This is a genomic window from Streptomyces sp. SCSIO 30461 (assembly GCF_037023745.1).
GTDB lineage: Bacteria > Actinomycetota > Actinomycetes > Streptomycetales > Streptomycetaceae > Streptomyces.
In genome coordinates this window covers 5,266,258-5,381,144 of the sequence record NZ_CP146101.1, presented here as the reverse complement: position 1 = coordinate 5,381,144, position 114,887 = coordinate 5,266,258, and the positions used below count along the sequence as shown (strand labels likewise).

Below are 114,887 nucleotides of genomic sequence, written 5' to 3'. Positions count from 1 at the left end.
TCGGCTGATCCGATCGAGGGAACCGGGCGCACGCGCCGCAGCGCTCCCCGAAGTCCGGCAGACGGCTGATCTACGCTCGGAGCGCCCATCCGGGGAACCTCCGGTGGGTTCGGCTCGTTCAGCGGCGGACTGGAGCGTGGCCCATGAGGGAGCAGGCGTGGAAGTGAACGGTCCTTCGCCGGAAGGCCCTTCGCCCGGGAGCTCGGCGTCATCGGAACAGGAGCCGGTGGCGGAGTCGGCAGCGAGCGGGACCGGAGGCGGTGCCAGAGGGCAATTCATCGGACGCCAGCGTGAGTTGAAGTCGCTGAGGGCCGATATCGAACGGGCCGGTCTGGACACCCTATCGGGACGCAAGGCGCCACGTGCCAGGGTGCTGCTGGTCGCCGGGCGCCCCGGCTCGGGACGCAGCACCCTCGCCGACGAGCTGGTCAGGCAACTGGCCGGCGACTACCCCGGCGGAGTGCTGAGGGCCCGCCTCGCGGAGCCTGCGGGAGACGCCGTGCCCACCGAGCGCACCGTACGCGACCTGCTGGGCGAACTCGGGGTCACCCCGCGTCCCGGAGCGGACGAGGACGAGCTCACCGGGCTGGTCCGGGACGCGCTCGCGGAGCGGCGCTGCCTGCTGCTGCTGGACGACGCCCGCGACGCCGGGCAGGTCGATCCGCTCATCCCCGACGACCCCGACTGCCTGGTCGTCGCCGTCGCCCAGGGCCCGCTCACCGGGATCGCGGACGTACGGCCCTGCACCGTCGGCGGCATGGACCCGAAGTCGGCGATCGAGCTGCTGGGCCGCTTCACCGGCGAGGTGCGGATCACCGTGGACCCGCAGGCGGCTGAGTCCCTGGTCGAGCAGTGCGGTGGCCAGCCTGCGGCGATGGTGCTGGCCGGCGGCTGGCTGGCCGCCAGGCCCAATGCCTCGGTTGCCGATGCGGCCAAGAGGCTGCGCGGGCTGCCGGACGATCCCGAACAGCCCGTCGGTGCCAGGCCGGTGGCCAAGGCGTTCCGGCTGGTCCATGAATCGCTGCCGGCGTCGGCTGCGCGGATGCTGCGGCTGCTGACACTCGCACCGACCGGGCTCGTGGACCCGAACACGGCCTCCGCACTGGCCGGCTGCTCGTTCGCGGACGCGGGTCTCGCGCTGGCGGACTTCGCCTCGCTGGGGCTGCTGCGGGTGGTGCGGGACGGTACGCCGGAGGAGGAGGGGCCCCGCGGAGGCAACGGGCCGGACGACGAACTGTACGAGGTGCCCGGCTGCCTCGTCCCGCTGCTGCGCGAGGCGATGAACGCGTGCGATCGGCCCGCCGAGATCGAGCTCGCCCGCGCCCGGATGCTGGAGCGGACCGTACGGCTGCTGCACGCCTGCCGTGCCAGCACCGAACCCGAAGGCTCCGAGGCCCGCCGCAGACTCGCCGGTCTGCCGCGCACCCTGCGCTTCAGCGAGCCGGAAGTGGCGGAGTCCTGGCTGGCGGCCCGCCGCCACGCGCTGTCAGGCGCCGCGCGGCTCGCCGTCGCGGACGGGGATCTGGACACCCTGGCCAGACGGCTGATCGCGGCCCTGGTCAGAGCGCTGGTAGCCCACTGGGGGACGGAGGGCGCCGCGCCCGAGCTCTACGAGCTCCATCTGCTCGTCCTGGAGATGGCCGAACGCCGTGGGCTCCATCGCGAGCAGGCCGCCGCGCTGCTGAACCTCGCCGACCTCGACGCGGGGATGGGGCGCAAGGACGCAGCTCTGGCCCGCTACCGGTCCGCCCTGGAGGCCGGGCGACGGGCGAACGACCCCTATGCCATGGGCAGGGCGATGGAATCCGTGGCAGGCGCCTACCAGGAGCTGGGGGACTGGGAGCGGGCCGCCGACTGGTACGGACGCGCGCTCTCGCAGCGGCTGGCGAGGGGGGAGCTCGCCGACGGGACCAGGCTGTACGGACGCCTCGGCGCCGTGCACACCTACGCGGGGCGCTACGGGGACGCACTGCGCGGTTGGCGGGCGGCGGCGGCCGGATACCGACGGCTCGGTGATCTTTCCGGTCATGCACGGGCGTTGAGCGAGGTGGCACGGGTCCAGGAGTACGCGGGCAGACCCCGGGAGGCGCTGCGCACCTGCGAGGAGGCCGTGGCCTGCGCGCGTCAGGCAGGGAACGTGCGGTTGCAGGCGGCCCTCCAGCTCAGACTGGCCGACACGTTCGATCGACTAGGCGATCCCGCCGCGGCCAGGCTGCATCGCTCTACCGCGGAGCAGCTCCTGGAAACGGAGGTCGCTGGCCTGCGAAATCCGTAGTGGTCTGGTCAGAAGATTTTGCATTGCAAGGCTAGACAGCGAGAACTCCTTCATTAGACTGGCTCTGCCGGGCGTCGCTCCGGTCTCTCTCGGTGCGCCGTGCGTATCCGGGTAACTATGGAATTGCACGACATATCTCCCTGAGATTCCCCTGAGCCAAGGACCGTGATCGACGTGAAGGTCGGCATCCCCCGCGAGGTCAAGAACAACGAGTTCCGGGTGGCCATCACCCCCGCCGGAGTGCACGAGCTCGTCCGCAACGGCCATCAGGTCGTCATCGAGGTGAACGCCGGTCTGGGCTCCTCGATCACGAACGAGGAGTTCGTCGCGGCAGGCGCGCAGATCCTGCCCACCGCCGACGAGGTCTGGGCCGTCGCCGACATGGTGCTGAAAGTCAAGGAGCCCATCGCGGAGGAGTACCACCGCCTCCGCAAGGGCCAGATCCTCTTCACCTACCTGCACCTGGCCGCCTCCAAGGAGTGCACGGACGCACTCGTCGAGTCCGGCACCACCGCGATCGCCTACGAGACGGTCGAGCTGCCCAACCGCGCCCTGCCGCTGCTCGCCCCGATGTCCGAGGTGGCGGGCCGGCTCGCCCCGCAGGTCGGCGCCTACCACCTGATGCGCCCGGTGGGCGGCCGCGGTGTGCTGCCGGGTGGGGTCCCGGGTGTCACTCCCGCCAAGGTCGTGGTCATCGGTGGCGGGGTCTCCGGCTGGAACGCCACGCAGATCGCCGTCGGCATGGGCTTCGACGTGACCCTGCTGGACCGCGACATCAACAAGCTGCGCGAGGCCGACCGGATCTTCGGTACCAAGGTCAAGGCCGTCATGTCCAATTCCTACGAGCTGGAGAAGGCCGTCCTCGACGCCGACCTCGTCATCGGTGCGGTGCTCATCCCCGGCGCCAAGGCGCCGAAGCTGGTCACCAACGAGCTGGTCTCCCGTATGAAGCCGGGAAGTGTCCTTGTCGACATCGCGATCGACCAGGGCGGCTGCTTCGAGGACTCCCGTGCGACCACCCACGCCGAGCCGACCTTCATGGTCCACAGCTCGGTCTTCTACTGCGTCGCCAACATGCCTGGCGCTGTGCCCAGCACATCGACCAACGCGCTCACCAACGCCACACTCCCGTACGTGGTGTCGCTCGCGAACAACGGCTGGGTCGAGGCGCTGCGCCGCGACCCCGCGCTGGCCAAGGGGCTCAACGTCCATGAGGGCCAGGTTGTTTACAGGGAAGTCGCCCAGGCGCACGGCCTCGAGTCGGTGGAGCTCGGCACCCTCCTCGGCTGATCAGGAGCTGGTCAGGGGCCGAGCCTCGGTCGACCCCGAGAGTGCCAAGCAGGCGACAAGAGCGACCAATACGTCAATACGGGTCGTCAACATCACACATCCGGCCGGACCTTGATGAAAAGGGTTCGGCCGGATGTGTGTCCGGACACGCCGCGATGACGCCCAACTCGCCTCGAACGCAACGCTCCAGCGGTTTCGCACAGCTGTGAGAAGTGGTGGGACGGGTGCCGTGCACCCTTGACATGGAGGGGTTCGGATGCCGACACATCGGGCCGGGTCCGGTGGATTGTGTTGCTGCGGAGCGGTGACACGCCATAGAGTCGCCAACCGTCGGCATGGTGCCACGCTGACCTATCGATAAAGTTTCCTGGTCACGTCCAAGGAGGTAAGACGACTTGTGAATGAGTCGACATTTTCTCCCGGGGGTGGTCACGCGGGAATCCACCCACCGCGCCAGGCGGGCGCGGGGACGCCCCCGGCCCTGGACCAGGGTGCTGCGTCCGGGCACGAAGCTGTCGGCTCCGTCGCTGTCCGTACCTTCGCGACCGACCAGCACACGACGACGACAGCCCACACGATGAAGATGATGGACGGCCAACACGTGAACGCCACGGCCGGCAACGAGAGTGGCCGAGAGTCCACCCACTTCGCCGACTACGACGAGGTGCCCGAGGGGCACTTCTACGACCCAGACGCCGAATACGAGCCCGACCCCGAGTACGCGGCCACGCTCGCGCCCGACGCGGCCCGCCAGCGCCGTGAGCGGATCGGCCCCACCGGGCGGCCGCTGCCCTACTTCCCGATCCCGGGCCCGCTGACGGACCACGGCCCCGCGAAGATCATCGCGATGTGCAACCAGAAGGGCGGCGTCGGCAAGACGACGTCGACCATCAACCTGGGCGCGGCACTTGCGGAGTACGGACGGCGTGTCCTGCTCGTCGACTTCGACCCGCAGGGAGCCCTGTCGGTCGGTCTCGGCGTGAACCCGATGGAGCTCGACCTCACGGTCTACAACCTGCTCATGGAGCGGGGGATGGCCGCCGACGAGGTGCTGCTCAAGACAGCGGTGCCCAACATGGACCTGCTGCCGAGCAACATCGACCTCTCCGCCGCCGAAGTGCAGTTGGTGAGCGAGGTGGCCCGCGAGTCGACGCTCCAGCGCGCCCTGAAGCCGCTGCTGCAGGACTACGACTACATCGTCATCGACTGCCAGCCCTCGCTCGGCCTGCTCACGGTCAACGCCCTGACGGCAGCTCACAAGGTGATCGTGCCGCTGGAATGCGAGTTCTTCGCGCTTCGCGGTGTCGCGCTGCTGACGGAGACCATCGAGAAGGTGCAGGAGCGGCTCAACCCCGAGCTGGAGCTCGACGGTATCCTCGCCACGATGTACGACTCGCGCACGGTCCACAGTCGTGAGGTGCTGGCGCGTGTCGTCGAGGCATTTGACGACCACGTCTACCACACGGTCATCGGGCGCACGGTGCGGTTCCCGGAGACCACGGTCGCCGGCGAACCCATCACCACCTACGCCAGCAACTCGGTCGGTGCCGCCGCCTATCGCCAGCTCGCCAGGGAGGTGCTCGCCCGGTGTCACGCCGAGTGAGTCTGCCCGGAGCCGATGAGCTGTTCCGTACGACCGGGGGCACGGGGCTTCAGCCGTCGTCCCCGAGGCGGGGGGCGAGCGCGGCCAACGGGGAGACGCGGGTGCCGGCACCCGCGTCCTCGGCGGACGGGCCGTCGGCCTCCGGCGCTCCCGTCCCGACCGGCGCGGCCTCCGCGGCGGGAGAGGAGCACTCCCCGGCGGCGGAGGAGGCCGAGACGGCTGTACCGCGCAGCCGGGGAGCAGGCGCGGACGGCGACATCGCGCCGTCGGCGCAGCCGGGCCAGGCGGCCCAGTCGGTCTCCGCGGCCCAGGGCAAGGCGCGCCCCGCAGCCGCTGCCGCCCCCGCCACGGGGGCGGCGCCCAGGCGCCGTGGGCGCACCGCCAACCGGCGTCCCAGCGGCCGTGAGCGCCACGACGAGAAGATCACCGTCTATGTCTCGGCCGAAGAGCTGATGGACCTGGAGCACGCGCGTCTGGTCCTGCGCGGGGAGCACGGGCTCGCCGTCGACCGCGGCCGCATCGTGCGCGAGGCGGTCGCCGTCGTACTGGCGGACCTGGAGTCCCGAGGCGACGCGAGCATCCTCGTGCGGCGGCTACGCGGTCGCTGACGGGGTAGCCTGCGCGCGCCCGCATCTTTTCCGCACCCTGGACACCCTGGACGCCTGAACCACCATGGCCCCATCCGACGAACCCGCCGCCCCCGCTCCGCACACCCCGCGCCGTGTGCTGGGCCGCGGCCCGGGTGCGTCCGGGGCGGTGCGACCGGTGGCACCGCCGGAGGAAGAGCAGCCGGAGCCGCGCCCGGCACGGTCGCCGGAGCCGGATGAGCCCGCCGCGGCGGCGGTGTCGCAGGGTAGGGCCCTGGTGGGTGAGGCTCCGGGGGTGACAGTGGACAGCTCAGGCGCCGGCGCCGTGGCAGCCGTTTCCGGTGATGGGCGGCAAGCTGCCGCGCAGGACGAAACCGGGCAGGCCGGGGCTGTGGCCGATGAGTCCGGGACCGAGGCCGGTGGGGCCGATGAGCAGCGGGCCGAGGCGGCTGACGACGGACGCTTCACCGTGCGCCTCGCCAATTTCGAAGGCCCCTTCGATCTGCTCCTCCAGCTGATCTCCAAGCACAAGCTGGATGTGACCGAGGTCGCCCTGTCCAAGGTCACCGACGAGTTCATGGCCCATATCCGAGCCATGGGACCGGACTGGGACCTCGACCAGACCACCGAGTTCCTCGTGGTCGCCGCGACCCTGCTCGATCTGAAGGCGGCCCGGCTGCTGCCCGCGGCCGAGGTCGAGGACGAGGCCGACCTGGCCCTGCTGGAGGCCCGCGACCTGCTGTTCGCACGGCTGCTGCAGTACCGCGCCTACAAGCAGATCGCGGAGATCTTCCACGAGCGGCTGGAGGAGGAGGGCAGACGCCATCCCCGGACGGTGGGCCTTGAGGACCATCATGCCGAACTACTCCCCGACGTCGTGATCAGCATCGGCGCGGAAGGCTTCGCCAAGCTGGCCGTCAAGGCGATGCAGCCCAAGCCGAAGCCCCAGATCTACGTGGACCACGTCCACGCGCCGCTGGTGAGCGTGCGGGAGCAGGGCGAGCTGGTGGTGGCCATGCTGAGGGAGCGCGGAAAGGCCACGTTCCGCGAGCTGACGGACGGTGTCGAGGACACCCTCACCGTGGTCGCCCGCTTCCTCGCGCTGCTGGAGCTCTATCGTGACAAGGCCGTCGTCCTGGACCAGGGGGACGCCCTGGGGGAGCTCATCGTCACCTGGGCGGGTGGTGACTCCGCCGCACATGTCACCGACGAGTTCGACCGCGATCCCGAGATCGTGGGGGAGAGGGCGTGAGCGACGTGGACCCGAGCGCAGGCACGTACCCGGACACCGGCACGGACTCCGGCATGGACATGGGCCGGGACACCGGCGCGGGACCGAAGGCGGATCCGGCTCCGGACGCCGATGGCCCCGAGCCGCCTCTGAAGCCCGCCCTGGAGGCGGTCCTGATGGTGGTCGACGAGCCGGCCACCGAGGAACACCTGGCCAAAGTGCTGGAACGCTCCCGCAGGGAGGTCGCGGACGCCCTGCGGGAGCTCGCCGACGAGTACACCGTCCAGGGGCGGGGCTTCGAGCTGCGGCTGGTGGCGGGCGGCTGGCGCTACTACACCCGGCCGGAGCACGCCGCCGCGGTCGAGCGCTTCGTGCTCGACGGGCAGCAGGCGCGGCTGACCCAGGCCGCGCTGGAGACCCTCGCGGTGGTCGCCTACCGCCAGCCGGTGAGTCGGTCCCGTGTCTCGGCGGTGCGCGGAGTGAACTGCGACGGTGTGATGCGCACCCTGCTTCAGCGCGGTCTGGTGGAGGAGGCGGGCGCGGAACCCGAAACAGGTGCGATCCTGTACAGGACGACGAACCACTTCCTGGAGCGGATGGGCCTGCGCGGCCTGGACGAGCTCCCCGAGCTCGCGCCGTTCCTCCCGGAGGCGGAGGCGATCGAGGCCGACACCCTGGAAGGGGTTCCGTCGTTCGATCCGGATGCTCCGGACGCAGACGATGACGACACGACGACGACGGAACTTTGATGCGAAGCAGCGGCAGGAACAGCAGCGGACGCGGTGACTACCGGGGGGCGGGCGGAGGCCCCTCCCGGTCGAGTGCCGGGGGAGGGCGCGACGACAAGAAGAAGCGCGCGGGCAAGCCCCGTCCCGAGGAGCGCCGCTACGACGTCGGCGGGTCGTCCGCGTCCGAAGGCCCCCGCAAGGGCCGCGGCACGGCCGCGAGGGGCGGCGCCAAGGGCGGCCCCAAGCAGTCCCCGCAGCGCGGTGGCGGCCGCACCACCCCGGCTCGTTCCCGTGAGTACGAGGCGCGTACGGAGGAGCGCAACCGCGCGCGCTACGCGGACAAGCCGCAGATCAAGCCTCCCAAGACCTTCCCGGGAGCCGAGCAGGAGGGCGAGCGCCTCCAGAAGGTGCTGGCGCGGGCAGGCTACGGCTCGCGGCGCGCCTGCGAGGAGCTGATCGAGGACGCCCGGGTCGAGGTCAACGGCTCCATCGTGGTCGAGCAGGGTCTCCGGGTCGATCCGGAGAAGGACGAGATCAAGGTCGACGGGCTGACGGTCGCGACGCAGTCGTACCAGTTCTTCGCGCTCAACAAGCCCGCCGGTGTCGTCTCCACCATGGAGGACCCGGACGGCCGCCAGTGTCTCGGTGACTACGTCACCAACCGAGAGACCCGGCTCTTCCACGTCGGCCGGCTCGACACCGAGACCGAGGGCATCATCCTGCTCACCAACCACGGCGAGCTGGCCCACCGCCTCACCCACCCCAAGTACGGGGTCAAGAAGACCTATGTCGCGGCCATCCAGGGTCCTCTGCCGCGCGAGGTGGGCAAGCGGCTCAAGGACGGCATCCAGCTCGAAGACGGCTACGCCCGTGCCGACCACTTCCGGGTCGTCGAGCAGATCGGCAAGAACTACCTGGTCGAGGTCACCCTTCACGAGGGCCGCAAGCACATCGTGCGCCGCATGCTCGCCGAGGCGGGCTTCCCGGTCGACAAGCTGGTGCGCACGGCGTTCGGGCCGATCGCGCTGGGCGACCAGAAGTCGGGCTGGCTGCGCAGGCTGACCAACACCGAGGTCGGCATGCTGATGAAGGAAGTCGGCCTCTGAGCCGCTGAAATGGGTCCGCCCCCGAACAGCTGAGGGGGCGGGCGCTCTTCGCGGGCGTTCTCGCGGATGTCCGCGCTGTCAGTACCCCCGGATGGTTTCGGCACATGATCGGGGGAGTCCACCGTGATGCCGCTCGGCCTGCCGGCCCGAGAGGCGGCAGAGCTGTGCGGCGACAGTGACGTGCCGGTCTTTGGGTGGTGCGGCAGGCTCGGCGCCTGCGAGGCGTCCTCGTGGGCTCGTGAGCTCAGTCCGTGTCCCGGGGCCCATGGGTCTGGAGGAACAGCACGGGCCCGCCGCCGAACCGGCCCTCGTCCGCCAGGGCGATCAGCGCGGCCAGCGCCTTCGCCGTGTAGACGGGTTCGAGCCCGAGCCGGGACTGCCGGTCGGCGGCGAGCCGCAGCGCGGTCAGTGCCTCCGGGGTGCTGTGGCCGTAGCCGGGGCCCAGCCAGTCCCGCACCATGGTGACATCGTCCGGGGTGAGCCCGACCGGCGCAGGGTCAGCACCCCTCCGGTGCAGCAGCCGTTCGGTCCGCCGGGCGAGCGATGCGACGGCGGGCGCGTCGAGCCGCAGGGTGTCGTTGACGACCACACCCACGACCCGGGTGTGCTCGAGTCCCGCGAGCCGTAGGCCGAGCGCGAGGCCCGCCGCGGTGCCCCCCGAGCCGACAGCGGTGACGATATACGCGGGCTCGGGGAGTTCACCCGCGGTCACCTGTGCCGCGAGCTCGAAGGCGGCCTCGACATAGCCGACGGTGCCGACCGGAGCCGAGCCGCCCGCGGGCAGGAAGTACGGCAACCGTCCGCCGCGCGCATGCCGCAGGAACAGCCAGGGGGCCGCTGCGACGGTGCGTGACTTGGTACGGGTGAAGTGCAGGGCGGCGCCCGAGCGCCGAAGACGCCGCAGCTGCGCCCGCACATGTTCGTCCACCGGCTGGTCGATCAGGGCCAGCGCGGTGTCCAGGCCCTGGTCCCGGCCGTAGAGGGCCGTCGCCAGACCCCAGTTCGTGCCGATTCCGCCCACGGTGAGGACGGTGCGTGCCCCTCGGCGGCGTACGTCGGGAAGGATCCACTCCAGCTTGCGGACCTTGTTGCCGCCCCAGCCGCCCGAGCCGTATCCGCTCTCGTCCTTGCACCACAGCTCCACCCCGCGGGTGAGCCCGGTCAGTTCGCGTACCGGCGTCGGTCCTCGGCCGAGCGGTACATGCGGGAGTGTGGCGGTGAGCCGCGGATAGCGCAGGTGCAGCAGCGGCCTGTCCATGCCTGGTGATTCCTTTCCGGGACCCGCATCAGCGTACTGACTGCGTACAGGCGGCGATACGGCCCGTGGGTGACCCGCGCCCTCCACGGGTCGAGGCGCTGTGCCGCTTGTCGTGAGCACACCCTCCCTTTATAGTCAGAGTGACTCTTAAGAAGAGGATGGGTTGTGAGCCTGGCAGATCTGCTCGAACCGTTGCAGCGACCGCTGTTCACCTTGCTCGACACGCCGGTCGGTTGGACCGAGGTGCTCGGTTTTGGCAGCGGTGCGCTCTGCGTCTGGCTGGTCGCCCGGCAGCACATGGCCAACTGGCCCGTCGGCATCGCCAACAACCTGCTGTTCACCCTGCTGTTCACCCAGGCCGGCCTGTACGCCGACGCGGCGCTCCAGGTCGTCTTCATCACCCTCGCCGCATACGGCTGGAGGACCTGGACCCACGGGGGTGGACCAGGCTCGGGTGCCCTCCCGGTGCGCCGCACGACGCGTACCGAGTGGGCATGGCTGCTCGCGGCGGGGGCGGTGGCGACCTTCGCCCTCACCCTGCTCCTGGACCGCGCCACCGACTCGGCCGTCCCCTTCTGGGACGCGCTGACCACTGCGCTCTCCCTCATGGCGACTTACGGCCAGTGCCGCAAGCGGCTTGAGTCCTGGTGGCTTTGGATCGCCGCGGACGTGGTCTACGTACCGCTGTACGCGTACAAGGAGCTCTACCTCACCGCGCTGCTCTACGCCGGTTTCCTGGCGCTGTGTGTGAGCGGGCTGCGCTCCTGGTCGCGCGACCAGGAGGAGGCTGACCAGCGGCGCCCGATGGAGGTGGCGGCGGCATGAAGCGCTACGCACACGGGCTCGTGCTCGGCAAGTTCTACCCGCCGCACGCCGGGCACCACCACCTGGTGCGCACCGCACGCGAGCGCTGCGAGCGGCTCACCGTGCTCGTCTGCGCCGCGTCCGTCGAGTCGGTAGCGCTCCGGGACCGCGTGGCATGGATGCGGGAGGTCCACCCGGACACGGAGGTCGTGGGCGCCGTGGACGACATCCCCGTCGAATCCACCGACCCCGCCACCTGGGACGCCCATATCGCCATCTTCCGCGCCGCCGTACCCCGCCGGGTGGACGCCGTCTTCACCTCGGAGCCGTACGGCACCGAACTCGCCCGCCGCTTCCGCGCCGAGTCCGTCTGCGTGGACCCCGACCGCACCGTCTTCCCGGTGTCCGGTACCGCCGTGCGCGAAGACCCCGTCGGCTGCTGGGACTTCCTGGAGCCGCCCGTACGAGCGGCCCTCGCCCGCCGAATCGTGGTCCTGGGCGCCGAGTCGACCGGCACCACCACCCTGGCCCGGGCGCTCTCCGCGCGACTCAGGGAGCGCGGCGGGCCCTGGATGACCGCACGGTTCGCCGAGCGGCTCAGTGCCACCGGGAGGCGGTTCCTCACCGTGAGCGGGCCCCCTGATCAGCGCCTCGCCACGGCACTCGCGGCCGTCGACGCGGTGCTCGCGGACGGGTGGCAGCTCGCCGATCCCCTCCCGGAAAGGCGGTGACCACATGTCCGGAGCCCACGATCCGACTGGCTACGATCCGCACGCCTTCCCGCCCTTCGCCGTCACCGTCGACCTCGCCGTCTTCACAGTCCGGGACGGCAGGCTCCAGGTCCTGCTGATCGAGCGGGGCCAGGACCCGTACAAGGGCGCCTGGGCTCTGCCGGGCGGCTTCATCCTGCCAAGGGAGTCGGCGGGGCAGGCCGCCCGGCGTGAACTCGCCGAGGAGACCGGGCTGTCCGAGACCACCGTCGCGGCACTGCACCTCGAACAACTGCGCACGTACAGCGAACCGGACCGCGACCCCAGGATGCGGGTGGTGTCGGTCGCCTACGCCGCGCTCGTCCCGGACCTACCGGAACCGCACGGCGGCGGCGACGCCGCACACGCCCAGTGGATCCCCTGGGGCGGCCACAGCCCCCTCGCCTTCGACCACGACCGCATCCTCGCCGACGCCCACCACCGCATCGGCGCCAAGCTCGAATACTCCTGCCTCGCCACCGCCTTCTGCCCCGCCGAGTTCACCCTCGGCGAGCTGCGGCAGGTCTACGAGACCGTCTGGGGCGTCGATCTCGACCGGCCCAACTTCCGACGCAAGGTCCTCGCCACCCCGGGCTTCGTCGAGGCGGTGGCAGGCGGGGCACGCCTGACCGGCGGCCGGGGCAAGCCGGCCGCGCTCTACCGCGCGGGGCCGGCGAAAGCCCTGCATCCCCCACTGCTGCGACCGGAAGGAGCACGAGATGACCGCGAATGACAGGTCCGCGAACGACGGGGCCACGATGAGGACCGCCGCCAAGCAGGCGGCCACCGGCACCCTGGTCGGACTGGCGCTCGGAGACGCGCTCGGCTTCCCCACCGAGTTCAACGATGTGCCCGCGATCCTCGCCAAGTGCGGGCCCTGGCGGGAGATGGAACTGCCGAAGCCCGCGATCGTCACCGACGACACGCAGATGACGCTGGCCCTGGCCCGGGGGATACGCACCGCGATGGACCGGGGACCACTCGACCCACTGCGGATGACACGGCCGGTGCGCGAGGAGTTCGTGGACTGGTACCACTCACCGGAGAACAACCGCGCCCCCGGCCGCACCTGCCTGGTCGCCTGCCAGAAGCTCGACAGCGACCGGCCGTGGCAGGACGCCAGCCGGATCGATTCCAAGGGCTGCGGCGCCAATATGCGTGTCGCGCCCGTCGGACTCGTACCCCGGCTCAGCGAGGGGCAGCGCGCGGGCGCGGCACAGCTCCAGGCCGCCCTCACCCACGGCCACCCCACGGCACTGGCCGCATCCGACCTCACGGCACGCGCGGTGTTCCTGCTCTCCCAGGGCACTGAACCGCTCGGACTGGTCGGCCGACTGCGCTCGTACGCGTACGAGAACCGCTCCCGCTACCACCACCGCTGGCTCGGCGACCTGTGGACCCGCGCCCATGACGCCACCCCCGAGGAATTCATCCGGCGCGGCTGGGACGAGTGCCTCGCCGTCCTGGAACGCCTGGCATCGGCGCTGCGCGAGCCGAACCCGGAGGTCGACCCGTGCATCGCCACCGGTGACGGCTGGATCGCCGAGGAAGCCCTCGCCACCGCCCTGCACTGCTTCCTCCTCTTCCCCGACCGACCGCTGGCGACGCTGCGCCGGGCCGCCTGCACCCGGGGCGACTCCGACTCGATCGCCTGTCTCGCAGGGGCATTCGCCGGAGCACATCTGGGGGCGGCCGCCTGGCCCAAGGAATGGGCGGAGCGCATCGAGTACCGAAGCGAACTGCTGACTCTGGGCGCGCTCTGGGATGCTTGATCCATGCTGGATGCCCTGAGCCTTGACCTCGCCCCGGTCGTCGCCGACCAGCCGGACCGGCTGGTCTTCGCCACCGTCTCCGGAGCGCACCTGTACGGGTTCCCCTCTCGGGACTCCGATGTCGACCTGCGGGGCGTCCACGTGCTGCCCGTGGACCGGCTCGTGGGCCTGCGCGAGCCGGAGGAGACCAGGTCCCGGATATGGGAGCGGGACGGCACCGAGCTGGACCTGGTGACGCACGATCTGCGCAAGTTCGTACGTCTGATGCTGCGGCGCAACGGCTACGTCCTGGAGCAGCTGCTGTCACCGCTGGTCGTCCACACGACGCCGCAGCACGCCGAACTGGTGGCGCTGGCACCGGGCGTGCTCACCAGCCACCACGCGCACCACTATCGGGGCTTCGCGGGCACCCAGTGGCGCCTGTTCGGCAACTCCGGCGAGCTGAAGCCGCTGCTCTACACCTTCCGAGCGCTGCTCACGGGCATCCACCTGATGCGCACCGGGCAGGTGCAGGCGCATCTGCCCACCCTCATCGGGGAGGTGAAGGCCCCGGGCTATCTGCCCGAGCTGATCGCGGCCAAGGCGGAGGCCGAACACGGTACGGCCCTGGTCGAAGCCGATTCGGTGCGGGCGGACATCGACGCGTTGCACGCGGAGTTGGACGAGGCGCAGGCACGGACGCCGCTACCGGGTGAGCCGGGCGCGTTCGCGGCCCTGGACGACTTCGTGGTGCGGGTGCGCCTGGCGCGGGAGGCCTGTATGGTGGCCGCCCGGCAGGGGTGACGCTCAGCCCTTCGCGGACGCCCTGCGGGTGCGTACGAGGAAGTCCTCCACCCGTCGGCGGTCCGGCTGCTCGGGCAGCAGGGTGCTGTCGGCGGCCCGCTCGGCCTCCTCGGCGAGCCGGTTCATCCACGATTCCACCTCGGCCCAGGCCACCTCGCCGCGCTTGACCGCGAGCAGCCGCTCGCGGTCCTCGCCGACCTCGATGACCAGCCGTCCCGTGCGCAGCAGATCGCGGCAGGACGCCAGCAGACGCAGCAGATGCATGGCGTGCTTCCAGCGCGGCGCCCCGTGCTGCCGTACGTCGGCGTCCAGTTTGCGGCGCTGGCCGCCGGCATAGCGCACGAAGGTGTCCTGCGCCTGGCGGGAAAGGAACGCCTCGCGCAGGGCGAGCAGTTCGCGTCCGATGTCGTCGACATGCTCGACGAGCGGGGAGTGCAGGCACTCCAGGATGTTGGGGTTGGCGCGCAGCGCGAGTTCGCAGAAGCGTTCCAGCTCCCAGCTGAACTGCTCGTCCGCCGGGCCTTCCGCATGCGTCGGAGGCTTGTCGAACCGCCAGTACAGCTCGGTGGGTGCGAGGAAGACCCCACGGCGGTCCGTGTCGCTGGCGTCCGTGGCCAGGCCGAAGGCGCGGGAGCCCATCACGCAGGAGTAGATGGTGTGGTCACGTATCAGCGCCTCGGGGGTCATGGGCGCCAGGCTATGCGACCAGGTGAGCGGGCGGACATGAGAGATCGGCATCGCCTCGTCTGGTCCTGCGTTGACAGTCCGTGATGGTCCGGGTGGCGGTAGGACCTGGAGTGGGTGACATTTGCCGTGATCCCCCGTCTCCTACGCGAAAGGCAGGACCATGGCGGGAAACGATCTCGGCAGCCTTCTGGGGAATCTGCTCGGCGGAGGCCAGAGCGGTAACGGTCAGGGCGGTCACGGTCAGGGCGGCGCCGGAAACATCCTCGGCGCGCTGCTCAACGCGTTCAGTGGCAACGGAAGCAAGGGCGCTTCCAACGGCAGTCCACTCAGCGGCCTGATGGACATGCTCAGCAAGTCAGGCCTCGTCGAGCAGGCCCAGTCCTGGATCAGCACCGGTCAGAACAAGCCCGTCAGCGGCTCGCAGATCGCCGAGGCGCTGCCGAACGAGACGCTGGACAAGGTCGCGCAGCAGAGCGGTGTGACCCCGCAGCAGGCCGCTGACGAGATCGCCCAGTCCCTGCCGAAGGCCGTGGACAAGCTGACCCCCAACGGGAAGCTTCCGAAGGCCGGCTCCCTGGAGGAGCTGATCAAGTCGCAGCGGATGTGACCCTGTCCGCACACCGACCGCGCCGCGGTGGCCGTCGTCTGTCTCGCAGGACGGTCGCCGCGCCGGTGCGTCACGATGGCTGACTACGCTGACCGGGAGCACTGAGCACTGAGCACTGAGCACTGAGCACTGAGCACTGAGTAGTACTGAGCAAAGGAGCATGACGTGGCGGTACGAGCCGTCCGGGGAGCCGTCCAGCTGGAACGGGACGAAGCCGGGCACATGGACGAGCAGGTCAGTCTGCTGCTCACCGCCATCCTGGAGCGCAACGGGCTCACCGCCGACGATCTCATCAGTGTCTGGTTCACGGCCACCCCCGATCTGCACAGCGACTTCCCCGCAGCGGCGGCGCGCGGGCTCGGCATCGTGGACGTTCCGCTGATCTGCGCCCAGGAGCTGGACATCCGGGGTGCGATGCCCCGGGTGGTACGGATCCTCGCGCACGTCGAGTCCGACAAGCCCAAGTCAGGCATCGCCCATGTGTACCTCGGCGCCGCGGGCGCTCTGCGCAAGGACATCGCCCAGTGAGAACGGCGTTGGTCATCGGGACCGGTCTCATCGGCACATCGGCGGCCCTGGCCCTGTCCGCGCGGGGCGTCAGTGTGTATCTCCGGGACCATGACGCGGCGCAGGCCAGGACGGCGGCGGCGCTCGGGGCCGGCACGGACGAGGAGCCCGAGGGGCAGGTGGACCTCGCGATCGTGGCCGTACCGCCCGCGTATGTGGCAACCACACTCGCCGAGGCCATGCGCGCCGGGACGGCGCGCGGCTATCTCGACGTGGCCAGTGTGAAAGGCGGGCCGCGGCGCGAGCTGGAAGCCCTCGGCACGGATCTGTCCGCCTACATCGGTACGCACCCCATGTCGGGCAAGGAGCGCTCGGGCCCGCTGGCCGGGACGGCCGATCTCTTCGAGGGGCGCCCGTGGGTGCTCACGCCGACCCGGGACACCGACACCGAGGTGCTCAACCTCGCCCTGGAACTGGTCGCGCTGTGCCGTGCCGTGCCCGTGGTGATGGACGCGGACGCCCATGACCGGGCGGTTGCACTGGTCTCGCACACCCCGCAACTGATCTCCTCCATGGTCGCGGCGCGACTGGCCGACGCCGACGAGACGGCGGTCCGGCTCTGCGGCCAGGGCATCAGGGACGTGACCCGTATCGCGGCCTCCGACCCCCGGATGTGGATCGACATCCTCTCCGCCAACCCGGGCCCGGTCGCCGACGTCCTCGCCGGTGTCGCGGCCGACCTCGACGGGACGGTCCGCTCGCTGCGCGCCCTCCAGTCATCCGACGAGGACAAGCGGCGGGACGGTGCCACCGGAGTCGAGGACGTGCTGCGCCGCGGCAACGCGGGGCGTGAGCGCGTCCCGGGCAAGCACGGCGCCGCCCCCACCGTGTACGAGACCGTCGCCGTGCTCATCAGCGACCAGCCCGGGGAGCTCGCCAGGATCTTCGCGGACGCCGGCCGGGCCGGTGTCAACATCGAGGATGTCCGTATCGAGCACGCCACGGGCCAGCAGGCCGGCCTGGTGCAGCTCATGGTGGAGCCCGCCACCGCGCCGGTGCTCAGCGCCTCGCTGCGGGAGCGCGGCTGGGCACTGCGCCAGTAGCGTGGTTCCCGGGGCCGGGCCGTATGCGTCCGGCCCCGGAATCAGGGGTCGATAGGCAGCTGATAAGCACGGGTGCGTGGACCCCGCCGCGCACTCGGTAACCTTGTGCGGGGCACCTTGGCATTCCCGCCTGCCCGCAAACGCGTATGAGGAAGGTCTCCGACACCGTGGAATCCGTGATCGTCGCCATCGACGGCCCCTCCGGCACGGGCAAGTCGAGCACCTCGAAGGCGGTCGCTGCCGAGCTGGGGCTCAGCTACCTGGACACCGGTGCGCAGTACCGGGCGATCACCTGGTGGATGATCAACAACGGGATCGACACCGACGACCCGGCAGCGATCGCGAGTGCTGCCGGGAAGCCCGTGATCGAGTCCGGTACGAACCCGCTCGCCCCCACCATCAGTGTGGACGGCGCCGACGCTGCGGGCCCCATCCGCACCCAGGAGGTGACCTCCAAGGTCAGCGCGGTCAGCGCGGTCCCCGAGGTACGCGCCCGGATGACCGGCCTCCAGCGGACCATAGCGGCGGCTGCCGAGAAAGGCATCGTCGTCGAGGGCCGGGACATCGGCACCACCGTCCTGCCCGACGCCGATCTGAAGATCTTCCTGACCGCGTCCGCCGAGGCCCGCGCCGCCCGCCGCAGCGGAGAGCTGAAGGGCAAGGAGGCCAGCGGTCTCGATGCCACCCGCGAAGCGCTGATCAAGCGCGACGCCGCCGATTCGAGCCGTAAGACCTCGCCGCTCGCCAAGGCGGGCGACGCCGTCGAGGTCGACACCACCGAGCTCACACTTTCGCAGGTCATCGAGTGTGTCGTGACGCTGGTCGAGGAGAAGCGGGCCGCCCGGTGACCGTACCGGCTGTCCCCTCGGGGAAAGGTGCCGCCGTCGGCAGACGGATCGGTATCGGGCTCATGTACTCGCTGTGGAAGCCGCGTGTGCTCGGAGCCTGGCATGTCCCGGCCAGCGGCCCGGTGATACTCGCCGTCAACCACTCGCACAACATCGACGGCCCCATGCTGATGGGCTGCGCTCCCAGACCGGTGCACTTCCTGATCAAGCGGGAGGCCTTCGTCGGGCCGCTGGGCAGGTTCCTGCGCGGGATCGGGCAGCTCGAAGTGGACCGTAACAGCGCCGACCGGGCGGCGATCACCTCCGCCCTCGCGGTGCTGGACAACGGCGGTGTTCTCGGGATCTTCCCGGAGGGCACCAGGGGCGAGGGGGACTTCACCGCCATCCGCTCCGGGCTCGCCTACTTCGCCGTGCGCTCGGGGGCCCCGATCGTCCCCGTCGCCGTGCTGGGCAGCAGCGAGCGGAGTGGACGGCTGATACCGGCGCTGCCGCCGCTGCGTGGCGGCGTGGACATCGTCTTCGGAGAGGCCTTCACCGAGGGCGACGGCACGGGCAGACGCACCCGCAGGGTGCTGGACGACGCGTCCGTGCACATCCAGAAGCGGCTCACCGCCCACCTGGAAAACGCCAGGCGCCTCACCGGGCGCTGAGTCAGACTCCAGTAGTGGGCTCCCGGCCCCACCGGCCTGTGCGAGCCCACCGATCACCACGGAAGAACAAGGAACGGACTTCATGAACGACCAGCACGACCACGGGGCACTCGGCGACACCGAGTACGCGGAGTTCATGGAGCTCGCCGCGGAGGAAGGCTTCGACCTCGAGGACGTCGAAGGCGCCATCGATGAGGCCGGCCATGGCCCGCTTCCCGTCCTTGCCGTCGTCGGCCGCCCCAATGTCGGCAAGTCGACCCTCGTCAACCGCATCATCGGCCGCCGTGAGGCCGTCGTGGAGGACCGGCCCGGTGTGACCCGCGACCGGGTGACCTACGAGGCGGAGTGGGCCGGTCGGCGCTTCAAGGTGGTCGACACCGGCGGCTGGGAGCAGGATGTGCTCGGCATCGACGCCTCCGTGGCAGCCCAGGCCGAGTTCGCGATCGAGGCCGCCGATGCCGTGGTCTTCGTCGTGGATGCCACCGTCGGCGCCACCGACACCGACGAGGCCGTCGTCAAGCTGCTGCGCAGGGCGGGTAAACCCGTCGTCCTCGCCGCCAACAAGGTCGACGGCCCCTCCGCCGAAGCCGACGCCGCCATGCTGTGGTCACTCGGGCTCGGCGAGCCGTTCCCGGTATCCGCGCTGCACGGCCGCGGCACCGGGGACCTTCTGGACGAGGTACTCAAGGCCCTGCCCGACGCCCCCGCCCAGACCTTCGGAAACGCGGTCGGCGGCCCTCGTCGGATCGCACTCATCGGACGCCCCAACGTCGGCAAGTCGTCTCTGCTGAACAAGGTCGCGGGCGAAGAGCGCGTCGTCGTCAACGAGATGGCCGGCACCACCCGCGACCCCGTGGACGAGCTCATCGAGCTCGGCGGTACGACCTGGAAGTTCGTGGACACCGCGGGTATCCGCAAGCGGGTCCACCTCCAGGAGGGCGCCGACTACTACGCCTCGCTGCGCACCGCCGCCGCCGTCGAGAAGGCCGAGGTCGCCGTGGTCCTCATCGACACCAGCGAGTCCATCTCCGTCCAGGACCAGCGGATCATCAGCATGGCCGTCGAGGCGGGCCGTGCGCTCGTCATCGCGTACAACAAGTGGGACACGCTGGACGAGGAGCGCCGCTACTACCTGGAGCGCGAGATCGAGACCGAGATGCAGCAGGTCTCGTGGGCTCCTCGGGTCAATGTGTCGGCCCGCACCGGCAGGCACATGGAGAAGCTGGTCCCGGCGATCGAGACGGCCCTTGACGGCTGGGAGACCCGGGTGCCGACCGGACGCCTCAACGCCTTCCTCGGCGAGCTGGTCTCGGCCCATCCGCACCCGATCCGCGGCGGCAAGCAGCCGCGCATCCTGTTCGGCACCCAGGCAGGCACCAAGCCCCCGCGCTTCGTCCTGTTCGCGTCCGGCTTCCTGGAGCACGGTTACCGGCGCTTCGTGGAGCGCAGGCTGCGGGAGGAGTTCGGCTTCGAAGGCACCCCGATCCATATCTCGGTGCGGGTGCGGGAGAAGCGCGGCAAGAAGAAGTAGCAGCTCGTGGATCGCCCCTCGTACGAGGGGCGATGAGCAGTGAAGCGGCCGGGACGGCGGAGCTGTCCCGGCCACTTCACTGCTCCTGCTGTGGACTCGGCTTCCTCACAGCCCTCTGCGAGGCGCGGGTGGCAGTGCTGCGGGCGCGCGATGCTGCCCGGTGCGCCGTCGGACTCCCGTCTGCCAGACGCTCAGGTCCCCGCTGAATCCGGATCCGAATCCGGTGTGGCCGCTGCTCTGGCCGGTGCCGAAGGCCCTGAAGCCGAAGTCCTCCTCGCCGCTGCGGTCCCCTGGCAGTGCCCGGAACGACCGCCGGTACTCGGAGTAGAGGGCGTCATAGATCGGCGTGCCCTCGGGGGTCTGGCTCGGATAGGGCTCTCGGGCGGGGTCGTATGTCTGCACGTATGAGCCAACGACCTGCGTGCCGGTCGGATGCGGCCCCTGCGGGGTAATCGCAGTTCGGCCGGGGTAGGTGGGACGCACGGTGAGCTTCTCCGGACGGCCCGGGTCCTGGTCCGGCCCCGGCCTGGTCAGGTGCCCGCCAGCGGCATGGCGGCGGCGACCAGCCGCCCGTTTGCCGCGGCCTTGTCCAAGGCGTCGCGCAGCAGGTCCTCACGCGGCTGCTGGCCGATGGAGCCGACCGGAGCGGCGAACACCAGTACCCGGTGGGACTTGTTGGCGGCGACCCGCCAGCCGTCCGTCACCTGGAGCGCCTGGTGTGCCTGCCACCAGGCGATCTGCCCGCCACCGGGGTTCCCCGGCTGGAGCACGGCGTGCAGCTGGCCCATGGCGAGCAGTACCGACCAGCCGTGCAGCGTCGGCGGCACCTCGTTGACCGCGGACACCGGCAGGAAACCCTGCTCGATCAGCAGCGGAAGGAAGTCGTCACCGCCGCCCACCATGCCGGGGCGGGCGATCGGCCCTGTCGGTTCGACGACCAGCGCGGGGTGCAGCTCCTCGCCGATCAGTACGAGTCCGCTGGTGACACCGAGCACAGCGGGTTCGGGAGCGGCCGGCTGGCCGACCGGCTCCGCGTGCGGAGCCTGGTAGGCGTGCGCGGAGTACGCGGTCGGCGCTGCGGCCTCACCGGTGATCGACCGGACGGCGCCCTTGAGCTGTTCCTCCGAGACCTGGACGACCTGGGACGGGATGCAGCTTGCGTGGGCGAAGGCGAGAACGGCGGTCTCCTCGCCGACGAACAGCACGGTGCTGGTGCGTTCCTGCTCGGAATCACCCGGGGTACGGCATGAGGTGCAGTCGTAGCTGCCCGGGGCGTTCTCGCCGGCGAGCAGCCGGTCGGCTTCTTCGTCGCCGATCTCGGCGCGTACGTCCTCGCTGACGTCGAGCATGCGCGGCACGGGTGGCTCCTCGGACTCGGTGCTGATTGGGAGCCGGGGCGCTCCCGACTCATGACGGGAACAACGGGTGAGCGGCGGAAGGAGTCACGCGCCGGGTGAAGGTGTGCCGACACATCGCCAAGTCGACAGGTCGATACCCAAGGCCGCGGTGTGCCGCCGGGAAAGCGTGCCGACGCGGCGTCAACCGGCGCCCTTGCGCGCGGATCGGTCCGGGCTGACCAGTAGAGTCGTTCGCAGACCGACATTGACCGGGGGAACAACGGGGGCGCACCAGCGCATGCATATTTCTTTTCTGCTTCACAATGCGTACGGCATCGGGGGCACGATCCGTACGACGTTCAATCTCGCCCAAGTCCTGGCGGAGCGTCATGAAGTCGAGATCGTCTCCGTCTTCCGGCATCGCGAGGAGCCCATGCTCGGCGCTCCGTCCGGGGTCGTCATGCGCCACCTCGTGGATCTGCGCAAGGGCAGCGCCGGGAACGACGCGGGCCATCCCGACTACAGCCGCCCCGCGAAGGTGTTCCCGCGGGGCGACGGCCGCTGGAAGCAGTACAGCCGGCTCACGGACGCCCGTATCGCCGCGCATCTGAGGTCACTGGAAGCCGACGTCGTCGTCGGCACCCGCCCCGGGCTGAACGTCCACATCGCCCGCCAGGCCCGCCGCGGTCCGGTCCGGGTCGGCCAGGAGCACCTGACGCTGGAGAGCCACGGCTACCGGCTGCGCCGCGAGATCGCCCACCGGTACGCCCTGCTGGACGCGGTCACCACTGTCACCGAGGCGGACGCCCGGGCCTACCGCACCCGGCTGAAGCTGCCCGGGGTGCGGATCTCGTCGGTGCCCAACAGCGTGCCGGCACCGCATGCGGAACCCGCCGACCCGGCGGCCAAGTGGGTGATCGCGGCCGGCCGGCTCACCAAGGTCAAGCGGTACGACCTGCTGGTCAAGGCATTCTCCAAGGTCGTCGCCGCCCGCCCCGACTGGCGGTTGAGGATCTACGGGACCGGCGACGCCACCGGCAACGAACGTGCAGCCCTGCGCTCCCTGATCGAGCAGCGGGGGTTGCACAACCACGTCTTCCTGATGGGGCCGGCGAATCCCCTCGAACCGGAGTGGGTCAAGGGCTCGATCGCTGCGGTCACCTCGAACATCGAGTCTTTCGGGATGACCATCGTGGAAGCGATGCGCTGCGGCCTGCCCGTGGTCTCCACCGACTGCCCGCACGGTCCGGGCGAGATCATCGAGGACGGGGTCGACGGCCGGCTGGTCCCGGTCGGCGACGCGGACGCGGTCGCCGACGCCCTGCTGGACCTGATCGGTGACGACGCCCTGCGGCGGGCCGCCGGCACCGCCGCCCGCGAGGCTTCCGAGCGCTTCGACCCGGCACGGATCGCGGAGCGCCACGAGAGGCTGTTCACCGAACTCGTCACCAGCGGCGGCGGCACCCGCCGCCGCAGCGCCGTACGTGACGCGGTGCACCGATCGAGGGGTGCCGTGCTCGACGCCGGCTACGCGTTGCGCTATCGAGCCGCCGACGCGATCCGGAAGGGGAGGAAGGCATGACCACGCCTGCAGCGTCCACGACGCTGACCACGGCCACCGGAGGCGAGCGGCGTCCGCCGCGCGCCGACTGCCTCGCCGACTCCACCGGGACGGTCACTTTCACCTGGGAGGGAAGCACAGCCGACGGCGACGCGCTGGTGCTGCGGCGGCGCGGTGCGGGCACGGGCCCCGACGGCATCGTGCGGCTGCCGCTCACCGAGCGGGGAAGCGGCCGGGTGGGCGCGGTGCTGTCCGGCGCCGTCGACCTGGCGGAGGGCCAATGGGACGCCTTCACCGGCGACGGCACCGCCGTCGCGGCCGGAATCCGCGACCTGCGGGCGTTCATCGACCGGGTCCCGGAGCCCGGGCCGGTCGCGGTGCGGCTCCCGTATCCGGAGGCGGACGGCCGGCTCGCGGTCCGTGCCTGGGTGCGTGAACCCCATGCGGAGGCGGGGGACATCGAAGTCGGGCCGGGTGCCTTCACGGTGGCGGGCGTCCTGTACGGTGCACGGCTCGGTGCCGGTGCGAAGGTGGAGGCACGGCTCGGGGACAAGGTGCGCGGTTTCGCGGTGACGGGCGAAGCCGAGTACTTCCGCTGCACCGTGCGGTACGCGGACCTCGTCGGCGACACCGAAGCCGCTGACGCGGCAGGGGTGGAGACCACGGTCGGGCAACAGCTGTGGACTCTGTGGCTGCACCCCGCCGCCGAGAGCGCGCGGAAGGTGCGTATCTCCCGTCTCCTCGACGACATCTGGAACCGCAAGGACATCTACGTCTATCCGGCCCATCAGTCGGCCGGATACCGCGCCGTCCCCGGCTACACCGGCGCCAACGACCTCTGCGTCCGGCTCATGCCTCTCGTATGAGGTTCGCCGCTTGCGGACTCGTTCTGTCCGCAAGCGGTGCCAGACTCGTCCCATGCTGGAAACCTCGGCACGACTGCTGCGCCTGCTCTCCCTGCTGCAGGCGCACCGCGAATGGTCCGGAGCCGACCTCGCCCGGCGGCTCGGAGTCACCCCGCGCACCGTGCGGCGGGACGTCGACCGACTGCGCGAGCTCGGCTACCCCGTCAACGCCAGCCCCGGCACGGGCGGGGGCTACCGGCTCGGCGCGGGCGCCCGGATGCCTCCTCTGCTGCTCGACGACGACGAGGCCGTGGCCGTCGCGGTCGGTCTGCGCACCGCGGCGGGCCAAGGCGTCGAGGGCATCGGTGAGAGCTCCGTACGTGCCCTGGCCAAGCTGGAGCAGGTGCTGCCCGATCGGCTCCGCCGGCGGATCAGCGCCCTGAACGCGTTCACCGTGCCGATGCTGCGGGCGCCCCGGAACCCGGTGGACCCCGTGATCCTCGCGGAGCTGGCGGGTGTCTGCCGGGACGGGGAGCTGCTGCGGTTCGCTTACCAGGACCACGGAGGCCAGACGACCCGCCGCTCGGTGGAGCCGCACCGCCTGGTGTGCAGTGAACGCCGCTGGTATCTCGTCGCCTGGGATGTGGACCGCGCCGACTGGCGGACGTTCCGGGTCGACCGGATCACCCCCAAACCACCGCACGGCCCGCGCTTCACCCCGCGCACCCCACCGGCCGACGACCTCGCGGCCTATGTCTCCAAGGGGGTCTCCACGGCCGCGTACTCCGCCAGGGCGGTGATCAGGCTGCGTGTGCCGGTGCAGCGGGCGGTCGAAGTCGTCTCACCGTCGGACGGGGTGCTGGAGGCGGAGGGGCCGGACAGCTGTCTGCTGCGTACGGGAGCGGCCGGCCTTGATGTGATGGTCATTCACGTGATGATGATGGGCTTCGACTTCGAGGTGGTCGAGCCGCTTGAGCTGACCGCGCACGTCAAGGCGACCAGGGACCGGCTGTCCCGTGCCCTGGGAGACCCCGGCTGACGTCGTCGTGCGGGGACTTCGGCACGGCCGGGCGTGGCTCCGCGAACCCCGGGTGGTGCAGATCGAACGCCGGGGCCTCGGAGCGGATCCGGGGCAGCGAGACGAAGTTGTGCCGGGGCGGCGGGCAGGAGGTCGCCCACTCCAGTGACCTGCCGAACCCCCAGGGATCGTCGACCGTCACCCTCGGCGCGTATCGCGCCGTCTTCCAGACGTTGTAGAGGAACGGCAGCGTGGAGCAGCCGAGCAGGAACGCCCCGATGGTCGAGACCGTGTTGAGGGTGGTGAAGCCGTCCGCCGCCAGATAGTCCGCATAGCGCCGCGGCATGCCTTCCGCGCCCAGCCAGTGCTGCACGAGGAAGGTGGTCTGGAAGCCGACGAAGAGCGTCCAGAAATGGATCTTGCCGAGCCGTTCGTCCAGCATCCGGCCGGTGAACTTGGGCCACCAGAAGTAGAAGCCGGCGAAGGTGGCGAAGGTGACCGTGCCGAAGACCGTGTAGTGGAAGTGGGCGACCACGAAGTACGAGTCGGTGACATGGAAGTCCATCGGCGGCGAGGCCAGGATGACCCCGGTCAGACCGCCCAGCAGGAACGACACGAGGAAGCCGACCGCCCACAACATCGGCGTCTCGAACGACAGCGAGCCCCGCAGCATCGTTCCGCTCCAGTTGAAGAACTTCACGCCGGTGGGCACGGCGATCAGGAACGACAGCAGGGAGAAGAACGGCAGCAGCACCGCACCGGTGGCGAACATGTGGTGAGCCCACACCACCAAGGAGAGACCCGTGATGGCCATCGTGGCGCCCACCAGGGTCACGTAGCCGAACAGCGGCTTCCGGGAGAAGACCGGGATGATCTCCGTGATGATGCCGAAGAACGGCAGGGCGATGATGTAGACCTCCGGATGGCCGAAGAACCAGAACAGGTGCTGCCACAGCAGGGCTCCGCCGTTCCCGGAGTCGAACACCACCGAGCCGAACCTGCGGTCGGACTCCAGCACCAGCAGCGCCGCGGCCAGCACCGGGAAGGCGGCCAGAACCAGGATCGCGGTGAAGAGGATGTTCCAGGTGAAGATCGGCATCCGGAACATCGTCATACCCGGTGCCCGCATACCGATGATCGTCGCCAGGAAGTTCACCGAGGTGAGGATCGTGCCGAAACCGGAGAGCGCGAGCCCCATGATCCAGAGGTCGACACCGACGCCGGGGGAGCGCTCCAGGCTGTTCAGCGGGGCGTAGGCGGTCCAACCGAAGGCCGCGGGGCCGGTGGGCACCAGCAGCGAGCCGAGCACCATCAGACCGCCGAACAGGAACAGCCAGTACGAGAACATGTTCAGCCGCGGGAAGGCCACGTCCGGAGCGCCGATCTGGAGCGGCACCAGCTCGTTGGCGAAGCCCGCGAAGGTCGGCGTGGCGAAGAGCAGCAGCATGATGGTGCCGTGCAGCGTGAATGCCTGGTTGAACTCCTGGCTGGTCAGCAGTTGGAGTCCGGGGCGGGCGAGCTCGGCCCGCATCAGCATCGCCAGCAGCCCCGCGACCAGGAAGAAGCCGAACGAGGTGACCAGGTAGAGATGGCCGATCTTCTTGTGGTCGGTGGTGGTGAGCCAGTCCACGACCACACGGCCCCGAGAGCGTCGCCGCCATGGGGGAGCTGTCGCGGCGGGCGTGTCCGGGGCCGTTCCCGCGGTGTCCGACCCCATCGCTGCCCCCTCGGGATTCCGTCTCGGGCTGGAGCCACAGTAGGCACGACGGACACCCGGGAGGGCGCGACACGAACCGGGACACGGGTGATACGCGTATGGGTGATCGGCGGTTTCATCCGGAAGTAGGGAGTGCGTAAGGAATGATGAATTCCCGCTTCTCGCGGTGGGTGCTCCGAGCGGGCTCCGGAGAGAATTCCGGGTGAGGGGGCGCATTCCGGGTCGGCGGAATCCGGAGAAATTCGGACCGGGAGTGATCGGCGTCAGGTGGATACCTGATCATCGTCGTATGAATTTATCTGTTCAACGGCACGGATGAACCCGGCACCGCCAAACACATGTCGTGATCCTGTGACACAAGTGTGACCGGTGAGGTACTGGAGGATGCTGATAGCCGTGCGGATCCCGGACGGTGAAGAGGGCTTTCGCCGCCGTCCGCCGCCACCTACGGTGAGGTTCCATGGCACCGATACCGACCCCTCCGGCAGAGCCCGACCACACACCTGAGGACTACGTGGGCCTCGACGCAGACACCGCGGAGCGGCGCGCACGCGGTGCGGGCTGGACAACCGTCAGATCGCTGCCGCCAGGGGCGATCATCACCATGGAGTACCTGGCGGGCCGGCTCAACTTCGAGGTGGACGACGGCAGGGTGCGGCGCTGCTGGAAGGGTTGACGGCTGCCGTTCCGCGAGAACGGGCGCGGGCCCCGGTCCACCGCGTTGGACCGGGGCCCGCGACGCCTTGCCGGCGGCTGTGCGCGACCGCCCCGTGCGGGTGTGCTGTCGGAGTGCCGGTGGGGGTCAGTTGCCGGTGACCGGACGCGATCGGGGGGCACGTCGGGTGCCTGCCGACGACGCCACCGGGTTGCCGTGCGAGGGGTACGGCGCATGGGAGGTATGCGGGGCGTGTGTGCCGAGTCCCGGGCGCGCGACCGCGTGCGTACGCACCTGGGTGGGCTGGGTGGCCGTCCCGGACGCCGTTCCGCCGGAGGCGGAACCCCTACGCCCGCCGCTCGCGCCCACCGGTCGGCGCACCGGCTCGGAGCTCTCCGACGACGCACGTTGCGGGAACATCGCCGGGCGCGGGCTCTTCGGCACGACGGGGAGCGCGGGCACCGGCAGACGGCGCGCGCGCATCTGATCGCGCAGCCGGTCGCGCAGCGTGAGGATGGCCTCCTCCGCCCGCCCGATCAGCGGCTCGCACCAAGGCAGCGCCAGCAGCACGAGCAGTCCAGCCGCCCAGCCGAGCAGGACGTCGCTCAGCCAGTGCGTACCGAGGTAGACCGTGGTCAGTCCGACACCGAGGGCCACCACGGCGGACAGCGCCGACAGATAGCGCCTCGCCCGTGGGGTGGTGGCCATATAGGCGAGGATTCCCCAGGTCACGACGGCATTGGCGGTGTGGCCCGACGGAAATATATCGCCGCCGGCGAACATCTCGGCCGAGCCGATCTGCGTCGCGTAGTGCGGCCCGAGCCGCCCTAGGCCGAGCTTGACCGCGCCCACCGTCGCGTTCAGCAGCAGCAGCGCCGCCCCCAGGGAGAGCAGTGGCCGAAGAGTGTGCTGCCGCCACGAGCGCCAGCCCAGCCAGGCGGCCACCATCACGGCGGTCGGCCCGCGCTGGCCCAGGACGACGAAGTAGTCCAGAAACGCGTGCAGCTCCGGCCACTGCTGATACGGCCGGAAGAGCATGACCTTCCAGTCGATGATCACCAGCCAGGACGAGAGCAGCACGGCCACGACGATCGCGACGTAGAACGCCGAGGTCCCGCCGAGAAGGGCGAGACGGGTGCGGCTCATCCGCGGGATCTCTATCTTCGGCGGCTCCGGCTCCCGGTCCAGGCGGGCAAAGATGTCGGTACGCACCCAATCGACGTTACAGGGAGTGAGTGTGCGGTCCGGCCGATCTCGGCCCTTCGTGATGACGATGTGATGTGGAGTCGGTCTCAGTCGGACATTCTTTCCCGTGGTCACGGGGAGAAATCCGGGGGAAGTGAGAGCGGTCCGGTGAATCGGGAGGGAATGCCTTCCCGCTGCTGTTCGAATTCGGGCGGGCATGCTCTCTGAGGGGTGGCGCTCGGACTCCGGTAAGCAGCGGAGAAAGCCGTTCATATGCCGGATGTCTGGAATTACAGGGCCGTTCGAGGTGCGGCGGGTACCACCTCACGGAGGCCGTGAGCGTGGCGTACGCCACATCGTGCGGCCCGTCGAGGTGAGAGGTGGACCACGCGTCAACGGCTCTGACTCGCGTACATTGGCTGATCACTCGCCCTCGATGCCGGGCCACCGCGGGGCCCCGCCCCGGACGGCCCACCGACGCGAGAGACCACCAGGAGGTACATACATGTCCGGAACGACCACGACCGGAGCGCCCATTCGCGCCACCGGCGGCGGTGTCAACCGCTGGGTCGTTCTCCTCGTCCTCTGCGTCAGCCTGCTGCTCGTCGCGCTCGACGCGACCGTGCTGCACGTCGCCGTGCCCGCAGTCACCGAGGACCTCCGCCCGAGCGGGGTCGAACTCCTCTGGATCGTCGACGCCTACCCGCTGGTCTGCGCCGCGCTGCTGATCCTCTTCGGCACCCTGGGCGACCGCGTCGGCCGTCGGCGCATACTCCTGCTCGGCTACGCGCTGTTCGGCGTGGCCTCGGCCGTCGCCGCGCTGGCCACCAATCCCGAGGTGCTCATCGGCGCCCGCGCCCTGCTCGGCGTGGGCGGCGCGATGATCATGCCCGCGACGCTCTCGATCCTCCGGGCCGTCTTCCCGGACCGCCGTGAGCGGGCCACCGCCATCGGCATCTGGACGGCGGTCGCCGCGGTCGGCGCCGCCACCGGCCCGGTGCTCGGCGGTTTCCTGGTCCAGCACTTCTGGTGGGGTTCGGTCTTCCTGATCAACATCCCGCTGATGGCGCTGATCCTCCCGGTCGGCCGCTGGCTGCTGCCCGAGTCCAAGGGCGAAGGCGACGGCCCCTGGGACGTCGTCGGCGCTCTGACGGCCGCCGCCGGTGTGCTCGGGCTCGTGCTCGGTGTCAAGCGTCTCGGGGTGGGCCACAGCCCGCTCGACATCGCCACCTCCGGCCCGCTGCTCGCCGGTCTGCTGCTCCTCGTGCTCTTCGTCCGCCGCCAGCGCCGCCGCGACCATCCCCTCATCGACATGCGGATGTTCGCCCGCGCCACCTTCTCCACTTCCGTCGGCTGCATCGTGCTGGCCATGCTGGCACTGGTCGGCCTGGAGCTGATCGCCGTCCAGTACCTCCAGCTCGTGCTCGGTCTCAGCCCCCTGGAGACCGGCCTGCGGCTGCTGCCCCTCACCTTCGCGGCGATGGCCGCCGGAGCGACCGGCTCCTACACCCTGCGCCGTGTCGGACCGCGGCGGATGGTCGGCTGGGGCTTCGTGCTGACCGCGGCGGCGGTGCTGCTGCTCACGCTGATGGGACACCACGACCGGCCGCTGCTGCTCACCACCGGGTTCGTGCTGCTCGGCTTCGGGCTCCAGACCACGCTGTTCGGCGCGTACGAGTCGATGCTCAGCGAGGCACCCGCGGCGCAGGCCGGTGCAGCCGCGGCCATCGGCGAGACCTCCTACCAACTCGGTGCCGGGATGGGCATCGCCATGCTCGGCAGCGTCATGAACGCCGCGTACGCGCCAGGGCTGACCGATGCGGCAGGGGTGCCGGGCGCCGCCCGCGAGGCCGCGACGAACTCCCTCGGCGAGGCCTACCAGATCGCCGCGGGCCTCAGCGGCCCGGCAGGGGACGCGCTGCGGATCGCCGCGCGGTCGGCGTTTGTGCACGGTCTGCATGTCACGCTGGTGGTCAGCGCCGGGCTGCTGCTGCTCGGGGCGCTGGCGGCACTGCGGTTGCCGAGGGCGATGGAGTGCCCCGACGGGGCCGAGGACACCGAGGACGCCACGGTGGTCGCTCAGGCCTGTGGCGCGCCGGGCACCGGTTCCGGGGCGTCCGGCACCGATGCCCGGTCGTACGTCTCCGAACTCCCCGACCAGGCGGTGCAGGGGCCACGGGACCGTCTGCGCTCGTCCGCCGCCTCCCTGCACCGCAAGCCCGCGGAGGCGGCCGGCGCGGCCCGCTCTGGACGCACGGCACACTGAGCCGTAACGTCAGCGCTGATCATTGACTGACACCGTTAGGTTCGCGCACGCGCCGAGGCAGGGCCTGGGCGGTGCCGGCCGCCGGAGGCACCCTGATGACCGCATCCTCGAAGTTGCCGCCCTTCGATCCAGCCGACCCCATCGGCATCGACGACCTCCTGGAGCCGGAAGACCTCGCGATTCGCGACACGGTCCGCTCCTGGGCTGACGACCGCGTGCTGCCGTATGTCGCCGACTGGTACGAGAGCGGTGAGCTTCCCGGTATCCGTGAGCTCGCCCGTGAGCTGGGCTCGATCGGCGCGCTCGGCATGTCGCTGACCGGCTACGGCTGCGCGGGCGCCACGGCCGTCCAGTACGGACTGGCCTGTCTGGAGCTGGAGGCGGCCGACTCGGGTATCCGTTCGCTGGTGTCCGTCCAGGGCTCACTCGCGATGTACGCGATCTGGAAGTTCGGCTCGGAGGAGCAGAAGCAGCGTTGGCTGCCGTCGATGGCCGATGGCAGCACCATCGGCTGCTTCGGACTGACGGAGCCGGACGTCGGTTCCGATCCGGCGGCGATGCGCACGTGCGCCAAGCGGGACGGTGCCGACTGGGTTCTGACGGGCAGCAAGATGTGGATCACCAATGGTTCCGTCGCCGGGGTCGCGGTGGTGTGGGCCCAGACCGACGACGGTATCCGCGGCTTCGCCGTACCGACCGACAGCCCCGGCTTCTCCGCTCCCGAGATCAAGCACAAGTGGTCCCTGCGCGCCTCCGTCACCAGTGAACTCGTCCTGGACGAGGTGCGTCTGCCCGCCGACGCGGTGCTGCCGGGTGTCACCGGTCTCAAGGGCCCGCTCAGCTGCCTGTCCCACGCGCGCTACGGCATTGTGTGGGGCGCGATGGGGGCGGCCCGTTCCAGCTTCGAGGCCGCGCTCGACTACGCCAGGACACGCGAGCAGTTCGGCCGGCCCATCGGGGGCTTCCAGCTCACCCAGGCCAAACTCGCCGACATGGCGCTGGAACTGCACAAGGGGATCCTGCTCGCCCTGCACCTCGGGCGGCGGATGGACGCCGGGAGGCTCCGGCCCGAGCAGGTCAGCTTCGGGAAGCTCAACAACGTGCGGGAAGCGATCGAGATCTGCCGCACCTCGCGGACCATCCTCGGCGCCAACGGGATCTCACTGGAGTACCCCGTGATGCGTCACGCGACCAATCTCGAATCGGTGCTCACCTACGAGGGGACCGTGGAGATGCACCAGCTGGTGCTCGGCAAGGCGCTCACGGGTCAGGACGCCTTCCGTTAGGCCGTGTTCCGGGAGCGGCGCCGGCCGCCCGAAGGGCGGGCCAGGCGGGACTCCTGGAACACGGCCCGGAGCGCTGGGCAGACAGGCGAACGCCGTGCCGAGCGGTACGACGGCCCCGTCGCGGACCGGGGCGTGTGGCCGGGGTGCATCCCGGACTCAGCTCTGGTTGAAGAAGCCGTCACCGGTGTGGCCGGTGGGCTCGCCGGTGACGATCTCCGTGTCGGCGGGGGTCAGCAGGAAGACCCTGGTCGCCACCCGCTCGATGGAGCCCCGCAGCCCGAAGGTCAGCCCGGCCGCGAAGTCGACGACGCGCTTGGCGTCGGAGGGCTCCATCGAGGTCAGGTTGACGATGACCGGGACGCCTTCCCGGAAGTGCTCGCCGATCATGCGCGCGTCGCGGAAGCTGTCGGGGGAGATGGTGGCGATCCGGCGTCCCTGCTCCTGCGCCGTCTCGGAGGCCACCCGGACCCGCGGGTCGGTGACCCACTGCTCGGCCGCTCCCGTACCCTCGGAGTACTCGTCGTCGTAGTACCGCTCGTCGTTGTCCTCGACAAGCCCCAGCCATGCGCTCGCCTTGCGTACCGATGCCATGGACGCCTCCTTTCAACGCGGTCACTTGAGGTTCCGCGTCACTATGGTCGTCCATGATGCGGATCGCGCGCCAAGGGGATAGTCGCCGCGCGAGGTTTTCGTGACGGTACTGGTGCAGAAGTTGTGGCGTTTCGTCAACATTGTTCCTGAATAGAAGCCCTGAGGGACCCTCAGGGGCCTCATATCGAAGCAAAATATGAATGTCGTGCCGGATGGGTGACGTTCGGCGCGTATGGGCTAAAGGGTCTGGCGGGTAGGATGCGGCCCGCTCACTCGAACGACTCCTCGGGGGGTATGTCGTGTTCGGAATCGTCAGACCCTGCACCCATCGCCTGACCGACGGCCTCAGGACGGAGTGGATGGCGCATCTCTGCGGGCTCTGCCTGGCCCTTCGCTCGGACCACGGGCAGTTCGCCAGAGTCGTCACCAACTACGACGGCCTCATCCTCTCGGTGCTGACGGAGGCTCAGATCACTCCGTCGGCAGGGTCGCGCAGGAAGGCGGGGCCGTGCCCGCTGCGGGCGATGCGCACGGCACCCGTCGCGCAGGGCGAGGGCGCGCGGCTGGCCGCCGCCGTCTCCCTGGTGCTCGCGTCGGCGAAGGTGCGCGATCATGTGGCCGACCGCGACGGGCTGCTGGCCCGCAGGCCGGTGGCGGCCGCGGCGCGCAAGGTCGCCGGGAACTGGGCCCGCGCCGGTGCGCGCACAGGGCGAGGAGTCGGCTTCGACACCGACGTGCTGGTCGATGCGGTGGATCGGCAGACGGGGATCGAGGTGCTCGCAGGCCCCGGCACTCCGCTGCTGGTGGTGACCGAGCCCACCGAGACTGCGACGGCGGCCGCCTTCGCGCACACCGCCGTACTGGCCGGTCGACCGCAGAACGTCGCCCCACTCGCCGAGGCCGGCAGGCTTTTCGGGCGCCTCGCCCATCTGCTGGACGCCGTGGAGGACGGGGAAGCCGACGCCCTGTCGGGCGCCTGGAACCCGCTGGCGGCGACCGGGACCTCGTCGGCGGAGGCGCGGCGCCTCGCTGACGACGCGCTGCACGGCATCCGGCTCGCGCTGCGGGACGCGGAGTTCGTCGACGACGGACTGCTGCACATGCTGCTCGCGCACGAACTCAGGCGGTCCGTGGACCGGGCCTTCGGCTCGGCCGACTGCTCGCACCAGGGGTACGGCTCGCAGCCTCCGCAGGGAAACCCGTACGGCTCCGACCCCGCCGGTGGATCGTCCGGGCAGGCCGGCCCGCATGGCTCGTACGGTCCCCATGGCGGCGGTTACGGCGCGACCGGAGGCCCGGGCGGCCCCGGCGGGCACTCCCCGCGGTTCGGTGACGGCCCGCACCGACCGCAGCCGCGCGGCTTCTGGGCCGGCTGCGGCGCCTTCATCGGCCTGTGCTGCACCTGCAGGCTGTGCTGCGCCGAGGAGTACGAGGGCCCCTGGTCCCGCAAGAAGCGCAAGGGCTGCTGCCGGGACTGCGACTGCTGCAACTGCGGCAGTTGCGACTGCTGCTGCCCGTGTGACGGCTGCTGAGCTCCCGTCGGCACCGGAACATCGACTTCCGGCCGAGCCGCATATGGGGTGTGAGGGACATCACACCCGGACGGGTCGTGTCGTCGTATCGGTCGGACGGCCTGAGCAGGCCCGCCATCGCCCGACCGCCGTCCGCACCCCCACCGGGGGAAACGACCGTCCGGTCGGGTCCGCCCCGGACCATCATGTCGTGGCAGCCGGGCGGAACCGGCCGTTTCGTCCGGTCCGCCGACGGGCGGAAGACGGCGAGGAGTCACTCGTGTCACAAGACCGAAAGGCACCCTTGCGCCGGTAGTTGACGCTACGAATACTCCCGAGCAAGCGCTTGTCAGGAGCACAGCGGAGCTGGAATCCCGCGATCCCCTGCTCCATCGACTGCGCCTCACGGGCCCGTCACCCCACAGGCGGGTCCCCGATTCCCCTCTGGAGGAACGCGAAGTGAGGATCAAGCGCACCATCCCCCGCAACGGAGCGACGAGACGTACCCGTCTGCTCGCCCTCACCACAGGCCTCGTAGCAGCCGCAGCTCTGGCCGTCCCCACCGCCAGCGCCGACGAGGCCCCCCGCACATTCAGCGTGTCACAGCTCTCCGCCGCGAGCGACGCCGTGCTGCAAGCCGATGTGGCCGGAACCGCCTGGCACATCGATCAGGCGACCGGCACCCTGGTCGTCACCGCCGACTCCACCGTCTCCCGGGCGGCGCTGGCCAGGATCAAGCAGACTGCCGGAGCCAACGCCGGTGCGCTCCGCATCGAGCGAACCCCGGGCAAGATCCGCCGGCTCATCTCGGGCGGCGACGCCGTCTACGCGTCGAGCTGGCGCTGCTCGCTGGGCTTCAATGTCCGAGACAGCGCAGGCAACACGTACTTCCTGACTGCGGGCCACTGCACCGACGGCGCGGGCACCTGGTACTCCAACTCCTCCCGTACCACCGTCCTCGGCCCCACCGTCGGCTCCAGCTTCCCGGTCAACGACTACGGAATCGTCCGCTACACCAACACCTCGATCTCCAAGTCCGGCACTGTCGGCGGTGTCGACATCACCAGTGCCGCCAACGCCACCGTCGGGATGTCCGTGACCCGTCGCGGTTCGACCACCGGCACCCGCAGCGGTTCGGTGACCGGACTCAATGCCACCGTCAACTACGGCGGTGGGGACATCGTCTACGGAATGATCCGCACGAACGTCTGCGCCGAGCCGGGCGACAGCGGTGGCTCGCTGTACTCCGGCAGCCGGGCCATCGGCCTGACCTCGGGTGGTAGTGGCAACTGCACCACCGGCGGCACGACCTACTTCCAGCCGGTGACCGAGGCGCTCCGCGCGTACGGCGTCAGCGTGTACTGATCGCGCCGGACTCGGTCCGGCCTCATCCGGCCTCGTTCGCCCCGTAGGCCCGTTGCCACGTCGTGCGGCGCTCCGATTCGCGGCCGCCCCGCAGCCCGGCGCGGACACCAGGGGCGCGAAGGCGCTCCCATTCGGCCCCACCGGGCTTCCGTCCGGTGGGGCCGAATGCTGCCGGGTTGGTGAGGGATGAGGCTCCATGAGGTCCTCCCCGTCACCCACCGGTGTCCGAATCGAGGGACGGGGACTCGACGTCTTGCGTTGATTTGAGAGGATGTCAGGACGGTCGCGCAGCGTTGGGTCTTTCTGGGGGGTTCGATCTTGAAGCGCATCGGAGTGACCGGCCACCGGAACATCCCGCCCGAGGCCATGCCCCATGTCCGCGACGCCATTCGCACGCTGCTGTGCGGGCACAGCGGCTCGCTGGAAGCACTGTCCAGCCTGGCGGTCGGAGCCGACCAGATCTTCGCCGACATCGCCCTCGAGTGCGGTGCGGCACTCACCGTCGTCATTCCGAGCGGCAACTACGAGGAGGACTTCGACCAGCCGGAGGAACTGGCCAGGTTCCGCAGCCTGCGCAGTCTGGCCAGTCAGGAGATCCGTATGGCGTTCGACCAGTCCACCGACGAGGCCTACTACGCCGCCGGGGCCTTCATCGCCGACAACTGCGACCGGCTGCTCGCGGTCTGGGACGGGTTGCCCGCCCGGGGGGTCGGCGGGACCGGCGACATCGTGCGGTACGCACGGCGGACGGGCACGCCGGTCACCGTCATCTGGCAGCCCGGTGTGCAGCGGGCCTGACCTGTGCCGCCGACCGGGGCGTCAACTGCGGTGGCGTACCAGCCAGTCCGTGTGCTGCGGGGAGACGATCCGCTCGGTCTCGTACACGGCGGACGGCCACTGCTGCTCGGTCACCGAGGTCTCCATCGCGATGTGAATCGCCGCCAGGTCCTCCTCCACCAGTGAATGGGCGGCGATCAGAGGCTGGTGGCGGCGGATCTCGCTCCAGGCCAGACACGCGGCGGCGGCAGCCGAGAGCAGCCCGAGCGGCTCCGGGGACTCGGTGACCGAGAAGGTGCGCAGGGTCCCGAAGAGCAGGGCCAAGACGGTGAGCAGGCCGATGGTCACCTGCCACAGCAGGGTGGCACGGCGGGAGACCTCCATGCGGCGGTGGTACCAGTTGCGTTGCTCGATCAACCGGTCTCGCACATAGGTCTCCTTGCGTGCACTGAACCCCTTCTCCCGCAGCAGCCGCATCGGTGTGGTGATGAGCTCCGTACCGACCGCCGTCTCCCCGGATGCGCGCGGGTCCGTCCAGCCGACCTTCTTCAGCTCGGCCAGCCCCTCTTCCAGGCGGGTGACGAACAGCCGGTCGGGGTCGGGGGAGCCGGAGTCGAAGGGGGTGCCGTGGACGGCGTACCGCCAGCACATCGAGCGGATGAACTCCGCGGCCGACCTGTTGAGTTGCCAGTGCGACTTTGCTCGCTGGCGAGAACCGCGGAAGCTGACCACGAGCACTCCGGCGTACGCCAACACGCTCAGGAGGCCGGTGAGTTGGAAGGACGCGCCGATCGCGCCACGCCAGGGCAGCGCGGCCAGGGCGGCGCCCAGGACGAGCAGCAGCAGCTGCAGCCGGGTGCCGTTGACGGCCTCGCGCTGGCGTGAGATGGCCGTCTCATCGGTTCGGTGGAAGAGAACCGGCAGATCAGCGTTTCGGAAGACCATGCTTTGCAGATGTCCGGGAACCCCGGCCATGCGTACCCCCCTCGGCGGATTTGGCTTCACTCTTTCGATGGAATGGCTTGTTCCGTTCGGAGTGGGGAATACTCGCGCCACGCTTTTGCCGTAGACCTACGTGACGAGTTGCTGTGGGTGGCCATGAGAGTAAAGTCGTGCCGCCGACACTGCAACGGTGCGGCGCTCCGTATTAGCACAAGATGACCTAGGACGGCCGTCGTGACCTTCCAGACCTCAACCGCCTTCGCCGCCGCGAAGAAGAATCGTGTGCCCGTCACCGAGATCGACGTGCACGGTGCCGACGCCGTCAGGAAGCTGGGCCGTGTGCGTCCCGCTTCCGTCGGCAGGACCGATCGGGTGCCGAGTTTCAACTCTGCTCTCTAGTATGGGCTCCAGGCCCTCGGCCTGACCCTAGACTGGTGGAATGACAGGACCGTTGGTCCCATTCCGTGAGATCGTCCTCAAGGTGCACAGCAGGTGCGATCTCGCATGTGACCACTGCTATATCTACGAACACGCAGATCAGAGCTGGCGCACACGCCCTAGGACAATCTCTGACGACGCGATTATTTGGACGGCTCGGCGACTGGCCGAGCATGCCAAGACCCATGCACTACCCTCCGTGACAGTGATCCTGCACGGAGGGGAGCCACTGCTGGCGGGTCCCGCCCGGTTACGACGGATCTGCGAGGAGCTGATCTCCGCCCTCGACGGCGTCGCCGCGCTCGATCTGAGAATCCACACCAATGGTCTCCAGCTGAGCCCACGCTACCTCGACCTCTTCGACGAGTTCGGCGTCAGGGTCGGCATCTCGCTCGACGGTGACAGGGCAGCCAACGACCGGCATCGCCGTTTCGCGGACGGCCGCAGCAGCCACCCCCTGGTGCTCAGGGCGGTGGAGTTGCTCCACCAGGACCGCTACCGCCATCTCGACCTCGGTCTGCTCTGCACCGTCGATGTGCGCAACGACCCGGTGGCGGTGTACGACGCGCTCATGGAGCTCGATCCACCGCGCATCGACTTCCTGCTGCCGCACGCCACCTGGGACGAACCACCCCTGCGGCCCGGCGGCTCGCCGACCGTCTACGCCGACTGGATCCTCACGGTCTTCGACCGTTGGGACCGCAGGCGCAGGCCCGTGCCCGTCCGGCTCTTCGAATCGGTGCTCTCCACGCTCTCCGGAGGCTCCAGCCTCACCGAGTCACTCGGCCTTGCGCCCACCGACCTCGTCGTGGTGGAGACCGACGGCACCCTGGAACAGGTCGACTCGCTCAAGAGCGCCTACGAGGGGGCGGCGGCCACCGGATTCACCGTCTTCGACCACTCCCTGGACGAGGTCGCCGCCCATCCTGGTATCCGCGCCCGCCAGCTGGGACTGGCCGGTGTCGGCGAGACCTGCCGTCAGTGCCCCGTCGTCCGCTCCTGCGGCGGCGGTCTCTACACCCACCGGTACCGCGGCGGCCGGGACTTCGACAACACATCGGTGTACTGCACCGATCTGGAGGCGCTCATCCGGGGGGTCGAGCAGCGCACCGCGGCCGGGTCCGTGCCTCCCGCGGTGACCGACGCCGCGGCGCTGCGCACCGAGCAGCACGAGCTGGCCTGGCTGCTGCTCGCGGGACTCCACGACGCGCTGGCCGGACGGGGCAGTGAGGACTGGGCCCGTGCCTGGGAACTCATGGAAGCCGTCGAGCACTCCGACGGACTCGGCTTCGACGAGGTGCTGGCCCACCCGTACACCGTGAGCTGGCTGCACGAGGCACTGGACGTTCTCGAACAGGAGCCCCTCGGGGCAGCCGCCGGCACCGCCCCTGCCGCCAGGCTGTCCGCGGCGGTCGCTGCAGCCGCCGTACGGGGTGGCCCCGAACTGACCGTCCCGGTGCCGTACGAGCGCGGCGTCCTGTATCTGCCGACGCTCGGTGAGTTGCGTCTGACCGGGGCCGAGGAGCATGGCATGGTGCAGGTGCGGCCCATGGGGGAGGGCTTTTTGGTGAGGGGCGCCGGCAACGAGCGCCGGATCACGCGCCTGGCCGAACCCGCCGCCGGCTGGCGGCCGGTGCGCCGGCTGCGACAGCGTGCCGAAGCGGTCCCGGACCTCGCGATCGACGACCTCGATCCGCACCGAGACTGCTATGGCGTACCCGCCGCGCCCAGGCTCGGCTCCGAGGCGGCCGCCGACTGGACCGGGCGGCTCGCGGCTGCCTGGAGCCTGCTCCGTGAGCGGGCCCCGCGGCAGGCGGACGCCGCGGCGGCGTGTCTGACCACGCTCACCCCGCTCTCCGGTCGGGAGCCGGCAGTGGGCCGGCATGGTCTCGGCGCCCTCGGCCTGCCGCTCCACGCGGACGTCCCGGAGCTGGCACTCGCGCTGCTGCGCGGCCATCGCAGAGCGCGATTCCAGGCCTTGCGCGAGGTGACCGACCTGTACGCGCAGGACGGCTGGTGGAGCCATCAGGCGCCGTGGGCGGAGGCACCGGTGCCCGTATCGGAGCTGCTGGCGGGCGCGTACGAACGGGCCGGTCTCGCGGGGGTCGATCCGGAGGCCGCGGAGCAGGCGCTGCGGGCGCTCACCACCCTGGAACGCGCCGCCGAACTGACCGTCAGCGGGAAACGCCTGCTGACGCGGCTGGGAGAAGAGCTTGGGGAAGAGGTGAACCGTGACCTGTGCCGTGTATGAACGTGTCGGGCTTGCGAACGACCTCGCGCGGTTGGGGATCGAGCCAGGGGGCACGATCCTCGTCCACGCCGCCCTTGGCGGCACCGGCCTTGACGCCGGGGCCGTACGCGACGCATTGCTCACGGCGGTGGGCCCGGGCGGCACCGTGGTCGTGCCCGCCTTCACGGCTGAGAACTCCGACACCTCCACCGCGTATCTGCGCCGGGTAGCGGGCATGACACCCACTCAGGCGGCGTCCTTCCGGGCAGAGATGCCCGCGTTCGACCTCGCCACCACACCCTCCGCGGGCGTGGGCCGATTGGCCGAGTGCGTGCGCACCACACCCGGGGCCGTCCGCAGCGCCCACCCCCAGGTCTCGTTCGCGGCACTGGGCGACCGCGCCGCGGAACTGCTCTCGGCGCATCCGCTGGAATCCCATTTCGGTGAGGATTCCCCACTGGCCGCCCTCTACCGGGCCCGTGCGCGGGTGTTGATGATCAACGTGGGGTTCTCCGTGTGCACGGCCTTCCACCTCGCGGAGTACCGCATCGGTGCGCCGCTGCGGAGCTATCGCTGTGTGGTGCGCGGTCCGGACGGCCGCCCGGAATGGACCGAATACAAGGACACCGTGCTGGACGACAGCGATTTCGAATACATCGGAGATGCGTTCGATGACGGTCGGCGGGTGCAGAACGGACAAGTAGGAGGAACGAGCGCACGGTTGTTTTCGATCAAGGAAGCTGTGGACCACGCGGTGTTGTGGATGACCGAAAAGAGGCGCTGATTGACTGACGGTGAGGGGATGGAGCGCCGTCAGCTCCGGAATGATTGATTCGCTCGCACTCCGACGAACCCGGGAGCGCGAGTGCTCACACAGGACCAGGACGGGGGTCGTGTGCACGCGTCATCGCAGCAGCGAGCGGCGGACCATCGGCCGTACTTCTTTTTGAGCTACGCGCATACACCGCGGTTCGGACCCGGGGGCCCTGATCCCGATATGTGGGTCGAGCGCCTCTTCCGCGATCTGTGCGGCCATGTGATGGCCATGACCGATCTGCCGGCCGGCGCACCCGCCGGCTTCATGGACCGGGAGATACGCTCGGGCGAGGGGTGGTCGGAGCGGCTCGGCGAGGTGCTCGCCACCTGCCGGGTTTTCGTACCGCTCTTCTCGCCCCGCTACTTCGCCAGTGAGATGTGCGGCAAGGAGTGGTATGCCTTCGCCCAGCGGGCCATCTACCACCAGGCCAAGAGCAACCGGCCGGCCGAGGCCATCGTGCCCGCGCTGTGGGTTCCGGTACCGCCCGAACAACTTCCCGGTCCCGCCGAGCGGTTGCAGTTCAATCACCGCGCGTTCGGCGACCGCTATGTCACCGACGGACTCTACGGGCTCATCAAACTCCGGATATTCGCCGAGGAGTACGAGCGCGCGGTCTACGAACTCGCCAAACGCATCGTGAGCGTGGCGGATACCGTGGGAGTCGGCCCCAGCCGTCCGCTGGACTACCGCCAGGCCCCGAGTGCCTTCGGCATACCGCGTCCGTCCGAACCGCGCACCACAGGACCCCGCCCCATCAAGGTGACGGTCGCCGCCCCCACCCGGCACGATGCGCCCGACGGCCGTGACCCCGCCTACTACGGCGACATGCCGCAGGACTGGAATCCGTACCATCCCGAGTGCGTCAGACCCATCGCGTACATAGCGCAGGACCTGGTCCGCTCGCTCAACTACCAGGCCACGATTGCGTCGTTCGACCATGACGCGGCACCGCTCGACTCCAAGCAGCCGCCGACCCAGCCCGAGCTGCTGCTCATCGACCGCTGGGCACTGGAGGACGAGGAACGGTGCGCACGCCTCGCCGCGTTCGACGCCGAGCACCGCCCCTGGGTGAGCGTGGTCGTCCTGTGGAACCGCGACGACCAACAGAGCCGGGCCGTCGACGCCGAGCTGACCGACAGGCTGGAAGCCACCCTGCCCACCAAACTCAGCCAGGGCAGAGCCGCCTGCCGAGCCGCAGCCCGAGGACTGCCCAGCATGGAGGCCTTCGGCCAGATCCTGCCCCAGGTGGTGGAAGCGGCCGCCCAGCAGTACCTCAGACACGCGCAGGTCTATCCACCCGCCGGCGGCAGCCACACCGAACGCCCCAGGCTGCGCGGCCCGATGGCAGCCGAGTACGCCACCACGCAGTTCATACCCGACATGCTCGACCGTGCGCCCGATGCGGAGGACCCGGATGACAGCCAGTCGTGACGGACGCATCGTCACCTTCTATTCCTACAAGGGAGGCACCGGCAGGACGATGGCGATGGCCAACACGGCCTGGATACTCGCCGCCAACGGCAAAAGGGTCCTCGCCTTGGACTGGGACCTGGAGGCACCCGGACTGCACCGGTTCTTCCACCCCTTCCTCGACCCGTCCACACTCGGCGCCACCACCGGTGTCATCGACCTGATCACCGAGTACGCCTGGGCTGCGACCAGTCCCGTCCAGCGCCCGGACGACTGGCACCGCGACTATGCGCGCATCCAGCCGCACGCGGTCTCCCTCACTCCGGAGAACCTCGGCTGGGAGTTCCCCGACGGCGGCACACTCGACTTCGTCTCCGCCGGAAAGCAGAACCGCGAGTACTCGGCGACCGTCTCCACCTTCGACTGGGACAACTTCTACGACCGCCTCGGCGGCGGGCACTTCTTCGACGCCCTGCGCGACGACATGAAGGCCAACTACGACTACGTCCTGATCGACAGCCGCACCGGGCTCAGCGACATCGCCGACATCTGCACCGTCCACCTCCCGGACGTCCTGGTCGACTGTTTCACCCTCAGCGACCAGTCCATCGACGGCGCGGCGGCCGTCGCCCGCCAGATCGACGAGCGCTACGGCGGGCGCGGAATCCGGATCCTGCCCGTGCCCATGCGCATCGACGAGGGCGAGAAGGAAAAGGCGGACGCCGGACGGGTCCTCGCCCGGCTCAAGTTCGACCGCTTCCCCACCGGACTCTCCGGGGACGAGCTCACCTCCTACTGGGGCGCGGTGGAGATCCCGTACCGGCCCTACTACGCCTACGAGGAGACCCTGGCCACCTTCGGCGACGAGACGGGACTCACCAACTCCCTGCTCTCCGCCTTCGAACGGCTCACGTCCGTGATCACCGAGGGTCGGGTCACCGGCATGCCCGCGGTCGGCGAGGACGTCAGGCTGCGGATCAGGGACGCCTTCACCCGCCGCCGGCCCGCGCTGCCCGCCGACCTCTTCCTCAGCTACGTCGCCGAGAACCGGATGTGGGCCGACTGGATCGAGTCCGTCCTCGCCCGGGCCGGCTTCCGCGTGGTCCCGCGCGACGTCTCCGCCGAACCCTCTCCGGAGGACAGCGCCGCCCAGCTCGCCGAGACCGCCGCGCGCACCGTGGTGTTGCTCTCCAGCGCCTACCTCAAGTCCGCGCGGGCCATGGCGGTTTGGGAACGCGCCGCGTCCGAGGACCCCGGTGGCGGACGGCGCCATCTGCTGCCGGTGCGTGTCGGCGACGTACGTCTGACCACGCCGTACATCGACCGCAATCCCGTTGACCTCTTCCGGCTCGACGAGGTGCGCGCCACCACGGCTCTGCTGCGCGCCCTCGACCGCCCGGTGCAGCTCGTCGATGGGGTCTCGCCAGGGCCGCGCTTCCCCGGCACCGTGCCCAAGATCTGGAACGCGCCTCCGCGCAACCCCGGGTTCACCGGCCGATCCGTCGTCCTGGAGCGGATGCGCGACCAACTCGGCGGCGGGATGGCCGTGGTCCTGCCGCAGCCGCAGACGCTGTACGGACTCGGTGGCGTCGGCAAGACGCAGGTGGCGCTGGAGTACGTACACCGCTTCATGGCGGACTACGACCTGGTGTGGTGGATCTCGTCTGAACAGCCCGACGATGTCATCGCCGGGCTCGCCGAACTCGCCGTCCGGCTCGGCGCCCAGGGGGGCGAGGACATGGCCGCGGCCTCCCAGGAGGCGGTCGACCTGCTGCGGCGGGGTGTGCCGTCGGCGCGCTGGCTGCTGGTCTTCGACAACGCGGACGATCCCGAGCAGCTCAAGCGCTTCTTCCCGACCGGCGGACACATCCTGGTCACCTCCAGGAACCAGACCTGGTCCCAGTACGGTGACGCGCTCCCCGTGGACGTTTTCCTGCGCGAGGAGTCCATCGAGCACCTGCGCCGTCGTGCCCCCGGACTCACCGCACAGGACGCCGACCAGGTCGCCGGTGCGGTGGGCGACCTCCCGCTCGCCGTCGAGCAGGCCGCGGCCTGGATCGCGGAGACCGCGACCCCCGTCACCGCGTATCTGGAACGACTCAGCCAGCAGGCCTCCAGCGTCCTCGCGCTCAACCAGCCCGCGGGCTATCCGGAGCCGGTCGCGGCGACGTGGAACGTCTCCATCGAGCGGCTCAAGGAGCGCTCTCCCGCCGCCGTACGTCTGCTCCAGCTCTGCGCCTTCTTCGCGCCCGAGCCGATCTCGGCGAACCTCCTCTACAGCAAGGAGATGATCGAGGCGCTCAAGCCCTACGACGCCTCCTTGCAGGAGAAGCTGGTCCTGGGGCGGGTCATCAGGGAGATCGGCCGCTTCGCCCTGGCCAAGGTCGACCAGGTCTCCAACTCCATCCAGGTCCACCGGCTGGTGCAGGCCGTGATCCGGTCCCAGCTCAGCGAGCAGGAGCAGATGGACGCGCGCCATGCCGTCCACCGGATCCTCGCCGGTGCCCGACCCGATGACGACGAGCCGATCGACAACCCCGAGACCTGGCCCCGGTTCGCCACCATCTGGCCGCACCTCGCCCACTCCGAGGCGCGCTACTGCAAGGAGCCGGAGACCCGGCGGTTGCTCATCGACCGGGTGCGCTACCTGTGGAAGCGAGGCGACTGGCAGACCGCGGGAGAGCTCGCCGAGGACCTGCGGGACTCCTGGCGCGAGATGCTCGGCAACGACGACCTCCAGTACCTGTACCTCCGCTTCCACCTCTCCAACATCTTCCGCTCCCAAGGGCGCTACACGGATGCCAAGGAGCTGGACGAGGTGACCCTGGAGCGGCAGCAGGCCGTGCTCGGCCAGTCCCATCCGCACACCTACATGACCACGTCCGGGCTGGCGATGGACCTGGGCGCGCTCGGCGAGTACGGCAGGGCGATGGAGCTGGCCACCGAGGCGCACGACGGCTTCAGCCAGATCTTCCACGAGTCCCATCCGCGTACCCTGGCCGCTGCCAACAACCTGGCCCTGAATTTGCGGATGGTCGGCAAGTACGCCCGAGCCCGCGAGCTCGACCAAGACGTGTTCGACCGGCGCACCGAGGTGCTCGGCCCCGAGCACCCCTACACCCTGTCGTCGGCCACCTCTCTGGCCCGCGATCTGCGGGAGGTCGGGCACTACGAGGACTCGGTGACGCTTCTGGCGCGTACCTACGAGGTGTACAAGCAGACCCTCGGCCGGGCCTTCCCCGGCACCCTGGCCGCGGCCAAGAGCCTCGCCGTCTCGCTGCGCAGGGCCGGACGGGTGGAGGACGCGAGGCGGCTCACCACGGCCACCCGGAACCGCTACCGCGCCAAGTACACGTACGCCCACCCGGACTCACTGGCCTGTGACCTGAATCTGGCGGCCGACCTGTTCGCCGCCGGGGAGCCGGTCGCGGCCAGGGATCTGGCGCAGGAGGTGGTCGACCAGTACGTCGAGGCGCCGGGAGCGGAGCACCCCTACAGCCTCGCCGCGATCAACAACCTCGGTATCTACCACTGGGGGTGCGGCAATCCGGATCGTGCCGAGGAGCTGCTCCGGCCCACCGTCCGCGAGATGAGCGGGATCCTCGGCCCTGCCCATCCGCACACCTTGTTCTGCACCATCAATCTTGCCAACGCCCGTGCCGACCAGGGCGAGTTCGACGAAGCCCTGGTCACCGAACGGCGTACGCTCGGCATGCTCCGCGAAGTCCTGGGCGTACATCACCCGGAGACGCTCGCCGTCGCCTCCAACATGGCGGTGACACTCGGCGCGCTGGGCCGCAAGGACGAGGCGGCGGTGCTGCGCGCGGAGACCGTCGAGGAGCTGGGAAGGCTGCTCGGCGACGACCACAACATGACGCGGATCGCCAGGGAGGAGCGGCGGATCCACCGGGATCTGGAGCCACTGGCGGTGTGACGGAACGCCCGTGGCGGGGAGCCCTGCCACGGGGCGCTGCCGGAGACGCTCAGCGATCCGGTTCCAGCAGCCAGGTGAGGATCCCGGGCAGGGCGTGCAGCGCGTCGAAATGGGCGGCGGTCGGTTCCAGTACGGCCGTCGCGCCCGGGATGCGCTGAGCGAGCCAGCGTGAGTGGCCGACCGGTGAGAATACGTCCTTCTCTCCGTGCCAGAGCAGCACGGGTGGCTTGATCTCGGCAGGATCGAAGCCCCACGGGCTACAGAAGGCGAGGGCGTCGTCGATCCAGCCGTACGCCGAAGTGCGCAGTGCCTCCTGGTAGTTGCGCAGCAGCATGGTCCGGACGCCGGCGTCGGCGACCACCATGCGGTCGGAGTCGGTCAGCTCCCGGCGCAGATCGTCGAGGAGCTTCACCGGATCCCTGCGGATCTCGTCGGAGCGCATGATGAAGCGCTCCGTGAGCCGGTCCGGGTCCGTGGAGGCCGTCGAGTACTCCAGGACGTTGGACGCGGCCATGCCCTCGAACCAGTCGAGACCCTCCGCGTCCCGAGGGGCCAAGGTGACGAGCGCGGCCGCTCTGGTGACCCGGTCGGGCATCAGCGCGGCGCAGGCCAGCGCGTGCGGTGCCCCACCGGAGCGGCCCACCACGGCGAAGCGGTCGAGTCCCAGAGTGTCGGCGATCGCCCGGACGTCCTCAGCGACATCGGCCACACTGCGGCCCGGCAAACGGTCCGAACCGCCATATCCAGGACGGTCGTACGCGATGAGCTGCATTCCGCGCTGATACAGCACCATGCCCCGGGGAGCCGGACCCAGCCTGCTGCCCGGTGTGCCGTGCAGCAGGAAGACGGGCCTGCCCCGTGGATCCCCGAGTCGCTCCACCATCAGGTGCCGCCGCCCGTCCGAGGCGCGCACGCGACGTCGCAACCCCCGCCTCCTTCGCTATGGGCCCGTCGGTCCGTGTATCGGGCCGTATGTGCTGTGTGCAGCCATACTGTCCTGGCATTCCCCTCCCTGGTGATGAATACCCATCAGCCGACCGGAAACAGTTGGGTGAGCAATGCCGATTTCAGGACAGGTCCAGTCCTTACGGGACGCTCACCGCACGATTGCCACGTGTGTTCGCGAAAGGAACGGGCGGATGATGTTCGGGGGTTGTGAACGAACCAGGGGCGCGTTCGGTCGGTCGTGTGTGCGTCCTGGAGTCGACCTTGTGTGTTACCGGCCGGTCTCGGAATAGTGGGCGCCTCATCCTCCGTGCACGTCCACCCCACTTGGCCGTGCACGGTCCCCACAGGAGGTCGACTGTTGAAGCACCGCCGCATATCCCGGAAGCGCGCGACCATGGCGGGTGGCGCCGTCGTGGCGCTGGTCGTCGCCGGAATCACCTTCCAGACTGCGAACGCCAGTGAGGAAGCCCCGAAGCCCACCTTCAAGACCCTGTCGGTGACGGCGGCCGGAAACCTTGCCTCGACGCTGGTCGAGGACCTCGGCGGCGACACCGCCGGCGCGTACTACGACGCCGAGGCCAAGGCCCTGGTGATGAACGTGGTCGACGAGGAGGCGGCCGAGGCCGTGCGCAAGGCGGGCGGCAAGGCCAGAATCGTCCAGAACACTCTGGCCGAGCTGAAGTCGGCCCGTAAGACGCTGACCGACCGCGCCACCATCGCCGGTACGTCGTGGGCCACCGACCCGGTGACCAACAAGGTGGTCGTCACCGCCGACCGTACGGTCGAGGGCGACGAGTGGGCCAAGCTCCAGGCGGTCGTGAAGAGCCTCGGAGGGAAGGTCGAACTCAGGAAGTCGGCTGGCGAGTTCAAGAAGTACATCGCCGCCGGTGACGCCATCCACAGCGGTGGCGGGCGCTGCTCGCTGGGCTTCAACGTCGTCAAGGACGGCGAGCCGCACTTCATCACCGCCGGCCACTGCGGTGAGACCGGCAGCGAGTGGTCCGAGTCCGAAGGCGGTCCGGCGATCGGCTCGATGGTCGACTCGCAGTTCCCCGAGAACGACTTCGCCCTCGTGAAGTACAGCGGTGACACCGAGCACCCGAGCGAGGTGAACCTCTACGACGGCACCACCCAGGAGATCACCAAGGCGGCCGACGCGACCGTCGGTATGCAGGTGACCCGCAGCGGCTCCACCACCCAGGTGCACGACGGAGAGGTCACCGGCCTCGACGCCACCGTGAACTACGGCGACGGCCAGGTCGTCAACGGCCTGATCCAGACCAACGTCTGTGCCGAGCCCGGCGACAGCGGCGGCGCCCTCTTCGCCGGCGACTCCGCGATCGGCCTGACCTCCGGCGGCAGCGGCGACTGCTCCACCGGCGGCGAGACCTTCTTCCAGCCGGTCACCGAGGCACTCCAGGTCTTCGGCGCGGAGATCGGCTGACCCCTTCGCCGCCGCTGTGACCGGGGACACGGTCACAGCACGGGGCCTCGAAAGAGAGTGGAGCCCGGGTCGCCCTCAGGGGCGGCCCGGGCTCGGGGCGTCCGTACGCTCCGGTGTGCTCGTCCTGTGCAGGGCCTGCCGTACCGCCCAGAGCACCGACACCAGGGGGACGGCCACGATCGCGCCGATCACCCCCGCGGCGATGGCCCCGCCGACGACGGTGAGCGCCACCACCAGCGGGTGCAGCCGGACGGCCCAGCTCATCACGATCGGGTGCAGCACATGCCCCTCGATCTGCCCGATGACCACGATCAGCCCGACGACGACGGCCGCGGTGATCGGGCCGTTCGCCGCCAGGGCCACCAATGCCGCCACGGTGAGTGCGATGGGGGAGCCGATCAGCGGAATGAAGGCGGCGAAGAACACGAGCAGCGCCAAGGGCACGGCGAGGGGCACCCCGATGAGATGGAGCGCCACCCCGACGAGTACCGCGTTGGTCGCCGCCACCAGCACGATGCCGTGGGTGTATCCGGTGAAGGTCCGCCATGCGGCGCGGCCTGCCAGCGCCACCCTGTCCCGGACGGACAGCGGCAGCTGGACGCAGAACCAGGCCCACTGCCGGTCGCCCGAGTGCAGGAAGAAGACCGCGCAGAACAGCCCGAGTGCCAGCGTCGTCAGTACCTCCACCAGCTGTCCGGCTCCGCTGAGGGCTCTGCCGGCGAGTGCCGAGCGATGCTCGGACAGAAAACCTTTGATGCGCGCCTGGACATCCGTGAGCGCGTCCGGGTCCAGTGCGAGTGGTGACTGCTCCAGCCAGTGCTGGATCCTCCCGATCCCGGCACCGAGCTCGTGCTGCAGGGAGCCCCACTCCCCGGCGATCGTCTCGCCGACCAGCGCCAGGATGCCGAATACGACGATCACGCTGCCGATCAGAGTGAGCGCGACGGCGAGCGGACGGGGCAGTACCCGCGCCAGCAGGTCGGTCGCCGGCCGCAGCGCCGCCGTGCCGACCAGTCCGAGGAAGACGGCCACGGTGAGTTCGTGGAAGCGCCCGAGCACCGAGAAGACCGCATAGACCACGATGCCGATGGCCAGCAGCCGCCAGCAGTATGCCGCGGCGGTGCGCAGGGCGGGGGCGACCGGGGGTTCACCGCCCGGGACGGGGCGCGCCTGGCGTACGGGGCGGCGCGCTGTGTGTGACGGCAAGTGCCGGCCGCTGCCGTGCCGTGCGGCGGATCGCCTCGGCATCTGCCGTCACCACCTCCCGGTACGCCCCGACTCGTACCACGCCGGCGCAGTGGCCCAACGCTCCGGGGTCGACATTCCCCCCTATGGCATCTTCTGGTCCTCTTGGCGCTCCCGGTGTGTCCGTGTCGGCGCACCCGCCCCATCGATTCGCACGGACGTTCGAAACTTGGTCTATGGTGGGGGTGAGGGGGAGGTGAGAGCGGATTGAGCCAGGAGGTGCGGATGCCCGGTTTCACGCATCTGCACACAGCGTCCGGGTTCTCCATGCGGTACGGGGCCTCGCACCCGGAGCAGCTGGCCGCGCGCGCGGCCGAGCGGGGTATGGATGCGCTGGCCCTGACCGACCGCGACACCCTCGCGGGAGCCGTCCGGTTCGCCAAGGCCTGCGCCAAGGCGGGAGTGCGTCCGCTGTTCGGCACCGAGCTCGCCGTACGCGACGAGGGGAGCGCGAAACGCGGAGAGGTGGGCGGCCGGCCCACGCGCCGGCGTACCCCGGTGCGCGGTGGTGCCTTCATCGATGAGTCGACCCCCCGGGTCGTCTTCCTCGCCCGCGCAGGTGCCGACGGCTGGGCGGAGCTCTGCCGACTGGTCACCGCCGCCCACGCCACCGCCGCCGATGGTCCGCCCGCCCTCGAACGGGACGCTCTGGGGGAGTCCGCCGACGGGGTCACCGTCCTGCTCGGTCCCGGTTCCGAGGTCGGCGCGGCGCTGGCAGCCGGTCGCCCCGACCGGGCCGCCCGGCTGCTCGCCCCCTGGCGGGAACGCTACGGGGACGCCCTGCGGCTCGAAGCCGTGCATCACGGGATCGCGGGTACCGGCCCGGGCTCGCTGCGGCTCGCCGCCCGTACCGTCGGCTTCGCGGCCGAGCAGGGGGTCCGTGCCGTGCTGAGCAACGCCGTGCGGTACGCCGACCCGGGGCAGGGGCCGATCGCGGACGTCCTGGACGCGGCCCGCAGGCTCGTCCCGGTCGATCCGACCAGGGGCCTGGACAGCGGGGAGCGCTGGCTCAAGGGTTCGGACGGGATGCACCGCGCGGCAGAGCGGATAGCCGAGGCCGCCGGATGGCGGCGCGACGCGGCACACCGGCTGCTCACCGCCACGGAGGAGACCGCAGGCGAGTGCCTGGTGGACCCCGAGGACGATCTGGGCATGGGGTACGCGTACTACCCGGAGCCGCATCTCGTCGGCGCCGACCGGCGCACGGCGCAGCGGGTGCTCGCTTCCAGGGCTGCGGCGGGGATGGTGATGCGCGGATACGACCGGATGCCCGGCGCCCGTACGTACTGGGAGCGCATGCACTCCGAACTGGACGTCATCGCTGCCCACGGCAATGCCACCTATTTCCTGACGGTTGCTCAAGTGGTCGATGACGTGAGGAAGATGGGTATCAGGGTGGCTGCGCGCGGCTCCGGGGCCGGTTCCCTGGTGAACCATCTGCTCGGCATCGCCCACGCCGATCCGGTCGAGCAGCACCTGCTGATGGAGCGCTTCCTGTCCAGGCGCCGGTTCGTGCTGCCCGACATCGACATCGACGTCGAGTCCGCGCGCCGTCTGGAGGTCTACCGCGCGATCATCGACCGCTTCGGCGCGGAGCGGGTCGCCGCCGTCGCCATGCCCGAGACCTACCGGGTGCGGCACGCGATCCGTGATGTGGGCGCCGCCCTGAGCATGGAGCCGGTCGAGATAGACCGGCTCGCCAAGGCGTTCCCGCACATCCGGGCCCGTGACGCCCGCGCCGCGCTGGCGGAGCTGCCCGAACTGCGCGAGGCGGCCCGGGAATACCGGCCGGACGGTGGCAGGCATGGCAGGCTCTGGGAACTGGTCGAAGCGCTGGACGCGCTGCCGCGCGGAGTGGCCATGCATCCGTGCGGGGTGCTGATCTCGGACGCCTCGCTGCTCGGTCGTACGCCCGTGGTGCCGACCAGCGGCCTGGTCCCGCACGGCTCGCAGGTCCCGCAAGGGCCGCCGGGCTTTCCGGACGAGCCCGGAGGCACCCCCTTTCCCATGTCGCAGTTCGACAAGGACGACGTCGAGGACCTCGGGCTGCTCAAGCTCGATGTGCTGGGGGTGCGGATGCAGTCGGCGATGGCTCATGCCGTCGCCGAGGTCGAGCGGGCGACCGGGCACCGGATCGACCTGGACGACCCCGGACAGGTGGTCCCGGACGATCCGGCGACCTACCGGCTCATCCGTTCCGCCGAGACGCTGGGCTGCTTCCAGATCGAGTCCCCGGGCCAGCGCGACCTCATCGGCAGGCTGCAGCCCGAGAACTTCCATGACCTCGTGGTCGATATCTCGCTGTTTCGGCCGGGGCCGGTCGCCGCCGACATGGTGCGGCCGTTCATCGAGGCCAGGCACGGGCGCGCGCCGGTCCGCCATCCGCACCCGGACCTGGCGGCAACGCTCGGGGAGACCTACGGGGTCGTCGTGTTCCACGAGCAGATCATCGAGATGGTGGACATCCTGACGGGATGCGGGCCGGACGAGGCCGACCGGGTGCGCAGGGGGCTCTCCGACCCCGAGTCGCAGGGGCGGATCAGGGTGTGGTTCGGGCAGCGGGCGGAGCGCAGGGGGTACTCGGCCGAAGTGATCGAACGGGCCTGGGAGATCATCGAGGCGTTCGGTTCCTACGGGTTCTGCAAGGCGCACGCGGTGGCCTTCGCCGTGCCCACGTATCAGTCGGCGTGGCTCAAGGCCCACCACCCGGCGGCCTTCTACGCGGGTTTGCTCACCCATGACCCCGGGATGTATCCGAAGCGGCTGCTGCTGGCGGACGCGCGGCGACGCGGGGTGCCGGTGCTGCCGTTGGATGTGAACCGGTCTGCGGTCGCTCATCGCATCGAACTGGTGTCCGATGTGGGTGGTGGTGCCGAGGGCGGGGTGTGGGGTCTGCGGCTGGCGTTCGCCGATGTGCATGGAATCAGCGGGGCGGAGGCCGCCCGGATCGAGGCGGGCCAGCCGTACGCCTCCCTGCGGGACTTCTGGGAGCGTGCACACCCCGGGCGTCCCGTGGCGGAACGGCTCGCGCAGGTGGGCGCGCTCGACGCGTTCGGCGCCAATCGCCGCGACCTGCTGCTGCATCTCGCCGAACTCCACCGCACCCGGCGGGGGTCGGCCTCCCACGGTCGCGGCGGTCAGCTTCCGCTGGGTGGCGGTCGGGGTACCGCGTCCGTCGGGCTGCCCGATCTCAACGAGGCCGAGCGGCTCAGCGCCGAGCTGAACGTGCTCGGCATGGATGCGTCCCGGCATCTGATGGCGGACCACCGTGCCTTCCTCGCCGAGCTCGGCGTGACCTCGGCGAAGCGCCTGCGCGACGCCGAGCACGGTGCCGCCGTGCTGGTCGCGGGGGCCAAGGCGGCCACCCAGACTCCGCCGATCCGCTCCGGCCGCCGGGTCGTCTTCACCACCCTGGACGACGGCACGGGGCTGGTCGACCTCGCCTTCTTCGACGACAGCCACGAAGCCTGTGCTCACACCGTGTTCCATTCCTGGCTGCTGCTGGTGCGCGGAGTGGTCCAGCGCCGCGGCCCGCGCAGCCTGAGTGTGGTCGGCTCCGCGGCCTGGAACCTCGCGGACCTGATCGAGGTGCGCCGTGAAGGAGGACTCGACGCGGTGGCGCGACGGCTGGCCGAGAGCGGTCCGTCCACCGGCGCTCCGGCCGCCCCGTCCGCCGGTCGCAGTATCCGTATGTCCACCGGATACGAGATGAACGCCTGGGCCGACCTCCGTCCTGCGGGCGAAAACACCGCAGCCACACGGAAGTTGTGGCACCAGAGCCCGGGGAGTGCGGGATGACGGCCCAACCATCGGTCCTGTGCCTGCGGTTCCGCATGGCAGGCTGCGACCGGTCTCCGGACGAGGCCTCCTATGCCGGGCTGCTCGCGCTCCTCGGCGCGTTCACCCCCACCGTCGAGGCCTTGCCGCCGGACGGGGCACTCGCCGATGTGCGGGGCGCGCTGCGCTACTTCGGCAGGGACGCGACCGGACTGGCCGCGGTGATACGGGTACGGGCACTTGCCCTGTACGGGGCGGACTGCGTCATCGGTGCCGGCCCCAACCCCTTGCTGGCCCGGATGGCGGCACGCGAGGCCGGACCCGGCAGGACCCTGGCCGTGGGCGGCACGGCGGAGTTCCTCGCCGGACGCCCGGTCGCCGCACTGCACGGGGTCGGCCCGGTGACCGCCCGCGCCCTGTGCGGATACGGACTCGACACCGTCGACCGGGTCGCCGCCGCGCCCCTGGCCGTACTTCAGCGCATCCTCGGCGCACGTACCGGGCGGGAGGTGCACGAGAAGGCCCATGGCATCGACCGCACCCCGGTCGTCCCCAATGCCGTGGCCCGCTCCGTCGGCGCCGAACGCGCCTTCCCGCGCGATGAACTGGACCCGTCCAGGCACCGCCGCGCCCTGATCTCGCTGGGCGAGGAACTCGGCGCCCGGATGCGCGGGGAAGGTCAGGTCTGCCGGTCCCTGAGTCTCACCGTGCGCTATGCCGACCGCACCACGACCACCAGGTCCCGTGCGCTGTCCGAGCCGACCGCCCACTCGGCGACCCTCACCGGCACCGCGTACGGACTGCTCGACACCCTCGGCCTGCAGCGCGCCCGTGTGCGCGGCATCGCCCTGCGCGCCGATGGGCTGCTCCCCGCCGAGCGGGCGGCGCACCAGCTCACCTTCGACCCCGCGGACGAGAAGGCCCGCCGTATCGAGGCGGCAGCAGACCGCGTCCGGGCCAGGTTCGGCCCCCGGGCGGTCGTCCCGGGCTCGCTCGCCGCGTGAGCGACGCGTCCGTCGGTGGTCAGAGCCGCAGCACCATCACCAGGCGGTCGTCTCCGGGGCCGAAGTAGTCCCGGTGGTGTTCGACCTTGTCGAAGCCCAGTGACTCGTAGAGCTCGATGGCGGCGGCGTTGGCCGGCTCCACGGTCAGCCAGACCTCGCCCACCTCGTGCGCGCGTAATCGTTTCAGCGCCTCTGCCATCAGCCAGCGGCCGAACCCCCGGCCCCGCGAGCGGCGGTCGATGGCCAGCCCCAGGATCCAACTGCGTGACCTGTCGAGCCTCGTGCCCATCAGCACGTATCCGAGCAGTTCCCCACCGTCGTCGACCACCAGCAGCTGGTCCCCGTAGACGTCGTAGAACTGACGCAACACGAAGAAGGGATAGGCGTGTTCGGCGAAGACGTCCTGGTCGAGAAGCGCCAGCGGATCGAGGTCCGCTTCGGTGACCGGTCTCACCTGCGGTGGCCGGCTCCGGGCGGCGAAGGACACCGCGGCGGCGCGTGACAGAGAACGATCTCCAGGCGGAGGAGTCATGCCACTCCCTCACGAAGGGGCCAAAGGCGCTACACATCACCCTTACGAGTGATGCGGGCCGGGTGACCCGGTGCCGTGCCCGCCGGACCGCGGGCGGAGCTGGTCGGATCAAGCATTGCCCGCCCCAGCAGGACCTTCAAGGTGGGAACGGGCCGTCGAAGGCCACACGCACCGACGCGCCCCCCGTGCTTCGGAAGTCTTGTGCAGTGCGGGACCTGACGGTGTTTTTCCATTACCATTGGAAGATGGTTCTGAAACCGACTGACCGTCCGGAGATCCGCGAGTCCGGGAAAGCGGAGCTCAACGACGAGGCCAACTGGAACTCGTTCGACTCCGACGCGTATGTTGATCATAACTATCGTGAGCTGCGTCCCGATGACGAGCAGATCATTCGTATCGTCCGCGATTACTTCTGTGAGCACTTCCAGCGAAACCCGGAGCGTCCTGATTCGGGCATTGACGTCGGCTCGGGTGCCAATCTGTACCCCGCCCTCACCCTGCTCCCGTGGTGCGGCGTGATGACCCTGTTCGAACGAGCCGAGACCAACGTCCAGTGGCTGGAACGCCAGATCCCCCGCTACGACGCCAACTGGGACGCGTTCTGGGACGTACTGTCCGAGCGGAGGCCCTACGCGGCCGTTGATGACCCGCGCCCGGCGCTGCGGCTTGCCGCCCACGTCAAGCAGGGCAACCTCTTCCATCTGCCCGAGCGGCGCTGGGGCATCGGAACGATGTTCTTCGTGGCCGAGTCGATGTCCACCTCGATCGAGGAGTTCCGGGAGGGCGTGCAGCGCTTCGCCGAGTGCCTGACGCCCGGTGCCCCCTACGCCGCCGCCTTCATGGAGGGCTCGCAGGGTTACTCGGTGGGTGACGAGTTCTTCCCCGCGTGCAGCGTCGATGCGAATGATGTGCGGGACAGTTTGGCGCCCTTCACGGAAGGCGATGTCCAGGTTTCCTCCATCGGAATTCCAGGGGATCCGCTCCGGGTCGGCTACGAAGGAATGATCGTGGCCTGCGGAAAGCGTAATTCCGCATAGTCGCACGACGGTATGACGTCATATGGCTGCCGAATGACATCGATCCTGACGGGCGAATGACTTACTTCACGCTGCAGGGCGTCAGTACGAGGGGTATGGGGGATGCAGATCAAGCCACGCCAGCAACTGCTCGATATCTGGCGGGCCATTGCGCGCCACTCGTTCCAGGACGGTGAATGGGACTGGGGTGAATGGGGTGGGCGCAGCAGTGTCGCGGACGCCGAGCGCCTGCTCTGCCTGATGTATCCCGCTACCGAGATCCCGGCGTTCCGCCTGGATGATCCGGACACAACGGACCGCGACGTACAGGACGCGCTCAAGGACGTCGGCGGCCGACTGGAGATCCCCGGAAAGCTCCTGACGGCGCTCGTGGAATTCATGCGCACCCACACATCGGGTGACAAGCAACCCAGTTTCGCGGGTGGCCACTACTATGCGTCCGGTGATGCCGAGCGTGAACTCACCAAAGAACAAAGGGAGTTGGGAGTAGTCGACTCCTTCTCCATGTCGATCACGCTGTCCCTCGCCACCCTCGGCTTCCTCAAGGTCTACCTCAGTAAACCCCGGCGTGCCGAAGTGCGGGCGCTCGCCGATGAACTCAGATCGGCCACCGAGGCACGGCTCACCGCCGCGATGGTCAGCCTGCTGCGCTCCTTCACCATCAATGTCTTCGACGCCGACGCTCCACAGGGCCGCACACTCTGCCGGCTCATCGGTCAGGACCAGGTCTCGGACCGGATCGTCATCCAGCAGTTCCAGCGCCGCTTCAAGTCCCTGCGCGCCGTCCTGCGCGACCAGTTCGTGCTCGGTGTCGACATCGCCGACGGCCTCAACGACGAGAACCAGCTCTTCGAGTGCGGCTGGGCATGGGGCCTGGTGCAGGATGCGCCCGTCGTGGACACCAGCGAGCCGATCGGCCCGCAGCCCTCGGGTGTCGCCAAGCCCATCCCGTACCTCTACTTCACCGTGGTCGCCCTCGACGGCATCCAGGACCTCTTCTCCGAGCGCACCCTCACCCTCGGCCTGCTCAACCAGGAACAGCAGCGGCTCGCCGAGGCCCTGAGACTGCGGTGGGAGATCACTCAGCAGTACTGGTCGGCCATCGCCCGCTTCGGAGAAGGCCCCTGGCCGCTGGAGGACATCCCCTGGCGCACCACGGGACAGCGGCTGGAATCGGAGTACTTCTCGCTCTGTGTGGCCGCCATCCTCGTGTACGACCTGATCCGCAGGCGCGCCACGGACGACGACCTGACCCGCACCGTCACGATCATGGAACGCCTCGCCGAGCGGGGCCGCGTCACCAGCCGGATGACCCAGCGGGACCGGGCGATCACGCTCCACAACCCCGGCATCGAACTGCCCCTGCAAGGCAGCGAGACCCTCGGGCCGCCCATGCAGTGGAACATGACCGACTTCTCCGCGCAGCTGCTCAAGCGCACCATCCAGTTGTGCGCCCTGTCCCGGAACGTGTCCTCGCACGACCGCCTGCTACGGCTGGGTGAACGTATCTTCGACCATGTGTGGCAGCGTCGGCTGCGGGTCGGAGAAGGCGCAGGTCTCTGGGACAACGTCCGCTCCGTCTACCCCGATTCACCGGAGCGCATCGGGCCGCTCTCCTGGAACATCACCGAGCGTGTCACCGAGTGCATGGTCGCCGCGCGCCAGCTCTACACCCAGTCGCCGATCCGCAGCGCCGACCTCTCCGTACTCGCCGGTGATCTGCTCAGCGAAGCCACCCACCTCCTCGGCAGCGAACAGCTGGAACCGACTTCGGTCGCCGAAGGCTCCCGAGGCATCACACTGAAGGGCATCGAGGTCAAACTGCGGCGGGCCCGCGAGATCATCGAAGAACAGCCGGGCACGGCCTACGCGTTGACCATCGAGGTACTCGGCCAGCTGGACACCCTGGCGCTGGCCAGGCACACCGCTTCCAGAGGAGTGTGAACGGTGCTCGTCTTCGCGGCCTCCGACAAGGGAGGCACCGGCCGCTCCGTCACCAGTGCCAATCTCGCCTACCGGCGCGCCATCGCCGGGGACAATGTCTGCTACCTCGACTTCGACTTCGGATCACCCACCGCCGCGGCCGTCTTCGACGTCCCCACCGCCCTGCGGGGAATCGAGCACGGTGGGCTCCACTCCTACCTCACGGGCAAGATCCCCGAGCCGGTGCGGATCGACGTATGGGCCGAGACCGAGCATGACGTACTGCGCCACCGACCCACCGGTTCCGGCGACCTCACCCTGCTGCCGGGCGATCTCAGCGGCGGGGAGTTCGCCGTCACCAAGGACGTGCTGCGCCGCTGCATCGACCTCTTCCTCACCCTGAACAGCGAGTACGACCTGGTCGTGGTGGACCTCAGCGCCGGGCGCAGCTACGCCGTGGACATGGCCCTGGACGCCACCTCCCAGATGCGCAAGGTCAAGGCTCGATGGTTGGTCTACCACCGCTGGACCAGGCAGCATGTCATCGCCGCCGCAGGCCTGGTCTTCGGCCAGCGAGGGATCGTCTCGGGAGGAGTCGCTCGCGGGCATGACGAGGAGCAACTGCGTGGCGCCATCCGCTTCGTACGGGCTGCGGTCCCCGACCCCGAGTCACCCCTGTGGTCCCAGGTGCCGCCCGCCCAGTCCGCCTGGATGCGCATGTGCGACCAGGACCTCAACGAACTCGCCGGTGATCTCGACATCGGCTTCACCAAGGTGCTCGGCTCGGTCCCGCTGGAGCCCGTGCTCCAGTGGCGCGAGCAGCTGATCACCGACGAGGACGTGCTGGCCAGCCGGATCGCCAACATGGAGACCTGGCAGGCGCTGGAGGAACTCGCCGCGAAGCTCATCGACGAAGAGTCCTGGGGGCAGCAGTGAGCGATACCGTCTTCCGCGAGACCACCGCGGAGCCCCGTACCCAGTCCGTACCGCTGTCCCATGTCTCCCTGGAACTGGGCCACCTGTACATGGAGGACTTCGAAGCGGGTCCCGAGAGGCTGAGCGAGCACTTCTCGCAGGTACGGCCCTGGGCCGACGCGGTGCGCGGAATGGCGGCCGGAACCGGCAAGCGGGCCCGGGTGAGTACCTGCTTCCTCATCGACGACTACTTCACCCGATTCTCCACCCCGGCGGAGCTCGTACCCGTGCTGCTGGCCGAGGCAGAACGCCATGGGCTGACCATCGACTACCTGGCCCGGGAATCCGGCTGCGCGGTGGCCGACGGCATCGGCATCGCCGAAGTGGTGGAACACCGGCTGGTCGAGTCGCCCCCGCCGGGCAGTGACGGCTCCCGCCCCCCGGTCAGGGAGATAGGCTGGCTCGCCAACGGCGAACGTACTCCGGGGGTGGAATCCCTGGAAGCCATGGCCAACGTGCCGTCGTGGCGCCCGCCCAGCGAGACCGCGGCCCGGCGCCACTCGGTCTTCATGGACGTCGAGCTCTGGGACGACCTCGACCAGCGCCGCACCTGGTCCTGCCCCTTCCTCGCCGCCGTCTGGCAGCTGACCAGGATGGGACTGCTGCGCTACCGGGGCGAACCGGTGCTGCGCCCCAAGTCCTGGCCCGGCAAGGACTTCCCGCACAGTTGGGACGATCTGCCGCCGCTGATCCAGCTCAACGTGTCCGCCGCGCCCTTCTGCGCCTACCGCACCTACTCCGTGCTGCCGTCCCGCTTCCTACCCGTGGAGCACGCCGTGCGGGTCATCCTGGGGCAGGTCGAGGTGGACCCGGTCGCATTCGGCCAGATCGCCGAGCGCTCAGCCCGCGAGGGGGTGTCGGTGCCCGACGGTGTCGCGGACCGGGCCGGATACGTCTTCTACCCGGGCCCCTGACATGGGCGGACCCGAGGAGGCGCCCAGGAAGCCCGCGCTGGTCTGCGGCGAGATCCGCACCGGTCTGCTCAGGACCCACCAGTCGCTGCCCGCGGCCGGTGCCCTGGAACTGCTACGGCTCCGGGCGGACGAGCGCGTACGGGTCTCCGAGCGCCCCAACCTGCACGCGGTCTCGCCCGACGTCCTCACCGGAGTGGACTGCCGGTTGGCCACGGCGTCCGGCGCCAAGGTGCGCGTGGTGGGCACGGTCGCCGCGCACGCCGTGCTCACCGAAGGCAGGGTGCTCCAGACCACCGCGTACTTCCGTGCCCCCGCCAAGGGGCCCGAGCAGCGGCAGCCCTGGGATCACTACCTGGTCAGGCCCGGGGTGCTCGAACCACTGGGGCGGCTCCCGGAACGGGGCGTCGCCGAGGCGTTCCTGACGGGCCAGCAGCGTCCCGGGGAGCTGGACCTCGGCACGATCGCGGAACAGCTCCTGGGGAATGTCATGCGCCACCCCCTGCTCGACCAGTCACCGCCCTTCAAGTCCGGCCGGACCCGGCTGCGCTGGACCGCGTTGCCGTCCGGCGCTCCTGGAAGGACTCCGTCAATCGAGCGTTTCACCCTGGCCACGGAGGGGCTGCGGACCGTGGAACTGCGAGTGCCCGAGGACACGGAGCCGGCCGCGATCGCGGGGCTCTGCGAGGACCTCGCCCTGCACGACTGGCTGCTCACGACCCTCGTCAGGATGGTCGAGCGCAGTCGGCTCGGGTCGGTGGACGGGCACGGCGCCGTGATGGCGCTGCGGCCGGCGGTCGATCATCTGCTCCATCTGTGGATGCCCAAAGCACGTGTGGACAGGGCTCTTGGCCCGCTCTGGGAGGTGCTCGAAAGGGAGCCGGGATTCACCCGGCAGTGGCAAACGCTGGTCCAGCGCATCAGGGACCAGTTGGCTCTGCAAGCCATTCCGTTGCTGCGCGAGGCCCTGACGGCACGCTGAGACACGTTGGCACGCCGCTGGAGTGTGGGCACGCGCGACCCGAACCGGGGGAGTAGACCGAAGTGAACGCATCGACGACAGCGCGCGGAACATCGGACCCCTTAGGGCGCCCGCAGGGCGGTGGTATACCACCGTTCCTGCTGAAGACCCTGATCACCGTGGTGATCGGCGGATTCACCTACGCTCTGACGAACGCCACGGACCAGCCCGAGGTGTGGAAGCTGACGGCTTCCATCTTCCTCGGCGGGGCTGCCATGATCATTCAGTACATGATCGACTTCGAGCGGCGGCTGGGTGCCGTGGAGTCCGGTCTGATCGTCCACAACGCCGAGATGAAGGAGCTGGTCGCCGAGGGATTCGCCAAGATCAACCAGGCGACGGAGCTTTTCGGACTGGTCGAGGGGTCCGCGCTGCGTACCGACGGCGTGAATCGGCTTGTGCGCAACGCGACATCGGTGAGTTCCGACGGTCCCTCGATCGTCCGGGCCTTCGCCCAGGCCGAGATCAACCGCCTCGCCACCCTGATGGCCAACCTCAACCAGAAGCACACCGACTACGACGGTGAGGACCACGACTGGATCGTCACCCTGACCCAGTGCGCGAGTGGCACGATCGACGCCACCAGCACCTCGGTGGACCATCACTTCTGGCCCAGTGAGCTGGGGCAGCGCTATCTCAGGGAGCAGCGTGACGCCATCCGCGGCCGAGGAGTGCGCATCCGCCGCCTGTTCATCGTGAACACCCCTGACCAGATCGACCGCGCGCTCGAACAACTGGTGGCGCGCCAGAAGAGCCTGGGGATCGACGTACGCGTACTCGCGCTGTCCCAGCTGCCGCCGGAGGCCGGGATCGACACGACGAACGACTTCATCGTGTTCGACGACTCCCTGTCCTATGAAGTCGAGCCCGATCTCCGGGGGATGAACTCCAAGACCACCCTGGACCTGCGGGAGGAGCGTGTGGCGCGGCGTGTGAAGCGCTTCGCGGAGCTCTGGGAGGCAGGAGGCAGGGATCCAGAGGAGTAGGACTCGGCCAGGCCCGGCTCCGCACCGGCTCAGGGCCGTCAAGAACACCATCGGACGACCACCGGGAGGGCTGCCCGGTGGTCGTCCGCATCTGCCCTGTCAGAGAGCATTTTGACGAGGCGATAGTTTTTACCGACGCGTAACTTCCCAGTTCTGGTTACTCGTGCGTACGTTGTCTGAAGTACAGCCCTCACTTGTGGTCCGGGCCGCAGGGAAATCCCCACATCCCCAGTCATCGCCATTTCCCTTGAGCCGCAAGGAGATCGCTCGATGCTGTCCTGGAAACGCGCCCTCAGACCGCTCGCCGCCCTCGTGCTGGCAGCCGCCATCGGCTTCACCCCCGCAGCCACTGCGAGCGCCGCCCCCGCCGCCGCCCCCACCCGTGGCTGGAACGACTACTCCTGCAAGCCCTCGTCCGCCCACCCCCGCCCGGTCGTCCTCGTCCACGGCACCTTCGGGAACTCCTGGGACAACTGGCTCGCCCTCGCGCCGTACCTGGTCCACCGCGGCTACTGCGTCTTCTCGCTCGACTACGGTCAACTGCCCGGTGTCCCGCTCTTTCACGGACTCGGCCCCATCGACAAATCCGCTGAGCAACTGGACGCGTACGTCGACGAGGTGCTCGCCGCGACCGGTGCAGCCGAGGTCGATGTCGTCGGGCACTCCCAGGGCGGCATGATGCCGCGCTACTACCTGAAGTTCCTGGGCGGCGCCGACAAGGTGAACGCGCTCATCGGCCTCGCCCCCGACAACCACGGCACCACGTTGCACGGGCTCGCCGGACTGCTCAAGTACTTCCCCGGCGCGGCCCATCTGCTGAACACCGCCACCCCGGCCCTTGCCGACCAGATCGCCGGATCGGCCTTCCTCACCAAGCTCAACGAGGGCGGGGACACGGTCCCCGGCGTGCAGTACACCGTCATCGCCACCAAGTACGACGAAGTGGTCACGCCCTACCGTTCGGCTTTCCTGAGCGGACCCGGCGTCAAGAACGTGACACTCCAGGACCTCTGCGCCATCGACCTCTCGGAGCATGTGGCGATCGGCTTGTGGGACCGGGTCGCCTACCACGAGGTGACCAACGCACTCGATCCCGCGCATGCCACCCGCACCACCTGCGCTTCGGTCTTCGACTGAACGACGCCATCGGAAACCGGCCGGTGTCGGTACCCGTCGCCGGGTACCGGCACCGGCCGATTGGGCTCGTGGCGCTCATCCCCCACGAGAGGAAGTCTCTTGACCACCTTCCTGAAGCACCTCAGGTCGACCACCGCGATCGGTGCCGTCGCTCTCGCCGCCCTCAGCCTCCAGTCCGGCGCCGCCACCGCAGCCCCCGAGCCGACCCCGCGCGGCGACCTGGGCCCGATGGTCAGAAGGCGGCTCCCAGCAGCGGTACCTTCTCAAGGCCAAGGTGCCGTTCATCGAGGACGCGGCGTGCCAGTCGGCGTACGGTGACCAGCTCACCCCCGGCGAGGAGATCTGCGCCGGACTGCTGGACGCCGGCGGCGTCGACACCTGCCAGGGTGACTCCGGCGGCCCCATGTTCCGCAAGGACGAGGCCGGGGCCTGGACACAGGTCGGCATCGTCAGCTGGGGCGAGGGACGTACCCGACCGGGCAAGCCCGGCGTCCATACCGAGGTGAGCACCTTCGCCGCGGACATCAAGAAGGCCGCAGGGGAACTGGGCGGCTGAGCCGGTTGCGCCCGGTCCGGGCGCAACGAGCCGTCCGGTGCCGGGGTCGGAACCTCCCGCCCCGGCACCGGACGGACGGCTTCCCAACGCTGCCGGACGGCGGTCAACGGCGGAGCCATCACCAGGGGAACCCGCTCGCCATCGTCGGTGTCAGTGGTGGCTGCCACCATCGGACGCATGACGACGATCGACTGGGACGCTGCGGCAGCCACTTTCGACGAAGAGCCCGACCACGGGCTGCGCGACCCCGCAGTGCGCGCCGCCTGGGCGGCACGGATGGCAGGTTGGCTGCCCGATCAGCCATCCGATGTGCTCGACCTCGGCTGCGGTACCGGCAGTCTCGCGCTGCTCGCCGCCGAGCAGGGGCACCGGGTGACGGCTGTGGACCTCTCGCCCCGGATGACCGAGGCCGCCCGGGCCAAACTCGCGGGCACCGGCGCGGAGGTGCTGACGGGTTCAGCCGAGCGGCCACCGGTGGGTGAGCGGCGCTTCGATGTGGTGCTGGTCCGCCATGTGCTGTGGACGCTGTCCGACCCCGAGGTCGCGCTGGGCGACTGGGCCGCACTACTGCGGCCGGGGGGCCGGCTGGTGCTCGTGGAAGGGGTGTGGAACGGCTTTGGACTGCCCGCGCGGCGGCTGACCACGGCCCTCGCACCGCTCACCCTCCATACCGAGTTGGAGAGGCTCTCGGCGGAACCCGCGCTGTGGGGCGGGCCCGTCGACGACGAGCGCTACGCGGTGGTGGCATGGGTGGCGCCGCCCACGCGGCACCGGGAGGTGGTCGATGTGCACCTCATCCTCCGCAAGGACGACGAGGTGCTGCTCGCCCGAAGGTCCGGGACCGGATACGCCGACGGGTTGTGGCACGCGCCCTCCGGACATGTCGAAGACGGGGAGGACGTGTGCGAGGCCATGGTGCGCGAGGCAGCCGAGGAGATCGGCGTGCGGCTCGGACGGGACGATCTGCGGGTGGCCCTGGTGATGCAGCACCGGGGACCCGGTGCCCCACCCCGCACCGGCTGGTTCTTCGAGGCCGAGTACGGCAAGGGCGGTGAGCCGTACAACCGCGAGCCGCACAAGTGCTCCGGCCTGGACTGGTATCCGCTGGACTCGCTGCCGCACGACATCGTCGCCTACTGCCGGGCCGGGCTCGACGCCTATTGCGCCGGTGAGCGTTTCGTCCTCCACTGGCACGAGGACGGTGACCCGGTCGCATACGATCCGGACACACCCGACCGGGCCCTGCCGCTTCCCGTCACTCGAACAGCGACATGAACCGCCCCTCCAGGGCGAGTCGTTCCAGAGCGTCCAGCGCCCGGACGGCTTCCCTGGCCGCAGGAGGGTCCGTCCGGTCGAGGCCGCTCGCGGCGAACTCGTCCTCGTCCAGGCGGATGACCAGCCGGCTGTCCGCCGAGACCCAGAGATCCAGATCCAGGTCCTCCGAGATCACCTCGGTGGCCGCCGCCTGTTCCGCCAGGACCACGGGCCTCGTGATGTCGCAGTACCAGCCCTTGAGCTCCCCACCGCCCGCCCGTACTTCCTTCACGGCATACCAGCGGTCGCGCCAGTAGTGCTCCGTGAACACATCACCTGGCTCGAATCGGACGAAGCCGAAGTCCCGTGCGCTCTCCCCGGCCCAGAGCGCACGGACGGTGACCCGGGATCCGTCGTCCGAGACCAGCCGGGCCGAATAGCGGATCTTGGTACGTCCCGCCTTGACGAGCACGACCTCCACCGCTGCGGCAGCGGCCCGGTCACCCGAGCTCGCGGACATAGCGCACCTCCGTGGCACAGATCCGATAGCCGAACCAGGTGTTGATCGCCAGCATCGGTCCGTTGCCCGTGTCATTGCCGGTGAACGCCTCCGTGAGTCCGGCGGCCCGGGCTCGGTGCAGCGAGTCGTTCTTGGCGAGCTTCGCCAGGCCCCGGCCGCGGTAGGCGCGAGCGGTGCCCGTCATCGCCGTGGAGTAGCGGGTCGAACCATCGGTGTACGCCGCGGTGAACGCGACCGGACGGCCGTCGGCCACCGCCACGGACGTCAGCTCGCGGTCCAGCAGCGGGTGGCCCCAGGTCGTCGCCAGCCAGTGGCCGTAGTCGGAGAACTCCACATCCACGTCACCCGGCTCGTCCGCCGTGGTCTCGGCGTCCAGCTCGTACAGCGGCCTGGGGTCGTCCTCGAAGGCCGTGGCGGGAACGATCTCCACACCCTCGGGCGGCTGCTGAAGCGGTGGCAGGGTGCCGCCCGCGAGTTCGAGCCTGAGGAAGTGGGCCGAGCGGCTCGGGCGGTAGCCGCGCCGCTCCGCGAAGGCGCGATTGGCGGGTTCGTCGAACACCCAGGTGTAGGCCGTCGTGACGCCTCCGTCCGCCAGATGCCGCTCGGCGGTGTCCACGATCAGCGACCCCGCGCCACGGCCCTGACGCTCCGGGTGCACATAGACGTTGGCCTGTCCCACACCGGGCTCGACGCTCTCATGATCGGTGTGCACCTGTGCCGTGCCGATGATCTCGCCGTCCTCCTCCGCCACCAGCAGGCGCCAGCGGGATTCGGGATGGGCCCGGGTGACGACGAAGGCCACGGACTCGGCGGTGGCCAGCATGAAGGGCACCGCCGCCCGCCGGACCCGCGCGAAGCCCTCGGTGTCCCGTGGGTCGTCCAGGCGGAGATCACGCACAATCACTGTCATGGCTGCCACGCTAGGCAGCGGGTGATGGCAGGCGCCTCCCATTTTCCGCCGCCCGGGCGAGAGGATGGGGGACAATCACCCGGTGACCTTGCACCTCGTCATCGAAGCCGGCTCCGCCGCACCCTATGAACAACTCCGCGCCCAGATCTCCGAGCAGGCCCGCTCGGGCGCGCTGCCCGTCGGCTACAAACTCCCCACCGTCCGCGGCCTCGCCGAGGAGCTGGGCCTCGCCCCGAACACCGTCGCCAAGGCCTATCGAGCTCTGGAAGGCGACGGCGTGATCGAGACCCGCGGCCGTCACGGCACCTTCATCGCCGCTGCCGGCGCCGCGGCCGAACGCCATGCGGCGGCGGCCGCGCAGACCTACGCGGATGAGGTCCGCCGCCTCGGGTTGACCCGAGCCGATGCCGCGTCCGCGGTGGAGGAAGCACTGCGGGCGGCGTACGGGAACTGACGAGCACATCTCGCCGCGTTGCCGAGTCGTCCTCATATGCCCGCGTATGAGGACGACTCTCCCTGTCGGCGGCGGGACCCCCACCGCACCGCGGTGCACCGCGTCCGCCGCCGCACGCCGGTCGACCGGGGACTGCGGCCCGGACCTCGGCCGCACAATGAGGCGGTCCCGCGGCTACGGACAACCTCCCCGGGGTTGAGGGGAATCGCGTGCGGGGCGCAGCAGCCGCACTCCGCCGCGTGCCCTGCGGACGAGCGCGTAGCCCTTGGTCAGGGTCCGGTCACGGGCGAAGTCGCGCATGAGGGCCCGCCCCTCGACCAGCCGCTCGAACTCCTCGATGCCTGTGGTCCTCCGCACCGTCACCCGTTCCAACGCAAACGGTCCCTGCCGGCGGCGGGCCAGGGTGTTGCCCACCGCGAGCGCCTGTGTGAAGCCCGCCGAGCGCACGCCCCGGCGCACCCGGCTGCTGGAGTAGCCGTACGGGTACGCGAACGAGAGAGGGGCTGTGCCGAGCTCGCCGGCGATGATCCGTCGGCAGTGCACCGCCTCGTGCCACAGCTTTGCGTTGTCGAGTTGGTCGAGCTGGGGATGCGTGTGCGAGTGCCCGCCGATCTCCGTTCCGGAGGCGGCGAGTTCCCGCACCTGGTCCCAGCAGAGCATGGTGTCCAGGGCGCCGCCCGTATCGTGTTCGCCCCGCAGCCACCCGGTCGAGACGAACAGCGTCGATGCGAAGCCGTGCCGGGACAGTACGGGGAGGGCGTGCCGGTGCACGCCCTCGTAGCCGTCGTCGAAGGTGATCAGCACGGGCCGTGGCGGGAGTCGCTCGCCCTGCCGCCATGCCCGGGCGAGCCGGGACGTGTTGAGCGGGGTGAAGCCCCGGTCGGACAGCAGTGCCATCTGCTCGGCGAACGCGTCCGGAGCCACCGAGAGGCCGAAGGCGGCCGGAGCGGGCCGATGGCTCACGGCGTGGTACATCAGGATCGGCACGGCCTCGTTCACTGTGCTTCGCCTTCCGGGCGGGCGGGTGCGTACGCGGAAATCGGGCCGTGCGAGAACGCCACCGCCGAACGGCCGCGCAGGCCCGCGAACAGATAACCGGCCGCGGCGGTGGCCGCACCCGCCACGATCGCGCCCGCCCGCCCGGCTCCGCCGCGTCTGCCCAGCAGGGCGTCGCGCAGCCCGCGCGCGACGCCCGCCGGAAGGACCCGGGTGGTGTATCTGCGTTCGGACTCGAGACCCCTGCCGCTGCCCACGCTCCGGGCGACCAGAGCCTTGGACAGCCCTTCGGCATACGTCCGGGTACGGAAGTAGCGGAAGCGCTCACGTCCCTCAGGGACCTTGTGGTGGATGACGGCCCGGTCGTCGATCAGCAGGACAGCATGGGGTACGGCGCGGCTGAGCCGGATGCAGAGTTCGGTCTCCTCGCAGCCCAGGGGGCGTCTGCCGCCGTCCCGCCCGATTCCGGTGGCGAAGCCGCCCGACGCGTCGAAGGCCGTCCGGCGGAAGGACGCGTTTCCGCCGAGGACGTTGCGCACCCGCACCCGGCCGGGTGGCAGGCCCCGGTATGTGCAGCCCACCACCCAGTCGAACTCCTCGGGGAACCAGTCGGGGCGCCGCCCCGACGCCCACGAGGGCAGGGTCCTTCCACCTACCGCCATGACACGCGGATCGGCGTAAGCCTCGGCGAAGTGGCGCAGCCAGTCGGGGTCGGCCACCGCGTCGTCGTCGAGGAAGGCGACGAACTCACCGCGTGAGACGGCGATTCCGGTGTTGCGCCCGGAGGAGAGACCGCGGGGGCCTGCATTGGCGAGCACCCGCACCCCGTCGTCGCCGTCCGTGAACTCCTTGGTGAGCCGCTCCAGCAGCGCCGGGTTGTGGTCGACCACGACCAGCGTCTCCAGGGCGGAGAACGACTGCTCGCGGACCGAGGCGACCGCGGCCAGGATGTCCTCCCAGCGGTCCTCGGTGTAGGCGCAGATCACCACCGAGAACGTCCGCTCGCTCAAGAGACCCCACCCCCGGAGGCCTTGAGGGAGAGCGGCGGGGTACGGCGCCGCCCGGAGCGCCGCGCCGCGCCCTTCTCCCGCAGGATCACCCTGAGCACGCGCAGCCCGTCGCGCACCGCGCTGAGGTTGCTGACGCCGTGGATGCGTACGTACTCGTGGCTGGGTACCTCCTGGACCCGAAGTCCGGCTTTGACGACCCGGATGTTCATCAGGGTCTCGATCTCGAAGCCGGTGCAGTCCAGGCCGATCCGGTCGAGGCAGTGCCGCCAGAAGGCGTTGTATCCGTAGCAAAGATCGGTGTAGCGGGCGCCGAACTTGGCGTTCACCACGGCGCACAGGACGTGGTTGCCGAGCCGTCGGATGGGGGTCATGTCGTCGGTTCCCCCGCCGTTGGCGAAGCGGGAACCCTTGGCGAAGTCGGCTCCGCCGACAAGGGCCGAGACATAGCTGACGATCTCCTGGCCATGGGCCGAGCCGTCGGCGTCGACCATCACGATGATGTCGCCGGTGCAGGCGGCGAACCCGCTGATGAGCGCGTCACCCTTGCCCTTGCCCGCCTGCTTGACGACCTTCACCGCGGGCCACAGCCGTCTGGCCACGTCCACCGTGCCGTCCGTGGAATTGCCGTCGACCAGGACGACTTCGTGGATCCAGTCGGGAAGCGTCTCGAAGACGTGCGGAAGGTTCTCCGCCTCGTTCATGGCGGGGATCACGACGCTGACCGGCGGAGTGATCGCGAGATGAGTGGAGATGGGACGGTAGTCGGCGCAGTCGCGGTTCAGCGTGGCGGCGGTCCCGGCCGCCGCGGGTGCCGCGGCGCCGGTCTCATGTGGTGCCGGGCGCAGGATCGAACTCATGACTCGGTTTCCCTCTCGTCCGGTGGACCGCCCGCCCCCGGGCGGTCCGGCTGGAGTGTCCGGTTCGAAAGGGGGGTTCTCACTCAGGGCATGACGGCATCGGACTCCGTGCACGCCGGGTGAGCTGGCAATGCTTTCCGCGCGGCCCGTGAGCCGGCGCGCGCCTGAGCGCACGGTCGATCACGGCACCCCCCTACCGCGCCCCGCCGCGGACCGTTGCGACGATGACGAGCCCCTCCCCAGGAGTCGCGTTGCATGATGGTCCGTTGCGGGTGGATGTACGACGGTATTGATGAATAAGACTGTATGACAAGACCTGGAACAAGGTCTCACTTTTTTGCTTCTTTTTCCCTCCCGGGTTGAAATGTGCAAGCTGTTTACGTATTTCGGTAAAAGGGAGAAGTGGGGTAATTGATGCGATCGATGGGGTGTTTGTGATGGCGAGTCTCATTCGATCGTCTGAGTGCACTGATGGATCGTCAGGGAGGTTGTGCCGAACCTGGACCATTCTTGACGTGTACACTTCCAGCGAAGTGTGCGCAGTGCTACGACAGTTGGGACAGAACTCCTGGTAAAGGGAGGTTCCATGAAACTGTCCCGATTCGCGGCATACTCCTCCTCACTCCTCCTGGGCGCTGTCCTGGCCTTCACCGGCGCGGGCCAGGCACAGGCTGCGCAGAACGCGGCAGCACTGGACTACGTGGCTCTCGGGGACTCGTACTCCTCGGGTCTCGGCGCCGGTGCGTACATCAGCTCAAGCGGCGACTGCCTGCGCACCAACCGGGCCTACCCGGCGCTCTGGGCAGCGGCCAACTCGCCCTCGTCGTTCGCCTTCACGGCTTGCTCAGGTGCTCGAACGAGTGATGTGATCGCCAGCCAGCTCGGGCCCGTCACCTCGGCGACCGACCTTGTGTCGATCACCATCGGTGGAAACGACGCGGGCTTCGCCAACGTCGTGATCACCTGTGTGCTCCAGTCCGAGAGCGCCTGTGTCGCCCGCATCGAAGAAGCCAAGCGCTATGTCGACAGCACCCTGCCGGGGCGGCTCGACTCGGTGTACTCGGCGATCAGATCCAGGGCATCGGCGGCGCATGTCGTCGTGCTCGGCTATCCCCGCCTCTACAAACTGGGCGGCAGTTGCCTCACCGGCCTCACCGAGGGCGAACGCACCGCGATCAACGGCGGCGCCGACTACCTCAACGCGGCCATCGCCAAACGAGCCGCCGACCACGGCTTCACCTTCTCCGATGTCGTGCCGGGGTTCACCGGTCACGAGATCTGCTCCAGTGCCGCCTGGCTTCACAGCGTCAACTGGCTGAACATCACCGAGTCATACCACCCGACCGCGTCAGGGCAGTCGGGCGGCTATCTGCCGGCCTTCAGGTCGGCGGTGTGACGGGCTCATCGGGATAGCCCGGAGCGCTCGGACGTGTCCACTGGGAGGACTCGGCGGAGCGGCCCGCGCCGTCCGTCTCTCCGGTGCCGGCACCGGGGCCGGTGGCGTCGCCGGTGTCACCGGAAGGTGACGGGGACTCCCCCCGCTCGCAGGTCACCGAGAACGCCAGCCAGTTCGACCATGCCTCGACCGGATTCCGGACCTCCACCCGGATCCGGTCGTGGTGGGTCGCGTCCTCGGCGTAGGTCAGCTCGGTGTGGTGGACCGCCTGCGACTTCTCCCCACCGGACGGGAATGTGAGTGTCTGCCAGCCGTCGGCCGAGGTCCGGCCGCTCTCGGTCACCCAGCGATACGAGACGGTCGCCGGAGTTCGGCCGACGGTGACCGTCGCAGTGAAGGAGGGAGCCTCCGCGTCGGAGGGTGGGCAGGCGCCCTGATATCTCTCCCGCACCGGTCGGGCGTACACCCGGACGGTCTGCGTCGGCTGGTAGGTGTGCGCGCCGCCGCCATCGGCCGTGCCGTTCGTGGCCCCTGGCGTGCTCGAGGCGTGTGTGGGCGCGTCGCTGCCGCCCGGGTCCGGCCCTGCGCTCGTGCCGTCGCTCGTCCCCGCGGCCCCGGAGCCGCCGTCGTCCGTCGCCCCGCCGCTCTCCGAACCTCCGCCACCGGTAAGGCCGTTTCCCCCGGCACCGCGCGCGTCGCCTTCGTGTACCAGCGCGTATGTCAGTCCGCCGATCGACAGCAGTAGTGCCACGACCCCTGCGACCAGCGTGATCACCGCGCGCCGCGGCCGACCCGATGGCGGCGGCGTGGTTCCTTCGGGCGGGGTGGGCGGCCCGAATCCACCCGCGGGCGCCACCGGTGCCGTGGGTGCCGCCGCACCGGCGGTCGTCGTGTCGAAGGACGGGCTCGGCACGGCCGAAGTGACCGTGGTGGCGTACCCGCGCGATTGTGGCGGGGGAGTGGAGTCGGTGCGCGGCGCACCGCCCGCTCCCACCACCCTCAACTGCCGCTCCGCATCGGCGGCTGACATCCGCTGAGCCGGGTCCTTGCGCAGCAGCCCGTCGATGACCCCGGCGAGCGCGCCGGCCCTGCGCGGTGGCGGCGGCTCCTCGTCGACCACCGCACGCATGGTGCTCAGCGCTGTGTCCTGGCGGAACGGCGACCGGCCCTCCACCGCCGCGTACAGCAGCACGCCGAGTGACCAGAGATCGGAAGCGGGGCCCGGAGTGCGCCCCAGCGCCCGCTCCGGCGCGAGGTACTCGGGCGAGCCGACCAGCTCGCCGGTCATCGTCAGGTTGGTGGTGCCCTCGACCGTGGCGATGCCGAAGTCGCTGAGCACCACACGCCCGTCGTTGGCGATCAGTACGTTGCCCGGTTTCACGTCGCGGTGCAGCACACCGGCCTCATGCGCGGCGCACAGCGCGGCGAGGACCTCGGCGCCGATGTGGGCAGCGCGCCGCGGAGCCATCGGGCCGTCTGTGTCGAGCACGTCGGAGAGCGAGAGCCCTCGGATCAGCTCCATCACGATCCAGGGGCGTCCGTCGTGCATCGCCACGTCGTAGACCGTGACCACATTGTGCTGGGAGATGCGGGCGGCCGCCCAGCCCTCGCGCTCCAGTCGGGCGTACAACCGCTGTACGTCCGCGGCGCCCAGCGCGGTGGGTGCCCGGACCTCCTTGACGGCCACCTCTCGGCCCAGGGTCTCGTCGCGTGCCCGCCAGACGACGCCCATGCCGCCTTCGCCGAGTCGGCTGAGCAGGCGATAGCGGCCCGCGACCAGGATCTCGTCATTCCTACCGCCGCCCGGCACTTCGCTCACGACGAGCCCCCCATTCGCAGCAGAACGGCCACCACGGTGGAAACCCTTCCAAGTTAGCTCAACTGATGGCTCCGGCGGCCCCCCTGAACACCAATCCACACCCGAGGACGAATACGGCCAGTGCGGTGCTGAGCGGTGCCGTGCGCTGGACGAAGCCGATGAACCGCCCGCTCGTCCGGCTCGTGGCGCGCCTCCGGTCGAGCCATGCGGCCGCGCGGTGGCCGAGCCGTACGAGGGCGAAACCGGCGGCGGTGAGGGTGAGCGCGAGACCCGCCCCGTACGCCACGACAAGCAGCAGCCCGAACCAGGCGTGTCCGAGCGCGGTTGCGCCGACCAGCACGACGACGGCGGACGGGCTGGGGACGAGGCCTCCGGCAAGGCCGAGCAGCACGGTCCGGCGCAGGGGCTGGGCCGGAGCCTGATCGGACTCGGGGGAGTGCTCATGAGTGCCGTGGTCTCCGCCGCCCGGATGGAGGTGATCGTGGCTGTGGCTGTGGCTGTGGCTGTGGCTGTGGCTGTGGCCATGGGCGCGGCTGTCGCCGTGCCCCTGCGGTGCGTTCTCGTGTACCCCGTCGTGGCTGTGGCTGTGGCTGTACGCCCGTCCGCCCACCCAGTGGACGTGCGTATGCCCCTGCCCCTCGGCGTGCTGCCGCCATGCCCGGCGTACGAGCAGTACGCCCGCCACCGTCACCAGGCAGCCACTCGTCATGCCCAGCCACCCCAGCACCGACGGGCTGACGGCGGCGCCCGTGGCGACGAGGGCGCCGAGGACGAAGACACCGAGGGTGTGGGTCACGGTCACCGATGCCCCGAGCGTGAGCACGTCGCGCAATGAGCTGCGGCCGCCCGCGGCCGCAGCCGCGGCCATCAGCGTCTTTCCGTGTCCCGGCGCCAGCGCGTGCAGAGCGCCCAGTCCCACGGCGATGGCCAGCGCGAGCGCCGCGAACGGCACGGTGAGCTCACGGTGTTCGACCAGCCCGGTCAACTGCTGCGTCCAGCGGTCCACACCGCGCGGCAGGATCGAGGCGGGTGCGGCGGACTCCCCATCGCGCTCCGCCAGCGTGGGCCCACCCGGCACCGCGGTGACCTCGGCGGCCGTGTGGTTCGGCGGTGAGTCCAGCAGCCCGTCCGGGTAGCGGGAGAGCCGGTGCGATACGGAGTCCCGGGGTACGGACGACGAGTCCAGGGTCCTGCTGTCGCCCCGTGCGGTGATCTCGCGCCAGCCCGGAGTGTCCGCTGCCGAGGCCCGGAAGACCACGTCCGTCGCCCGTGCGGGCAGCGGAGCGGTCATCCCACACTCCAGTCGAAGAGTGGGCAATCCGGCCTGACCTGGGCGTATTTCGGCCCTGGACGGGCCCGGCCTGAGTGGCACCGAGCGGCCGTCGATGAGCAGTCGCGCTGTGCGGGCCGCATCAGCGCAGCGCTCCCGCGCCCACGCGGAGAGCCCGGAGGCCGGCATGTCCTTCGGCCGCACCCTGGCGGTGGGGATCTCCGCCAGGTCCTCGACATGGTCGACCGTCAGCTCGTCCGCGTGGAATACCAGTCCGTCGAAGTGGTTGACCGTGAAGTTCCCGAGTGGATGGGCCGTGGCGGGCGTTGTGCCGCCCGTGAGCAGGGCGGCGAAGGCCAGGCCGATGACGGCGAGCCCCCTTGCCAGCCGCCGCCCCAAGGCGGTGCCGGGCTTCCGGGCGGGCGTCCTGGTGCCGATGGCGTACACAAGCCTCATACATCCCGTTCCGGTGACGTCGATCGGTCCAGGGCGCGTCATCGGGTGGTTCATCGCCCCTCCACGGCATCCAGCGCGCGCCGGGCATCGCGCGAACCGAGCGGTGAGAAGCCCGGGTTCAGCTTCAGGGCGAGGGAGAGCGATGCCCGTGCGGCGGTGCTGTCGCCGACGGCCAGCTCGATCATCCCGCGATGGAACAGGAAAGTGGCGTTGCGATATCCGGTCGCCGTCGCCTTCCGGGCGTGCGGCAGCGCCTCGTCGGACTTGCCGGACCGATGCAGCGCCCAGGCCAGGGCGTCCTCGGTGTGCACCGTCCGCCGCCGCTGCCATTCGGCCCGTGCCGCGCGCAGCGCCGCGGCACGGTCACCGTGGTCGGCCGCGGCGAGCGCGGTGTCCAGATCCGGGTTCACTCCGCCCGCACGCGCCAGTCCGGTGTAGGTGCCCACGACGGCGTACTGCTCCCGGGCCCGCTCGGGCTGCCCTGCCGCCTCGTACAACTCGCCGAGCGCGACCAACCGTCCCGGCAGCGGATAGCGCCCGACCAGGTCTTCGAACTCCCGGATCGCGCCCTTCGGATCGCCCTTCCCGGCAAGCGCCCTCGCCCGGCACTCGCTTGCCTCAGGGTTGCCCGGCGCGGCCTTGAGCGCGATCCCGCAGTGCCGCAGCGCCTCCGCGTAGTCGCCCTGCGACCAGGCGAGCTGGCCCAGGGCGGTCGAGGTGTAGGAGACATCGGCGGGGCGGGCGGCCGAGTCCAGGGCCAGCTGCAGCACGCGGCGCGCCTCCGCGGTCTCTCCGCGCAGTTCCCGCACATAGGCGAGCCGTGTGAACACCGGGATACCGGGGCGGCGTGAGTCCGCCAGTCGCGCGGCGGCCAGCGCGTCCTGGTATCGGCCCAGTTCGACCAGCGCGTCGATCCGTACGGCCAGTGCCCGCTCGCCGTACGCGTTGACCGCCAGCGCGCGGTCCGCCTCGCGGAGCGCCGCCGGGAAGTCGTGCCTGGCGGCAGCGAGTGCGGCCCGTCCGGCGAGCGCGTCGGCGTTGTCGTCCCGGCGCAGTTCCAGGGACCGAGAGAGGGCCTGCTCCGCCTGCGGATAGCGGGCCGCGTCGCCGCTGACCCTGGCCTCCTCCACATACGCGGCACCGAGCGCCGCCCAACCTCCCGCGTCCTTTGGCTGCTTCTTGAGATGTGCCTGGAGGGCGCTGACACTCGCCCCGGCCGCCGCTGTCCCCGCTGCGGCGGGGACAGCGGGAACGCCGCCCCCGCCGCCCCCGCCGTCCTCGCCGCCGACGACCGCTCCCACGGCCGTCAGCACGAGTGCGAGCCCGGCCACCCCGGCCGCGAGCCGTCCCGCACGGGCATGCTGCCTGCCGAGCTTCACAGGATGCCCCTGCTGCGCCGACGCATCCGCGACCAGCCAAGCCCCAGGGCCACCAGTACCGCTCCGACGCCCGCGGACAGCAGGGAGGTGACCAGGAGCTTCCTGTCGCCGCTCGCCGCCGACAATTCCGAGATTCCGCCCTTCAGCTGGCTTTCGGCTCCGTTGCCTTCGGCCACCGGGCCACGGGAGCCTGACGTCGGCAGTGCCACATACGGGAACTTCTTCTCGAAGTCCTGGTCGTTCGCGTTCACCGCGTCACCCAGGTCGTTCTTCTGACCGAGCAGCTCGCCTTCGACGACCTGGAGGGAGATGTCGATCACATCGTCCGTCAGCCGGCGGCCGTTGGGGAAGCCGGCCTTGTCGCCGTCGAGCACACCGAGGCGCTTGGGCTCATGGGTGGGCGCTATCGATGTGTTCAGCCGCAGTGCTTCGGCGGGCGTGACGTTCGGCGGCTGGTTCAGGTCCTTGACGCCGGTCAGGAACACCGACACCAGGTCGTCGCGCGGGGTCGCGGGAGCCTTGATCTTGTAGATGGACTCGATGAGCTTGGGCAGCTCCGGTTCGGTGACGAACGGCAGGAACTCCGCGTCGTTCCAGGGCGAGGAGGCGTTGAACTTGTCCTTCGCCTTCACCGGGATGACGACCTCGTTGACGAGCGGCATGCCCAGCCGCGACACCTGGGTCCAGTCGCCGCTCGCGTTCTTGCGGGAAGTGGTCGACCAGATGCCGACCACCGGCTGGCTCTCGGACTGCCGGATGTGCTCGGTCGGCACTTGGAGCGCGATGCTGTTGACGTTGTAGCCCTTGAGCGTGTCGTTGCCGACCTCCGAGAGATCGCCGCCGTACAACAGGTCGAAGACGCGCAGGTCGAGGAAGAAGGAGTCGTCGGCCTGGCCTGCGAACACCGACGAGCCGTCCTCCATCCGGTGCACGGCCTGGGCACGCAGCTGCGCGTAGTCCGGCATGGATGCCTTGCCCACGTTGGAGGGGGCTACCGGCACATGGTCGGCGATCTTCGTGTTCGAGATCACATGCTGCTTCCTCAGCTTCAGCAGTTCGAGGTCGTAGGTCTGCGTGATGTTGAGGTCCGGGTCGTCGATGCTGGTCACCGGGCCTGTGTTGTACAGGAAGGTGTCGCCGTTCTTGACCTGGTCGTGGAAGGTCCAGCGGTAGAGCAGATCGCCCTGTGCGTCGCCGTCCGAGTCGATGTGGATCTCGTAGCGGGCGTCCTTGGCGAACTTGTAGAAGTTCGGCCCGCCCCCGGGTTCCTCGAAGGGCAGCCAGTTGGCGATGATCGTCGTCGTGTCCGGCCGGTCGGGGCTCACGAACGCGTACACGTCCGTGTTGTCCAGCTGGGGCTGGCCGGAGACCAACGGGGCCTCGCGGTGGCTGGAGGCGTGGGCCGCCCCCGGCGCGAGCGTGGTGGTGACTCCGGAGGCCGCAAGCCCCCCGGCTGCCAGCGCACCGCAGACGAGTGCGGCAAGATTCCTGCGCCCTCGCGCGCTCCACTTGATAGCGGTCATCGCGTCCATCCCGTCGTGTCCCGAGGACCTTGGTTCAGTCCTGCTTGCTGACCGGTGTTCGGGGCAGGAGACCGGGTGGATTGGCCTGGATCGAAAATGAATCCGGCGGACCCTGGAACTGTCCAACTCGCCCTGGAATCGGTTGGATTCACTGAGTAACCGTCAACACCCGTACAGGGATGGTGAATCCTGCGACCGGGATACACGAGTGTCACTGCGGGACGATAGGGTTAACCTGCCCGGGCCGGGTGCCCTCGTACGGGTGGGGAGTGGAATGGAACAGATAACGATGCGCAGCAGGGCGCGAGTGCCCGCGATCACATGCGGAAGCAGTGCGACCAGCTCGCGTCTCGACCGCCATCTCGCGGTGCTGGGCGGGCCTGCCGTCCCGCAGCGTGAGTCGGCTGAAGCGACCTCGCTGATGCGCGAGCTGACGACGCGTGATGTGGCACGTACCCACACCAGCAGGAGCGCGCGGGTCTCGCTCTTCGCCCCGCTGCGCCGACTGCGGCGCTCGCTGTTCGGCAGCCGCCGGCACTAGGGCCTCGCAGCTTCCGGCCTGGGTGGCCGGCAGGCGGAGCCGGGCTCGCGTGACCGCTTCACGCGCACCCGTCCCCCGCTCGCCCGTCCGGCTCCGATGCCCGCTACCCAGGCCGCGGACCCGCCCATGCCGCGCCCCGCACCCGCGCAGCCCCGGCGACGGCACCCACCGTCCCGCCCGGACGACTTGCGGACAGGTCCCGTCGAGTCCCGGCCGGAGCATGCATTCAGAGCGGCAGCGCCGGGAGTTTGGCCTCGTACAGCCACCTCGCGAACAGCCGGTCGAGCGGTCGCGCCGAATGCCGCCGCGCCAGGGCGATGAAGGCCTCCGTCGTCACCACCCCGTGCCGATGGGCCCTCGTCCACTCCCTCAGCAGTCCGACGAAGGCCGCGTGTCCCATCTCGGTGCGCAGCGCGTGCAGGGTGAGAGCGCCCCGTTCATAGACCCGATCGTCGAACAGTCGCCGCAGCCCCGGATCGGCGATCCGGATGTCCTGCCGCATCATGGCCAACCGCGCCCGGGACCTGGCCGCCATGGCCGAGGTCGAGGGGCCGCCGGACAGCTCGGACCACAGCCACTCGGCGTACTTCGCGAAGCCCTCGTTCAGCCAGATGTGCCGCCAGTCTGCGACCGTCAGGCTGTTGCCGAACCACTGATGGGCCAGTTCGTGCGCGATCAGCCGCTCGCTGCCCCGGCGGCCGTCCACATGGTTGGCGCCGAAGACCGACAGGCCCTGGGCCTCCACGGGGACGTCCAGCTCCTCGTCCACCACCACGACCGCGTAGTCGTCGAAGGGGTACGGGCCGAACAGGTCCGTGAACACCAGCATCATCTCCGGCTGCCGCGCGAAGTCGTGCTCGAACCGGTCGAGCAGGGAGCCCGGCACCGCGGCCGGCTGCGGAATCTCACCCGCATGCGCCACCTCCACCAGCTCGTACGGCCCGATCTGGACGGTCGCCAGATAGCTCGCCATGGGCGCCGGCTGCTCGTACACCCAGGTCGTGGTGGAAGCGCTGATGCTGCGTGCGGTCAGTGCCCCGTTCGCCACCACTGCGCAGGGGGTCGGCGCGGTCACCGTGATCCGGTAGGCCGCCTTGTCGTCCGGGCGGTCGTTGCAGGGGAACCAGGAACGCGACCCGTTCGGCTGTGACGCCACCAGCGCGCCGTCCTCCAGGAGCTCCCAGCCCAGATCGCCCCAGTCCCGGGTGCGCACGGGACGGGGGACGCCCGTGTAACGCACCTCGACCGTGAAGGGCGCGCCCGCGCGTAGCGGTTTCACCGGCCGGATCCGCAGTTTGTCGCCACGATGCGTGTACTTGGCCGGCCGCGCGCCGTTCACCAGGACCTTGGTCAGCCGAAACTGCCCGAGATCGAGCACGATCTCGGGCAGTGCCCGCATGGTCCCCACAACGGCGTGGATCGTCGCCCGGCCGCTGAGTCGGCCGGTTTGCGGACGGTAGTCCAGCTCCAGGTCGTACTGCGTGGTCCGATGGCCGTCATCGCCGTGCTGCGGCAGATACGAATCCGTCACCGTCGTGCGTCCTTCGGTCGTGCCCCTATGCCGTACCGCTCACGCCTTCCACGCGGCGATCGGGTTGCCCAGCCATCGGGTGTCCGCGGGCACCCGCTCCCCGCGCATCACCAGCGACGCCGGACCGACCGCGGCGCGGTCGCCGATCACCGCGCCGGGCAGCGCGATCCCATGCGGACCGAGTGTCGCACCCGCACCGAGAACCACATTGTCCATCCGCATGATCCGGTCGTGGAAGAGATGGGTCTGCACGACACAGCCCCGGTTGACGCTGGCTCCCGGGCCGATCACGACGAGATCGGCCTCCGGCAGCCAGTAGGTCTCGCACCAGGCGCCCCGGCCGATACGCGCTCCGAGACCGCGCAGCCACAGGTTCATCAGCGGGGTGCCGGTGGTGGCACCCACCAGCCAGGGCACCGCCAGCACCTCGACGAACGTGTCGGCGAGCTCGTTGCGCCACACGAACGACGACCACAGCGGTTGCTCCACGACCCGGAACCTGCCCACCAGCAGCCATTTCGCGGCCAGCGCGACCAGCGCCGCGACCACCCCGGCGAGCAGCAGCACCACCCCGCCCAGCAGCACCGCGAGCACGGCGCCGAGATGCGCCGAGACCCAGGCGAAAGCGGCGATGGCGAGGACGGCCAGCGCCACCCCGCACATCAACGGAACCACCCGGCACAGCTCCACAGCGGCACGCGCCAGCCTCAACCGCAGCGGCGGGGAGAAGGTGCGGCTCTGGTCGCCCTCCTCGGCCGCCCGAGGCAGCCTCATCGGCGGCATGCCGAGCCAGGAGGAGCCGGCCTTGGCCCGCTCGGGGGCAGCCGAAAGCACACCCACCAGGCCCCGCTTGGGTACACGGCGGCCCGCAGCGGCCATCCCGGAGTTGCCGAGGAAGGCGCGCTTGCCGACCCGTGCCTCGGCGATACGCAGCCAGCCGCCGCCGAGCTCGTACGACGCGACCATGGTGTCGTCAGCCAGGAACGCCCCGTCGCCTACCGTGGTCATGGTCGGCAGGGCCAGCACGGTCGACGCCTCGACCCCGCGCCCGATCCGCATACCGAGGGCACGCAGCCATACGGGCGTGAACAGGCTGGCGTACAGCGGGAAGAGATGCACCCGCGCCATGTCCATCAGGCGCTCGGTCGCCCATGCCTGCCATGCGACGCGGCCGTGCACCGGATGGTGGCCCTCGCGCAGCCCGACCCCCAGCAGACGTACACCGGTCACGATCAGCACCGCGTACGCGGCCAGTGATACCAGCGTCGCCAGCGGTACCGCGGCCAGGGCCGCCGCCAGCGCGCCCCCGGGTTCCCCTGCGCCGTGCAGGAAGTCGCCGATCACCAGCAGGCCGGGCAGCGCCGCGACGGCGGGCAGCAATCCGATGAGGAGCGACGACACCGAGTAGACGACGGTCCAGCGGCGCCTGCGCACCGGGCGCCCGCCGGGTAGGCCGCGTCCCGCCCTGCCCTGCTTCGACGCCGGGGCACCGGCCCAGCGCTCGCCCCCGGGGACGGCTCCGGTCACCCCTGAGCCGGCCGCCACCTCCGCCCGCTTGCCGATCCGCGTACCGGGGAACAGCGTGCTGCGCGCGCCGACGACCGCACCCGCGCCGATCCGCAGCGTGCCGATGTGAAGCCGGTCGCCGTCCAGCCAATGACCCGACAGGTCCACCTCGGGTTCGACCGCACAGCCCTTGCCGAGCCGCAGCATCCCGGTCACGGGCGGCAGCGCGTGCAGATCGACGTCGTCCCCGACCCGGACGCCGAGCGCCCGCGCGTAGTACGTGAGCCAGGAACCCGCGAGCCCCGTCGCGCCGCTGAGCTCGGCGAGTCGCTCCGCCGTCCACAGCCGCAGATGCGTACGGCCGCCACGGGTATACGTGCCGGGCCGCAGACCGCGCAGGAGCAGTCGCGCCCCACCGGCCGCGATCACGATCCGCCCCGGTGGGCTGACCGCGAGCAGCCAGCCCACGGCCACCCACCACCAGGAGACCGCGGGAGCCCAGGGCGACCCGACGACGTTGTTCACGGCGGCGGCGACCACCGCCCAGCGCAGGCCGAGCACACCCATCAGCGGCAGCATCAGCAGGAGTTGCGCGATGCCCGTGCGCAGCGCCACCGGACGCACGGCACGGACTTTCGTCCCGCGCCGGGACGCGGCCTCCACAGTGCCGGCCAGGGCCCCCAGGGTCGGGTTCCGGTAGATGTCGCCGACCGAACCGGTGCCGTAACGCTCACGTATCCGCGACACCAGTCGGGCGGCGGCGAGGCTGCCCCCGCCGCTCGCGAAGAAGTCAGCCTCGGGGCCGCCCACCGGCGCCCCGAGCAACTCGCGCCACTGCGTGGCCAGCCATGCCTCGGTCTCGCTCCACCCGGCCGCGCCCGCGCCCCCGCTGTCCGGCAGCGGCCACGGCAGCGCGTCCCGGTCCACTTTTCCCGAGGTCCGAGTGGGCAGCTCGGCGACGACGGCGATCACGGGCACGAGCGCGGCGGGCAGCTCCTTGCGAAGGCGCGCCACGGCGTCAGCCGCGTCGAAGGCCGCTTCGGTGCCGGACGTCACTTCGGTGCCGTGCGTGGTCTCGGTGCCGTGCGGCACGACGTACCCCACCAGCAGCTGATGCCCGGCGGCCGTGCTGCGGACCGCCGCCGCCGCACCCGCCACGCCCGGCAGCGCCTGGAGGGCCGCGTCGACTTCGCCCAGCTCGATCCGGCGCCCACCCAGCTTGACCTGCTCGTCCGCCCGGCCGACGAAGACCAGCCCGTCGGGCTCGGCACGCACCAGATCGCCACTGCGGTAGGCGCGGGCCCAGCCCAGCGCGGGCAGCGGGGCGTACTTCTCCGCGTCCTTGCCGGTGTCCAGATACCGGGCGAGACCGACCCCGCCGATCACCAGCTCACCGGTCGCGCCCATCGGGGCGATCCCCCCGCGGTCGTCCACGACCGCGAGCTCCCAGCCGTCCAGCGGCAGCCCGATGCGCACCGGGCCCACACCGGTCAACGGGGCGGCGCAGGCGACGACGGTGCTCTCCGTCGGTCCGTAGGTGTTCCACACCTCACGCCCCGGTACGGCCATACGCTCCGCGAGCTCGGGCGGACAGGCCTCGCCGCCGAAGATCAGCAGCCGTACCTCGTCCAGCGCCTCCACCGGCCACAGCGCGGCGAGTGTGGGCACCGTCGAGACCACGGTGATGCGTTGCTCGACCAGCCAGGGGCCCAGATCGACGCCCGTCCGTACGAGGGAGCGCGGCGCGGGCACCAGACACGCACCGTGCCGCCAGGCCAGCCACATCTCCTCGCAGGAGGCGTCGAAGGCGACCGAAAGGCCGGCGAGCACCCGGTCGCCAGGGCCGAGCGGATCGGACAGCACGCCCGCGAGGAAGATCCGCGCCTCCGCGTCCACGAACGCCGCCGCGTTGCGATGGGTGACGGCGACCCCCTTGGGCTTCCCGGTGGAACCGGATGTGAAGATCACCCAGGCGTCGTCGTCCGGCCCTGGCCCGGGCTGCGTCCTCCCGCCCGGTCTCCCGCGCACAGTGATGCCGCGCCCGGCCCCGATCACGGCCGCGACCGCCGCCTCCGAGAACACCAGCTCGGCACGTTCGTCGGGGTCTTCCGCGTCCACGGGGACGTAGGCCGCGCTGCTCGCGAGCACCGACAGGACGGCCACATACAGATCGGCGGTCCCGGATGGCACGCGCACGCCCACCCGGTCACCGGCACCGATCCCCTGTGCGGCGAGCCGCAGGCGCAACTTCTCCACCTCCGCGATCAGCTCGCGGTACGTGAGGGTCTCGCTGCCGTCGTCCACAGCCGGTTCATCTGGGTACCGGCACGCGGTCCGCTCCAGGATGTCGAGCAGGGTCCGCTCCGCGGGGGCGGCACCCGCGACGAACAGCGCCGGTACGGGCGGCGCGCTCGCGTCTAGGAGCGGATCGAGCAGCGCCGGCGTACCCGGCACGACGGTCACGCGGCGCGCCGTTCGCCCACCTGCGTGACGCGGTTCTCTCTGCTGCGCATCGCTCACTCTCCGTCCGTGTGGTGTGGAGTGCGCCGCGAATCGTGATGCCTCCGCGCGCGTGGCAAACGAGGAGTTTATCGAGCGCTCACCCGGATGGCCTGCCGAACGGTGAGCCTCGCGTCCGCGGGGCGAGTGGTGAGGGGTGCGGCCCGGCGGTGTGGCACGCCCCGCTCGGCACGCCTGAGCGCCGGGCTCAGCTGACCACCCCGGAGCTCCGGAGGTCCGCGATCTCCGGAGCGCTCAGCCCCGCCTCCCGCAGTACCGCGTCCGTGTGCTCGCCGAGTGCGGGGATCGCGCCCATCCGGGGCGCAGGACCGCCCGGCAGGTTGATCGGGGGCAGGAGCGCGCGCAGCGGGCCCGTGGGGGAAGGGACCTCACACCAACGGGCGCGGGCTTCGAGCTGGGGGTGGCGGGCCAGGTCGGCGACCGTGTTGAGGCGGGCGCAGGCGATACCGGCCGCCTCCAGGCGGGCGACCGCGGTATCGGTGGCGAGGCACGCCAGCGCATCGCCCACCACCGCGTCGGTCTCGGCGCGGTGGGCGGTGCGGGCCGCGTTCGTGGCGAAGACGGGGTCCTCACCCAGCTCCGGGCGCTCCAGCACCCGTTCCGCGAGCCGTCGCCACTCGCGGTCGTTCTGCACGGACAGCAGCACTTGGCCGCCGTCCGCGGTGGCGTACGCGTCGTACGGGGCGATCACGGCGTGTGCGAGGCCGGTGCGCGCCGGTGGTGTGCCGCCATGCATGCCGTGGTGCAGGGGGTGCCCCATCCATTCGGCGAGTGAGTCCAGCATCGAGATCTCCACCGGCCCGCCGAGCCCCGTGGTGGCCCGTCGCAGCAGCGCGGCGAGCGCCCCCGAGAACGCGTACATCGCCGCCGCGACATCCGCCGCCGGGATGCCTGCCTTCACCGGCTGCTCGGGAGTCCCGGTCACGGACACCAGACCCGCCTCGCACTGCACCAGCATGTCGTACGCACGCCTGTGGGCGTGCGGGCCGTCCGCCCCGTACCCGGAGATGTCCACCGCCACGAGCCGCGGGAACTCCGCGCAGAGCGTCGCCGCGTCCAGCCCGAGCCGTGCCGCGGCGCCCCGCGCGAGGTTCTGTACGAACACATCGGCGCCGGCGACCAGTCGGCGCACCACGGCGATCCCGCGCGGGTCCTTGAGGTCGACGGCGAGTGACTCCTTGCCGCGGTTGCACCAGACGAAGTGCGAGGCGAGTCCCTGCGCCGCGGTGTCGTACGCGCGTGCGAAGTCGCCGCCGTCCGGTCGCTCGACCTTGATCACCCGGGCTCCGAGGTCCGCGAGCTGGCGGGTGGCGAACGGCGCCGCCACCGCCTGTTCGACGGCGACGACGGTGATTCCTTCGAGAGGCAGCGGCTGGCTCATGGCAGCCGTCCTACATCGCACCGGGCGCGTTTGTCATCCCGGCTCCGCCGAGGCCCGCTCAGATCAGCGCGACCTGCCCGGCGGGGCCCTCCTCGTGGTGGTCGAGCACCGACGCGGGCCTCCGTGCGGCCTCCGACGCGGGCGCGAGTTCCAGATCGACCGAGCCGGTCGCGGCGACAGCCCGGGACAGGGTGCGCCGCTCGCTCTCCAATCCGCCGAGCAGCGCCAGTACGGTGATGAGTTCGAGCAGCTCCGACGTCCATTCCTGAGGCCAGGCGCCGGGGCCGATCGCCGCGAGGGTGCCGGGTTCGGCCTCGGCGGTACGCCGTTCGAACCAGTGCTCCAGCACCCTGACTCCGGACACCGCGTAGTCCCACGCCTCGGCGGGCACGGGGGAGATCCGCCCCGTGCCGATCAGCAGGGCCTCCTCGTCCGCGTCGTACGCGATGGCCTCGGGGCGCGCCGGGAGTGATGCCCGTACATAGGGCCGACGGCCTCCGGGGAGCCGGGGCCGTTCGGTGCCGCGGGCGCCCCTGAGCTGGATCCGGACCAGCTGCCGCCCCACCCGGACGCCATCCGCCCACAGCTCGGGATCCGGTGAGAACGGCACCTCGTAACCACGGGCCGGCGAGGCGGATGGCTGTGCCGTCGCCACCGCCCAGGCGAGGACCTCCTCGGCGCCCACCGTCCGGGCATAGCGCGCGGACAGGGCAGGCAGCACCCCCATGGCGAGATTGGGCTCGGTCCCGCCGAGCCGACGGTACAGCGGGCGTATCCTGCCGGGCCGCCCGGCAGGGGAGCGGCCGTCGGGCAGGTCCGCGGACACCAGCAGCGCCGGATCGGTGACTCCGGGGACCCGCCCCGGCTCCTGGACGAAGAGCTGCCGCTCGTCGGCGACCCGCCACAGCTCCGGGCGGGCGATGTCGATGAGACGGTGGTCGGGAATGATCCACTGCCGGTCGAAGGGCCCGTGCACGATCCGGACCGGATCGGGGCAGGCTCCGCCTTCCCCGGCGAACCACGCGGTCCCGGCGGACTGCCCTGGCAGGGCGGCGACGGCGCTGTGCAGCGTCCGCGCCCGTGTCTCCCCGAAGAGGGTTCGCCGTCGCCCCTCGTCGGCGCTGACCAGCATGTCCCAGCGGGCCCGCAACGTTCCGGTGTCCGGGGCGATCACCCAGTCCCGGCCCAGCCTGAGCGGTCCGGTGGACCAGGGCATCAGATCGTCCAGCAGCATCGCGGTGGTCACTCCGCCTCGACGGTCACCGAGAACGAGAACCGGTCCCCCCGATACCGGATGCGCGCCACATCCACCACCCGCCCCTCGTCGTCGTAGGTCACCCCGGTGTAGTGCAGGATCGGCGACAGCAGCGGTACCTGGAGCAGCTCGGCGGTCTCCGGGTCGGCGAGCCTCGCCTCCACCGTGTCCGTGATCCGGCTGATCCTTACCCCGATGACGTCTCTCAGCACCTTCGTCATCGGCCATCGTTCGAGGTCCCCGACGTCGAGTACCGCCGCGATGTCCGGCCGCACCGCGTTCTCCGCCCAGTTCGTGGGCTCGCCGCTGTCCCCGTCCCGGCGGAGTCTGCGGTACGTCACGACCTCGTCCACGTCCGTGAAGAACTCGGCGAGGTCACCGGGCACGGCGGCGGTGCCGTGCCCGATGACCGTGGTCAGCTCGCCCGACTGCTGGGCCACGATCGCGTCGATCGAGCCCAGCAGCCGCCGTGGTGCGCCGCGCCGTGCTCCCGGTTCGATGAATGTGCCGCGCCTTCGGTGCCTGCTGATCAGCCCCTCGGCTTCCAGCTCCTTCAGCGCCTGCCGCATGGTCAGCACGCTCACCCCGTAGTGCTCGGCGAGCTGCTCCTCGGTGGGAAGACGCAGTGGGTCGTGCGGCCCGCGCCCCAGTATCGAGGCACGCAGCGACTGCGAGACCTGGTACCACAGCGGCAGTTTGCGGTTCAGGACGAGCGAGTCCGGGGCGAACGCGGTCACGGCATCTCCGTACGACGAGTACTACGACTACCAGGCCGTGGGGTGACGAACAGCGCCGTCCGCCCGGAGGCGGGGCCTGCGGCGTCCGGCGCGCGGGGCCTCCCCGGACCCTCCGGCCTGAGGTCTTCCGTTCGGATCCTGCCGGGCCCGATGGCTCCGACACCCTAGCGAGCGTGAGTGCCGGGGGCACCTCCCGGGCGGATCCCACGGGAGCCGGGCGGGACGCTTCCGGCAGGGACTACGGCCGGAAGTGGCGCTCGAGACCTTGCCATACGTCGTCGTATCCCTGCTGCAGGTGCCCGGCTCCCGCGGCCTGCTGGGTCGCGGTCACGGGCCACCGCGTCTCGAACATGAAAGCGAGACCGTCGTCGACCCTCTGGGGCTTCAGCTCGGCGGCGCTGGCCTTGTCGAAGGTCTCCCGGTCGGGTCCGTGCGCGGACATCATGTTGTGGAGCGAGCCGCCGCCCGGGACGAAGCCGCCCTCGCCCGCGGTCTTGGCGTCGTAGGCCCCCTCGATCAGGCCCATGTACTCACTCATCACATTGCGGTGGAAGTACGGCGGACGGAAGGTGTCCTCGCCGACCAGCCAGCGTGGTGCGAACACCACGAAGTCCACACTCGCGAGCCCAGGGGTGTCGGTCGGCGAGGTGAGCACGGTGAAGATCGACGGGTCCGGGTGGTCGTAGGAGATCGTGCCGATCACGTTGAAGCGGTGCAGGTCGTAGACGTACGGCAGGTGGTTGCCGTGCCAGGCCACCACATCGAGCGGGGAGTGGTCGTAGGTGGCGGCCCACAGGTTGCCGCAGAACTTGTTGACCACGTCCACGGGGCCCTCGACGTCCTCGTACGCGGCGACCGGGGCGCGGAAGTCCCGTGCGTTCGCCAGCCCGTTGGCGCCGATCGGTCCGAGGTCCGGGAGCTGGAAGGGGGCGCCGTAGTTCTCGCAGACATAGCCCCGCGCCGTGTCGTCGAGCAGCTCGACCCGGAAGCGTACGCCGCGCGGGATCAGCGCCATCTCCCCCGGATGGGCGGCGAGCAGGCCGAACTCGGTGCGCAGCAGCAGCCCGCCGTGTTCCGGCACGATCAGCAGCTCGCCGTCGGCGTCGCTGAATACGCGCCGCTCCATGGCGGCATTGGCGTGGTAGAGGTGCACGGCCATTCCGGTGCGCTGGGTGGCGTCGCCGTTGCCGCCGAGGGTCCAGAGGCCGGCCAACCAGTCGGTACCGGGTGCCGGCTCGGGCAGCGGGTTCCAGCGGAGCCGGTTGGGGTCCGGCACGGTCTCCGTGAAGGGCGCGGAGCGCAACGCGCCGTTGTCGACCCGGGTGAACGGCGGGTGGGCGGCGGACGGCCTGATCCGGTACAGCCAGGAGCGCCGGTTCTGGGCGCGCGGCTCGGTGAAGGCGGAGCCGCTGAGCTGCTCCGCGTAGAGGCCGAGCGGGGCCCGCTGCGGTGAGTTCCGGCCCAGCGGCAGGGCGCCCGGAGCGGCCTCGGAGCCGTGTTCGTTGCCGAAGCCCGACAGGTACACCAGGCCGTTGGCGGTCTTCCTGGCCTGCTCGGTGCTGTTGCCGCTCGTTCCGTTGCCGCTCATGCGCACTCCCGATGCGTCCGCTAAGGAATCCTATGCTTGGCAATAGGATTCCTTGCCGATGCGGTCCCGTCAACGGCATCGCCGTCCGGCTGTCATCGCCTGCCGGTGCGCCACCACGTTCGGTGGATCGTTCGCCCGTTCGTCTGGGCGCTGAACGCGGTATGGCGGCGTCGCGTACTAACCGGTGCGGTGACACGTCTGAGCGCGAACAACAGGAGTGGCAATGACTGATGGTGACGGGCCGATCATCCACGGACTCCCGGACGGTGGAGCCGAGTTGTCCGTCGTCCTGCGGCTGCGCTGGGACGATGTGGCCGCGCTCGGTCGGGAGGCCAGCCGACTCGCGGAGCAGCGGGGAGCGCCGGTGAGCCTGGACGAGGCGGCGAGTCATCGGCTGCGCACCTGGTCGGCGGTGGCCAAGAGCCCGGACGAGAAGGCCCACGCCGCGCAGGGCGCCCCGGCCGCCGCCCCGTCGGCTCCTACGGCGGCTGCGATCTCGGCGGCGCCCGCGGGCGACCGTTCACGGGTCCAGGTGGGTCCGATGAGCGAATCGGCGCGGGTCGCCTCGATCGCGCCGCCCGCCGCCCGCCAGGTGCAGACGGCTCCGGCCGGGGCCGGTCAACCGCCGGCCTGATCACGGGTCCCGCATCAGGGCTCCGACCCCCGTGCCGGTCTGGTGGTCCGGTACCCGTGCCGACTCCGTGACCGTGGCCCCGGAATCTCCCCACCCCGCTTACAGGAAGGAGCGGGGTGGGGTGGCGGATCGAAGGTGGTGAGGGAGAATCGCAGCACCCCGTGCGGTCGGCGCTGGTGCTGGAAAACTAACACCGCTAGTTTGGGTGTCGGATCGCCACCACCGGCGTGCCACGCCCAAAGGAGACAGCGGATGAAGGCCTACGACGGGATGTACATCGGCGGACACTGGCGGCCCGCCGTGGGTACCGGCACCATCGCGGTGGTGAACCCGGCGGACGAGCAGGTCATCGGCCATGTCCCGGCAGGTGGCGCCGAGGATGTGGACGCGGCGGTACGCGCCGCACGTGCCGCCTTCCCCGCCTGGGCCGCCACCCCGCCCGCCGAACGCGCGGCCCGTATCGGCGCGCTGCGCGACGTGCTCGCGGCCCGCATGGACGAGATCGCCGAAACCGTCACCGCCGAACTCGGCGCCCCCGCGCAGCTCGCCAGCACCGTCCACGCGGGCCTGCCGGTCCTGGTCGCCGGTTCGTACGCGGAGCTCGCCGCCTCGTACTCGTTCGAGGAGCAGATCGGCAATTCCACCGTGCTGCTGGAGCCGGTGGGTGTCGTCGGTGCCATCACGCCCTGGAACTACCCGCTGCACCAGATCGTGGCCAAGGTCGCCCCTGCGCTGGCGGCGGGCTGCACGATCGTGCTCAAGCCCGCTGAGGACACCCCGCTGACCGCCCGGCTGTTCGCCGAGGCCGTGCATGAGGCGGGGCTGCCCGCAGGGGTGTTCAACCTGGTCACGGGGCTCGGTCCGGTCGCGGGACAGGCGCTCGCCGAACATCCGGGGGTGGACCTGGTGTCCTTCACCGGCTCCACCGCCGTCGGCCGGCAGATCGGTGCGACCGCGGGCGCGGCCGTCAAGCGCGTGGCGCTTGAGCTCGGCGGAAAGTCCGCCAATGTGATCCTGCCGAGTGCCGATCTGGCCAAGGCCGTGAACGTCGGCATCGCCAACGTCATGTCCAACTCCGGCCAGACGTGCAGCGCCTGGACCCGCATGCTGGTCCACACCGATCAGTACGACGAGGCCGTGGAGCTGGCTGCTGAGGCGGTCGCCAAGTACGTACCCGGTGAGCGCGTCGGCCCGCTCGTCAACGCCGAGCAGCAGCGACGGGTGCGCGGCTACATCGAGCAGGGCGTCGCCGAAGGGGCCCGGCTGGTCGCCGGCGGCCCGGAAGCCCCGCACCCGACCGGATACTTCGTCGCCCCGACCGTCTTCGCCGACGTCACGCCCGAGATGACGATCGCGCAGGAGGAGATCTTCGGCCCGGTGGTCTCGATCCTGCGCTACGAGGACGAGGACGACGCGCTGCGGATCGCCAACGGCACCGTGTACGGTCTCGCGGGCGCGGTGTGGGGGGAGAGGAGCGAGGCCGTCGCCTTCGCCCGGCGGATGGACACCGGACAGGTCGACATCAACGGCGGGCGCTTCAACCCGCTGGCGCCGTTCGGCGGATACAAGCAGTCCGGCATCGGCCGTGAACTCGGCCCGCACGGCCTCGCCGAGTACCTGCACACCAAGTCCCTGCAGTTCTGACCGGCTCCCATAGTTCTGACCGGCTCCCATCGGTTCCACCGGTCGTGTTCCCTTCCGAAACCACCGAGGAGTGCTCAGCATGGTCCGCGCCGCCGTCCTGCCCGCCATCGGCTCCCCCCTGGAGATCACCGGGATCGAGCTCCCCGAGCCCGGCCCCGGCCAGGTGAGGGTCCGTATCGCCGCCGCTGGGGTCTGCCATTCCGATCTGTCCCTGTCCAACGGCACCATGCGGCTGCCGGTGCCCGCGGTGCTCGGCCATGAGGGAGCCGGCACCGTCGTGTCCGTCGGAGAGAGCGTCACCCATGTGGCGCCCGGTGACGGGGTCGTCCTCAACTGGGCGCCGTCCTGCGGGAAGTGCCACCACTGCTCGATCGGCGAGGTCTGGCTCTGCTCGGACGCACTCAGCGGCACGGGCAGGGTGCACGCCGTGGCCGAGGACGGCACCGAACTCCACCCCGGCCTCAACGTCGCGGCGTTCGCTGAGGAGACCGTCGTCGCTGCGAACTGCGTCCTGCCCCTCCCGGGCGGAGTGCCGCTCACCGAGGCCGCGCTGCTCGGGTGCGCGGCGCTCACCGGCTACGGAGCCGTGCACCACAGCGCCAGGGTCCGCGAGGGCGAGTCGGTGGTCGTGTTCGGAGTCGGCGGCGTCGGCCTGGCGACCCTCCAGTCCGCCCGGATCGCGGGCGCTTCCGCCATCATCGCGGTGGACGTGTCCCCCGCGAAGGAGGAACTGGCCCGCCGTGCCGGTGCCACCGAGTACGTGGTCGCCTCCGACGCCACCGCGCGTGAGATCCGCAAGCTGACCGCCGGTCAGGGCGCCGACGTGGCCATCGAGTGCGTGGGGCGGCCGGAGACGATCCGTACCGCGTGGGATTCGACAAGGCGCGGCGGCCGCACGACCGTCGTCGGCATCGGCGGCAGGGACCAGCAGGTCACCTTCAACGCCCTGGAGATCTTCCACTGGGGCAGGACCCTCTCGGGCTGCGTCTACGGCAACTCCGACCCGGCGCGTGATCTCCCGGTGCTGGCGGAGCACATCCGCGCGGGCCGGCTCGATCTGAGCGCGCTGGTAAGCGAGCGGATCGGGCTGGACGGCATCCCGGCCGCGTTCGACAACATGATCGCGGGGCAGGGCGCCAGGGCGCTGGTCGTCTTCTGAGCAAGCCTGTGGCGCGGGCGCGGCAGCCGTGCCGGCCCGCGCTCGCGCCCGTATTCGTCAGGTGGCCGAGGGCGTCGGCGTGCCGCCCGGTGCCGGGGGAGTCGGCGAGCCCTCCGGCACCGGGGGCCGGAGCGGCTGCGATCAGCTGCCCGTCGAGTCCTGTGCGCCGCCCGACCGCCGCGCCCCGGATGCCTCCGTCGCGCTCCGCTCGTTCGGCAGCGCGAACTGCACGGACAGCCCGTCCAGCAGTGCCCTCAGCCCCGTCGCGAACGCCCCGTCGTCCACCTGCTGCTGCCGATCGGCGAGCAGATGGGCCTGGCCGAGGTGAGGGTAGTCGGCCGGGTCGTAGGCCGTCTTGTCGTCGACGAAACCGCGGGCGAAGGACCCCAGTGCCGAACCGGTGATGAAGTACCGCATCAGCGCACCGATATGGGTGGCTTGGGACGGCGGCCAGCCGCATCGCACCATCGCCCCGAAGACGGTGTCGGCGACCTTCAGTCCGGCGGGTCTGCGTCCGGGGCCGCGCGCCAGGACCGGGACGATATTGGGGTGCTCGGTGAGGGCCGCGCGGTAGGAGAGGGCCCAGTCGTGCAGGGCGGTGCGCCAGTCGCGTTCGTCCGAGGCGTCGAACATCGACAGGTCCACCTTGGCGCTGACGGCGTCGGCGACCGCGTCCAGGATCTCGTCCTTGTTGCGGAAGTGGTTGTAGAGCGAAGGGCCGCTCACCCCGAGCTCGGCGGCGAGCCGGCGGGTGGAGACGGCGTCCAGCCCTTCCGCGTCCACCAGTGCGCCCGCCGCCGCGACGATGCGTTCTCTGCTGAGCAGGGGCTTGCGCGGTCGGGCCATGCGGCACATAGTAGGCCTGCCACGCAGAAACTAGCAGTGTTAGTTAAAGGAGAGTGCCTGGTGGATCTGAAGCTCGGCGAGGAGCACGAGGCCGTCCGGGAACTTGCCCGAGACTTCGTCGGGCGTGAGGTCACGCCCCGTGCCGCCGAGTGGGACCGGGACGAAGACGTCGATCGGACTATCGTGGGAAAGCTCGGTGCCGTCGGCTTCCTGGGGCTCACGATCGACGAGCGCTACGGCGGTTCGGGCGGTGACCACCTCGCGTACTGCCTGGTCACCGAGGAACTCGGTCGTGGCGACTCGTCGGTGCGCGGTATCGTCTCCGTCTCCCTGGGGCTGGTCACCAAGACCATCGCGGCCTGGGGGAGCGAGGAGCAGAAGCAGTCCTGGCTGCCACGGCTGACCTCGGGGGGCGCCCTTGGCTGCTTCGGGCTCACTGAGCCCGGCACCGGGTCCGACGCCGGCAGCCTCGCCACTCGTGCCGTACCGGACGGCGGCGACTACGTCATCAACGGTTCGAAGATGTTCATCACCAACGGCACCTGGGCCGAAGTCGTGCTGCTCTTCGCCCGCACCAACGACAGCCCGGGGCACCTGGGCGTATCGGCGTTCCTTCTGCCCGCGGAGACGCCGGGGCTGACCCGCCGCGCCATCCACGGCAAACTCGGACTGCGCGGCCAGGCAACCGCCGAACTGGTGCTCCAGGATGTCCGTGTTCCCGCCTCGGCGATGCTCGGCCCGGAGGGGAAGGGCTTCTCGGTCGCCATGTCCGCGCTGGCCAAGGGGCGGATGTCGGTGGCTGCCGGCTGCGTCGGTATCGCCCAGGCGGCACTGGACGCCGCCGTCGGCTATGCGGGTCAGCGCGAGCAGTTCGGCAAGCCGATCGCCTCGTACCAGCTGGTGCAGGAGCTGATCAGTGACATCGCGGTCGACGTGGACGCGGCACGCCTGCTGACCTGGCGGGTGGCCGATCTCATCGACCGGGGCGAGGATTTCGCCACGGCCGCGTCCAAGGCGAAACTGTTCGCCTCCGAAGCCGCCGTGCGTGCCGCGAACAATGCGCTCCAGGTGTTCGGCGGCTACGGCTATGTCGATGAGTACCCGGTGGGCAAACTGCTGCGCGACGCCCGGGTGATGACCCTGTACGAGGGCACCAGTCAGATACAGAAGCTGATCATCGGCCGCGCCCTGACCGGAGTCTCCGCGTTCTGAGCGACTGGGCGCAAGGCCGGTCGGACGCGTCCAGGTCCGAGTCGTTCGCCTGAGTACGCGTACGGATGTGGTGCCCGTCATGCTCGCCGATGCTGGGTTCATGAGCGACGCGCAGATCAAGCAGCAGAACACGACGGCCTACTACGCGCAGGCCGCGATCTCCTTCGGTATCGCCCTCGGCGCGGTCACCCTCGGCATCGTCAACCTGGATGCCGACGCCTGGGTGCGGGCCTTCCTCGGCATCGCCGTGCTCTACCTGACGACATCGTCCTTCACTCTGGCCAAGGTCGTCCGTGACAAGCAGGAGGCCGGGCAGATCGTCAGCCGGGTGGACCAAGCCCGGCTGGAGAAGCTGCTGGCAGAACACGACCCGTTCCAGAAGCTGTGAGCGCGTTCTAAGCGCTTGCTCAGGTTCGGGGTATGGTGTTCGTCCGGCCAGGAGGCGGAGACGAAGGGGCGGAGCGAGCGATGAGTGCGGCGGAGGAAGTGTCCGGCGTCGATGACATGGCGTGGGGCGAGGTCACCCCCGAGGCGGCCAGGCGGCTACTGGTCGCCGCCGTCGACGCCTTCGCCGAGCGCGGTTACCACGCCACCACGACACGCGATATCGCCGGCCGGGCCGGGATGAGTCCGGCCGCGCTCTACATCCACTACAAGACCAAGGAAGAGCTGCTCCACCGGATCAGCCGGATCGGTCATGATCGAGCGCTGGAGCTCCTGACGGAGGCGGCCGACCGCGAGGGCACGGCCGCCGAGCGGCTCGCCGACGCTGTGCGCTGCTTCGTCCGCTGGCACGCCGAGCGGCACACTACTGCACGGGTCGTGCAGTACGAGCTCGACGCGCTCAGTGAGGAGCACCGCGCCGAGATCGTGGCGCTGCGGCGCAAGTCGGACGCGGTGGTCCAGCGCATTGTCAATGAAGGCGTCGCGGCAGGGGAGTTCGACGTTTCGGACGTCCCCGGGACGACCCTCGCGGTGCTGTCCTTGTGCATCGACGTGGCCAGGTGGTTCAGTGCCCAGGGCCGCCGCACTCCCGACGAGGTCGGCGCGCTCTACGCCGACCTCGCGCTGCGCATGGTCGGTGCCGCCGCACGGAACCGACTCCTGTGAGCGGGAGCGGAGCGGCGGCTCAGAAGAAGTAGCGGGAGACCGACTCGGCCACGCAGACCGGCTTGTCGCCGCCTTCGCGCTCCACGGTGACGACCGCTGTCACCTGTACGCCGCCGCCCGCCTCTTCGACGCTCTTGATCACCGCCGTGGCGCGCAGCCGGGAGCCGACCGGCACGGGGGCGGGGAAGCGCACCTTGTTGGTGCCGTAGTTGATGCCCATCTTCATGCCCTCGACCCGCATCACCTGGGGGACCAGCGCGGGCAGCAGCGACAAGGTGAGATACCCGTGCGCGATGGTCCGGCCGAACGGGCCGGAGGCCGCGCGCTCGGGGTCCACATGGATCCACTGGTGATCGCCCGTGGCGTCGGCGAAGAGGTCGATCCGCTTCTGGTCGACCTCCAGCCAGTCGCTGTGGCCGAGCTGCTCGCCCACTCCGGCGATCAGCTCATCTGGGGATGTGAAGATCCTGGGCTCGGCCATGTCTTCTTCCTTGCCTCTCATCCGGGGGACGCACGTCTAAGCGACTGCTTAGCATGGTGGGCGGGCGGGGCGTCTGTCAACGGAACCCCGGCCGGATGTGCCACTGTGCGAGGTGGCCCGCACCCCCGTGCCGGGCCACCTCGCACCAGGCGGGTCTACTCGTATTCGGTGCCGCCCTTGCGGGTCGGATACGCCGGGCTCACGGCCTGCTCCGGGATGTGGACGGCGATGTCACCGCTGCGTTAGGCGCCCTTGGTGACGACGGCCCGATACAGGCCCACTTGGGTCAGTTCGCGTGCGTCGGCGTTCGGGTGCTCATGGACGGTCGATACCTCGGCGGTGACATGCGGCGTCGACATCTGACGGCCCCCTGGACGTGGTTCGGATACAACGTCACTTTCGCTGCGGGGAATTGCGGTTGTCCACCGGATTTCGTCTCCGCTACGGTCACGCGGGTACGGGTACGGGCACACTCAGGCGGGCACGGGCCCGGCGTCGCGCTGCCGGTGCCCGTGCCCGCAGGGTGAGTGTCAGGCCACCGACGCCAGCGCCCTGCCGCGCATCCGCTTGGCGCTCCTCAGCGCCTCGTGTGTCAGCACCGGCTGGGGCACCACCACTCCGCAGCCCGTGCACACCGGACCGAAGCCCGGATCGTGTTCCAGATCCTGCCGCCAGACGATGCGCCGGTCCGCGCACACCGGGCAGACCGCACTCGGGCTCGATCCGAGCGCCCGGATCAGTCGGCACAGCACCACATCCAGCGGGTCCGAAGGGTGCACCTCCGGGTCGTCGCACCGGGCGATCCCGTTGCCGCCCCAGGTGCGCCGGTGCCAGTCGTCGATCGATCCAGGGCGCCGCAGCCCGTCGTGCTTCTCGCGTTTGCGCCGTGCGGCGAACCGCTCCTCGTAGGCGAGCCACACGGCCCTCGCCTGCTCCAACTCGTCGAGCGCGGCCACCAGCCGCCCCGGATCGGGAGCCCGGTCCTCGGGCTCGATACCGTGCCTGCTGCACAGATGATTCCAGGTCGCCCGGTGCCCGTACGGAGCAAATCGCTCCAGGCACTTCCGCAGTGAATAGCGCCTCAGGGCGAGATCACCCCGTGGGTCGCGGACCTGTCTGGCAAGACTCCGGAAACCAGCCATCGCACTGCCACCTCCGTCGCTCGTACTCCATGGCTCGTACTTCCGCGTTGAGGAATGGACGTACGACTACCCAATCCGGCTCCATCGAACATCCGTCCCGGGATACGGGGCCGGATCCAGCCGAGTGGGCGTCACGGCCGGCGTCGGACGGCGTACAGGCAAGACAAAAAGTGACGGCCACTCATCTTACCGATGAGTCATATGGCCAGTAGCCTGCGCCGCACCCGCTTCATCGAGGAGCAACCATGCGACGTATCACCGGATCCCCCACCGGACGACTGAGAACCGCCTGCGCAGCCCTCGCACTCGGCACCGCACTCCTGGCACCGCTGCCCCAGGCCACTGCGGCCGAGGACCCCGTTGTCGACCACTGCCTCGCACAGGGCCGGAGTCAGTGCGTGGACATCCTGCCACCGGGGCAGAACGGCAACGCCACCCTCACCGACATCCTGCTCCACCGGCTGCTGGGTACCCGCCCCGGCCACAGCTCCGACCAACTCGCCCGGTACGACGCGTTGGCGGGCGGATACGGCGGGCTCACCGACGCCAAGCTGACCGACTTCTTCAACGACGCCTCCTTCGGAGTACCGTGGAGCCAGGTGGAATCCGTCGCCACCCCGCGCCCGGACGTCACGATCACCCGGGACAAGAAGACCGGGGTCCCGCACATCAAGGGCACCACCCGGTACGGCACCGAGTTCGGCGCCGGGTACGCCGCCGCCCAGGACCGGCTCTGGATGATGGACCTCTTCCGGCACATCGGACGGGGCAACCTCACACCCTTCGCCGGCGGTGCCCTCGCCAACCAGGGCCTTGAGCAGCAGTTCTGGCCCGGAGCTCCGTACACCGAGGCCGACTACCAGGCCCAGATCGACCGTATCCGCACCACCGAAGGCCCCCGGGGCGAACAGGCGATGGCCGACGCGCAGGCCTATGTCGACGGCATCAACGCCTATCGCACCCAGTCCAAGAACGGCCGCTACTTCCCCGGCGAGTACGTACTCACCGGCCATATCGACGCGATCACCAACGCCGGTGAGATCGCGCCCTTCAGCCTCACCGACCTGATCGCCATCGCCTCCGTGGTCGGCGGGCAGTTCGGCGGTGGCGGAGGCGGCGAGGTCCAGGCCGCACTCTCGCTGCTCGCCGCCCAGCAGAAGTACGGCGTGGCCGATGGCACCCGGGTCTGGGAGGCGTTCCGCCAGCGCAACGACCCGGAGGCCGTGCTCACCGTCCACGACGGCTCGTCCTTTCCCTACGCGCAGAAGCCGGAGGACCCGCGCGGCACCGCCCTGCCCGACCCGGGCTCGGTGCGTGCCGAACCGCTGGTGTACGACAGCACCGGCTCGGCCGGCACCAACGCCAAGACCCCGGTGCGCAACCCCGGAGCCCTGGCGCCCGCCCAGGGCATCTTCGACCAGGGTGTGCTGCCGACCGGGTCGCTGGACCCCAGGCGCGGCATGTCCAACGCGCTGCTGGTCTCGGGAGCCCACACCGCGAGCGGCCGCCCCATCGCCGTCTTCGGCCCGCAGACCGGCTACTTCGCCCCGCAACTGCTGATGCTGCAGGAGATCCAGGGACCGGGGATCTCCGCCCGCGGTGTCTCCTTCGCGGGCGTCGGCATGTACGTGCAGATGGGGCGAGGCCAGGACTACGCCTGGTCCGCCACCTCCGCGGGGCAGGACATCACCGACACCTACGCCATCGAACTGTGCGCTCCGGGGGGCGGCACACCGGGCCTGTACGCCGACCACTACCTCTACCGCGGCGGCTGCATCCCGATGGAGAAGCTGGAGCGCCGCAACGCCTGGAAGCCCACCGTCGCGGACGGCACCGCGGCGGGCTCCTACCGGCTCCAGGTGTGGCGCACCAAGTACGGCACCGTCACCCATCGCGCCACGATCGGCGGCAAGCCGGTGGCCTACACCTCGCTGCGCAGCACCTATGGGCATGAGGCCGACTCGATCATCGGCTTCCAGATGCTCAACGATCCGTCGTTCGTGACGGACGCCGCCTCCTTCCAGCAGGCCGCGCACCAGATCGACTACGCCTTCAACTGGTTCTACGCCGACTCCCGCACCGCCGCCTACTACAACAGCGGTATGAACCCGGTGCGCGCCGCCGGTGTCGACCCGGCGCTGCCGGTGAAGGCCGAGTCCGCCTATGAGTGGCGAGGCTTCGACCCGGTCGCGGGCACCGCCGACTACACCCCCTTCGCCGAACACCCCCGATCCATCGGCCAGGACTACTACATCTCCTGGAACAACCGGCAGGCCGACGACTACAACACCGCGGGCTTCGGTATGGGCGCCGTCCACCGGGGCGACCTGCTGGACGATCGGGTCGCCGCGCTGGTCCGGGGCGGCGGAGTGACCCGGGCCTCGCTCACCCGGGCCATGGCCGAAGCAGGCGTCACCGACCTGCGTGGAGAGCAACTGCTGCCCGAACTGCTCCGGGTCGTCCGAAGCTCGCCTGTCACCGACGCCCAACTCGACACGGCGATCCGCCAACTGGAGACTTGGCGGGCGGCGGGCGCACAGCGCAAGGAGACCACGCCGGGCTCGCATGTCTACGGCCACGCCGACGCTGTGCGGATCATGGATGCCTGGTGGCCACTGCTGGTCGGCGCCGAGTTCAGACCGGGGCTCGGGGGCGACCTCTACCAGGCCCTGGCGGCGAACCTGCCCATCGACGAGTCGCCCGCAGCCTCCCATGGCCCCACAGGCGGGCACAGCGGATCGGCTTTCCAGTCGGGGTGGTGGGGCTTCGTGGACAAGGACCTGCGGCAGGTCCTCGGCGACCCGGTCGCCGGCCCGCTGCCCGCGACCTACTGCGGCGGAGGTCGACTCGCCACCTGCCGTGAGGTGCTGCTCGGCACACTGAAGCAGGCGGTGGCGAAGCCCGCCACCGAGGTCTACCCAGGTGACATCAACTGCCGGGCGGGCGACCAGTGGTGCTCCGACACGGTGATGCACCGCGCCTTGGGCGGGATCACCCACCCGGCGATCAGCTGGCAGAACCGTCCGACCTACCAGTTGGTCGCAGAGTTCCCCTCGCACCGCTGACCGCCGCACCATCACGCGGGAAACGGATCGGGTGCCCGGCGCCGCCCCAGCGCCCGATCCGGTACCGCGGTGTCCAGTGCCGACCCGGCGGCGCCTTGCTCGGCGCCCGGCTCGGCAGCGCTGTGCTCAACGCCCGATCCGGCCCGCTCTCAGCACCACCCGCGCCAGCTCCGGATGCAGGATGTCGCTGTGAGCGCCGGACGGCGGCCCGCCGCTGCGCACCACCGCCGCCGTGTCCACACTGACGCAGCCCGAGCCAGGCAGCCCCTCCCGTAACGCCGTCTCCAGTGTCAGCCGGCGGGCCCCCGCGACCGCCTGTATGCCGTTGTGGCCGACCGCCCACCAGCGCTTGTCCAGACCGACGATCGTCGAGGAGTCCCTCGCCATCCTCGATGCCAGGGGGTACAGCACCCCGAGTGCCGAGTCATGGTGTGAATAGCAGGCGACCACTGGTCCGTCCACCCGCCTCTCCATGGAGCGCAGCACCCCGCCGCTGCCGCGTGCGTGGGGTAGCGAGGGCGCGAACGCATAGTGCGAGAAGGCGCCTTGGAGCAGAGTCACCGACTTCACCGCGCTTATGCCGTCAGGCAGACCGCGCAGAGCGAAGGCGACGAGCCGCGCTCCCATGCTGTGTCCGGTGAGATGGACGCGGATCCCGGGAGATGAGTGGGCCAGATGGGCGATCACCGGCCCGAGCCCACGCTCGCCGACCGTCCCCGCCCGTCGCTTCATCGTGTAGTAGGCGGCCTGGCGCAGAACTTCACGCCCGCCCTTCCACAGCCTCCTGAGCCCCGAGCCGAGGGCCAGTGGCGGCTCCGTCCCGTCCAGGGCGTCGGTGAACAGTCGGCACACCTCGACCGGATCCTCATGGAGGAAGGCGGGTATGTCATCGCCGCCCGGACCTGACAGATCGCCTGCGCGGGCTTCGGCCGAAGTGGCGTCGCAGGTGTCGACGAGCTCTCGCACCAGGAACCCGAATTCCTCGAAGGCCCCCCGGTCGTCGGGCTCGTCCGCGAGCAGCACGGACAGTCGTGACAGGGTGCGCTCCTGCCCGGGAAAGAGTCCGGCGAGCGTGCCGAAATCCGGGATCGGCTCGTCGGTGAACATCATCGAGGGCCAGACGACGCCCACATAGCCGACGGTGGCCCCGCTCGCCACGAATCGCGGGAAGGGTTCGAAGAAGCGCTCGTAGAAGCGCCTTGCCACGGAAGGGGAGTTGTTCCAGCCGTGCGCGAACAGCACCAGGTCCGTGACGTCCAGTGCCGCCAGAGCGTCCCGCTGGGCGCGGTGGACATCCCCCTGCGCGTCGAAGGTGAGCTCCCGGTACGGTTCGGCACCCATCTCGTTCACCACCATGTCCCTCCTCCCGTGCCCCGGACGTCATGCCAGGGGACGTACACCGCGCATCGGGTGTGCGGAAAGCATCCCGCGCGGCGGGACGGACGACCAGAGCTTGGCGTACACACGCCGGCGGAACCCTTTCGGCAGCCGTTCCGAAGGCCTTTCATGGGACATACCGACTGGTTAGTCTGTAGCTGGATGAGTGGTCGGGCCGCTGATCCGCCGAGTCGCCGAGTCGCAACCGAGAGGCAGTTCCCATGAGCCAGGCAGCCCCCATGAGTGCGGTGCAGGGCACGAACGTGGTGGTCACCGGAGCCGGCGGCGGCATCGGCGCGGCGCTCGCCCGCAGGTTCGTCGCCGAAGGCGCGCGGGTCGCCGTCAACGACATCGACCCCGTCAGGACCGCGGCCATCGCCGAGGAGACGGGTGCCATCGCCGTCCCCGGCGACGCCTCCGCCATCGTGGAGCAGGCGCGCGAGGTGCTCGGCGGCACCGTCGACATCTACTGCGCCAACGCCGGGCTCCCGGGTGCGGGAGACGCCCTCGCCGACGAAACGGCTTGGGCTGCCGCTTGGGATGTCAACGTCATGGCGCATGTGCGGGCTGCGAGCGCCCTGCTGCCCGACTGGCTGGAGCGCGGCAGCGGCCGCTTCGTCTCCACGGTCTCCGCCGCCGGGCTGCTGAGCATGATCGGCGCGGCTCCGTACAGCGTCACCAAGCACGGCGCACTCGCGTTCGCCGAGTGGCTGTCTCTGACCTACCGGCACCGCGGCCTGAAGGTGCACGCCATCTGCCCCCAGGGCGTGCGCACGGACATGCTCACTCAGGCCGGAGTCGCCGGTGAGCTGGTCCTCGCGCCCGGCGCCATCGAGCCGGAGGACGTCGCCGGAGCCCTCATGGACGGCATCGAGGCCGATCGCTTTCTGATACTGCCGCACCCCGAGGTCGCCGGGTACTACCGGGGCAGGGCCACCGACACCGACCGTTGGCTGGACAACATGAACCACATTCAGCAGAAGTGGGAAAGCATGAGCGGTGCGTGAGCGGCGGCGCAGGCGGAGTGGCGGCGCCTCACGGGCGACACCCCACCGCGCGGAGCTCCCGACGACCACTAGTGGGAAGATCTTCGGGTGGGAGTCGCAGTCCCGGTCGCGGAACGGCGGCGGCACGGAAGCGGAAGACGAATGGAAGGCGGGTGGCGGCAATGGCCAGGACGACGGACGGGAACGGCACCCCCGTCCCCCAGCGGCTGCTGGCCACGGCCACCCGACTCTTCGCCGAGCAGGGCTACGACCGCACGTCCGTTCAGGAGATCGTGGAGTCGGCCGGAGTCACCAAGGGCGCCCTCTACCACTACTTCGGCTCCAAGGAGGACCTCCTCCAGGAGGTCTACGCCCGGGTGCTGCGCCTCCAGCAGGAACGGCTCGACGCCTTCGCCGAGGCCGACGCGCCGATCGAGCAGCGCCTGCGGGCCGCCGCCGCCGATGTCGTCGTGACCACGATCGAGAACCTCGACGACGCGTCGATCTTCTTCCGTTCCATGCACCACCTCAGCCCGGAGAAGAACAAGCAGGTCCGCTCCGAGCGCCGGCACTACCACGAGCGCTTCCGGGCGCTGATCGAGGAGGGGCAGCGCAGCGGGGTGTTCTCCGACGCGACCCCGGCCGACCTGGTCGTGGACTACCACTTCGGCTCGGTCCACCACCTGTCCACCTGGTATCGACCCGACGGGCCGCTCAGCCCGCAGCAGGTCGCCGACCACCTCGCCGATCTGCTGCTGCGGGCTCTGCGTCCGTAGGGCGCTGGACCGGGACTGCGCCGTCAACCGCCACTCCCGCGCTCGACCGATGCCTCCCGCGTCCTACCGGTACTTCTTGAGCTCCTGCCGCGCCAGCGACCGCTGGTGCACCTCGTCGGGACCGTCCGCCAGCATCAGCGTCCGCGCCCCGGCCCACAGTTCGGCCAACGGGAAGTCCTGACTGACACCGCCCGCGCCGTGCACCTGGACCGCCCGATCGAGGATGTCCACGACGGCGCGCGGAGTGGCGATCTTGATGGCCTGGATCTCTGTGTGCGCTCCCTTGTTGCCGACGGTGTCCATCAGCCAGGCGGTCTTCAGCACCAGCAGCCGCAGCTGCTCGACCGTGACACGCGCGTCCGCGATCCAGGACTGGACCACGCCCTGCTGGGCAAGCGCCTTGCCGAACGCGGTACGGGACGCAGCCCGACGGCACATCAGCTCGATCGCCCGCTCGGCCATGCCGATCAGCCGCATGCAGTGGTGGATACGGCCCGGTCCGAGGCGCGCCTGGGCGATGGCGAAGCCGCTGCCCTCCTCGCTGATCAGATTGGACGCCGGCACGCGTACGTCGTCGAAGATCACCTCAGCGTGTCCGCCGTGGAGGTGATCCTCGTATCCGTACACCGTCATCGCGCGCCGCACCTCAAGTCCGGGAGTGTTGCGCGGGACGAGGATCATCGACTGCTGACGCCGGATGTCCGGGCAGGCCGGATCGGTTTTGCCCATCACGATGAAGACCTTGCAGTTCGGGTTCATCGCACCGGAAATATACCATTTGCGCCCGTTGAGGATGTACTCGTCCCCACCGTCGGCGGCTTGCTCGATCCGCGTCTCGATATTGGTGGCGTCCGATGAGGCCACGGCGGGTTCGGTCATCGCGAACGCCGAGCGGATCTCACCCGCCAGCAGCGGTTCGAGCCACTGCTTCTTCTGCTCGTCCGAGCCGAAGAGGGCCAGCACCTCCATGTTCCCGGTATCCGGGGCGGCGCAGTTCAGCGCGACCGGTGCCAGGTGCGGTGAGCGGCCCGTGATCTCGGCGAGCGGAGCGTACTGGAGGTTGGTCAGTCCGGCCCCGTACTCCGAATCCGGTAGGAAGAGGTTCCACAGGCCCTGCCTGCGGGCCTCCGCCTTGAGGTCCTCGATGACGGCGGGGGTGTCCCAGGGGGAGGAGGAGAGGGTGAGCTGCTCGTGGGCGACCGCTTCCGCCGGGTACACGTGCTCGTCCATGAAGGCGAGCAGCCTGGCCCGCAATTCCTCGGTGCGCGCGTCGAATGCGAAGTCCATGACGGTGGATCAGCCTTCCTGAAGGGTGGTGAGACCGTGTTCGATGAAGAGGGGGACGAGCTCACCGATGCGGTCGAAGCCCGTGCCGACGGTCTGGCGCAGCGTGTAGCGATAGTGGATGCCCTCGAGGATCACGGCGAGCTTGAACCAGGCGAACGCCGTGTACCAGGCGATGGCCGCGATGTCCCGGCCGGAGCGGGCGGCGTAGCGCTCGATCAGCTCGGCGGGGTCCGGATGGCCCGCGGCCCCTGCCGTCGTGCTGATGGGGGAGCCGGGCAGCTCCAGCTTCCGGCTGTACATCACCAGCAGCCCGAGGTCGGTGAGCGGGTCGCCGAGCGTCGACATCTCCCAGTCGAGGACCGCCTTGATCCGGTCGTCGTCGCCGATCAGCACGTTGTCGAGGCGGTAGTCGCCGTGGACGACGGTGGCAGGCGGGGAGACCGGCAGCGAGCGGGCGAGGGCGGCGTGGAGCTCGTCGATGCCCGCCAGCTCCCGGTTGCGTGAGGCGTCGAGCTGCTTGCCCCAGCGCCGCAGCTGCCGTTCGAGGAAGCCGTCGGGACGCCCGAAGTCTCCGAGTCCGACCGCCGCGGGCTCCACACCGTGCAGCTCCACCAGTGTGTCGACCAGGCCGAGCACAGCCCCCCGGGTGCGCTCAGGGCCGAGTGGGGCGAGTTCTTCGGCGGTGCGGTACGGGGTGCCGTCGACGTGTTCCATGACGTAGAAGGCCGCCCCGATGACGGACTCGTCCTCACACAGCAGCACGGGCCGCGGCACCGGCACCTCCGTGGGGTGCAGGGCGCTGATGACCCGGTGCTCGCGACCCATGTCGTGGGCGGTGGCCAGGACGTGCCCCAGCGGGGGCCTGCGGACCACCCAGCGGTGCGCGCCGTCGGTCGCGGCGTACGTGAGGTTGGACCGCCCGCCCTGGATCAACCGGGCGCTGAGCGGCCCGCTCACCAGTCCGGGCAGCATGTGGTCGAGATGGGCGCGCAGCCGTTCGAGGTCGAGGCCTGGTGGTGTGACTGCGCTCATGGGGGCGCCTTCCGGTGCGGTGGGGGATCGTCTCCGGCCATCATGACCGACCGGTCGGTATGTCGTCCAGGGTGCGATGCGGCCGCCCGGGTCCGAGCCATGGTCCAAGGCTCGGACCCGCGCCGTGGTCCAGCCGTGGTTCAGGCGTGGCAGGCGACCGGCACCCCGCCGTTCAGCACCGCCATGTCACCGAACACGGCGACCGGATCGAGCGGCGAACCCGCGGGCAGGCCGTCGAGCTCCGCGTAGGCGCGGTGCAGATTGGCCACCAGCCGCTCACTCTCCCGCCAGTCCGCGAACTCACCGAGGTCGGCTCCCTGGGCCGCCTCCAGCGGGGTCAGGCCCCTGGCGTGGGCGGAATCGGCGACCTCGGCGACGAAGCGCAGATAGCGTTCGACCACGTCGTAGGAGGTGGGGTCGGTGACCGGTCCGTGCCCCGGTACGACGATCGAGGCGTCCAGCGAACGCAGCAGCTCAAGCGCCTTCAGCGAGCCGGTGAGCGAGCCCATGGGGATGAAGGGCGTACCCCCGTTGAAGATCAGGTCCCCGGTGAAGACCACCCCGTGCTCCGGCAGGTGCACGATCGTGTCACCGACGGTGTGCGCCACACCGGGATGGATCAGGCGCACCTCGGTCCCGCCGGCATGAAGGGTCAGGCGCTCGCCGTACGTGACCTCGGGCGCGGTGATCGTGATCTCGCCGTAGTCGGTCTCGGGCCAGATGAGGTGGAGTTGGTGCCCGGCGGCGATGACCTCGCTGCGGCAGGCCTCGTGGCCGACGACTGTCGCCTCCGGGAGGAAGACGGCGTTCCCGTACGTGTGGTCGCCGTGGTGGTGGGTGTTGACGAGCAGCCGCGGCAAAGGGGCGCCGGTCGCCAGCAGTGCTTCACGCAGCAGCAGGGCGCGGCGCTCGGTGGCGGTGGTGTCGACGAGGAGCGTGGAGGCCCCGTCGCTGACGAACCCGGCGTTGTTGAGGCACCAGCCGCCGTCGGGCTGGACGTACGCGTGCACAGACGGTGCGAGCGGGACGGTGTACGGATCGGTCGCGGGCACGGCGGCTCCCGGGGAGAGTGGCACCGATCACGGCGGTTGACGCCGGATCAGGTCGGCTGACGGAAGCAGCCTTCCCCGCCGATCGGCGCCCGTCCAGTGCTCCGGCCGGTGGAGGCTGCCCGCGCCCCGGACGTGCCGACGGCGCTCCTGCTTGCACTGGGACGCCGCGAGCCCGAGTGTCGGATCATGAAGGCGATCAGCTACAGCCGTTACGGCGGTCCCGAGGTCCTGGAGTACGGCGAGCGTCCCGAGCCCAAGCTCGGGCCCGACAGCGTCATGGTCAAGGTGCGGGCGGCGGCCGTCAACCCGGTCGACTGGAAGTGCCGCGAAGGCTATCTGGACGGGCTCATCGACAGCGTCTTCCCGGTGATCCCCGGCTGGGACGTTTCCGGGGTCGTGGTGGAGCCCGGGGTGTCCGCCCCCGAGTTCGCGGTCGGCGACGAGGTCATGGGCTATGTCCGCGAGGACTTCCTCTGCCGGGGCACCTTCGCCGAGTACGTTGCCGCACCGGTCCGCACGCTGGCGCGCAAACCACGCAATCTGAGCTTCGAACAGGCGGCGGGCCTGCCGCTCGCCGGACTCACCGCCTACCAGGTCCTCACCCACGACCTGGGTGTGGGCACCGGCGACACGCTCCTCGTGCACGCCGCGGCCGGAGGGGTCGGCTCCATGGCCGTCCAGCTCGCCCACCACTTCGGCGCCCGGGTGATCGGCACCGCGAGCGAGTCGTCCCACGCGTATGTGCGTGAGCTAGGCGGCGAGCCGGTGGCGTACGGCGAAGGACTCGCGGACCGGGTGCGGGCCCTGGCACCCGACGGGGTGCAGGCCGTCTTCGACACCGTCGGGGGCGAGGCGCTGACCGCCTCCGCCGAACTGCTGGCCCAGGGCGGCCGGATCGCCTCCATCGCCGATCCGGCCGTCACCACCCTGGGCGGGCGCTATGCCTTCGTGCGCCCCAACACCGCGGACCTGTACCGGCTCAGCGAGCTCGCCGAGGAGGAGGTGCTCTCCGTTCATGTGGCTCGCAGCTTCCCGCTGGAGGAGACCGCGGAAGCCCACCGGCTCAGCCAGGGCGGCCACACCCGCGGGAAGATCGTCGTCACCGTCGACTGGGAGGGCTGAGGCGCCCGACGCGCCTGTGCGGTGCGGGGCAGGTCACCACACGATCGCCACGGCGAACGCCGCCAGCGCCAGTGTGCAGGCGGCGGCGCCGAGCGCGTGGGCCGGCGACAGCGCATCCGGCGGGCTTGTCACCGCCATCGCCCTGATGCGCCGGTGAGCCACCGTCAGAAAGCCCAGCCACACCAGCGCGCTGAGCGAGAGGGCCACCAGATCGCCGCTCTCGATCTCCTCGCGGTGGACGACCTGCCGCGCCGCGAGCACCGCCGCGACCGTGAAGGCCAGCGTCGTACGCCGCCATGCCAACCGGGTTCGTTCCGGCTGCAGCCCGGGGTCGCGCACCTCGCCACTCACCGCGGCCCCCAGGTGACGACGACCACCGCCATCGTGACCGACACGGCTCCCACGACGAGCGCAAGCACCGTCGGGAAGCGCGAGACGGGCAGATCCTCGCCCCGTCGCATCGCACGCTCGCACCGCACCCAGTGGTTGAGCCCGCGCAGGGCGCACAGCACACCCGCACCGATCAGCGCGAGGGACAGGCCGACGCGCACACCCCAGCGCAGCTCGGGCAGGAACTGGTCGACGGCGAAACCGCCCGCGATGAGAGCCAGCGCGGTGCGGATCCAGGCGAGGAAGGTGCGTTCATTGGCGAGCGAGAAACGGTAGTCGGGAGTCCTGCCCTCTTCCCGGATCCGCCCCGGCGACAGCCACAGCCGCAGATTCCGCACGAATTCACTCGCCCACTCGCTCACCTCCGGCACCCTACCCGCGGTGGGCGCGCAGCCGTTCGTAGGCGGCCAGGCCGTCCGGCACCCACTCCCAGGTGCCGAGCCGCTCGTCGACTTCCGCTTGGGGGAGGAAGTCGTACCAAGCGACCTCCTCGGCCTGCGGACGCACCGGCACCAGGCACGGCACCTCGTACACGGCCGACCACCACGACTGCCGGACGCCGCCCAGCTCCGGGTCGGCGGGTGCCTCGTACAGGAACCTGAACAGCGGCACCGGGCGGGGGAGCCCGTTGACGCCCAACTCCTCCTCGGCCTCGCGCAGTGCCGCGTCGTCGTAGGACTCGCCCGCGCCGACGACACCGCCGACGAACATGTCGTACAGGGAAGGGAAGACCAGCTTCGTCGCCGTGCGGCGATGCACGAAGATCCGTCCCTGTGCGTCCCTGGCCTGGATGAACACACAGCGGTGGCGCAGGCCACGGGCGTAGGCCTCGCCGCGCGGGGACCGGCCGATGACCTTGTCGTGCAGATCCACGATGTCCAGGATCTCGTCGGAAGGACTCGAGGAGCCCTGGCTGCCGTCACTCATGGGTCCATCCAATCAGCCGATCGGCCCATCGGTCGGGTCGAAGCCAGTTCGTCCAGGACGGTTGACGAGTTACCCGCGCGTACAGAAGATCGGAGCCACCGCAGAGGTCCGCGCCCAAGGCGCCCGCTCCGAGAGGGTCCGTACCCATGGCGTACGACGCCGATGTCATAGTGATAGGGGCAGGGCTCTCGGGCCTGGCGGCCACCGCCGAGCTCGTGGACGCGGGCCGCCGAGTGATCCTGCTCGACCAGGAGCCCGAGCAATCCATCGGCGGGCAGGCTCACTGGTCGTTCGGCGGGCTCTTCCTCGTGGACTCGCCCGAACAGCGCCGTATGCGCATCAAGGACAGCCACGCACTCGCCCTCCAGGACTGGTACGGCACAGCCGGTTTCGACCGCGACGAGGACCTGTGGCCGCGGCGCTGGGCCGAGGCGTACGTGGACTTCGCCGCCGGGGAGAAGCGCTCCTGGCTGCATGCCAGGGGAGTGCGGTTCTTCCCGGTCGTCGGCTGGGCGGAGCGCGGTGGCTACGGCGCGAACGGTCACGGCAACTCGGTGCCTCGTTTCCACATCACCTGGGGGACGGGGCCCGGACTGGTCGAGCCGTTCGAACGGCGGGTCAGGGAGGGCGCGGCACGTGGGCTGGTGGATCTGCGCTTCAGGCACCGGGTGACCGGGCTCGGCAGCACAGACGGCACCGTGGACACGGTGACCGGCGAGATCCTGGAGCCGTCCGGTGCGGCGCGCGGTGAGGCGAGCAGCCGGGAGGTCACCGGCTCCTTCGAGTTGCGCGCCCAAGCCGTGATCGTCACCTCCGGCGGCATCGGGGGCAACCACGACCTGGTCCGCGCACAGTGGCCCGAGCGGCTGGGCACCCCGCCCGAGAAGCTGCTCTCCGGTGTACCCGCCCATGTCGACGGGCTGATGCTCGGGATTGCTGAGTCCGCCGGGGCGAGCCACATCAACCGCGACCGCATGTGGCACTACACCGAGGGCATCGAGAACTGGAACCCCGTCTGGGCCAGGCACGGCATCCGCATTCTTCCCGGACCCTCGTCGCTCTGGCTCGACGCACGCGGAAACCGGCTCCCCGTGCCCCTGTTCCCGGGCTTCGACACCCTCGGAACCCTGGAACACATCATGCGTACCGGCCATGACCACACCTGGTTCATCCTCGACCAGCGGATCATCGGCAAGGAGTTCGCCCTGTCCGGCTCCGAGCAGAACCCCGATCTCACCGGAAAGTCGGTGCGCGGGGTCATCGGACGGGCGCGCGCCGAAGTCCCCGGCCCGGTCAAGGCGTTCATGGATCACGGGGTGGACTTCGTGGTCGAGCGGGACCTCGGCGCCCTGGTGCGAGGAATGAACGCGCTCACGAAGGAGCCGCTCATCGACGAGGCCCGGCTGCGCGGCGAGATCACCGCCCGTGACCGGGAGATCGCCAACCCGTTCACCAAGGACCTGCAGGTGACGGCCATCCATGGCGCCCGCAGATACCTCGGTGACAAACTCATCCGCACCGCTCCGCCGCACCGCATCCTCGACCCGGCTGCCGGTCCTCTGATCGCCGTGCGCCTGAACATCCTCACCCGGAAGTCCCTGGGCGGCCTTGAGACCGACCTGTCCTCACGGGTGCTCGCCGCGGACGGCGAACCGCTGCCCGGGATGTACGCGGCGGGCGAGGCGGCCGGCTTCGGCGGTGGAGGGGTGCACGGCTACCGGGCGCTTGAGGGCACCTTCCTCGGCGGCTGCCTCTTCTCCGGGCGCATGGCGGGCCGGGCCGCTGCGAAGGCGGTCGTCTGACGGGCCTGCCGGCTGATGGAGCGGGTGCCGTCCGAACTGGCGGGTGCCGTCCGGGTTCGGCCGGCGGAGAGTCGTGGGCAACCGGCTTGGGACACAAGGGGGTTGCCCATCCACCGGGCTGCCCTTGACGTGGAGCCTTTCCTACCGCTTTGCTGTGCGCGACCGTTCGCTCACGTTTCGCGTTCATCTCGTGAAGCACTCATCACGCAAAGAAGAAGGAAGCCCAGCGGATGCCCCCACCTCCGCCGCCGCTCGGACGCGCCCGACGGCGCGGCGCGCGTATCGGGCCCGCTTTCGATCCGGCCCTCGGTGATCTCGAACTCAGCTCCACGCGAACCAAGTTGTCGCAGGGCCGATGGGCGGCCGCCCGTTCGCTGCTTGTCTCGACCGGCGACGACTGGGACCGCAGAGGGCACCGTCTGCTGGTCCTCGGCGGCGGCCCGTCGACCGCCGCCTGGGCGCGCGAATGGCTGCTGGTGGAGCCGGACAGCCCCGACGCCACCGCGCTGCTCGCCTGCGCGTCGGTCCGCGCGGCACTGCGCGGTGCGCAGCACCCGGATCAGGCGCGCTCGCACTGCCTGGCCGCCGCCGGTCTCGCTCCCGAAGACCCCAGTCCCTGGCTTGCGCTGCTCGTGCTCGCCCGCAGCCTCGGCACGGACGGCGAAGTGGTGCGGCTCTTCGACGAGGTGCGGGTGAGACACCCCGAGCACCACCACGCGCATCATCTGATGGCCGCCAGGCTTGCCGAGCGCCACCCCGAAGCGGGGCAGGACCCTCTGCACGAGGTGTACGACTTCGCCGCCTGGGCCGCCGAACGTGCCCCGGCCGACTCGCCGCTGGCGATGCTGCCGGTCGTCGCCCACACCGAGCGCTACCGGGTGCTGGCGGCCGACAGCCGTGCCTTCGCCGACCCGCCGGCCGCGGGGCACTGGACCGGGCGCCGTGCGCGGCAGGTCATGAAGACCGCGTTCGACTGGTGGCTTGAGTGGGAGCGCGAGGACCACCCGCGCAACCGCGTCGATCTCAACTTCCTGGCTCATGCCAAGTTCCGTGAGGGGCGGGCCGCGGAGGCCGCCGCTCTCTTCCACCGGATCGGCTCGCACGCGACTCCGGCTCCCTGGTCCTATCCGGACCAGGACCCGCACCACGCGTTCCACGCCGCGCGCAGAGCCGCACTCGGAGCCGTCTGAATGCTCCGACAGCTCCGACTGTTCTGACAGCTGCGACAAGTCCGACCAGTCTTCTCCGAATCCGACCTGAGAGGCCGAAACCGCCATGTCCCCGGGCAGTTCGCGTACGACCGCCACTCGCGGTGCCGTCACGTCCAGAGAGATCAACACGTACAAGGGGCAGGAACGTGCCCTGCGTGCCGACCGCCTCGGCACCGCAGGCCTGCTGCTCTCCGTGCTTGCCGCCAGCGCGCCGCTCATGGTCGTGGCCGGGGTCATGCCCACCGTATTCGGTGTCATGGGCATGCTTGGGCAGCCGCTGCTCTACGTCATCCTCGGCTTCGTACTGATCCTTTTCAGCGTCGGATACGCGGAGATGAGCCGCCATGTCCACAACGCAGGAGCCTTCTACGCCTATATAGCCCGCGGGCTCGGCCCCACCGCGGGAGCCGGTGCCGCCTATGTCGCACTGGTCGCGTACAGCGCCATGCAGGTGGGCATCTACGGAATCCTAGGCTTCGAGGTATCCGGACTGCTGGCCGCGCATCTCGGACTGACGGTCGCCTGGTGGATGCCCGCCCTGGCCGCCGCCGTCCTCGTCGCCGTACTGGGTTGGCTCAAGATCGATCTCAATGCCAAGGCCCTCGGCGTACTGCTCGTCATCGAGTGCGCCCTCGTCGTGGTCTTCGACGTCGCCGCCCTCGCGAAGCCTGGGCGTGAAGGGCTGTCATTCGCCGCGTTCGATCCCGGCAGCCTCACCGGGGCGGGGCTCGGCACCGCTCTGTGCTTCTGTATCGCCGCCTTCATCGGCTTCGAGCAGTCGCCCGTGTACGCGGAGGAGACCAGCCGCCCCCAGGTGGTCGTATCGCGCGTGATGTTCCTCGCCGTCGGCTTCGTCGCCCTGTTCCTGGCCTTCGGAGCCTGGGCGCTCACCGTGGCCGCCGGGCCGGGCGCGGTGGTCGGCGAGGCGGCCGAACAGGGTCCGGGTCTGCTGTTCGCGCTGACCGAGGCCCGTCTCGGCGACACCTTCACCGATGTGCTCCACGTCCTTTTCGTCACCGGCATGTTCGCGGCACTGCTCAGCTTCCACAATGTGGTGGCCCGGTACGCCTTCGCCATGGGCCGCGAGGGGCTGCTGCCCGCCGCTTTCAGCCGTACGAGCGCGGCGAGCGGCGCGCCCGCCACCGGCTCCCTGCTCCAGTCCGCCGTCTCGGTCCTGGTCGTCATCGCCTTCGCTGCCAGTGACGCGCTTCCCGCGGGCGATCCGACCACCCCCGTACTGCGCCTGTTCACCTGGATGGGCAACGTCGGCGCGCTCGGTGTCATCCTGCTCATGGCCGCCGCCTCGTTCGCCGTGATCGCGTTCTTCTTCCGCCGTGGCGCCGCGCTGGCGCAGGCATGGCGGCTCGTCGCCTCCGCACTCGCGGGCATCGCCCTCGTGGGAATCGCGATCTACACCGTCAGGGACTTCGACGTCCTGATCGGCGCCGGACCGGATTCCGCCCTGAGCTGGATCCTGCCCGGAGTGGTCGGTGCCGCGCTGGTCGCCGGTCTGCTGTACGGGGCTGTGCTCAGGGTCACGCGCCCCGACGCGCACGCGCGCGTCGGTCTCGGCAACGAGGCCTTCGAGCTCGAGCGCGCCGCGGAACGCGGCGACTCACAGAAGCGGCACCACGATTCTTAAGGAAGTCTGACAATCACCCGTGGTCGCTGGATTCCGGCGACCACGGGGCATTCAATCGACATGTGAGCCACGACCCGAACGCCGAAACGAGCCCGGTCCCGGACCGCGACCCCGCCCCGGACCGCGACCCTGCCCGGGGCCGTGGCGCGGCCCAGGACCAGGGCCCGGGGCGGGACCATGTCCGAGGGCCGGCAGCCGGCCCACCACCGGACGGGGAGGGCGCGCCGATCGGCCGCCGCGTCCTGCTGTCCGTGCTCGGCCTCGGCGCCGCGGGCGTGGCCACCGCCCCGTATCTCCAGCGAGGCTTCGAAAGCGTCCTCGGTTCGGTCGCTGACAAGGACCCCACCAAGCTCACCAGCCTGCTCCCCAACGGTGGTGGCTTCCGCTACTACTCCGTCGCCTCCTCGGTGCCCCGTAGGAGCGCGGCCGACTACCGCCTCACCGTCGACGGACTGGTCGAGCGGCCCGCGACCTACACACTGGACGTCCTGAGCGCCCTCCCGCAGACCCGGGTGGTACGCGACGTCCAGTGCGTCACCGGCTGGCGCGTGCCCCGGACCCCCTTCGAGGGCGTGACCCTCTCGGCGCTGCTGGACGCGGCCGGGGTGCGGCCCGAGGCCCGGGCCATCCGCTTCACCTGCTTCGACGGCACGTACAGCGAGAGCCTCACGCTGGACCAGGCGCGCCGCTCGGACGTCCTGGTGTGTCTGCGGATGCAGGACGAACCGCTGAGCCATGCGCATGGCGGCCCGGTGCGTCTGTATGTCGCGCCCATGTACTTCTACAAGTCCGCGAAGTGGCTGTCCGGAATCACGCTGACCTCCGAGGTGCGGCCCGGCTACTGGGAGGAGCGGGGCTATGACATCGACGCCTGGGTCGGCCGGTCGAACGGCCGGGACGACGCACCCACCGTCTGAAGGCTCGGGAGCCCCACGCGTACGCAGGTTCAGCCGCGTACAGCGATGGGTGCACCGGAGTACTGCCACGCTGATGCTGCTGTGCGTGGCTTCCGCAGCCTGCCTCTACATTCCCGAACTCGCCGAGCTCGTCGGCCGCCGCCACCTCGTGGTCACCGTGCACGAGTGGTCGGGACTGCTGCTGCCGGTGCCGGTCCTGCTCGCTCTCGCGTCGTACGGGTTCCGTGCGGACCTGCGACGACTCAATCGCTTCGGCCCGCATGACCGGCAGTGGCTGGCCGCCGCGCGGCGGCGGCTGCACGGTCCCGCGCACCGGCCCGCGGGAAAGTTCAACGCCGGGCAGAAGGTCTTCGCCGCCTGGATCGCGGGCGCGGCGCTGGTGATGCTCGGCACCGGGCTGCTGATGTGGTTCACGCAGCTCGCGCCGCTGGTGTGGCGCACCAGCGCGACCTTCGTCCACGACTGGCTGGCGCTCGCCATCGGCATCGTGCTAGCCGGGCATATCGGTATGGCCGTCGCCGATCCGGAAGCCCGCCGGGGTATGCGCACCGGCTCGGTCGAGAGGCCCTGGGCCAGGCGGGAACACCCGCTCTGGAAACCGGACGAGGACTGAGGCCAGGGGCCCTGCTCTCATCCGTGGCTCTCACCCGCCGGCGCCGTCGAGGCGCCG

Annotated in this window: 98 protein-coding genes and 1 pseudogene (1 of these 99 running past the window's edge); 62 read left to right on the top strand and 37 right to left on the bottom strand. The window is 70.2% G+C overall.

What is annotated here, in order from left to right:
• Nucleotides 1–226: 226 nt before the first annotated feature.
• From V1460_RS24065 to V1460_RS24035, 7 genes are all read left to right on the top strand, one after another.
• Nucleotides 227–2,275, top strand: a complete 2,049-nt coding sequence (locus V1460_RS24065) for a tetratricopeptide repeat protein (protein ID WP_338675694.1) — start codon at nucleotides 227–229, stop codon at nucleotides 2,273–2,275.
• 174 nt (nucleotides 2,276–2,449) lie between these two features.
• The gene (ald, locus tag V1460_RS24060; protein WP_338678180.1) at nucleotides 2,450–3,565 is read left to right on the top strand and encodes an alanine dehydrogenase; all 1,116 of its coding nucleotides are present in this window, start codon (nucleotides 2,450–2,452) and stop codon (nucleotides 3,563–3,565) included.
• 577 nt (nucleotides 3,566–4,142) lie between these two features.
• Nucleotides 4,143–5,168, top strand: a complete 1,026-nt coding sequence (locus V1460_RS24055; RefSeq protein ID WP_407077515.1) for a ParA family protein — start codon at nucleotides 4,143–4,145, stop codon at nucleotides 5,166–5,168.
• On the top strand, nucleotides 5,153–5,776 hold the full coding sequence (locus tag V1460_RS24050; RefSeq protein WP_338675693.1) for a hypothetical protein: 624 nt from the start codon (nucleotides 5,153–5,155) through the stop codon (nucleotides 5,774–5,776). The genes V1460_RS24055 and V1460_RS24050 overlap by 16 nt, the downstream gene beginning before the upstream one ends.
• Before the next feature lie 64 nt (nucleotides 5,777–5,840).
• Nucleotides 5,841–7,007, top strand: coding sequence for a segregation/condensation protein A (locus tag V1460_RS24045; RefSeq protein ID WP_338675692.1), 1,167 nt, complete (start codon nucleotides 5,841–5,843; stop codon nucleotides 7,005–7,007).
• 59 nt (nucleotides 7,008–7,066) lie between these two features.
• Complete coding sequence (scpB, locus tag V1460_RS24040) at nucleotides 7,067–7,735, top strand: SMC-Scp complex subunit ScpB (RefSeq protein WP_338678177.1); 669 nt, start codon at nucleotides 7,067–7,069, stop codon at nucleotides 7,733–7,735.
• Nucleotides 7,735–8,820, top strand: a complete 1,086-nt coding sequence (locus tag V1460_RS24035; protein ID WP_338675691.1) for a pseudouridine synthase — start codon at nucleotides 7,735–7,737, stop codon at nucleotides 8,818–8,820. Before scpB ends, V1460_RS24035 begins: the two co-directional genes overlap by 1 nt.
• Before the next feature lie 244 nt (nucleotides 8,821–9,064).
• On the opposite strand, the gene V1460_RS24030 is transcribed toward V1460_RS24035, so the two are convergent.
• Nucleotides 9,065–10,078 (bottom strand): pyridoxal-phosphate dependent enzyme, encoded by a 1,014-nt coding sequence (locus tag V1460_RS24030; RefSeq protein ID WP_338675690.1) that lies wholly within the window; start codon nucleotides 10,076–10,078, stop codon nucleotides 9,065–9,067.
• Between the two features lie 165 nt (nucleotides 10,079–10,243).
• Here V1460_RS24030 and pnuC point away from each other — a divergent pair, with 165 nt between their 5' ends.
• From pnuC to V1460_RS24005, 5 genes are read left to right on the top strand one after another with little or no spacing between them, the layout of a single operon-like run.
• Nucleotides 10,244–10,903 carry a nicotinamide riboside transporter PnuC gene (gene pnuC, locus V1460_RS24025; RefSeq protein ID WP_338675689.1) on the top strand — a complete coding sequence of 220 codons (660 nt, stop codon included), beginning with the start codon at nucleotides 10,244–10,246 and terminating at the stop codon, nucleotides 10,901–10,903.
• The gene (locus V1460_RS24020; protein ID WP_338675688.1) at nucleotides 10,900–11,613 is read left to right on the top strand and encodes an adenylyltransferase/cytidyltransferase family protein; all 714 of its coding nucleotides are present in this window, start codon (nucleotides 10,900–10,902) and stop codon (nucleotides 11,611–11,613) included. The genes pnuC and V1460_RS24020 overlap by 4 nt, the downstream gene beginning before the upstream one ends.
• Before the next feature lie 4 nt (nucleotides 11,614–11,617).
• Nucleotides 11,618–12,364, top strand: a complete 747-nt coding sequence (locus V1460_RS24015; protein ID WP_338675687.1) for an NUDIX domain-containing protein — start codon at nucleotides 11,618–11,620, stop codon at nucleotides 12,362–12,364.
• The gene (locus V1460_RS24010; RefSeq protein WP_338675686.1) at nucleotides 12,351–13,403 is read left to right on the top strand and encodes an ADP-ribosylglycohydrolase family protein; all 1,053 of its coding nucleotides are present in this window, start codon (nucleotides 12,351–12,353) and stop codon (nucleotides 13,401–13,403) included. Before V1460_RS24015 ends, V1460_RS24010 begins: the two co-directional genes overlap by 14 nt.
• Before the next feature lie 3 nt (nucleotides 13,404–13,406).
• On the top strand, nucleotides 13,407–14,186 hold the full coding sequence (locus tag V1460_RS24005; protein ID WP_338675685.1) for a DNA polymerase beta superfamily protein: 780 nt from the start codon (nucleotides 13,407–13,409) through the stop codon (nucleotides 14,184–14,186).
• A gap of 3 nt (nucleotides 14,187–14,189) precedes the next feature.
• On the opposite strand, the gene V1460_RS24000 is transcribed toward V1460_RS24005, so the two are convergent.
• Nucleotides 14,190–14,873 carry a DNA polymerase beta superfamily protein gene (locus tag V1460_RS24000; RefSeq protein ID WP_338675684.1) on the bottom strand — a complete coding sequence of 228 codons (684 nt, stop codon included), beginning with the start codon at nucleotides 14,871–14,873 and terminating at the stop codon, nucleotides 14,190–14,192.
• Between the two features lie 160 nt (nucleotides 14,874–15,033).
• Here V1460_RS24000 and V1460_RS23995 point away from each other — a divergent pair, with 160 nt between their 5' ends.
• The 6 genes from V1460_RS23995 to der all read left to right on the top strand — a co-directional run bounded on the left by V1460_RS23995 (nucleotide 15,034) and on the right by der (nucleotide 20,119).
• Nucleotides 15,034–15,480 carry a YidB family protein gene (locus tag V1460_RS23995; RefSeq protein WP_338675683.1) on the top strand — a complete coding sequence of 149 codons (447 nt, stop codon included), beginning with the start codon at nucleotides 15,034–15,036 and terminating at the stop codon, nucleotides 15,478–15,480.
• A 165-nt stretch (nucleotides 15,481–15,645) separates the two neighbouring features.
• A complete protein-coding gene (aroH, locus tag V1460_RS23990; protein WP_338675682.1) occupies nucleotides 15,646–16,008 on the top strand; it encodes a chorismate mutase in 363 nt (120 codons plus the stop codon).
• Nucleotides 16,005–17,090: a prephenate dehydrogenase gene (locus V1460_RS23985; RefSeq protein ID WP_338675681.1), complete on the top strand. Its 1,086-nt coding sequence runs from the start codon at nucleotides 16,005–16,007 to the stop codon at nucleotides 17,088–17,090. Before aroH ends, V1460_RS23985 begins: the two co-directional genes overlap by 4 nt.
• Nucleotides 17,091–17,236: 146 nt before the next feature.
• Entirely contained in the window at nucleotides 17,237–17,938 is a 702-nt protein-coding gene (gene cmk / locus V1460_RS23980; protein ID WP_338675680.1) for a (d)CMP kinase, read from the top strand.
• A 62-nt stretch (nucleotides 17,939–18,000) separates the two neighbouring features.
• Nucleotides 18,001–18,588: a lysophospholipid acyltransferase family protein gene (locus V1460_RS23975; RefSeq protein WP_338678176.1), complete on the top strand. Its 588-nt coding sequence runs from the start codon at nucleotides 18,001–18,003 to the stop codon at nucleotides 18,586–18,588.
• A gap of 82 nt (nucleotides 18,589–18,670) precedes the next feature.
• Nucleotides 18,671–20,119 (top strand): ribosome biogenesis GTPase Der, encoded by a 1,449-nt coding sequence (gene der / locus V1460_RS23970; protein WP_338675679.1) that lies wholly within the window; start codon nucleotides 18,671–18,673, stop codon nucleotides 20,117–20,119.
• Between the two features lie 105 nt (nucleotides 20,120–20,224).
• On the opposite strand, the gene V1460_RS23965 is transcribed toward der, so the two are convergent.
• Complete coding sequence (locus V1460_RS23965) at nucleotides 20,225–20,521, bottom strand: hypothetical protein (protein ID WP_338675678.1); 297 nt, start codon at nucleotides 20,519–20,521, stop codon at nucleotides 20,225–20,227.
• Between the two features lie 128 nt (nucleotides 20,522–20,649).
• Nucleotides 20,650–21,477 carry a hypothetical protein gene (locus V1460_RS23960; RefSeq protein ID WP_338675677.1) on the bottom strand — a complete coding sequence of 276 codons (828 nt, stop codon included), beginning with the start codon at nucleotides 21,475–21,477 and terminating at the stop codon, nucleotides 20,650–20,652.
• Nucleotides 21,478–21,754: 277 nt separating this feature from the next.
• On the opposite strand from V1460_RS23960, the gene V1460_RS23955 reads away from it, so the two are divergent.
• Genes V1460_RS23955 through V1460_RS23945 form a run of 3 tightly spaced genes read left to right on the top strand, consistent with a single transcriptional unit; the run spans nucleotide 21,755 to nucleotide 24,901 of the window.
• Complete coding sequence (locus V1460_RS23955; RefSeq protein WP_338675676.1) at nucleotides 21,755–23,038, top strand: glycosyltransferase family 4 protein; 1,284 nt, start codon at nucleotides 21,755–21,757, stop codon at nucleotides 23,036–23,038.
• Nucleotides 23,035–23,883 carry a hypothetical protein gene (locus V1460_RS23950; RefSeq protein WP_338675675.1) on the top strand — a complete coding sequence of 283 codons (849 nt, stop codon included), beginning with the start codon at nucleotides 23,035–23,037 and terminating at the stop codon, nucleotides 23,881–23,883. The genes V1460_RS23955 and V1460_RS23950 overlap by 4 nt, the downstream gene beginning before the upstream one ends.
• A 52-nt stretch (nucleotides 23,884–23,935) precedes the next feature.
• Nucleotides 23,936–24,901, top strand: a complete 966-nt coding sequence (locus tag V1460_RS23945) for a YafY family protein (RefSeq protein WP_338675674.1) — start codon at nucleotides 23,936–23,938, stop codon at nucleotides 24,899–24,901.
• Here V1460_RS23945 and ctaD read toward each other — a convergent pair.
• Complete coding sequence (gene ctaD / locus V1460_RS23940; protein WP_338675673.1) at nucleotides 24,852–26,597, bottom strand: cytochrome c oxidase subunit I; 1,746 nt, start codon at nucleotides 26,595–26,597, stop codon at nucleotides 24,852–24,854. The two genes, V1460_RS23945 and ctaD, sit on opposite strands and share 50 nt — an antisense overlap.
• A 460-nt stretch (nucleotides 26,598–27,057) precedes the next feature.
• On the opposite strand from ctaD, the gene V1460_RS23935 reads away from it, so the two are divergent.
• A complete protein-coding gene (locus V1460_RS23935; protein WP_338675672.1) occupies nucleotides 27,058–27,273 on the top strand; it encodes an I78 family peptidase inhibitor in 216 nt (71 codons plus the stop codon).
• Between the two features lie 126 nt (nucleotides 27,274–27,399).
• On the opposite strand, the gene V1460_RS23930 is transcribed toward V1460_RS23935, so the two are convergent.
• Nucleotides 27,400–28,464 (bottom strand): phosphatase PAP2 family protein, encoded by a 1,065-nt coding sequence (locus V1460_RS23930; RefSeq protein WP_338675671.1) that lies wholly within the window; start codon nucleotides 28,462–28,464, stop codon nucleotides 27,400–27,402.
• Nucleotides 28,465–28,942: 478 nt separating this feature from the next.
• Here V1460_RS23930 and V1460_RS23925 point away from each other — a divergent pair, with 478 nt between their 5' ends.
• Both V1460_RS23925 and V1460_RS23920 read left to right on the top strand, forming a co-directional pair.
• A complete protein-coding gene (locus V1460_RS23925; RefSeq protein ID WP_338675670.1) occupies nucleotides 28,943–30,703 on the top strand; it encodes an MFS transporter in 1,761 nt (586 codons plus the stop codon).
• A gap of 95 nt (nucleotides 30,704–30,798) precedes the next feature.
• On the top strand, nucleotides 30,799–31,989 hold the full coding sequence (locus V1460_RS23920; protein WP_338675669.1) for an acyl-CoA dehydrogenase family protein: 1,191 nt from the start codon (nucleotides 30,799–30,801) through the stop codon (nucleotides 31,987–31,989).
• A gap of 156 nt (nucleotides 31,990–32,145) precedes the next feature.
• On the opposite strand, the gene V1460_RS23915 is transcribed toward V1460_RS23920, so the two are convergent.
• Complete coding sequence (locus V1460_RS23915) at nucleotides 32,146–32,580, bottom strand: cell division protein SepF (RefSeq protein ID WP_338675668.1); 435 nt, start codon at nucleotides 32,578–32,580, stop codon at nucleotides 32,146–32,148.
• 299 nt (nucleotides 32,581–32,879) lie between these two features.
• On the opposite strand from V1460_RS23915, the gene V1460_RS23910 reads away from it, so the two are divergent.
• The 3 genes from V1460_RS23910 to V1460_RS23900 all read left to right on the top strand — a co-directional run bounded on the left by V1460_RS23910 (nucleotide 32,880) and on the right by V1460_RS23900 (nucleotide 36,254).
• The gene (locus V1460_RS23910) at nucleotides 32,880–34,112 is read left to right on the top strand and encodes a DUF5685 family protein (RefSeq protein WP_338675667.1); all 1,233 of its coding nucleotides are present in this window, start codon (nucleotides 32,880–32,882) and stop codon (nucleotides 34,110–34,112) included.
• A gap of 438 nt (nucleotides 34,113–34,550) precedes the next feature.
• Nucleotides 34,551–35,456: a S1 family peptidase gene (locus V1460_RS23905; protein ID WP_338675666.1), complete on the top strand. Its 906-nt coding sequence runs from the start codon at nucleotides 34,551–34,553 to the stop codon at nucleotides 35,454–35,456.
• A gap of 318 nt (nucleotides 35,457–35,774) precedes the next feature.
• The gene (locus V1460_RS23900) at nucleotides 35,775–36,254 is read left to right on the top strand and encodes a hypothetical protein (RefSeq protein WP_338675665.1); all 480 of its coding nucleotides are present in this window, start codon (nucleotides 35,775–35,777) and stop codon (nucleotides 36,252–36,254) included.
• 21 nt (nucleotides 36,255–36,275) lie between these two features.
• Here the strand turns inward: V1460_RS23900 and V1460_RS23895 are convergent, their stop codons facing one another.
• Nucleotides 36,276–37,178: a DUF4231 domain-containing protein gene (locus V1460_RS23895; protein ID WP_338675664.1), complete on the bottom strand. Its 903-nt coding sequence runs from the start codon at nucleotides 37,176–37,178 to the stop codon at nucleotides 36,276–36,278.
• A 231-nt stretch (nucleotides 37,179–37,409) separates the two neighbouring features.
• Here V1460_RS23895 and V1460_RS23890 point away from each other — a divergent pair, with 231 nt between their 5' ends.
• The 5 genes from V1460_RS23890 (at nucleotide 37,410) to fxsT (ending at nucleotide 46,004) form a co-directional block, all read left to right on the top strand.
• On the top strand, nucleotides 37,410–37,574 hold the full coding sequence (locus V1460_RS23890) for an FXSXX-COOH protein (RefSeq protein WP_338675663.1): 165 nt from the start codon (nucleotides 37,410–37,412) through the stop codon (nucleotides 37,572–37,574).
• 40 nt (nucleotides 37,575–37,614) lie between these two features.
• The gene (gene fxsBH / locus V1460_RS23885) at nucleotides 37,615–39,864 is read left to right on the top strand and encodes a radical SAM/SPASM protein FxsBH, inactivated beta-hydroxylase extension form (RefSeq protein ID WP_338675662.1); all 2,250 of its coding nucleotides are present in this window, start codon (nucleotides 37,615–37,617) and stop codon (nucleotides 39,862–39,864) included.
• Nucleotides 39,845–40,627 carry an AAC(3) family N-acetyltransferase gene (locus tag V1460_RS23880; RefSeq protein WP_338675661.1) on the top strand — a complete coding sequence of 261 codons (783 nt, stop codon included), beginning with the start codon at nucleotides 39,845–39,847 and terminating at the stop codon, nucleotides 40,625–40,627. Before fxsBH ends, V1460_RS23880 begins: the two co-directional genes overlap by 20 nt.
• Nucleotides 40,628–40,738: 111 nt before the next feature.
• Nucleotides 40,739–42,091: a TIR-like protein FxsC gene (locus tag V1460_RS23875; protein WP_407077514.1), complete on the top strand. Its 1,353-nt coding sequence runs from the start codon at nucleotides 40,739–40,741 to the stop codon at nucleotides 42,089–42,091.
• Complete coding sequence (fxsT, locus tag V1460_RS23870) at nucleotides 42,075–46,004, top strand: FxSxx-COOH system tetratricopeptide repeat protein (RefSeq protein WP_338675659.1); 3,930 nt, start codon at nucleotides 42,075–42,077, stop codon at nucleotides 46,002–46,004. Before V1460_RS23875 ends, fxsT begins: the two co-directional genes overlap by 17 nt.
• 49 nt (nucleotides 46,005–46,053) lie before the next feature.
• Here fxsT and V1460_RS23865 read toward each other — a convergent pair whose 3' ends face one another.
• Nucleotides 46,054–46,929, bottom strand: a complete 876-nt coding sequence (locus V1460_RS23865; protein ID WP_338675658.1) for an alpha/beta fold hydrolase — start codon at nucleotides 46,927–46,929, stop codon at nucleotides 46,054–46,056.
• 381 nt (nucleotides 46,930–47,310) lie between these two features.
• Between V1460_RS23865 and V1460_RS23860 the strand changes: the two genes are divergently transcribed.
• On the top strand, nucleotides 47,311–48,396 hold the full coding sequence (locus tag V1460_RS23860) for a S1 family peptidase (RefSeq protein WP_338675657.1): 1,086 nt from the start codon (nucleotides 47,311–47,313) through the stop codon (nucleotides 48,394–48,396).
• Between the two features lie 75 nt (nucleotides 48,397–48,471).
• Here V1460_RS23860 and V1460_RS23855 read toward each other — a convergent pair whose 3' ends face one another.
• Nucleotides 48,472–49,644: an AI-2E family transporter gene (locus V1460_RS23855; protein WP_407077513.1), complete on the bottom strand. Its 1,173-nt coding sequence runs from the start codon at nucleotides 49,642–49,644 to the stop codon at nucleotides 48,472–48,474.
• Between the two features lie 222 nt (nucleotides 49,645–49,866).
• Between V1460_RS23855 and V1460_RS23850 the strand changes: the two genes are divergently transcribed.
• Both V1460_RS23850 and V1460_RS23845 read left to right on the top strand, forming a co-directional pair.
• Nucleotides 49,867–53,439 (top strand): DNA polymerase III subunit alpha, encoded by a 3,573-nt coding sequence (locus tag V1460_RS23850; protein ID WP_338675655.1) that lies wholly within the window; start codon nucleotides 49,867–49,869, stop codon nucleotides 53,437–53,439.
• Complete coding sequence (locus V1460_RS23845; protein WP_338675654.1) at nucleotides 53,436–54,422, top strand: hypothetical protein; 987 nt, start codon at nucleotides 53,436–53,438, stop codon at nucleotides 54,420–54,422. The genes V1460_RS23850 and V1460_RS23845 overlap by 4 nt, the downstream gene beginning before the upstream one ends.
• 19 nt (nucleotides 54,423–54,441) lie before the next feature.
• Here V1460_RS23845 and V1460_RS23840 read toward each other — a convergent pair whose 3' ends face one another.
• Nucleotides 54,442–54,954, bottom strand: a complete 513-nt coding sequence (locus V1460_RS23840) for a GNAT family N-acetyltransferase (RefSeq protein WP_338675653.1) — start codon at nucleotides 54,952–54,954, stop codon at nucleotides 54,442–54,444.
• A gap of 206 nt (nucleotides 54,955–55,160) precedes the next feature.
• Between V1460_RS23840 and V1460_RS23835 the strand changes: the two genes are divergently transcribed.
• The 9 genes and pseudogenes from V1460_RS23835 to V1460_RS23795 all read left to right on the top strand — a co-directional run.
• Nucleotides 55,161–55,991, top strand: a complete 831-nt coding sequence (locus tag V1460_RS23835) for an SCO2525 family SAM-dependent methyltransferase (RefSeq protein ID WP_338675652.1) — start codon at nucleotides 55,161–55,163, stop codon at nucleotides 55,989–55,991.
• A gap of 102 nt (nucleotides 55,992–56,093) precedes the next feature.
• Nucleotides 56,094–57,935 (top strand): SCO2524 family protein, encoded by a 1,842-nt coding sequence (locus V1460_RS23830; protein ID WP_338675651.1) that lies wholly within the window; start codon nucleotides 56,094–56,096, stop codon nucleotides 57,933–57,935.
• Nucleotides 57,936–57,938: 3 nt separating this feature from the next.
• Complete coding sequence (locus tag V1460_RS23825; RefSeq protein ID WP_338675650.1) at nucleotides 57,939–58,850, top strand: SCO2523 family variant P-loop protein; 912 nt, start codon at nucleotides 57,939–57,941, stop codon at nucleotides 58,848–58,850.
• Complete coding sequence (locus tag V1460_RS23820; protein ID WP_338675649.1) at nucleotides 58,847–59,803, top strand: SCO2522 family protein; 957 nt, start codon at nucleotides 58,847–58,849, stop codon at nucleotides 59,801–59,803. The genes V1460_RS23825 and V1460_RS23820 overlap by 4 nt, the downstream gene beginning before the upstream one ends.
• A gap of 1 nt (nucleotide 59,804) precedes the next feature.
• On the top strand, nucleotides 59,805–60,782 hold the full coding sequence (locus tag V1460_RS23815) for an SCO2521 family protein (RefSeq protein ID WP_338675648.1): 978 nt from the start codon (nucleotides 59,805–59,807) through the stop codon (nucleotides 60,780–60,782).
• Between the two features lie 62 nt (nucleotides 60,783–60,844).
• Nucleotides 60,845–61,807, top strand: a complete 963-nt coding sequence (locus V1460_RS23810; RefSeq protein WP_338675647.1) for a DUF6879 family protein — start codon at nucleotides 60,845–60,847, stop codon at nucleotides 61,805–61,807.
• A gap of 270 nt (nucleotides 61,808–62,077) precedes the next feature.
• Complete coding sequence (locus V1460_RS23805; RefSeq protein WP_338675646.1) at nucleotides 62,078–62,944, top strand: alpha/beta fold hydrolase; 867 nt, start codon at nucleotides 62,078–62,080, stop codon at nucleotides 62,942–62,944.
• 142 nt (nucleotides 62,945–63,086) lie between these two features.
• Nucleotides 63,087–63,500 carry a S1 family peptidase gene (locus V1460_RS23800; RefSeq protein WP_407077512.1) on the top strand — a complete coding sequence of 138 codons (414 nt, stop codon included), beginning with the start codon at nucleotides 63,087–63,089 and terminating at the stop codon, nucleotides 63,498–63,500.
• A gap of 177 nt (nucleotides 63,501–63,677) precedes the next feature.
• Nucleotides 63,678–64,772 (top strand): annotated as a pseudogene (locus V1460_RS23795) (methyltransferase domain-containing protein); the annotation flags it as partial.
• Here V1460_RS23795 and V1460_RS23790 read toward each other — a convergent pair.
• Nucleotides 64,756–65,274, bottom strand: coding sequence for a DUF402 domain-containing protein (locus tag V1460_RS23790; protein WP_338675644.1), 519 nt, complete (start codon nucleotides 65,272–65,274; stop codon nucleotides 64,756–64,758). The pseudogene V1460_RS23795 and the gene V1460_RS23790 overlap by 17 nt on opposite strands.
• Complete coding sequence (locus tag V1460_RS23785; protein WP_338675643.1) at nucleotides 65,255–66,184, bottom strand: GNAT family N-acetyltransferase; 930 nt, start codon at nucleotides 66,182–66,184, stop codon at nucleotides 65,255–65,257. The genes V1460_RS23790 and V1460_RS23785 overlap by 20 nt, the downstream gene beginning before the upstream one ends.
• Before the next feature lie 82 nt (nucleotides 66,185–66,266).
• Here V1460_RS23785 and V1460_RS23780 point away from each other — a divergent pair, with 82 nt between their 5' ends.
• Nucleotides 66,267–66,638, top strand: a complete 372-nt coding sequence (locus tag V1460_RS23780; protein WP_338675642.1) for a GntR family transcriptional regulator — start codon at nucleotides 66,267–66,269, stop codon at nucleotides 66,636–66,638.
• Between the two features lie 174 nt (nucleotides 66,639–66,812).
• Here V1460_RS23780 and V1460_RS23775 read toward each other — a convergent pair whose 3' ends face one another.
• Genes V1460_RS23775 through V1460_RS23765 form a run of 3 tightly spaced genes read right to left on the bottom strand, consistent with a single transcriptional unit; the run spans nucleotide 66,813 to nucleotide 69,501 of the window.
• Nucleotides 66,813–67,613, bottom strand: coding sequence for a polysaccharide deacetylase family protein (locus tag V1460_RS23775; protein ID WP_338678175.1), 801 nt, complete (start codon nucleotides 67,611–67,613; stop codon nucleotides 66,813–66,815).
• Nucleotides 67,614–67,633: 20 nt separating this feature from the next.
• Nucleotides 67,634–68,644: a glycosyltransferase family 2 protein gene (locus V1460_RS23770; protein ID WP_338675641.1), complete on the bottom strand. Its 1,011-nt coding sequence runs from the start codon at nucleotides 68,642–68,644 to the stop codon at nucleotides 67,634–67,636.
• Entirely contained in the window at nucleotides 68,641–69,501 is an 861-nt protein-coding gene (locus V1460_RS23765) for a glycosyltransferase family 2 protein (protein ID WP_338675640.1), read from the bottom strand. Before V1460_RS23765 ends, V1460_RS23770 begins: the two co-directional genes overlap by 4 nt.
• A 586-nt stretch (nucleotides 69,502–70,087) precedes the next feature.
• Here V1460_RS23765 and V1460_RS23760 point away from each other — a divergent pair.
• Nucleotides 70,088–70,897, top strand: a complete 810-nt coding sequence (locus tag V1460_RS23760) for an SGNH/GDSL hydrolase family protein (protein ID WP_338675639.1) — start codon at nucleotides 70,088–70,090, stop codon at nucleotides 70,895–70,897.
• Here V1460_RS23760 and V1460_RS23755 read toward each other — a convergent pair.
• Genes V1460_RS23755 through V1460_RS23740 form a run of 4 tightly spaced genes read right to left on the bottom strand, consistent with a single transcriptional unit; the run spans nucleotide 70,881 to nucleotide 77,344 of the window.
• Nucleotides 70,881–72,716, bottom strand: coding sequence for a serine/threonine-protein kinase (locus V1460_RS23755; RefSeq protein WP_338675638.1), 1,836 nt, complete (start codon nucleotides 72,714–72,716; stop codon nucleotides 70,881–70,883). The genes V1460_RS23760 and V1460_RS23755 overlap by 17 nt on opposite strands.
• A 58-nt stretch (nucleotides 72,717–72,774) precedes the next feature.
• Entirely contained in the window at nucleotides 72,775–74,442 is a 1,668-nt protein-coding gene (locus V1460_RS23750) for a hypothetical protein (RefSeq protein WP_338675637.1), read from the bottom strand.
• Nucleotides 74,443–74,492: 50 nt separating this feature from the next.
• Entirely contained in the window at nucleotides 74,493–75,821 is a 1,329-nt protein-coding gene (locus tag V1460_RS23745) for a tetratricopeptide repeat protein (protein ID WP_338675636.1), read from the bottom strand.
• Complete coding sequence (locus tag V1460_RS23740) at nucleotides 75,818–77,344, bottom strand: DUF4331 domain-containing protein (RefSeq protein WP_338675635.1); 1,527 nt, start codon at nucleotides 77,342–77,344, stop codon at nucleotides 75,818–75,820. Before V1460_RS23740 ends, V1460_RS23745 begins: the two co-directional genes overlap by 4 nt.
• Before the next feature lie 274 nt (nucleotides 77,345–77,618).
• On the opposite strand from V1460_RS23740, the gene V1460_RS23735 reads away from it, so the two are divergent.
• Complete coding sequence (locus V1460_RS23735) at nucleotides 77,619–77,885, top strand: hypothetical protein (RefSeq protein ID WP_338675634.1); 267 nt, start codon at nucleotides 77,619–77,621, stop codon at nucleotides 77,883–77,885.
• A 226-nt stretch (nucleotides 77,886–78,111) separates the two neighbouring features.
• Here V1460_RS23735 and V1460_RS23730 read toward each other — a convergent pair whose 3' ends face one another.
• The 6 genes from V1460_RS23730 to hmgA form a co-directional block, all read right to left on the bottom strand.
• The gene (locus V1460_RS23730; RefSeq protein WP_338675633.1) at nucleotides 78,112–79,416 is read right to left on the bottom strand and encodes a M1 family metallopeptidase; all 1,305 of its coding nucleotides are present in this window, start codon (nucleotides 79,414–79,416) and stop codon (nucleotides 78,112–78,114) included.
• A gap of 39 nt (nucleotides 79,417–79,455) precedes the next feature.
• Nucleotides 79,456–83,376 carry a Pls/PosA family non-ribosomal peptide synthetase gene (locus tag V1460_RS23725; protein ID WP_338678174.1) on the bottom strand — a complete coding sequence of 1,307 codons (3,921 nt, stop codon included), beginning with the start codon at nucleotides 83,374–83,376 and terminating at the stop codon, nucleotides 79,456–79,458.
• Between the two features lie 253 nt (nucleotides 83,377–83,629).
• Nucleotides 83,630–84,823, bottom strand: a complete 1,194-nt coding sequence (locus tag V1460_RS23720; RefSeq protein WP_338675632.1) for a CaiB/BaiF CoA-transferase family protein — start codon at nucleotides 84,821–84,823, stop codon at nucleotides 83,630–83,632.
• Between the two features lie 58 nt (nucleotides 84,824–84,881).
• Nucleotides 84,882–86,057 (bottom strand): type ISP restriction/modification enzyme, encoded by a 1,176-nt coding sequence (locus V1460_RS23715; RefSeq protein WP_338678173.1) that lies wholly within the window; start codon nucleotides 86,055–86,057, stop codon nucleotides 84,882–84,884.
• Nucleotides 86,058–86,065: 8 nt separating this feature from the next.
• Nucleotides 86,066–86,815 (bottom strand): GntR family transcriptional regulator, encoded by a 750-nt coding sequence (locus tag V1460_RS23710; RefSeq protein ID WP_338675631.1) that lies wholly within the window; start codon nucleotides 86,813–86,815, stop codon nucleotides 86,066–86,068.
• 238 nt (nucleotides 86,816–87,053) lie between these two features.
• Nucleotides 87,054–88,403, bottom strand: coding sequence for a homogentisate 1,2-dioxygenase (hmgA, locus tag V1460_RS23705; protein ID WP_338675630.1), 1,350 nt, complete (start codon nucleotides 88,401–88,403; stop codon nucleotides 87,054–87,056).
• A 223-nt stretch (nucleotides 88,404–88,626) separates the two neighbouring features.
• Here hmgA and V1460_RS23700 point away from each other — a divergent pair, with 223 nt between their 5' ends.
• The 3 genes from V1460_RS23700 (at nucleotide 88,627) to V1460_RS23690 (ending at nucleotide 91,840) form a co-directional block, all read left to right on the top strand.
• The gene (locus V1460_RS23700) at nucleotides 88,627–89,037 is read left to right on the top strand and encodes a hypothetical protein (protein ID WP_338675629.1); all 411 of its coding nucleotides are present in this window, start codon (nucleotides 88,627–88,629) and stop codon (nucleotides 89,035–89,037) included.
• A gap of 252 nt (nucleotides 89,038–89,289) precedes the next feature.
• On the top strand, nucleotides 89,290–90,681 hold the full coding sequence (locus V1460_RS23695; RefSeq protein ID WP_338675628.1) for an aldehyde dehydrogenase family protein: 1,392 nt from the start codon (nucleotides 89,290–89,292) through the stop codon (nucleotides 90,679–90,681).
• Nucleotides 90,682–90,760: 79 nt separating this feature from the next.
• Nucleotides 90,761–91,840, top strand: coding sequence for a zinc-binding dehydrogenase (locus V1460_RS23690; RefSeq protein WP_338675627.1), 1,080 nt, complete (start codon nucleotides 90,761–90,763; stop codon nucleotides 91,838–91,840).
• Between the two features lie 141 nt (nucleotides 91,841–91,981).
• Here V1460_RS23690 and V1460_RS23685 read toward each other — a convergent pair whose 3' ends face one another.
• Nucleotides 91,982–92,686, bottom strand: a complete 705-nt coding sequence (locus tag V1460_RS23685; protein ID WP_338675626.1) for a TetR family transcriptional regulator — start codon at nucleotides 92,684–92,686, stop codon at nucleotides 91,982–91,984.
• 57 nt (nucleotides 92,687–92,743) lie between these two features.
• On the opposite strand from V1460_RS23685, the gene V1460_RS23680 reads away from it, so the two are divergent.
• The 3 genes from V1460_RS23680 (at nucleotide 92,744) to V1460_RS23670 (ending at nucleotide 95,008) form a co-directional block, all read left to right on the top strand.
• Nucleotides 92,744–93,898 (top strand): acyl-CoA dehydrogenase family protein, encoded by a 1,155-nt coding sequence (locus V1460_RS23680; protein ID WP_338678172.1) that lies wholly within the window; start codon nucleotides 92,744–92,746, stop codon nucleotides 93,896–93,898.
• 100 nt (nucleotides 93,899–93,998) lie between these two features.
• Nucleotides 93,999–94,286: a YiaA/YiaB family inner membrane protein gene (locus V1460_RS23675; protein WP_338675625.1), complete on the top strand. Its 288-nt coding sequence runs from the start codon at nucleotides 93,999–94,001 to the stop codon at nucleotides 94,284–94,286.
• Between the two features lie 80 nt (nucleotides 94,287–94,366).
• A complete protein-coding gene (locus tag V1460_RS23670; RefSeq protein ID WP_338675624.1) occupies nucleotides 94,367–95,008 on the top strand; it encodes a TetR/AcrR family transcriptional regulator in 642 nt (213 codons plus the stop codon).
• A gap of 19 nt (nucleotides 95,009–95,027) precedes the next feature.
• Here V1460_RS23670 and V1460_RS23665 read toward each other — a convergent pair whose 3' ends face one another.
• Nucleotides 95,028–95,489: a MaoC family dehydratase gene (locus V1460_RS23665; RefSeq protein WP_338675623.1), complete on the bottom strand. Its 462-nt coding sequence runs from the start codon at nucleotides 95,487–95,489 to the stop codon at nucleotides 95,028–95,030.
• A gap of 530 nt (nucleotides 95,490–96,019) precedes the next feature.
• Entirely contained in the window at nucleotides 96,020–96,631 is a 612-nt protein-coding gene (locus V1460_RS23655) for a hypothetical protein (RefSeq protein ID WP_338675622.1), read from the bottom strand.
• A gap of 245 nt (nucleotides 96,632–96,876) precedes the next feature.
• On the opposite strand from V1460_RS23655, the gene V1460_RS23650 reads away from it, so the two are divergent.
• Nucleotides 96,877–99,696 (top strand): penicillin acylase family protein, encoded by a 2,820-nt coding sequence (locus tag V1460_RS23650; RefSeq protein ID WP_338675621.1) that lies wholly within the window; start codon nucleotides 96,877–96,879, stop codon nucleotides 99,694–99,696.
• A gap of 126 nt (nucleotides 99,697–99,822) precedes the next feature.
• On the opposite strand, the gene V1460_RS23645 is transcribed toward V1460_RS23650, so the two are convergent.
• Nucleotides 99,823–101,052 (bottom strand): serine-threonine protein kinase, encoded by a 1,230-nt coding sequence (locus V1460_RS23645; RefSeq protein WP_338675620.1) that lies wholly within the window; start codon nucleotides 101,050–101,052, stop codon nucleotides 99,823–99,825.
• A 260-nt stretch (nucleotides 101,053–101,312) separates the two neighbouring features.
• Here V1460_RS23645 and V1460_RS23640 point away from each other — a divergent pair, with 260 nt between their 5' ends.
• Both V1460_RS23640 and V1460_RS23635 read left to right on the top strand, forming a co-directional pair.
• The gene (locus V1460_RS23640; RefSeq protein WP_338678171.1) at nucleotides 101,313–102,080 is read left to right on the top strand and encodes an SDR family NAD(P)-dependent oxidoreductase; all 768 of its coding nucleotides are present in this window, start codon (nucleotides 101,313–101,315) and stop codon (nucleotides 102,078–102,080) included.
• Nucleotides 102,081–102,241: 161 nt separating this feature from the next.
• Nucleotides 102,242–102,835 (top strand): TetR/AcrR family transcriptional regulator, encoded by a 594-nt coding sequence (locus tag V1460_RS23635; protein ID WP_338675619.1) that lies wholly within the window; start codon nucleotides 102,242–102,244, stop codon nucleotides 102,833–102,835.
• 63 nt (nucleotides 102,836–102,898) lie between these two features.
• Here V1460_RS23635 and V1460_RS23630 read toward each other — a convergent pair whose 3' ends face one another.
• The 3 genes from V1460_RS23630 to V1460_RS23620 form a co-directional block, all read right to left on the bottom strand.
• Nucleotides 102,899–104,122, bottom strand: coding sequence for an acyl-CoA dehydrogenase family protein (locus tag V1460_RS23630; RefSeq protein ID WP_338675618.1), 1,224 nt, complete (start codon nucleotides 104,120–104,122; stop codon nucleotides 102,899–102,901).
• A 9-nt stretch (nucleotides 104,123–104,131) separates the two neighbouring features.
• Nucleotides 104,132–105,154, bottom strand: coding sequence for a phosphotransferase family protein (locus V1460_RS23625; protein WP_338675617.1), 1,023 nt, complete (start codon nucleotides 105,152–105,154; stop codon nucleotides 104,132–104,134).
• 140 nt (nucleotides 105,155–105,294) lie between these two features.
• The gene (locus V1460_RS23620) at nucleotides 105,295–106,206 is read right to left on the bottom strand and encodes an MBL fold metallo-hydrolase (protein WP_338675616.1); all 912 of its coding nucleotides are present in this window, start codon (nucleotides 106,204–106,206) and stop codon (nucleotides 105,295–105,297) included.
• Nucleotides 106,207–106,392: 186 nt separating this feature from the next.
• Here V1460_RS23620 and V1460_RS23615 point away from each other — a divergent pair, with 186 nt between their 5' ends.
• Nucleotides 106,393–107,328, top strand: coding sequence for an NADP-dependent oxidoreductase (locus V1460_RS23615; RefSeq protein ID WP_338675615.1), 936 nt, complete (start codon nucleotides 106,393–106,395; stop codon nucleotides 107,326–107,328).
• Nucleotides 107,329–107,361: 33 nt separating this feature from the next.
• On the opposite strand, the gene V1460_RS23610 is transcribed toward V1460_RS23615, so the two are convergent.
• From V1460_RS23610 to V1460_RS23600, 3 genes are read right to left on the bottom strand one after another with little or no spacing between them, the layout of a single operon-like run.
• The gene (locus V1460_RS23610; RefSeq protein WP_338675614.1) at nucleotides 107,362–107,679 is read right to left on the bottom strand and encodes a DUF202 domain-containing protein; all 318 of its coding nucleotides are present in this window, start codon (nucleotides 107,677–107,679) and stop codon (nucleotides 107,362–107,364) included.
• The gene (locus V1460_RS23605; protein WP_338675613.1) at nucleotides 107,676–108,080 is read right to left on the bottom strand and encodes a DUF202 domain-containing protein; all 405 of its coding nucleotides are present in this window, start codon (nucleotides 108,078–108,080) and stop codon (nucleotides 107,676–107,678) included. The genes V1460_RS23610 and V1460_RS23605 overlap by 4 nt, the downstream gene beginning before the upstream one ends.
• 10 nt (nucleotides 108,081–108,090) lie before the next feature.
• Complete coding sequence (locus V1460_RS23600; protein WP_338675612.1) at nucleotides 108,091–108,645, bottom strand: NUDIX domain-containing protein; 555 nt, start codon at nucleotides 108,643–108,645, stop codon at nucleotides 108,091–108,093.
• A 146-nt stretch (nucleotides 108,646–108,791) separates the two neighbouring features.
• Between V1460_RS23600 and V1460_RS23595 the strand changes: the two genes are divergently transcribed.
• From V1460_RS23595 to V1460_RS23575, 5 genes are all read left to right on the top strand, one after another.
• The gene (locus V1460_RS23595) at nucleotides 108,792–110,447 is read left to right on the top strand and encodes an FAD-binding dehydrogenase (protein ID WP_338675611.1); all 1,656 of its coding nucleotides are present in this window, start codon (nucleotides 108,792–108,794) and stop codon (nucleotides 110,445–110,447) included.
• A gap of 230 nt (nucleotides 110,448–110,677) precedes the next feature.
• Nucleotides 110,678–111,637 carry a hypothetical protein gene (locus V1460_RS23590; protein WP_338675610.1) on the top strand — a complete coding sequence of 320 codons (960 nt, stop codon included), beginning with the start codon at nucleotides 110,678–110,680 and terminating at the stop codon, nucleotides 111,635–111,637.
• A gap of 85 nt (nucleotides 111,638–111,722) precedes the next feature.
• Nucleotides 111,723–113,300, top strand: coding sequence for an APC family permease (locus tag V1460_RS23585; RefSeq protein WP_338675609.1), 1,578 nt, complete (start codon nucleotides 111,723–111,725; stop codon nucleotides 113,298–113,300).
• 227 nt (nucleotides 113,301–113,527) lie between these two features.
• Entirely contained in the window at nucleotides 113,528–114,217 is a 690-nt protein-coding gene (locus V1460_RS23580) for a molybdopterin-dependent oxidoreductase (protein ID WP_338678170.1), read from the top strand.
• Nucleotides 114,159–114,830 carry a cytochrome b/b6 domain-containing protein gene (locus V1460_RS23575; RefSeq protein WP_338675608.1) on the top strand — a complete coding sequence of 224 codons (672 nt, stop codon included), beginning with the start codon at nucleotides 114,159–114,161 and terminating at the stop codon, nucleotides 114,828–114,830. The genes V1460_RS23580 and V1460_RS23575 overlap by 59 nt, the downstream gene beginning before the upstream one ends.
• A 30-nt stretch (nucleotides 114,831–114,860) precedes the next feature.
• On the opposite strand, the gene V1460_RS23570 is transcribed toward V1460_RS23575, so the two are convergent.
• Nucleotides 114,861–114,887, bottom strand: the final stretch of a protein-coding gene (locus V1460_RS23570) for a gluconokinase (protein WP_338675607.1). The gene runs 492 nt beyond the window's last position; the window shows 27 of its 519 coding nt (coding positions 493–519); its start codon lies beyond the right edge, outside the window; it ends in the stop codon at nucleotides 114,861–114,863.

What these genes read in the sequence shown, in the direction of transcription:
- V1460_RS24055 (WP_407077515.1), top strand. Translation starts at nt 4,143, where the DNA reads ATGAAGATGATGGACGGCCAACACGTGAACGCCACGGCCGGCAACGAG.
- V1460_RS24045 (WP_338675692.1), top strand. Translation starts at nt 5,841, where the DNA reads ATGGCCCCATCCGACGAACCCGCCGCCCCCGCTCCGCACACCCCGCGC.
- scpB (WP_338678177.1), top strand. Translation starts at nt 7,067, where the DNA reads ATGGGCCGGGACACCGGCGCGGGACCGAAGGCGGATCCGGCTCCGGAC.
- V1460_RS24035 (WP_338675691.1), top strand. Translation starts at nt 7,735, where the DNA reads ATGCGAAGCAGCGGCAGGAACAGCAGCGGACGCGGTGACTACCGGGGG.
- V1460_RS24030 (WP_338675690.1), bottom strand. Translation starts at nt 10,078, where the DNA reads ATGGACAGGCCGCTGCTGCACCTGCGCTATCCGCGGCTCACCGCCACA.
- V1460_RS24020 (WP_338675688.1), top strand. Translation starts at nt 10,900, where the DNA reads ATGAAGCGCTACGCACACGGGCTCGTGCTCGGCAAGTTCTACCCGCCG.
- V1460_RS24015 (WP_338675687.1), top strand. Translation starts at nt 11,618, where the DNA reads ATGTCCGGAGCCCACGATCCGACTGGCTACGATCCGCACGCCTTCCCG.
- V1460_RS24010 (WP_338675686.1), top strand. Translation starts at nt 12,351, where the DNA reads ATGACCGCGAATGACAGGTCCGCGAACGACGGGGCCACGATGAGGACC.
- V1460_RS24005 (WP_338675685.1), top strand. Translation starts at nt 13,407, where the DNA reads ATGCTGGATGCCCTGAGCCTTGACCTCGCCCCGGTCGTCGCCGACCAG.
- V1460_RS24000 (WP_338675684.1), bottom strand. Translation starts at nt 14,873, where the DNA reads ATGACCCCCGAGGCGCTGATACGTGACCACACCATCTACTCCTGCGTG.
- V1460_RS23995 (WP_338675683.1), top strand. Translation starts at nt 15,034, where the DNA reads ATGGCGGGAAACGATCTCGGCAGCCTTCTGGGGAATCTGCTCGGCGGA.
- cmk (WP_338675680.1), top strand. Translation starts at nt 17,237, where the DNA reads ATGAGGAAGGTCTCCGACACCGTGGAATCCGTGATCGTCGCCATCGAC.
- V1460_RS23975 (WP_338678176.1), top strand. Translation starts at nt 18,001, where the DNA reads ATGTACTCGCTGTGGAAGCCGCGTGTGCTCGGAGCCTGGCATGTCCCG.
- der (WP_338675679.1), top strand. Translation starts at nt 18,671, where the DNA reads ATGAACGACCAGCACGACCACGGGGCACTCGGCGACACCGAGTACGCG.
- V1460_RS23955 (WP_338675676.1), top strand. Translation starts at nt 21,755, where the DNA reads ATGCATATTTCTTTTCTGCTTCACAATGCGTACGGCATCGGGGGCACG.
- V1460_RS23950 (WP_338675675.1), top strand. Translation starts at nt 23,035, where the DNA reads ATGACCACGCCTGCAGCGTCCACGACGCTGACCACGGCCACCGGAGGC.
- V1460_RS23945 (WP_338675674.1), top strand. Translation starts at nt 23,936, where the DNA reads ATGCTGGAAACCTCGGCACGACTGCTGCGCCTGCTCTCCCTGCTGCAG.
- ctaD (WP_338675673.1), bottom strand. Translation starts at nt 26,597, where the DNA reads ATGGGGTCGGACACCGCGGGAACGGCCCCGGACACGCCCGCCGCGACA.
- V1460_RS23935 (WP_338675672.1), top strand. Translation starts at nt 27,058, where the DNA reads ATGGCACCGATACCGACCCCTCCGGCAGAGCCCGACCACACACCTGAG.
- V1460_RS23925 (WP_338675670.1), top strand. Translation starts at nt 28,943, where the DNA reads ATGTCCGGAACGACCACGACCGGAGCGCCCATTCGCGCCACCGGCGGC.
- V1460_RS23920 (WP_338675669.1), top strand. Translation starts at nt 30,799, where the DNA reads ATGACCGCATCCTCGAAGTTGCCGCCCTTCGATCCAGCCGACCCCATC.
- V1460_RS23915 (WP_338675668.1), bottom strand. Translation starts at nt 32,580, where the DNA reads ATGGCATCGGTACGCAAGGCGAGCGCATGGCTGGGGCTTGTCGAGGAC.
- V1460_RS23895 (WP_338675664.1), bottom strand. Translation starts at nt 37,178, where the DNA reads ATGGTCTTCCGAAACGCTGATCTGCCGGTTCTCTTCCACCGAACCGAT.
- fxsBH (WP_338675662.1), top strand. Translation starts at nt 37,615, where the DNA reads ATGACAGGACCGTTGGTCCCATTCCGTGAGATCGTCCTCAAGGTGCAC.
- fxsT (WP_338675659.1), top strand. Translation starts at nt 42,075, where the DNA reads ATGACAGCCAGTCGTGACGGACGCATCGTCACCTTCTATTCCTACAAG.
- V1460_RS23855 (WP_407077513.1), bottom strand. Translation starts at nt 49,644, where the DNA reads ATGCCGAGGCGATCCGCCGCACGGCACGGCAGCGGCCGGCACTTGCCG.
- V1460_RS23850 (WP_338675655.1), top strand. Translation starts at nt 49,867, where the DNA reads ATGCCCGGTTTCACGCATCTGCACACAGCGTCCGGGTTCTCCATGCGG.
- V1460_RS23845 (WP_338675654.1), top strand. Translation starts at nt 53,436, where the DNA reads ATGACGGCCCAACCATCGGTCCTGTGCCTGCGGTTCCGCATGGCAGGC.
- V1460_RS23840 (WP_338675653.1), bottom strand. Translation starts at nt 54,954, where the DNA reads ATGACTCCTCCGCCTGGAGATCGTTCTCTGTCACGCGCCGCCGCGGTG.
- V1460_RS23830 (WP_338675651.1), top strand. Translation starts at nt 56,094, where the DNA reads ATGCAGATCAAGCCACGCCAGCAACTGCTCGATATCTGGCGGGCCATT.
- V1460_RS23815 (WP_338675648.1), top strand. Translation starts at nt 59,805, where the DNA reads ATGGGCGGACCCGAGGAGGCGCCCAGGAAGCCCGCGCTGGTCTGCGGC.
- V1460_RS23805 (WP_338675646.1), top strand. Translation starts at nt 62,078, where the DNA reads ATGCTGTCCTGGAAACGCGCCCTCAGACCGCTCGCCGCCCTCGTGCTG.
- V1460_RS23790 (WP_338675644.1), bottom strand. Translation starts at nt 65,274, where the DNA reads ATGTCCGCGAGCTCGGGTGACCGGGCCGCTGCCGCAGCGGTGGAGGTC.
- V1460_RS23785 (WP_338675643.1), bottom strand. Translation starts at nt 66,184, where the DNA reads ATGACAGTGATTGTGCGTGATCTCCGCCTGGACGACCCACGGGACACC.
- V1460_RS23775 (WP_338678175.1), bottom strand. Translation starts at nt 67,613, where the DNA reads ATGTACCACGCCGTGAGCCATCGGCCCGCTCCGGCCGCCTTCGGCCTC.
- V1460_RS23765 (WP_338675640.1), bottom strand. Translation starts at nt 69,501, where the DNA reads ATGAGTTCGATCCTGCGCCCGGCACCACATGAGACCGGCGCCGCGGCA.
- V1460_RS23760 (WP_338675639.1), top strand. Translation starts at nt 70,088, where the DNA reads ATGAAACTGTCCCGATTCGCGGCATACTCCTCCTCACTCCTCCTGGGC.
- V1460_RS23750 (WP_338675637.1), bottom strand. Translation starts at nt 74,442, where the DNA reads ATGAGGCTTGTGTACGCCATCGGCACCAGGACGCCCGCCCGGAAGCCC.
- V1460_RS23740 (WP_338675635.1), bottom strand. Translation starts at nt 77,344, where the DNA reads ATGACCGCTATCAAGTGGAGCGCGCGAGGGCGCAGGAATCTTGCCGCA.
- V1460_RS23735 (WP_338675634.1), top strand. Translation starts at nt 77,619, where the DNA reads ATGGAACAGATAACGATGCGCAGCAGGGCGCGAGTGCCCGCGATCACA.
- V1460_RS23720 (WP_338675632.1), bottom strand. Translation starts at nt 84,823, where the DNA reads ATGAGCCAGCCGCTGCCTCTCGAAGGAATCACCGTCGTCGCCGTCGAA.
- V1460_RS23715 (WP_338678173.1), bottom strand. Translation starts at nt 86,057, where the DNA reads ATGCTGCTGGACGATCTGATGCCCTGGTCCACCGGACCGCTCAGGCTG.
- hmgA (WP_338675630.1), bottom strand. Translation starts at nt 88,403, where the DNA reads ATGAGCGGCAACGGAACGAGCGGCAACAGCACCGAGCAGGCCAGGAAG.
- V1460_RS23700 (WP_338675629.1), top strand. Translation starts at nt 88,627, where the DNA reads ATGACTGATGGTGACGGGCCGATCATCCACGGACTCCCGGACGGTGGA.
- V1460_RS23695 (WP_338675628.1), top strand. Translation starts at nt 89,290, where the DNA reads ATGAAGGCCTACGACGGGATGTACATCGGCGGACACTGGCGGCCCGCC.
- V1460_RS23690 (WP_338675627.1), top strand. Translation starts at nt 90,761, where the DNA reads ATGGTCCGCGCCGCCGTCCTGCCCGCCATCGGCTCCCCCCTGGAGATC.
- V1460_RS23685 (WP_338675626.1), bottom strand. Translation starts at nt 92,686, where the DNA reads ATGGCCCGACCGCGCAAGCCCCTGCTCAGCAGAGAACGCATCGTCGCG.
- V1460_RS23675 (WP_338675625.1), top strand. Translation starts at nt 93,999, where the DNA reads ATGAGCGACGCGCAGATCAAGCAGCAGAACACGACGGCCTACTACGCG.
- V1460_RS23670 (WP_338675624.1), top strand. Translation starts at nt 94,367, where the DNA reads ATGAGTGCGGCGGAGGAAGTGTCCGGCGTCGATGACATGGCGTGGGGC.
- V1460_RS23665 (WP_338675623.1), bottom strand. Translation starts at nt 95,489, where the DNA reads ATGGCCGAGCCCAGGATCTTCACATCCCCAGATGAGCTGATCGCCGGA.
- V1460_RS23655 (WP_338675622.1), bottom strand. Translation starts at nt 96,631, where the DNA reads ATGGCTGGTTTCCGGAGTCTTGCCAGACAGGTCCGCGACCCACGGGGT.
- V1460_RS23650 (WP_338675621.1), top strand. Translation starts at nt 96,877, where the DNA reads ATGCGACGTATCACCGGATCCCCCACCGGACGACTGAGAACCGCCTGC.
- V1460_RS23645 (WP_338675620.1), bottom strand. Translation starts at nt 101,052, where the DNA reads ATGGTGGTGAACGAGATGGGTGCCGAACCGTACCGGGAGCTCACCTTC.
- V1460_RS23640 (WP_338678171.1), top strand. Translation starts at nt 101,313, where the DNA reads ATGAGTGCGGTGCAGGGCACGAACGTGGTGGTCACCGGAGCCGGCGGC.
- V1460_RS23635 (WP_338675619.1), top strand. Translation starts at nt 102,242, where the DNA reads ATGGCCAGGACGACGGACGGGAACGGCACCCCCGTCCCCCAGCGGCTG.
- V1460_RS23630 (WP_338675618.1), bottom strand. Translation starts at nt 104,122, where the DNA reads ATGGACTTCGCATTCGACGCGCGCACCGAGGAATTGCGGGCCAGGCTG.
- V1460_RS23625 (WP_338675617.1), bottom strand. Translation starts at nt 105,154, where the DNA reads ATGAGCGCAGTCACACCACCAGGCCTCGACCTCGAACGGCTGCGCGCC.
- V1460_RS23615 (WP_338675615.1), top strand. Translation starts at nt 106,393, where the DNA reads ATGAAGGCGATCAGCTACAGCCGTTACGGCGGTCCCGAGGTCCTGGAG.
- V1460_RS23600 (WP_338675612.1), bottom strand. Translation starts at nt 108,645, where the DNA reads ATGAGTGACGGCAGCCAGGGCTCCTCGAGTCCTTCCGACGAGATCCTG.
- V1460_RS23595 (WP_338675611.1), top strand. Translation starts at nt 108,792, where the DNA reads ATGGCGTACGACGCCGATGTCATAGTGATAGGGGCAGGGCTCTCGGGC.
- V1460_RS23590 (WP_338675610.1), top strand. Translation starts at nt 110,678, where the DNA reads ATGCCCCCACCTCCGCCGCCGCTCGGACGCGCCCGACGGCGCGGCGCG.
- V1460_RS23585 (WP_338675609.1), top strand. Translation starts at nt 111,723, where the DNA reads ATGTCCCCGGGCAGTTCGCGTACGACCGCCACTCGCGGTGCCGTCACG.
- V1460_RS23575 (WP_338675608.1), top strand. Translation starts at nt 114,159, where the DNA reads ATGACATCGACGCCTGGGTCGGCCGGTCGAACGGCCGGGACGACGCAC.